Source organism: Paraburkholderia lebeckiae, from assembly GCF_050436325.1.
GTDB classification, from domain to species: domain Bacteria; phylum Pseudomonadota; class Gammaproteobacteria; order Burkholderiales; family Burkholderiaceae; genus Paraburkholderia; species Paraburkholderia tuberum.
In genome coordinates this window covers 1,810,888-1,926,230 of record NZ_JBNDLZ010000002.1, presented here as the reverse complement: position 1 = coordinate 1,926,230, position 115,343 = coordinate 1,810,888, and the positions used below count along the sequence as shown (strand labels likewise).

Below are 115,343 nucleotides of genomic sequence, written 5' to 3'. Positions count from 1 at the left end.
ATCGTCGGCAGCAGCGGCAGTCGCAGCACGGCAATCGCGACGAAGCCGAGCGCGGCGATCAGCGCGGCCAGCGGCTTGTTGCGCAACGGCAGCACGATCTTGAACGCCATCGAAATCAGCAGGCCCGAAGCCGCCGCGGCGAGCCCCGCGAACAAATGACGCACGTGCGGATCGTTCTGCGTGTGCTCGTACAGCACGCCGAGCCCGATCACCACCAGCGAAGGCCCGGCGATCAAGCCGAGCAAACCGGCCAGCGCGCCTGGCACGCCGCGAAAGCGCATGCCGATCGCGACCGACAGATTGATCACGTTGCCGCCCGGCAGGAATTGACAGAGCCCGAGCAGGTCGGTGAATTCGTCGCTGGTCAGCCAACGGCGTTGTTCGACGAGTGCGCGGCGCGCGAGCGGCAAGGCGCCGCCGAATGAAATGAGACCGAGGCCGAGAAAGCCGCCGAAGATCTCACGCAAGGTCGGCGTGGGCGCGAGCGCGAGCGCGGCTTCGGGTGAGCTGAGTTCGTTGTTCATATTGCGAGCTTCGAGTACCAGCTGAGCACGTTAGCGCCGGACTGCAAGCGTGCAAAACGATTTGTTCGCCAATCCGGTTGACAGTCAGCGCGCCGCAAACTGGCCTGCAAAACGAAAGCGGGCAGCCCGAAGGCTGCCCGCCATGTGCGCGACGATAGGCATCGTGCTACGCGCAATGCGAGGCGCGCAGCCTCTTGCCATCACAGGTAGAACATCCGGTCTTCTTCCGACTTGACCGGATGAACTTCGCCTTCCTCGCGGTCTTCGTAGAACTTGAGCACCGCTTCGAGCACCTGGTCCGGATTGTCGATCACCTGCATCAGATCGATGTCGGTCGGATTGATCAAACCCATCGGAATCAGAGCGCTCTTGAACCACGCGAGCAGACCTTCCCAGAACTCGGCGCCGACCAGAATGATCGGCACATGGCGCGACTTCTTGGTCTGGATCAGCGTGAGCACTTCGGCCAGTTCGTCGAGCGTGCCGAAGCCGCCGGGCATCACGATCACCGCGTCCGAGTTCTTCACGAACGTGACCTTGCGGGTGAAGAAATGGCGGAAGCGCAGCGAGATGTCCTGCCACTGGTTGCCCGACTGCTCGTGCGGCAACTCGATGTTCAGACCGACCGAAGGCGCCTTGCCCGCATGCGCGCCCTTGTTGGCCGCTTCCATGATGCCGGGGCCGCCGCCCGAGATCACCGCGAAGCCAGCATCCGACAATTTGCGCGCGATCTGCGTGGCGAGTTTGTAGTACGGCGAGTTCGGTTTCAGGCGTGCCGAACCGTAGATGCTGACCGCCGGGCGAATCTCCGACAGGTACTCGGTCGCCTCGATAAACTCTGCCATAATCGTGAACATCTGCCACGATGCGCGGGCTTTCTTGGCCGTTGCGCGCTCTTGATCTGCGAGCGATCGCAGACTCGGAATCACTTTTCTCTTAGTCATAATGCCTGAAGAACGAAGCCTTGAAGGTAAGACCCTGCTGTTGGTCGACGGTTCGAGTTATCTGTACCGGGCCTACCATGCGATGCCTGATCTGCGCGGTCCCGGGGGTGGCCCGACGGGTGCGCTCTACGGGATGATCAACATGCTGCGGCGCATGCGCAAGGAAGTCACAGCAGAGTATAGCGCGTGCGTGTTCGACGCCAAGGGCAAAACGTTTCGCGACGACTGGTATCCGGAATACAAGGCGAACCGTCCGTCGATGCCGGAAGATCTTGCCCGTCAGATCGAGCCGATTCACGTCGCGGTGCGTGCACTCGGCTGGCCGCTGCTGATGATCGATCGCGTCGAAGCGGACGACGTGATCGGCACGCTGTGCACCGAGGCGGAAAAGCTCGGCATGAACGTGGTCGTGTCGACCGGCGACAAGGACCTCGCGCAGCTCGTGTCGAACCGCGTGACGCTCGTCAATACGATGACCAACGAAACGCTCGACCGCGACGGCGTGGTCGCGAAGTTCGGCGTGCCACCCGAGCGCATCATCGATTATCTGTCGCTGATCGGCGATACCGTCGACAACGTGCCGGGCGTCGAGAAATGCGGCCCGAAAACCGCGGTCAAATGGCTGACGCAGTATGAGTCGCTAGATGGCATCGTCGAGCATGCGAGCGAGATCAAGGGCGCGGTCGGCGAGAATCTGCGCAGCGCGCTGGACTTTTTGCCGATGGCGCGCAAGCTCGTCACAGTCGAGCGTCATTGCGATCTGACCGGGCACATCGTGTCGATCGAGGAGAGTTTGCCGAGCCTGCCCGAATCGCGCGAAGAGTTGCGCGAGGTGTTCACGCGCCACGGCTTCAAGACGTGGCTGCGCGAAGTCGAAATCGCCGATGCGGTCGAAGGTCCGGAAACCGACGTGCCCCCCGCGTTGTCCGTCGATCACGAGCGCCACTATGAGACCGTGCAAACATGGGAGCAGCTCGACGAGTGGCTCGACAGGATCAATGCGTCTGAGCTGACCTCGTTCGATACCGAGACCACGTCGCTCGATCCGATGATCGCGCAGATCGTCGGCTTGTCGCTGTCGGTCGAAGCGGGCCGCGCCGCGTATGTGCCGCTCGCGCATCGCGGCCCCGACGCGCCAGTGCAGCTGCCGCGCGACGAAGTGCTCGCGAAGCTCAAGCCGTGGCTCGAAAGCGCCGACCACAAGAAGGTCGGCCAGCATCTGAAGTACGACGAACAGGTGCTCGCGAATTACGGCATCGAAATGCGCGGCGTCGAGCATGACACGTTGCTCGAATCGTACGTGCTCGAATCGCATCGCACGCACGACATGGACAGCCTCGCGCTGCGTCATCTCGGCGTGAAGACGATCAAGTACGAAGAGGTCGCGGGCAAGGGCGCGCAGCAGATCGGCTTCGACGAAGTCGCGCTCGACAAAGCCGCCGAATATGCGGCCGAAGACGCAGACATCACGCTGCGTTTGCATCAGGCCTTGTATCCGCAGATCGCCGCGGAGAAATCGCTCGACCATGTGTATCGCGCGATCGAAGTGCCGACTTCGCGCGTACTGCGCAAGATGGAGCGGACCGGCGTGCTGATCGACGCGGAGAAGCTGCGTCAGCAGAGCAGTGAGATCGCCACGCGTCTGATCGAACTCGAAGGCAAAGCGTACGAACTGGCCGGCGGCGAATTTAACCTCGGCTCGCCAAAGCAGATTGGTCAGATTTTCTTCGAGAAGCTCGAACTGCCGGTCATCAAGAAGACGCCGAGCGGTGCGCCTTCCACCGACGAAGAGGTGTTGCAGAAGCTCGCGGAAGACTATCCGCTGCCGAAGATTCTGCTCGAACATCGCGGCCTGTCGAAACTGAAGTCGACCTATACCGACAAGCTGCCGCGCATGGTCAATCCGCACACCGGCCGCGTACATACGAACTACGCGCAGGCCGTCGCGGTGACGGGGCGGCTCGCGTCGAACGATCCGAACCTGCAGAACATTCCGGTGCGTACCGGCGAAGGTCGGCGCATCCGCGAGGCGTTCATCGCGCCGCCCGGGCACAAGCTCGTCTCCGCCGATTATTCGCAGATCGAATTGCGCATCATGGCCCACATCTCTGGCGACGAATCGTTGTTGCGCGCGTTTTCGCAGGGCGAGGACATTCACCGCGCGACCGCGTCGGAAATCTTCAGCGTGACGCCGCTCGAAGTGTCGAGCGATCAGCGGCGCGTCGCGAAGGTCATCAACTTTGGGCTCATCTACGGCATGAGCGCGTTCGGACTCGCATCGAACCTCGGCATCACGCGCGATGCGGCGAAAATTTATATCGACCGCTACTTCGCGCGCTATCCCGGCGTCGCGCGCTATATGGACGAGACGCGTTTGAGCGCGAAGGCGAAGGGCTACGTCGAAACGGTGTTCGGCCGTCGTCTGTGGCTGCCCGAGATCAACGGCGGCAACGGTCCGCGCCGCCAGGCCGCGGAGCGGGCCGCGATCAACGCGCCGATGCAGGGTACCGCGGCCGACCTGATCAAGATGTCGATGATCGCCGTGCAGAACTGGATCGAAGACTCGAAGATCGGCACGCGGATGATCATGCAGGTGCATGACGAACTGATTCTCGAAGTGCCCGACGCTGAGTTATCCGAAGTCCGCAAGCGCCTGCCAGAACTGATGTGCGGCGTCGCCGCGCTGAAGGTGCCGCTCGTCGCCGAGGTCGGTGCGGGTCTGAACTGGGAGGAAGCGCATTGACATGCACGTGACATGCGCACGATAACGTCGTGCGCATGTCACACATGGGTTTTGGCGACTTGTGACTTCCCAGGCGGGTCGAGGACAATCGGTTCAGGACGGCGCATTCATGCGCAGCGTCGCGACAGATAATTCATCGGCTACACGGAGAAGTGCAATGCATCGATTTATCGTCGTTGGCGGAGGTGCGGGAGGATTGGAACTGGCGACGCGTCTTGGCGATCGCTATGGGGCCGACAAGAAGGGGCGCAGCGCGCAGGCCCGGGTCACGCTGGTCGACCGCTATCCGACGCATATCTGGAAGCCGCTGCTGCACGAGGTGGCGGCGGGCAGCATGGACCCGTTCACGCAGGAGCTCCCGTACGCGGCGCAGGCGCGCTGGCATGGCTTCGCGTTCCAGCAAGGCGACCTGACCGCACTCGACCGCACGAATCGACGCATTACGCTCGGCACCGTGCTGGACGACGACGGCGCTGAACTGCTGCCCGAACGCGAGCTCGAGTACGACACGCTGATCATCGCGATCGGCAGTACCACCGCCTTCTTCGGCGTCAAGGGAGCGGCCGAATTCTCCATAGCACTGGATACGGTCAGCGAGGCAGAGCGTTTCCGCAAGCGCCTGATCGCCGCATGCATGCGCGCCGAGCATCAGGCGCACGAACCCGTCGAGTCGAGACCGGGACCCGGCACGTGGACGTCCAGCGAGCCGCGCATTCAGGTGGCGATCGTCGGCGGCGGCGCGACGGGGGTCGAGTTGTCGGCGGAGTTGCGCAATACCGCGCAGGTGTTGTCCGCGTATGGCTTGCACAAGCTCGATCCGCGGCATGACGTCGGCATCGTGCTGATCGAGGCGGGGCCGCGCATTCTGCCCGCGTTGCAGGAGCGCGTTTCCACGGCCACCGCCGAATTGCTGACCAAGCTCGGCGTGAAGCTGATGATCGGCGAGACGGTGGCCGAGGTCGCGCCGGGCTACATCCGCACCGCGAGCGGTCACACCGTGCGGGCCGATCTGACCGTGTGGGCGGCGGGCATCAAGGCGCCGGCGGTGCTCGGTCAGCTCGACGGCTTGCCGGTCAACCGGCTCGGCCAGCTGGTCGTGCGCCGTACGCTGCAAACCGGGATCGACGACAACATCTTCGCGCTCGGCGACTGCGCGGCCTGCGAGTGGCCGGGCAACGAGCGCAACGTGCCGCCGCGCGCGCAGGCCGCGCATCAGCAGGCGAACTTTCTGATGAAAGGACTGGCGGCGCGCCTCGACAACAGGCCACTACCGGAATTCACTTATCGCGACTTCGGCTCGCTGGTCTCGCTCGGCCACTTCAGCGCGGTCGGCAATCTGATGGGCGGGGTGATTGGCGGCAATATGCTGATCGAAGGGCTGTTCGCGCGCTTCATGTACATGTCGCTGTACCGGCTGCATATCGCGGCGCTGCACGGCTATCCGCGCATGGTGCTCGACACCTTCGCGCACTGGTTGCGCCGTACCACGCTGCCGCGCGTCAAGCTGCACTGACGCGCGCGGACGATCTCCTCAGTTGAATGTGCAACGGGATGCGCGCAAGGCGTATCCTGTGGCCTCTAACAATACTTCGAGGAGCGCCCCATGCTGAAGCCTGAAGTCGACTGTCTGATCCCGCACGTTCCTTTCGATCGGCGCACCTTCATCAAGGCGACGCTGGGCTCCGGCTTCGCGGCGGCGGTGCTGCCAGTCTCGGCGCAAACCATTCATACCGACAGCGACGGCCTCGAAGCAGGGGAGGTGGCGTTTCATTCGCTCGGTACGCTGATACCGGCTTATCGCGCGCAGCCGAAGGGCAAGACGCATCTGCCGGTGATCCTCGTCGTGCATGAGGCTTTCGGCGTGCACGAGCATATCGCGGACGTCTGCCGACGCTTCGCGAAGCTGGGCTATCTGGCAATCGCGCCGAACCTGTTCGAGCGCGAGGGCGATCCGACCGCCTACAGGAGCATCCAGCAACTGAGCGAGCAACTGCTCAGCAAGGTACCCGACGAGCAGGTGCTGGCCGACCTCGACGCAGCCGTCGCGTGGGCCGGCGAAAACGGCGGCGACCTGAACCGGCTCGGCGTGAACGGCTTCTGCTGGGGTGGGCGCATCTCGTGGCTCTATGTCGAACACGATCCGCGCGTGAAGGCGGGGGTCGCCTGGTACGGTCGCGTGACCGGCGCGAAGAATGCGATGACGCCGGCCAATCCGATCGATCTCGTCGCTGACCTTCATGCGCCGGTGCTCGGCCTGTACGGGCGCCAGGATCAAAGCAATCCGCAGGACACGCTCGAGCAGATGAAGCAGGCGATCGCGCAAGGGCCGCAAGCAGGACGCGGCTCGCAGTTCGTCGTTTATGACGACGCGGGTCACGCGTTTTTCGCCGATTACCGTCCGAGCTACAGGAAGGCCGATGCCGAGGATGGCTGGCGTCGCGCGCTCGTATGGTTCAAGCAGCACGGCGTGGCTTGAAGCGCTGCTCGAATTCCTCGCGTCTGGTTACGACTTGCGGCGGCTCGCGCTCAAGGTTTCGCCCCCGTCGCCACCGGCCGTTTCGGGTCGGAACTCCATTCGCTCCAAGAGCCCGCGTACAACGCTGAACCATGCAGGCCGGCAACCTCCATCGCTAGCGAATTGACGCAGGCGGTCACGCCCGAGCCGCATTGCAGCACCACGTGTTCGGGCGGCGTATCGCCGAGCAGCGCGTGGAATTCCTCGCGCAGTGTGTGCGCCGGCTTGAAGCGGCCGTCGGGGGTAAAGTTGTCCTTGAAGAAGCGGTTCAGCGCGCCCGGGATATGGCCGCCGACGCGGTCGAGCGTCTCGTTTTCGCCGCGATAGCGATCGGCCGCGCGCGCATCGACGACGATTCGCTCCTTCGAACCGAGGTTGCGCTCGACCGCCCGGGTATCGATCGTCACGGCGAGCGGCGCGGCCGCCTTGAAGTCGCCGGTGTTCTGCGCGGGCACGTCCTGCGTCAGCGGTTGGCCGGCCGCTTCCCATGCCTGCAGCCCGCCGTCGAGCAGCGCGACCGCGTCGTGACCGAGCCAGCGCAACAGCCACCAGACGCGCGCCGCGTACATGCCGCCTTGTGCGTCATATGCGACGACCTGTTGACCTTGCTTCAGCCCCCGCGACTCCAGCGTTTCGACGAGCCGCGCGCGATCGGGCAGCGGATGCCGGCCGTTCGAGCCGTTCTTCGGCCCGGACAGATCGCGATCGAGATGCAGATAGTGCGCGCCCGGCAGATGGCCGGCCAGCCAGGCTTTCTCGCCCGCGTCGGTATCGGTGAGGTCGAACCGGCAGTCGATCACGAACACGCTGCCCGGCGCGGCCGTGAGCCGCTCGGCAAGATTGGTCGCGGAGATCAGGGTGGTGTAATGAGTGTGGGGCATGAGCGTCTCCTCGATACGGGCGATGGCGGCTACGGGCCGCGTCGTTCACGCGGTTGGCGAATGGCCGGTCTATGTCGGTAGTCTAAACAAAAAAAGACGGGTCGAAGCCCGTCTTTCCTTGAGTCGATCGATGCGCCACGTGGCGCGGATCAGATCGTGCCGAGTTCGCGCCGCAGAAACTCGTGGAAGTGCTGCATGCCGTCTTCCATCGGGCTCTGATACGGTCCGACCTGTGATTCCCCGCGCTCCATCAGCGCGAGGCGGCCGGCGTCCATGCGCTCGGCGATCTCGTCGTCTTCGCGGGCCGTCTCCATATAGGCGGCGCGCTCGGCTTCGACGAAGTCGCGCTCGAACAGCGCGATTTCCTCGGGGTAATAGAACTCCACCACGTTGGTGGTCTTCTGCGGACCGCGCGGAATCAGCCACGACACGACCAGCACGTGCGGATACCACTCGATCATGATGCCCGGGTAGTACACCATCCAGATCGCGCCGAACTCGGGCGGATTGCCGTCGCGAAAGCGCAGCACTTCGTCGTGCCACTTGCGATACGTCGGGCTGCCCGGTTGCTCGAGCGCCTTGTGCACGCCGACCGTCTGCACGCTGTACCAGTCGCCGAACTCCCACGTCAGATCGTCGCAATTGACGAAGCTGCCGAGGCCCGGATGGAACGGTGCGACGTGATAGTCCTCCAGATAGACCTCGATGAAGGTCTTCCAGTTGTAGTTGCACTCATGGACTTCGACGTGATCGAACATGAAGCCCGAGAAATCGAAGTGGCGCTTGGTGCCGAGGCGTGCGAGATCTTTCGCGACGTCGCGACCCTGCGCCTCGAACAGCAGCCCCTGCCAGTCCTGCAGCGACGTGGCGCCGAGATTCAGGCACGGGTTGTCGGCAAAATGGGGGGCGCCGAGCAAGTCGCCCTTCAGGTCGTACGTCCAGCGATGCAGCGGACAGACGATGTTCTGCGTCTGGCCGCGGCCGTTGAGCATGATGGCTTGCCGGTGGCGGCACACATTCGACAGCAACTCGACTTGCGACTGCTGGTTACGGACGAGTACCCGCCCCTCGCGTTCGCTAGGCAAGGCGAAATAATCCCCCGCTTCGGGCACCATTAGATCGTGGCCGATGTAGCGAGGACCTTTCTTGAAAAGGGTGTCGATTTCGCGCGTAAGAAGCGCTTCGTCAAAGTAAGCCGTGACTGGCAGCTGGCTGTGAACAGACCGCAACTGCAATGCATTGCTCAGATTGGACATTCCCACTCCCGATGAAGACGTGAAAGCAGTGAACAACCCAACCATCGAAGATTCGATTTAGGGAGCCCGCGATTATACCCGTTTCCCCGTGACAGGGGCACTTAAGTCCCTGATTTGGGTTAAAAATGTCAGGAAAGTTCGGCATTTTCGCCGCAGACCTCGAGCTTTTTTTCTGAGAAACTTCAGGGTCGAAGCGGGGAAAGGCGGGCATCAGACAGGCTCGAAACGAGGCGGAAGGCAGGACGCAGGCGGGCGGGCGGATCGAAAATGTCGCTTTTGCCGTAGAATGTCCGACTTGTTTTAATTTTGCGACTATTCATGGCGAAGACCGCATCGAAAGATTCCGCCGCCGCGCCAGCCGAATGCGGCGACAGCGCACCGCTGCCGGAGAACTACGAGGCCGCGCAGGCTGAGCTGGAAGAGCTCGTCGCGCGCATGGAGGGCGGTAGCCTGAGCCTCGAGGAATCGTTGGCCGCATACCGTCGCGGCGCGGCACTTGTCGGATTCTGTCAACAGCAGCTCGAAAAGGTCGAGCAGCAGGTGCGGGTGCTGGACGGCGAGACACTCAAGCCGCTGCCCATGAATAGCGCAGGCACAGCCGCGACTGAGAGCGGGGACGACCTATGACATTCGAACAATGGACGCGCGCGGTGCTCGAACGCGTCGAAGCGGCTCTGGAACACTATCTGCCGGCCGGGACGACCGAACCCGCCAGGCTGCACGAGGCGATGCGCTATGCGGTGCTCGGTGGCGGCAAGCGGGTGCGGCCGCTCCTGTGCCACGCGGCCGGCGAGCTGACCGGCGCGCGCGCCGAATGCCTCGAGGCGGCGGCGGCCGCGCTGGAAATGATCCACGTGTACTCGCTGGTGCATGACGACATGCCCTGCATGGACGACGACGCGCTGCGCCGCGGCAAGCCGACGGTCCACGTCAAGTATGACGAAGCGACCGCGCTGCTGGTCGGCGACGCGCTGCAGTCGCAAGCATTTGTCGTGCTCACGTCCGACGTGATGGGCCTGCCGCAGCAGGCGTCGCTCGTGCGCGAGCTCGCGCACGCAAGCGGCTCGATCGGCATGTGCGGCGGCCAGGCCATCGATCTGGCGAGCGTCGGCCACACGCTGACCCGCCCACAGCTCGAGACCATGCATCGGATGAAGACCGGCGCGCTGCTGCGCGCGGCCGTGCGCATGGGCGCACTGGCCGGCGAGACGCCGGACACGCAGGTTCTGGCGTCGCTCGACGCCTACGCCGCCGCGGTCGGTCTCGCGTTTCAGGTCGTCGACGACATTCTCGACGTCACGACCGACTCCGCAACGCTCGGCAAGACCGCCGGCAAGGACGCGAAAGACGGCAAGCCAACCTACGTGTCGATTATCGGGCTCGACGCGTCGCGCGCGCTCGCGGCGCAACTGCGCAGCGACGCGCACGCAGCGCTCGCGCCGTTCGGCGCACGCGCACAGCGTCTTGCCGAACTGGCCGACCTGGTGGTGAACCGGGTCAGCTGAACGCGAAAGCCCGCCGTCGCGCACCCTCCATGCCCGGGGTGCATGTATGAAGTGCGGGCGCGTAAGTTTTCCTACAATGGAACGACGATGTACGACTTGCTGAAAACCATCGACGACCCGGCAGCCCTGCGCCGCCTCGATCGCCGCCAATTGCAACCGCTTGCCGGCGAGTTGCGCGCCTTCGTGCTCGACAGCGTATCGCAGACGGGCGGCCATCTCTCGTCCAACCTCGGCACGGTCGAGTTGACCATCGCGCTGCATTACGTCTTCGATACGCCGCACGACCGGATCGTCTGGGACGTCGGCCATCAGACCTATCCGCACAAGATCCTGACCGGTCGTCGCGACCAGATGCACACGCTGCGTCAGTTGGGCGGTATCTCGGGCTTCCCGAAGCGCGACGAATCGGAATACGACACCTTCGGCACCGCGCACTCGAGCACGTCGATTTCGGCCGCGCTCGGCATGGCGATCGCGAGCAAGCTGCAAGGCGATAACCGCATGGGCATTGCCGTGATCGGCGACGGCGCGATGACGGCGGGCATGGCCTTCGAGGCAATGAACAACGCGGGCGTCGAAGACGACGTGCCGCTGCTCGTGATCCTCAACGACAACGACATGTCGATCTCGCCGCCGGTCGGCGCGCTCAATCGCCATCTCGCGCGTCTGATGTCGGGGCGCTTCTATGCGGCCGCGCGCGCGGGCGTCGAACGCGTGCTGCGCGTCGCGCCGCCGGTGCTCGATCTCGCGCGCAAGCTCGAGGAGCACGCGAAGGGCATGATCGTGCCGGCGACGCTGTTCGAAGAGTTCGGCTTCAACTACATCGGACCGATCGACGGTCACGATCTCGATTCGCTGATTCCCACCCTGCAAAACATCAAGGAACTGCGCGGGCCGCAGTTCCTGCACGTGGTCACGAAGAAAGGACAGGGCTACAAGCTGGCCGAGGCTGATCCGGTGCTGTACCACGGTCCGGGTAAGTTCAATCCGGCCGAGGGTATCAAACCGGCCGCGACGCCGTCGAAAAAGACCTACACGCAGGTATTCGGCGAGTGGCTGTGCGACGCGGCCGAGCTCGACTCGCGCGTGATCGGCATTACGCCGGCAATGCGTGAAGGCTCGGGCATGGTCGAGTTCGAAAAGCGCTTCCCGGATCGTTACTTCGACGTCGGCATCGCCGAGCAGCACGCGGTGACGTTCGCGGGCGGCCTTGCCGCGGACGGCATGAAGCCGGTCGTCGCGATCTATTCGACCTTTCTGCAACGCGCGTATGACCAGCTGATTCACGACGTCGCGCTGCAAAACCTGCCGGTGGTGTTCGCAATCGATCGTGCGGGTCTCGTTGGTGCGGACGGCGCGACGCATGCGGGCGCGTACGACCTCGCGTTCATGCGTTGTATTCCGAACATGACCGTGATGGCGCCGTCGGACGAAAACGAGTGCCGGCAGATGCTGTACACCGCGTTGCAGCAGTCGCATCCGACCGCTGTGCGCTACCCACGCGGCGCGGGTACAGGGGTCGCAACGGTCAAGCAGATGGCCGCGTTGCCGCTCGGCAAGGGCGAAGTGCGTCGCGAGACGTCGGCGCCGGCCGGCAAGCGCATCGCGATTCTCGCGTTCGGCACGATGGTCGCGCCGTCGCTCGCGGCCGCCGAGCAACTCGACGCCACCGTCGCGAACATGCGCTTCGTGAAGCCGCTCGACACCGAACTCGTGCGCGAGCTGGCCGAGACGCACGACGCGATCGTCACCGTCGAGGAAGGCTGCATCATGGGTGGCGCGGGTTCGGCGTGCGTCGAAGCCCTGCTCGCAAGTGGGGTTATGCGCCCCGTACTACAATTGGGCCTCCCCGATCGGTTCATCGATCACGGGGACCCGGCTAAGCTGCTCGCCGCGTGCGGTCTCGACGCCGCGGGTATCACCCGGTCGATCCGCGAACGCTTCCTTGCGAGCGGCGCGGTCGGCGGTCAGTCGTCCGTGAAGCGCGTCGCGTAAAGCGCTGTCGGCTGTCGGCTGTTGTGCCGTCGTAGGTTCGACTCATGCCGCCGTCATGCGACGGCGGCTTCGGCAATCTCCAGTTTTGAACCGACGGGTGTTGTGGGCCGTCACCCAACGCCGGCGCGAGCCGGCGTTCGCCGTTGCGCGCGCTGATCCGCATTGCCGATGGTGCCTCGCACTCGCTGCGCGATAGTCGCCGATGCAGCGAAACCTTGGCGCAGCCCGGCGCTTTCCAGAAAGGACAAAAGAATGAATCAGATGAATCCCGCTTTCGTGATGCCCGACGTGCAAAGCACCCCCGACACGCGCCAGATTCCGATCCAGCGGGTCGGCGTGAGGGGCGTGCGTCATCCGTTGACGATTCGCACGCAAGGTGGCGAAGCGCAGCCGTCGGTCGGCACGTGGAATCTCGACGTGCATCTGCCGGCCGAGCAGAAGGGCACCCACATGTCGCGCTTCGTCGCGTTGCTCGAAGAGAACAAAGCGCCGCTCGAACCGGCCACGTTCCGCACGATGCTCGCGGCTATGCTTGAAAAACTCGAGGCCGAGGCGGGCCGCATCGAAGTGTCGTTCCCGTACTTCGTGAACAAGACCGCGCCGGTGTCGGGCGTGCAGAGCTTGCTCGATTATGAAGTCACGCTGACCGGTGAGACCCGCCATGGCGCGACGCGGGTATTCCTGAAGGTGCTGGTGCCGGTCACGAGCCTGTGCCCGTGCTCGAAGAAGATCTCGCAGTACGGCGCGCACAATCAGCGTTCGCACGTGACGATCGATGCCGAGCTGAACGGCGACGTTGCTGTCGAAGAGTTGATCCGTATCGCCGAGGAAGAAGCGTCGTGTGAACTGTGGGGCCTGCTCAAGCGCCCGGACGAGAAGTTCGTCACCGAGCGCGCGTATGAAAATCCGAAGTTCGTCGAAGACCTCGTGCGCGACGTTGCCCAGCGTCTGAATGCCGACGAGCGCATCGTCGCGTATGTGCTCGAAGCGGAGAACTTCGAGTCGATTCACAATCACAGCGCGTATGCGGTGATCGAGCGGGACAAGCGCCTCGCCTGATACATTCCTGATCGCTCCACGCCGGTTCGTTGCGAAAGCATTGAAGCAAAAAAGCCGGTTGTAAAGCGGCTTTTTGTCCTCTTGGGGCGGCGGTTCAGTGCGCGAGCGACGTCAGATCCCAACGCGGCTTCACGGTGAACGCGTAGTCGTGGCCGGCCTGTTCGGGCCAGCGTTGCAAACGCAGCGCGCCGGCCAGCGCGATCATCGCCCCGTTGTCCGTGCACAGCGACAGGTCCGGGTAGTGGACGTAGAAATTGCGCTTCTGCGCGGCGGCCGACAGCGCTTCGCGCAACTGCCGGTTCGCGCCGACGCCGCCCGCCACCGCCAGCCGGTTCAGCTTCGTGCGCTTGAGCGCCGCTAGAGATTTCGCGGCCAGCACTTCGACGGCGGCATCGACGAAACCGCGCGCGAGGTCGGCCTTGGCCTGCTCGCAGATGTTCGCGCCGCCCAGCCGGTTCGCGTGCGTGAGCACGGCGGTCTTCAGGCCGCTGAAGCTGAAATCGAGGTCGCCGGAATGTAGCATCGGGCGCGGCAGCACGACTGCCCCGGGTGTGCCGAACTCGGCCATGCGCGAGACTTCGGGGCCGCCCGGATAGCCGAGGCCCAGCAGCTTGGCGGTTTTGTCGAAGGCTTCGCCGGCGGCGTCGTCGAGCGTCTCGCCGAGCGTCTCGTAGACGCCGACGTCGGTCACGCGCATCAACTGCGTGTGGCCGCCCGAGACCAGCAGCGCGACGAACGGAAACGGCGGCGGCTCGTCGACGAGCAGCGGCGACAGCAGATGCCCTTCGAGATGGTGAATGCCGACGGTCGGCTTGTTCCACGCCATCGCCAGCGAATTGGCGACGCTCGCGCCGACCAGCAGCGCGCCCGCGAGCCCGGGCCCTTGCGTGTAAGCGATCGCGTCGATGTCGCCGCGCGCGACGCCGGCGCGGTCCATCACCTCTTCGAGCAGCGGCAGCGCGCGGCGGATATGGTCGCGCGATGCAAGCTCCGGCACGACGCCGCCGTACTCCCGGTGCATCGCAATCTGCGAATGCAGCGCGTGCGCGAGCAGGCCGCGCTCCGTGTCGTAGAGCGCGAGACCGGTTTCGTCGCAGGAGCTTTCGATGCCGAGAACGAGCATGATGAATCGCTTGAGACGGCCGCGCGCGACGCGCGTCCGAAAGTGGAAGGTAAGCCTGAAAGTATACCAGCGCGGACAGGCAGCCGCAGGCGGCCGGCAGAGCACGGGCATGGATGCGCGGGCCCGGCAGGTACAATGCGGCCCCATGGAATCCTTCGATATCGCGGTGATCGGCGCGGGCGCGGCCGGCATGATGTGCGCGGCCGTGGCCGGTCAACTCGGCCGGCGTGTGGCGCTGATCGACCACTCGCAGCGTCTCGCGGAAAAAATCCGTATTTCCGGCGGTGGCCGCTGCAACTTCACGAATCTGTATGCGGGGCCGGCCAATTATCTGTCGGCGAATCCGCATTTTTGCCGCTCGGCGCTCGCGCGCTATACGCCGCGCGATTTCATGGCGTTGCTGAAGCAGCATCGCGTGACATGGCATGAGAAGCACAAGGGCCAGCTGTTCTGCGATCAGTCGAGCGACGCGGTCATCGACGTGCTGAAGAACGAGTGCGACGCCGGTGGGGTTGCATGGCGCACGCCGCTGTCGGTCGAAGAGGTGCGCCAGGACGCCGAAGGACAGTTCCTGCTCGGCACGACGACGGGCACGATCGCCGCCCGTGCGCTCGTGATCGCGACGGGCGGTCTGTCGATCCCGAAGATCGGCGCAACCGATTTCGCATACCGGATCGCCAGGCAGTTCGGCCACAAGTTGATCGACACGCGTCCCGCGCTGGTTCCGCTGACCTTCGCTCCGGCCGACTGGGAGCCGTTCGCGGCGCTATCGGGCGTGTCGCTTGAAGTACAGCTGTCGACTGGCAATACGAAGACCGGCGCCGAATTCACCGAAGATCTGCTGCTCACGCACCGCGGCCTGTCGGGCCCAGGCGTGCTGCAGATCTCGAGCTACTGGCAGCCCGGCGAGCCGATTCACATCAATCTGCTGCCGGAGCGCGACGCCGCGACTGCGCTCATCGACGCGAAAAACGGCACGAAGCGGCAGATCGCCAATCTGCTATCGGAATGGGTGCCGCAGCGGCTCGCGCATGTGTGGCTCGACACTCACCAGGTGGCCGCCGAGGCTCGCGTCGCCGATCTGCCGGACAAGGCGCTGCGCCGCATCGGTGAGGCTCTGTCGCGCTGGATCCTCACGCCGAACGGCACCGAGGGTTATCGCAAGGCCGAAGTGACTCGCGGTGGGGTCGATACGCGCGGTTTGTCATCGACCACGATGATGAGCGCGCAGGTGCCGGGCCTCTACTTCATCGGCGAGGCGGTCGACGTGACCGGTTGGCTCGGCGGCTACAACTTCCAGTGGGCGTGGGCGTCGGGTGTCGCGGCGGGCGAGGCGGCGGCCGAATATGCCCGGGGGCTTGACGGCGCAATGGCTTTGTGAGAAAGCTCTGCTATACTCCTGAACCTTTACAAAGTTCCGTTATTGAAAAATGACGACCATCCGCGTAAAAGACAATGAGCCGTTCGAAGTCGCCATGCGCCGTTTCAAGCGCACCATGGAGAAAAACGGCTTACTGACGGAACTTCGCGCTCGCGAGTTTTACGAGAAACCCACAGCCGAACGCAAGCGCAAGAAAGCGGCGGCAGTGAAGCGTCATTTCAAGCGTCTGCGTGGCCAGATGCTGCCAAGGAAGCTCTACTGATTCTGGCGTTGCCGCGCTCCGCTTCGCACGAGGCGCGGCAGCATCCAAGCCGATGGCGGCACGTCAGGTGCCATCACGGGAAACCCGGCCCATCGGGCCAACCGGCAGGGTCGCATCCACTACGCATATTGCCCAACCCGCTTGAGGAAGAAGTCCCAAGCGGGTTTTTGTGCTGATGCGGCGGTATCGCCGCCGTCGACCGGCCGGTTTTTCAACTTTTCAACGCAATTCAGGTGAGTGATGAGTCTCAAGGACCGGATCAACGACGATATGAAAGCTGCCATGCGGGCGCGCGAGACCGAACGTCTCGGGACGATCCGCCTGCTGCTCGCCGCGATCAAGCAGCGTGAAGTCGATGAGCGGGTCACGCTCGACGACGCCGCCATAACCTCCGTCGTCGACAAGATGATCAAGCAGCGCAAGGATTCGATCAGCCAGTTCGAGGCCGCAGGACGTACGGATCTTGCGGACAAGGAAAAGGCCGAGTTGGCCATTCTTTCCGCGTACATGCCTGAGCAGATGTCCGAAGCGGAAATCGTTGCTGAGGTGCAGGCGGCAGTCGCGCAAACCAGCGCTGCCGGCCCGCAGGACATGGGCAAGGTGATGGGCGTGCTGAAGCCGAAGCTGGCCGGCCGCGCCGACATGACCGCCGTCTCCGCACAGGTCAAGGCCGCGCTCGCTAAGTAACTCTGTCGATTTGTCCGGGTCGCGCGCCTCCTGAAGGCGAGGCGCGCGACCCGGTCGCGGTGTCGAGCCCGGGCTCCGGGCTTGGATTTTGAAGCTTTCCAGGCAGCGTCATTTACTGTGATCCCACCGTCATTCCTGCAGGACCTGCTCAACCGCGTCGATATCGTCGACGTGGTCGGCCGGTATGTGCAGCTGAAAAAGGGCGGCGCGAACTTCATGGGGCTGTGCCCGTTTCACAACGAGAAGAGCCCCTCGTTTACGGTTAGTCCGACTAAACAGTTTTATCACTGCTTCGGCTGCGGTGCGCATGGCACGGCCATCGGTTTCCTGATGGAACACGTGGGTGCGTCGTTTCCCGAAGCGGTCAACGAGCTCGCGCAATCGGTGGGTCTCACCGTGCCGAACGAGCCTTCTTCCGGATATGGCGGCGGCGGTGGCGGAGCTGGCAGCGGCTACGCGCCGGCGGCATCGAAGGCCGTCACAACCGCGCTGTCCGATCTCATGCAGACCGCCTGCGACTACTACCGTAAGCAACTGCGCGGTGCGCCGGGCGCGATCCAATATTTGAAGAAGCGCGGCCTGACTGGCGAAATCGCCGCGCGCTTCGGTCTCGGCTATGCGCCGGAAGGGTGGCAAAACCTCGAGGCGGCGTTTCCGAACTATCGCGACGACGCGCTGGTCGACGCGGGTCTCGTGATCGTCAGCGAAAAGTCGGACGCGCAGGGTCAGAACCGCCGCTACGACCGCTTTCGCGAGCGGATCATGTTCCCGATCCGCAATGTCAAAGGGCAGGTGATCGGCTTCGGTGGCCGCGTGCTCGACGGCGGCGAGCCAAAGTATTTGAATTCACCCGAAACGCCGCTATTTAACAAGGGCAGCGAGCTGTACGGGCTGTTCGAGGCGCGTCTTGCGATTCGAGAGCAACATTACGTGCTGGTCGTCGAAGGTTATATGGACGTAGTCGCGCTGGCCCAATTGGGCTTCCAGAACGCGGTCGCGACCCTCGGCACCGCTTGCACGCCGATTCATGTGCAGAAACTGATGCGCCAGACCGATACGGTCATCTTCAGTTTCGACGGCGACGCGGCCGGCCGGCGCGCCGCGCGTCGCGCGCTCGATGCGTGCCTGCCGCATGCCGCCGACAACCGGACGATCCGTTTCCTGTTCCTGCCCAGCGAGCATGATCCCGACAGCTACGTGCGCGAGTTCGGCACTGAGGCTTTCGCCGAGCAGGTCGAACGGGCGATGCCGTTGTCGCAGTTCATGCTCAACGAGGTGTTGACCGGCAAGGAGCTCGATCAGCCCGAAGGCAAGGCCCGCGCGCTGTTCGACGCGAAACCGCTGCTGCAGGCGTTGCCGGCCAATGCGCTGCGCGCGCAGATCATGCATTTGTTCGCAGACCGGCTCGATGTGCCGTTCAGCGAAGTCGCGGCGCTTTGCGAAGTCGACGCGCGGATCGCGGCCGCGGCGCGCAAGGCGCCGGCCCGCAAGGACCGGCGCAGCGTGACCGGCATCGAGGAAAAGACGCTGCGCAATCTGGTGATGTATCCGCGCACGGTCGCGATGCTCGACGAAGAGGCCGAAGAGGCGCTGCTCACCGTAACCCGGCACGGCGAACTGTTCGCGGAAGTGACGACGCACGCGCGAGCCCTCGGCGATTCGGCAGCGTTCCAGTTGTTGTCCGATCTCTTGCGAAATGGCGCGAACGCCCCAACTTTCGAGGAAATCTTTCGCAAAATTCTAGACTATGATGAAAACGTCCGGGATTTGCTGCTGAAAGACCCGCAGGACGCGGCCGTCATCGAGGAACGGCGCGAGCAGGAACGAATTGTCGGCGAGGAGCTGAAAGCCGCGATTTTGAAGATGCGATACGACGCTTATTGCGATCGTCTCGAACAGCTTTCGCGACAGTCGCGGCATACGCCGGAAGAGTTTGCCGAGTTTTCGGAGCTCAACCGGAAGCGGGCCGACATGAAGCGTCAACTCGGGTTGTAGCGGAGAGGCCGAAACCTCGGGTGGTATAATCAAAAGTTTCTAGCGGTTTGTTTTTTCAAGGGTTTTCCTAGCAAAGGCGAAAGGCGATGCGATGGCAAAGACGACAGGCGGAAATCAGACAACGGGCTCACGCGCTAAAGAGCGCACCGGAAAAGTTACCGAAGCCAAGCTGACTGCAACCGCCAGAAGACCGTCTGCTGTCAGCGTTGCACCGGCTGCCGGGAAGAAGTCGTCGACCACTGCGGCCGCGCAGGCCGCACCGGTTCGGGCGGCGAAAGCTGTAGCACCGCCGGCTGCCAAGCGGGCTGGTGTCAGAAGCGCAAGGGAAGCGGCTGCCGTTCAGGACGATGCGGTAGCGCGCGTGACTTCAGTATCCACGGTTCAACCGGCTGTTGTCCAACAGCCGGGGATCGAGACTACAGCCGGTACGGCGAACTCCATGACGAAAAAGCTGAATGAAGTACCCGTCGATGACGATGCAACCCAGGCCGAAGAAACCGCTGCCGCCGCACCGGGCAAGCCGGAGAAGGTCAAGGCTCGCGACCGTCGTGCAAAGGAAAAAGCGCTGCTGAAGGATGCGTTCGCGTCGTCGCAGCCCGGCACGGTGGAGGAACTCGAGGAGCGTCGCTCCAAGCTGCGCGCCCTGATCAAGCTCGGCAAGGAGCGCGGCTTCCTCACGTACGCTGAAATCAACGATCACCTGCCGGACAACTTCACCGAGACCGAGGCGATCGAAGGCATCATCAGCACGTTCAACGACATGGGCGTCGCGGTCTACGAACAGGCCCCGGACGCTGAAACGCTGCTGCTCAACGACAACGCGCCCGCAGCTTCGTCAGACGACGAAGTCGAAGAGGAAGCCGAAGTCGCGCTGTCCACCGTCGACTCCGAATTTGGCCGCACCACCGATCCCGTGCGTATGTACATGCGCGAAATGGGCACGGTGGAGCTGCTTACGCGTGAAGGCGAAATCGAAATCGCGAAGCGCATCGAAGATGGCCTGAAGCACATGGTGATGGCCATTTCCGCGTGCCCGACCACGATCGCCGACATTCTCGCGATGGCCGAGCGCGTCGCCAACGACGAAGCGCGCATCGACGAACTTGTCGACGGTCTGATCGACGCCGACGCGGAAGACGCCGACGGCTTCTCCGCGCAGGAGGCGGAAGCGATCGAGAATGAAGACGAGGAAGCCGAGGAAGAGGACGAAGAGGACGAGGAAGAAGACGATGGCGCGGCGCAAGCCACCGCCAACGCCGCGCAGCTCGAAGCGCTGCGGCGCGCGTCGCTCGAAAGATTCGCGTCGATCAGCGAATGGTTCGACAAGATGCGTCGCGCGTTCGAGAAGGAAGGCTACAAGTCCAAGTCGTATCTGAAGGCGCAGGAAACCATCCAGAACGAGCTGATGACGATCCGCTTCACCGCGCGTACCGTCGAGCGTCTGTGCGACACGCTGCGCGCGCAGGTGGATGAAGTGCGTCAGGTCGAGCGTCAGATCCTGCATACGGTCGTCGACAAGTGCGGCATGCCGCGTGCGGAATTCATCGCGCGTTTCCCGGGCAGCGAGACGGACCTCGAATGGGCCGGCAAGATCGTCGCCGAAGGTCACGCGTATAGCGCGATCCTCACGCGCAACATTCCGGCGATCCGCGAACAGCAGCAACGTCTGCTCGATCTGCAGGCGCGCGTGGTGCTGCCGCTGAAGGACCTGAAGGAAACCAACCGTCAGATGGCGGCTGGCGAGCTGAAGGCGCGCCAGGCGAAGCGCGAGATGACCGAGGCCAACCTGCGTCTCGTGATCTCGATCGCGAAGAAGTACACGAACCGCGGTCTGCAGTTCCTCGACCTGATTCAGGAAGGCAACATCGGCCTGATGAAGGCGGTGGACAAGTTCGAATACCGTCGTGGCTACAAGTTCTCCACGTATGCGACGTGGTGGATCCGCCAGGCCATTACGCGTTCGATCGCCGACCAGGCGCGCACGATCCGGATTCCGGTTCACATGATCGAAACGATCAACAAGATGAACCGCATCTCGCGTCAGATCCTGCAGGAAACCGGTCTCGAGCCGGATCCGGCGACGCTGGCCGAGAAGATGGAAATGCCGGAAGACAAGATCCGCAAGATCATGAAGATCGCGAAGGAGCCGATCTCGATGGAAACGCCGATCGGTGACGACGACGATTCTCATCTGGGCGACTTCATCGAAGATACGAACACGGTCGCCCCGGCGGATGCGGCGTTGCACGCGAGTATGCGCGACGTCGTGAAGGACGTGCTCGATTCGCTGACGCCGCGCGAAGCGAAGGTGTTGCGCATGCGTTTCGGTATCGAGATGAGCACGGATCACACGCTCGAAGAAGTCGGTAAACAGTTCGACGTGACGCGTGAGCGGATTCGCCAGATCGAGGCGAAGGCGCTGCGCAAGCTGCGTCATCCGAGCCGTTCGGACAAGCTGAAGTCATTCCTCGAAGGGAATTGACGGCGACGGCCGCGGTTGGCCGCAAATGATGCGATCAAAGGGGCCTCCCGGTCGTTTCGCCGAAGCGAAGCGGTTGGGAGGCTCCTTTTTCGTGTAGTATGTCGGCCAATCGACGAAACGGGCCCGGCCTTCACGACCGGGTCTTTTTTCTTGGGCTGGACGCCGTGTTGGTTGCAGGCAGTGGACTCATAATCCACCTCCGAAAGGACATCGTGGGTTCGAACCCCACCCGGCCCACCAAAGTATCGAAAAAAGGGTTCCGAATTCCGGAACCCTTTTTGTTTTTGGGCGGCCTTCGGCCAGCCTCAGCTGGGCGACCCAGTGCCCAGCTTCAACCCCTGCCAGCCGCGTCGCTCGACGAAGCCAATGAAGACCTGCCGCAGCGTCCAGTGCGAGCGCTGACGCGGGTCGCATTCTGTTTCGCATGGCTATTCGGGCTGGAGCCGTTCCTCACAGCATCGTCCGATGAGGTGGCGAACTCGCGCCCGGAGGGTCACTGAGTTGTCGGGCGTTGCAAATTCCGTTTCGAGTCAGCGCAATTTCTACAGACGGCGTCGCTAAGCGAGCTGGGCGGCGCGGTGCTCGCACGTTCGGGCGGCTGAAAGCGGCGCCTGCCTCGCCGTTCATCGAGCGCCGGACGCGATCGCGGGAATAGCCGTTGCGCACCCAGCGTAGGGAGACGTTCCCATCCACCTGGAGGCCGCCCTGCAAACCGATCCAACCATCGATCCCGCCGCTCCTCCTAATCAGCCGCTCGATGAACCCAACGGCGAGCCGCGTCCGTTGCCCGACACACCTCCCGACACCGACCCGCTCGCGCCGGGTTCCTCGCCCGAGGACGAGGAGGCGCTTAAGCGCACTCCGCGCCAGCCATAAGCGGTGACCCCGCGTAATCAGGGAAAATCCGTGTAAAAACGGGCGCCACCCCGCCGTTGATTGAATGCGGAAGGCTTGTTGATGCACGCCGTCCGCTTTCAGCGCGGGCCTTGTCACGCGGCGGCCGGCGTCGCAATTTACCTCCGGGCAACGCCCGTGCTGAAGGCTTTTTTGAATCGCGCGCGCATCTTATAGAGGCGTGACAGAGGGTGCTCGCTAAAGCGAGCAATTAGAAGACCGCCGCAATGGCAGTCTCTCAATACTGAATGCTGATTCGACGCGGCGAGCCCGGACCCTTGCGCTGCCCGGGGCGGCGGCGATTGTTTGCGTCGGTCAATAAAGACTAGGTGAATAAGCCGTCTTGGTGAGTCGACGAGTTAATCGCCTCGCCGGAAACCATTAATTGGTGTATGCGCGAGGAAGACTGCATTAACTCTATTAAGTTCCGGCGCTCCGAAAATAAATCTCAAACGACGCGGAAAACCGTCCCTTCCACCATTCGATTACAAAAAATATCGGCCGGTCTTTTCGTCAACTTGCTCCGACCCGATTACGTCACGCGTATTAAAGTACTGTTGCAAACGCACAACTTAGGATATTGACGCGTTGCAAATTCGTTTTGGCTGGAGCTGGCGATCCGGCACCTAGATCTTGCAATAAACGATGGAAAAACAAGAAGTTATACCTATCGGCACCGACATTGTTGCGAATTTCGAAAAATCCTGTTGCGTGAATTACCTGCGTCGGTACCAGGGTGTCCCCCTACACTCACGCTTCGCTTCAAGGGTGCCCGGTCGATCCCCACGGTTCGGCCAAGCGGGTGGCGGCAAATGCGATGCATCGGCTGCTGAGGCGGGTCCTGCTCCCCGTATAAATTTTTCGAATTGGAGTTCCCATGAAAAAGAGTCTCATCGTCGTTGCGGCTGCCGCATCGTTCGCTTCGGTCGCTGCTCACGCACAAAGCAGCGTGACCCTGTACGGTCTGCTCGACGCAGGTCTGACGTACACCAGCAACGTTGCCCACAACTCCAAGTGGGCAGCAGGTAGCGGCGGCATCAACCAGAGCATGTTCGGCCTGCGTGGTTCGGAAGATCTGGGCGGCGGTCTGAAGGCAATCTTCACGTTGGAAAGCGGCTTCAACATCAACAACGGCAAGTTCGCTAACAACAACGGCATGTTCAACCGTCAGGCCTTCGTCGGTCTGTCGAGCTCGCAATTCGGTACGGTCACGCTGGGTCGCCAGTACGACGCAGCGCAGGACTACCTCGCACCGCTGACCGCAACGGGCAGCTGGGGCGGCACGTACTTCGCGCACCCGTTCAACAACGACAACCTGAACACCAACGGTGGTCTGTCGGTCAACAACTCGGTCAAGTACTCGAGCGCTAACTACGCTGGCTTCACGTTCGGCGGCACGTACGGCTTCTCGAACCAGGCTGGTGGCTTCGCAAACAACCGTCAGTACAGCTTGGGCGCCGCATACCAGTGGCAAGGCCTGCACCTCGGTGCTGCCTACGCTCAGCAAAACAACCCGGCTGCTAACGCAAGCGGCGCATCGGACGGCGTTCTGGCGAACACCGCGGGCGTGCTGCAAGGCGACTTCCGTCAGCGTCAGTTCGGCGCAGGCGCTTCGTACGGCTTCGGCCCGGCGCTGGTTGGCGTGGCCTGGACGCAATCGCGCGTCGACAACCTGGTTGGTGCAGCTCCTGGTCAGCGTCAAGGCCACACCAACAACTACGAAATCAACGGCAAGTACAACGTGACGCCGGCTATGGCTCTCGGCGTCGCGTACACGTTCACCGACGCGCGCGGCTACGGCATCAACGCCGACGGTAACGACATGAAGACCCGTTACCACCAGATCGGCCTGCAGGCTGACTACTCGCTGTCGCGTCGCACCGACGTCTACGCTCAGGCTGTGTACCAGCACGCAATGGGTGACGGCGGCGTGGCTTCGATCTACAGCGGCGACAACACGGTTCCGACCTCGTCGTCGAAGAACCAGACGGCTGCTACGGTCGGTCTGCGTCACCGCTTCTAAGCTTCAGCAGAAGCTGCCTGTAGTACAGAAAGGTGCCGTTCGCGGCACCTTTTTTTATGCGCGCGGCAGACCGGTGAGCCGGTTTCCGTATGCGAGGCGAAAAAAACGGGCGTCCCTGGGGACGCCCGTTTTGCCATGACGACGTGAAACGATTTAGAAAATTGTCCGCAAACCGAGCGCAACGCCGGTCTGGTTGTCGCGGCCCGGCAGTTCGACCGACGCCGCGCCCGACACCTTGTCGAAATCAACGGTGCCATACACCTCGGTGCGCTTCGACAGCGCGTACTCGGCCAGTGCGACGAACGTGTAGCGATAGCCACTGCCGAGCTGACCAGCGCCGATCGCCGCGTTCGACATGTCGTCGTAGTACGCGGCGCCCGTCAGCGTCAGCGCGCGTGGCCTGCCACGTGACGCCGGCGAACGGTCCGTTGTCGATGCGACCCGAGCCCTTGACGATATCGACGCCTGGCACGAGCGTCTGCTGCGCGAGCGCGCTGTCGACGAAGCCGGTGTCGTCCTTCGAATGCAGATAGCCGACGTGCAGCTTCGTCGAGCTGAACGCATGGACCGCGTTCGCGTTGAAGATGGTCTGCTTGTGATTGCTGTTGTCGCTGTTATGCTGCACGACGGCCGCGACCGATAGCGGACCCGCCACGTACGACAGCGTGAAGCCGTACATGTTGCCCGCGCCGATGGTAGATCAACGCTCGCGCAGCGCCATCAGCGCTTTCGCGCAATAACCTATTGCAATTTTCGCCAATTGCACCGTTCTTGTGACAAAAGTTGACTTTGTCCCAGGCAAGCTTCGAGTAGTCTTGAGCGAATTGACGTATCGACACGACTTTCGGAGCGACGCCAACACGCGTTTTACGCGTGCGCTTTCACGCATGAACAGCCCACCTTCCGAATGCATCGCGACCTCGCCAGTCGTTCAGGAGCTGACCGACGATCAATGGCGGCGGGTCGCGCCGTTGTTACCTGAAACCTTGCATGATGACGGCCCGCGCCGTGGTCGTCCGCCGATCGAAATTCGCCATGTGCTCAATAGCGTGATGTGGGTGCTGCACGCGCGCGCGCCGTGGAGCGCAATGCCCGAGCACTACGTCCCGTACCAGACCGCGCATCGCTACTATCTGCGCTGGAAAAAAACGGGCGTGTTGAGCGCGATCATGCTCGCGCTGTTCAGGACCGACGACGCTCTCGAAACGCGCGCGACGCGCAGAGCGGCGTGCGCGCCGGGTAGGGAGCGTCAGTCGCGCCGCTAAATCTGTTCCCCGCCCGTACGCAGCCAGCCGCTCGAGATAGAGCACCTCGATCCGGTTATATGACAGTCGCAAAATCCCCAGCTTCCCGAGGTTCTGCAGCATCTGATTGATGCGCTGCCGCGACGCTCCCGCGAGCAGACCGACCCCTTCCTGTGAAATCGCCAGTGTGCGACCTGTGTCCGGATACAGATCCAGATTGAAAAGCTACGCGAGCGATTGCGCGACGCGCGCGTCCATGTCGAGCAGCCGGCTATTCTGGATCGACGCGATGAATTCCTCCATCCGGTTGTTCAATTGCCGGATCACGAAGCCCGTGAATGGCAGACTCGATTCGAGTAAGGTATGGAAGGTCGCGGACGGCACGAACATCACGAGCGACGGCCGAATCGCGGCCACGTCGTATTTGCGCAATTCGCGCTTGATCACGCCGCCTTCGCCAAACCAGCCGCCCGGCGTCACGCCCGACAGCGTGTAGGCCCTGGTTCATTCATAGAACACGATCACAACAATCGGCGGCGCGGCTCGCGCCTCAGGAGACGAAGCAATGACACAGCAGATGTTCGACGAAGGCCTCGGGCGGCGCGAGGCCAATTATGTCCCGTTGACGCCGATCGATTTCCTCGTGCGCGCAGCGCAGGTGTATGGCGAGCGGCTCGCGATCGTCCATGGGGAGATCCGCCGCAACTGGCGCGAGACCTATGAGCGTGCGCGGCGGCTCGCGAGCGCGCTGCGCGAGGCCGGCATCGGCCGCGGCGACACGGTCGCCGCGCTGCTGCCGAACATCCCGCCGATGGTCGAGGCGCACTTCGGCGTGCCGATGGCCGGCGCTGTGCTGAATACACTGAACACGCGGCTCGACGTCGCGACGCTGCTGTTCATGCTGCGCCACGGTGAGGCGAAGGCGCTGATCGTCGACACCGAATACGGCGAGTTCGCACATCGCGCGGCGCTAGAATTCCCGGAGCTCCGCGTGATCAGCGTGGCCGACGCGCAGCCCGCCGACGCTGCGCAGTTCATTCGCGCGACGGACTACGAGCAGTTCCTGCAAACCGGCGACCCTTCCTTCGAGTGGACTCCGCCCGCCGACGAATGGGACGCGATCGCGCTGAACTACACATCGGGCACGACCGGTGACCCGAAGGGCGTCGTCTACCATCACCGTGGCGCATATCTGAACGCGCTGAGCAACATCCTCGAATGGGACATGCCGAAGCACGCGGTCTATCTGTGGACGTTGCCGCTGTTCCACTGCAACGGCTGGTGCTTTCCTTGGACGGTGGCCGCCCGCGCGGGCGTCAACGTCTGTCTGCGCAAGTTCGACGCGAAGATGGTGTTCGAGTTGATTCGCCGCGAACACATCACGCATTACTGCGGCGCGCCGATCGTGCAGAGTTCGCTCGTCAATGCGCCGGCCGAATGGCGTGGGGGCATCACGCATCGCGTGTCGACGATGGTCGCGGGCGCCGCGCCGCCGCCCGCGGTGATCGCGAAGATGAAGCAGATCGGCTTCGATCTGACGCACGTGTACGGGCTTACCGAAACCTACGGGCCGGCGGCCGTCTGCGCGAAGCAGGACGAATGGGACGCGCTCGACGATCAAATCCGCGCCGACCTGACCGCGCGCCAGGGCGTGCGTTATCACCTGCAGGCGGCAGTCGCGGTGCTCGATGCCGACACGCTCGCGCCGGTGCCGGACGACGGCGAAACGATCGGCGAGATCATGTTTCGCGGCAACATCTGCATGAAGGGTTATCTGAAGAACGAGCGCGCGACCGAAGCTGCTTTCAAAGGCGGCTGGTTCCATACCGGCGATCTCGGCGTGCGCACGGCCGACGGCTATATCCGCATCCGCGACCGCAGCAAGGACATTATCATTTCGGGCGGAGAGAACATTTCGAGCATCGAGGTCGAGGACACGCTGTACCGGCATCCTGCGGTGTCGGTGGCGGCGGTGGTCGCGATGGCCGATCCGAAGTGGGGCGAGGTGCCGTGCGCGTTCATCGAGTTGAAGGAAGGCGCGCAGGTGACCGAGGAGGAAATCATCGCGCATTGCCGGCTGTTTCTGGCCGGCTATAAGTTGCCGAAGGCGGTGCGCTTTGGCGAGTTGCCCAAGACGTCGACGGGGAAGATCCAGAAGTTCGAGTTGCGCGCGCGGATCAAGGCGGAGGGGAAAGGGTAACGCGCTGCGATTACCGCTGATTCAGGGCGGCGCGAGTGGCGCGCATCGAGTCACGACGGTGCGCGCCGCTTCGTGTTGCCGTCAAATTCCCATCTTGTGCGCGTTAAAAATCAGCCGCAGGCCCAGCGCGGTCACCGCGCTCGCGGCGATGCGATCGATCCACGCCTTCCAGCGCAGATAGATTTCGCGCGGCCGTTGGCTTGAAAAGCACAGTGCGACGATCGTGTACCAGCCCGCCTCGATCGCGAAGATCGCCGGCGGCAGCGCGAAATAGCACCACACCGGCGGATGCTGCGGCAGCAGCGCAGCGAAGATGCTGCCGTAATAGACAGCCGTTTTCGGATTGCTGAGCTGCGTGCTCAAGCCGATCCAGAACGACTTGCGCGGATTGCCGCCGCTGCCGGTTTGCGTTTCGCTGAATGCGAGCGGCTTGGCGGCGCCGCGCCAGATTTTCGACGCCAGATAGACCAGGTAGACGCCGCCGGCCACTTTCAGCCCGACGTAGAGCCATTCGACCGTCGCGAGCAGCGTATAGAGCCCGAGCAGCGCTATGCCGCTAAAAAACACACCGCCGATGCCCATGCCGAGCGCTGTCGCAAGACCGTCGCCGCGCGACAGACCGATCGCATTGCGTGCGACGATGACGAAGCTGGGCCCCGGACTCATCGCGCCCAATAGCAGCGCGGCGAGGATCGTGAGGATGGCGGTCGAGGCGGGCATGGTCATGTCTCCTGATGTCGGGCCGTTGCCAGAAGTTCTGGCGAATACCGGGTCTCGCATTGTCCGCCAATTGCGCGGAGGAAGCCACGAATACCGAAAACTCGGAAGCCGTGCAATCAGTGCAATTAGAAAAAGTTCTTTGCTGCGGGCAAAATACATCGAATGCCAGAATGACTTTCCATACGCGGAAGCTCCCTCGTCACAACGAGGCGACGCGCGACGCGAAACACCGGCGCAATTCGAGCCACGCCGATCTTTCGAGTAGCCGATTCGCTTGATTCCAGCGCTTCAACTCAGGCGCTTTAATTCAGGATCTGACAGGCATCACTTGCAAATGCGGGTTTTCACGCATTTGCATGGATCGCGTGAATTCGTCGAATTGCTTCCATTCAAATTGAATTACGCACGAGCCTCGTGTTGTCATGCGAGTTGCCCGTTTGTCTAATGCCAGCAAGAGCTGCGACACCAATACGTTATGAAAGAACGAGAAGGACAACATCGACTGTTCGAACGCGACGAGAACCTGCGCGAGCGCATGATCGCGTGGATCCGCCGACGCATGGACGACCACGGCATCACACTCGAAGCGCTGTCCGAATCGCTCGAAGCCGATGCGAACGCCGTGGCCGCAGTGCTGTATCGCGACGCGTTCGGTAACAAGTGGGACGGTCGCGGCGATAAACCGGCGTGGCTCGCGCGCGCGATTCACGCCGGACAAAGCATCGATCATTTCCGCTGCTGAGCGCGCGCAGGCGCACCGCGAAACGGCCGTGCGAAAAAAAGCCCGCGCAAGGCGGGCTCGATCTTTACTGCTCGGAGTCTCGCGACGAATCGCGCATCACAGGTCGAAAAACACGGTTTCCTGCTCGCCCTGCATGTGGATGTCGAAGCGATACACGTTGGCCGTACCGGCAACGCGGCGCGCGATCAGCGTATTACGGCGCTCGGCCGGCACCGACGCGAGCACGGCGTCCTGCTCGTTCGCCTGCGCTTCGTCCTCGAAATAGATGCGGGTGAACGTGTGCAGCAGCATGCCGCGCATCGTCAGGATTACGTCGATGTGCGGCGCTTCGTCGGGATTCGCGCGGCCCGGCTTCACCGTCTCGACGATGAAGCGCTTGTGCGGATCCGTGCCCGTACCGACGCGCGCAAAGCCGTGAAAGCCGGTCTTCAGGATTTCTTCGCGCGATTCCGGATAGTGGCCGTTCGAGTCGACTTGCGACATCTCGATCATCGCGTCGCCGATCACCTTGCCGTCGCCGTCGAACACCTGACCGACGATCGTGATGTGCTCGCCGGCCGCTTGCATGTCGGCCAGAACGTTCGTGAACAGGCTCTTGAAGTCGAAATCGTATTGCTGCGGGCAAAGACCGTAGGCGAAGTACGGACCAACGGTTTGCGAAGGCGTTTGCTTGAGAGTCGTCATGGCTTAGCGCTCCAGGGGGGTTTCGTTCGGGCCGCGCAGCACGATGTCGAAATCGTAGCCGAGCGCGTAGGCCTCTTGCGTGGTGTCGAGCGAGAACTTCGAGATCATGCGCTCACGGGCGTGCTCGGGCGTGCCCTGGTAGATCGGGTCGAATGCGAGCAGCGGATCGCCGGGAAAGTACATTTGCGTGACGAGACGCGAGCCGAAGTGGTCGCCGAACAGCGAGAAATGGATGTGCTGCGGACGCCAGGCGTTCGGATGGTTGCCCCACGGATACGCGCCCGGCTTGATGGTCATGAAGCGGTAACGGCCTTCGTTGTCGGTGATGCAGCGGCCCGCGCCGAGGAAGTTCGGGTCGAGCGGCGCGTCGTGCTGGTCGGCCTTGTGCACATAGCGGCCGGCGGCATTCGCTTGCCAGACTTCCACCAGCGTGTTGCGCACCGGGCGGCCGCCTTCGTCGAGCACGCGGCCCGTCACGATGATGCGCTCGCCGAGCGGTTCGCCATTGCGCACCGCGTTGCGGGTCAGGTCGCTGTCGAGCGGGTCGAGGTCGTCGGTGCCGTAGACCGGCACGCGCTGGTCGCGCAGCCGTTCCTTCAGCGGAATCAGCGGACGCGACGGACCGCGTTTGACCGACGAACCGTACGGCGGATAGATGTACTCGGGATGGGACGCGAAATCTCGCGGCGAAAGGATTGAATCTTCCATGAGGTGTCTCCGTTGGAGGAATCGGGGATGCGACGTTATGACTGGCACTTTATACAAAACGTGTGGTTATGAAAAATGACGTTTTTGCCCGTTTCGTATAACCTTCCGTTATGCAACGCAGTCTCGCGGATAGCCGCGTCAAATTCCGTCATCTCCAGTGCTTTCTGGCCGTCGCGCAGTTCGGCAGCGTTCAGCGGGCAGCGGACAGTTTGTCCATCACGCAGCCGGCGGTATCGAAGACGGTCGCCGAGCTGGAGACCATTCTCGGCGTGAAGCTGTTCGAGCGCGGCCGTCACGGCGCGGTGCAGACGCGCGAGGGGCAGCTTTTCATGCCGCACGCGAGCGCCTGCGTGAGCGCGCTGCGCCAGGGCGTCGATCTGCTTGCGCGGGCCGAGGGCGCGGCCGCCGCGACGCTCGAAGTCGGCGTGCTGCCCACTGTCGCCGCGGTGCTGGTACCGCCCGTGCTGAGACAGTTCGCGACGCAGTGGCCGCGCGTAATCGTGCGCCTCGCGACCGGCGCAAATCCGGAATTGCTCGAACGCCTGAAAGCGGGGTCGATCGAATTGGCGATCGGCCGCCTCGCGGACCCGGAGCGGATGGTCGGCCTGAGTTTCGAGCAACTGTTTACCGAGCCGCTGATCGCGGTCGTGCGCGCCGGGCATCCGCTAGCGCAAGGGAAGGCCTTGCCCGCCACGTCGCTGGAGGAGTTTCCGATCGTGCTGCCGCCGTTCGGCACGCTGATCCGCCAATCGGCCGAGAGCCTGCTCGGCGCGTGGGGCGTGCCGCCGTTGTCGGCGTTCGTCGAGGTGTTGTCGGTATCGACGGGGCGCGCGCTGACGCTCGAAAACGGCGCGGTGTGGTTCGTGCCGCAAAGCGCGGTCGAATACGAACTCGCGCACGGCATGCTGGCGCGCTTGCCGCTGCCGTTTGCGGGCACCGGCGAGCCGGTGGGGCTGATTCGTCGCTCGGATACACAGCCGTCGGCGGTGGGACGCGCGTTCATCGAGGCGGTGCGCGAGGTCGCGCGGGGCAGAATGGCGGCGGTGTCGGGCAAGGATGCGGGCAAAGGCATCGGTAAAGCCGTCGGCAAAACGGCGCGCAAAGGCAGCCCAGGGGACGCGCCGCTCGACTGACACGCCCGCCTGCCGCACGCATGCCCGCGAGCACCAGCGGCGTGCCGTTCGACATATGAACCAACCAGTACAAAAGGAAGCTTGCGAACGCCCCGCGACCCGGTGTAAAAACACGGTGCGAAAGCCGCCACAGACCGTTGTCCCTGCGGCACGCCGCGTGCACGGCACTAGCGAGCACGCACCACGCAGCCCCTCGTGAACGACCGGAACACTTCGCGCCGAACCCGGAAAGACCGGCCCCGCATCGAAAGACCGTACAAGGAGATTGCCATGCCCAGCGACTTGCCCACTCCAGAGGCCGCGCAGCGCGCCGTATTGGCGCCGGAGCACAATCCGCTCGGCACGGCGGGCCTCGAGTTCGTCGAGTTCGCCGCGCGCGATCCGCAGGCGCTCGGCGAGACCTTCACGCGGCTCGGCTTCAAGGCGATCGCGCGTCATATCAGCAAGGATGTGACGCTGTATCGCCAGGGCGAGATGAATTTCCTGATCAACGCGGAGCCCGATTCGTTCGCAGCACGCTACGCGGAAGAATACGGGGTCGGCATCTGCGCGATCGGGATTCGCGTCGCCGACGCACAGCGCGCGTTCGAACGCGCGGTGGAACTCGGCGCGTGGGCGTTCGAAGGCGAACGCCTCGGTGCCGGCGAACTGTTGATCCCGGCCATTCAAGGCATCGGCGATTCGCACATCTATTTCGTCGATCGTTGGCGCGGGCAAGGCGGTCAGCGCGGTGGCCTCGGCGATATCTCGATCTTCGACATCGACTTCCGGCCCGTCGAAATCGACACGGCCGCAGCCGATCTGAATCACGCGGGCAGCGGCCTGGTCGCGGTCGATCATCTGACGCAAACCGTTGGTGAAGGCCGCATGCAGGAGTGGATCGACTTCTATCGCGACCTGCTGAATTTCCGCGAGATCCACGAGCTGCACGCCAACTGGCACGTGGCGGCGGAATCGCGCGTGATGGTGTCGCCGTGCGGCGCGATCCGCGTGCCGCTGTACGAGGAAGGCACGGGCCGGACGAACCTGATGCACGAGTATCTGCCCGATCATCCGGGCGAAGGCGTGCAGCACATTGCGCTCGCCACCGACGACATCCTCGCGTGCGTCGAGCGTCTGCTCGCGAACGGCGTCGAATTCGTCGAGCCGCCGCCGCGCTACTACGAGCAGCTCGATGCACGTTTGCCGGGACACGGGCTCGATGTCGAACGACTGCGGCGCACGCATGTGCTCGTAGATGGCGAGATCGGCACGGACGGCGTGCCGCTGCTGTTTTTCCAGACCTTCGTGCGCCGCCGCGCCGGCGAGATCTTCTTCGAGATCGTGCAGCGCCACGGGCATCATGGCTTCGGCGAAGGCAATCTCGCCGCATTGGCCCAGGCGCGCACGGGCAGCTGAACACTGCGCGTAGTCGCATGCGTGATTGGATCACTTCCGCATGCGGCTTTCGTCACCTCACGCCCCCTCGGGCCGCTCCACCAACTCCGGATAAATCGCGCCGTATGCGGCGGCCTCGCGCAGCAGCCACTCGCGGAAACTCGCGAGCGGCTTGCCGTGACTCAACTCGGTCGGATAGACAAGGTAGTACGCGGCCTCGGCGAGCGCGGGTGTGTCGAACGGAATCACGAGACCGAACTGCCGCAACTGCGTGTCGACGAAAAAGCGCGGCACCAGCGCAATGCCGAGTCCGGCCGCGGCCGCGCTGATCAGCATCGTGTGCAGTTCGTAGCGCACGCCCTGCATCGTGCGGTTGACGTCGACGCCGAAATTCGCGAACCAGGTCGCCCAGCCGTCGGGTCGCGTCGTCGAATGCAGCAGCGGATAGTGAAGTAATTCGGCGACGTTGCGGACCGGCCGCTTCAGCAGATTCGCCGCGCAGATCGGCACCACTTCCTCGCAGAAGAGAAAATCGGCCGATGTACCCGGCCACGTCGGCTTGCCGTAATGAATTGCCGCTTCGAAATGCGTCTCGGCGAACGGGAACGTCGCGGTACGCACGCCCATGTTCACGCGCACGTCCGGGTATTGTTCGTTGAACGAGGCCATGCGCGGAATCAGCCATTGTGATGCGAACGTCGGCAATACCGCGAGTTCCAGATAGCCGCCGCCGCTGCCGTGCGCGATGATCGATAGCGTGTCGCGGTCGAGGTGTTCGAGCGAGCGTCTCACCTGCGCGCTGTAGACCTTGCCCGCGCGCGTCAGCACCACGCGTTGCTTGACGCGCACGAACAGCCGCACGCCGAGATTGCTTTCGAGCGTATTGATCTGTCGCGACACCGCGCTTTCGGTGAGGAACAGTTCGCGCGCCGCATGCGTGAAGCTCTGGTGCCGCGCGGCGGCTTCGAACGCGAGCAGCGCGCCCATGTTGGGAATCTTGAACTTTCGCACGTTAATTCCAAAAACGCATCAAGTCGCGAGTTTATCTCGCTTTACGGGGCGCAGAGCGTTTTGAATAATCTCGCCCGTTATGAGGCGCTCGTGCAGCGCTCAACGTATAGCGTGGAGAAGCCGGATGCGAAACTTGAAGAATGCGAACGTCGAACAACTGCTGGTGAAGCTGCTGGGCGCGGAGAAAGCCGCGCGCCTTTTTGCGACGCTGAATCATCCGCATGTGTTGAACGAGTGGGAGAGCGGCAGCGTCACGCGCGCCGAACTCGCACAGGCGATGAACATGGCGCTGTTCAACGATCTGCTCGCGCGCTCGGAAAACGGCCGCCGCTATACGGAGGAAACCGTCGCCGCCGGCGGTAGCGTGTACTTCGATCATGGCGCGCTGCGCACCGTGCGCTGGCCGCATAACGGCGCGCTGCCGCCCGGCGAGCCCGCGTTCGCGCGCATCCTGCGGCCGCTCGGCTTTCGGATCGACGGCCGTTACCCGCTCGATCATCTCGGCATGACCGGCCGCGCGTGGGCGCATGAGGACGCCGCCGACGAGATCGCGCAGTTCTTCGTCAGCGAACTGCACCCGGAGCGTTTTTCCGCGGCGTTCCAGCAGGCGGTGACGAACGTGATCGGTGCCTCGCGCGATCCGTTGACGCCGCGCGCCCATGGCCTCTTGTGGGAACTCGAACGCGATGGCGTGCTGCCACTCGATGCGGCGCACGAGTTGCTACCGGTGATCATCGGTGCGTTCGCGCGTCAGCACGAGATGCCACACGAAGCCGATTACGAAGTATTGTTGAAGGAATCGGCGGAGATGGCGTGGATCGCGACCGAAGGTAATGCGTTCAATCACGCGACCGATCGCGTCGCGGACGTCTTCAAGCTGTCGGACGAACAGAAGGCGAAGGGTCGGCCGATGAAGCCCGAAGTCGAGCATTCGCGTTCCGGGCGCGTGTTCCAGACCGCGTATCGCGCGGATGTCGTGCAGCGTGAATTTCGCGCGGCCGACGGCAGCGTCGTCACGCGCGCCGTGCCGGGCTCGTTCTTCGAATTCATTACGCGCAAGCGCAGTTTCGATCAGGACGCGCGCCGCTGGGAAACGGACCTGCGTTTCGACGCGGGCAACGCACAGGGCATCTTCCGGATGACCGCGAGCCAGGCGGCCTGAGCGCATACGGCGGCGCGAGCGCCGGCATCGCAGACGAGGTGCGCAGTGGGGACGTCATTGTCATTGGATGAAGAGCGGCGGCTTGGCGCGCAGCGGGGCACTTTGAATGAACCGCGTGTCGCCACGCCTTTCTCGGCCAGCGCGGAGCTATTGCAGGCGCTCGAAAGCGAACTGCGCCAGCACGTGCGCGGCGAGGTGCGATTCGATCAGGGTTCCAGAGCATTGTACGCATCGGATGCGTCGAACTATCGGCAAGTCCCAATCGGTGTCGTGGTGCCGGCCGATATCGACGATCTGCTCGCTACGCTCGCCGCATGCCGTCGCAACGACGTGCCGTTTCTCGCGCGCGGTGGCGGCACGTCGCAGAACGGCCAATGCGTGAACGTCGCGGTCGTGGCCGATGCGAGCAAGTATCTGAACCGCGTCGTCTCGATCGATCCGCTCGCGGGCGTCGCGGTCGTCGAGCCGGGCGTGGTGTGCGACTCCTTGCGCGATGCCGCCGAACAGCACGGCCTCACGTTCGCGCCCGATCCCGCCACGCATAGCCGCTGCACGCTCGGCGGCATGATCGCGAACAACTCGTGCGGCGCGCATTCGGTGATGGCCGGTAAGACCGTCGAGAACATCGAAGCGCTCGAAATCGCGACCTTCGACGGCGCGCGTTTCTGGGTCGGCCCGACCTCCGGGGAAGAACTCGAACGCATCATCGCGGCGGGTGGCCGACAAGGCGAAATCTACGCGGCGCTCAAGCAACTGCGCGACACGTACGCCGAACGGATTCGCGCGAAATTCCCGCAGATCAAGCGGCGCGTGTCGGGCTTCAATCTAGATCAACTGCTGCCGGAAAACGGCTTCAACGTCGCGCGTGCGCTCGTCGGCAGCGAAGGCACGTGCGCGCTCACGTTGCAGGCGAAAGTGAGGCTCGTGAAGAGTCCGGCCAGGCGCGTGATCGTCGTGGTCGGCTTTACGGACATCTATACGGCGGCGGACGCGGTGCCGCATTTCATGCGCTGCGGGCCGATCGCAGTCGAGGGACTCGACCGCGCGATCATTCGCGGCTTACAGGCTCGCGGCCTGAAGAAGGACGAGATCGCACTGCTGCCCGAAGGCGATGCGTGGGTCGTGCTCGAATTCGGCGCGGACACGCAGGACGAGGTGCTGCAACAGGCACGCGACGCGGCGGCGTATTTCCAATCGGGCGCGGCCGGGCCGCAAATCTCGACGATGCTCGTCGCAGATCGCGCCTTGCAGGCGAAGGTGTGGTCGATTCGCGAGACGGGGGCGTCGGCGATCGCGTTGTCAGTGGATCGCGACAAGCCCGATCCGGTGGTCGGATGGGAAGACGCGGCGGTCGATCCGCTGCGGCTCGGCGATTATCTGCGCGCGTTTCAGGCGCTCGTCGATCGCCATGGCTACGAGACGAGCCTGTACGGCCATTTCGGCGACGGCTGCGTGCACGCGCGCATCACGTTCGATCTGCGCAGCGCGGAAGGTATCGCGACGTGGCGCGGGTTCTTGCGCGAAGCGGCGGAACTGGTGGTCGAATTCGGCGGCTCGCTGTCGGGCGAACACGGCGATGGCCAGGCGAAGGCCGAGTTTCTGCCGATCATGTACGGCCCCGAGCTGATGCAGGCGATGGAGCAGTTCAAGGCGATCTGGGACCCGGCGAATCATCTGAATCCAGGCAAAGTCGTGCATGCATACCGCGCCGACGAAAACCTGCGCATGGGCCCTGCGTACAAGCCGGTGACGCTGCATACGAGGCTCGCGTTCGCGAGCCAGGAGGGCGACGGCTTTCAGCGTGCGATCGAACGCTGCATCGGGATGGGCAAATGCCGCTCGCTCGAAGGCGGCACGATGTGTCCGAGCTATCGCGGCACGCGCGAGGAAAAGTACTCGACCCGCGGGCGTGCGCATCTGTTCTGGGAAATGCTGCAAGGCGACGTGATCGCCGATGGCTGGAACAGCCGCGAAGTGAAGGAAGCGCTCGATACCTGCCTCGCATGCAAGGGCTGCAAGTCGGATTGCCCGACGCATACGGACATGGCGTCGTACAAGGCGGAGTTCCTTTCTCACTACTATGAGAACAATCGTCGGCCGCGTCAGGCGCTGTTCATGGGGCGGATCGGCGAATGGGCACCGTGGGCTGCGCGTTTTCCGCGCGTGACAAACTTTCTGACGACGGCGCCCGGTTTGTCCGCGCTCGGCAAATGGATCGCGGGTGTGGCACAGACGCGTGCGTTGCCGCGGTTCGCCGCTGCAACGTATAGGCGGAGTGCGTCGTCGCAAGCATCCGCGATTCATGCGCTCGGCGGCGACGCAAACAAGGTGATCCTGTGGGTCGACACGTTCAACGACCACTTCACGCCCGAGATCGCGCAGGCCGCCGCTGATGTGCTCACGCAACTCGGCTGGCACGTCGTGTTACCGAAGAAACGTTTGTGTTGCGGGCGTCCGCTGTACGACTTCGGCCTGCTCGAACGCGCGCGCGAGCTGCTCACGCATATCGTCGACGACCTCGCGGACGACATCGCCGCCGGCGTGCCGCTGGTCGGTCTGGAGCCTGGCTGTCTATCGGTGTTCAAGGACGAGATGCTGAAGCAACTCCCCGATCATGCGTTGGCGAAGAAGCTGTCCGCGCAAACGTATCTGTTTGCCGATTTCGTCGCGCGTCAGCCGTTCGAGTGGCCCACGCTTGCGGCCGATGTGATCGTGCATGGCCATTGTCATCAGAAAGCGCTATTCGGCATGCAGGGCGACACGGCGTTGCTGAACAAGCTCGGCGTCAGATGGAGGCTGCTCGATACCGGCTGCTGCGGGATGGCGGGATCGTTTGGCTTCAACGTCGAGCATCACGCGTTGTCGGAGAGGATCGGCGAGGACATGTTTGAGGCCGTGCGCGACGCTGTGGCGGCGAATGCGGAAACGATCGTGTTGACCAACGGCTTCAGTTGTCGCGAGCAGATCGAGCACGGTACGGGGCGACACGCACTGCATATCGCGCAACTCGCGCAACGAGCGCTGGCGGCGCGCTGAGTGCGCGCGCCGTGCAGGGCGCGCTATTTCTTCGCTGACTCGTTCGCGGCAGGCGGTGTATGCGGAAGGTCCGCACTGGTCGCCATCCACAGCACTTCGGCGTCTTCCTCGCTGGTCGACACCGCCGCGTGACCCGTGCGGCTGTCGAAGTAGAGGCTGTCGCCTGCGTTCAGATGTGTCGGCGCGTACAGCTCCGAATAGAGGCACACGCTGCCGCTGATCACGTAGAGAAACTCCTCGCCTTCGTGGCGGCCCCAGTCGTCGAATGCATCGAGCGTGTGCGCCGAGATGCGGATGCGAAACGGCAGCATCGCCTTGTGCGCCAGGTCGGTGGCGAGCAACTCCATCTGATAGCCGCGATAAGCGTGGCGCTGGCCTTCGTTCTTGCGCGTCAGCGCGCGCCGGCCGCTCGCGCTGACTTTCGGCGTCGAGCCGAACAGTTCGCCAATTTCGATCTTCAGGCCCAGCACGATTTTTTGCAGCACGTCGAACGTGGGGGACATCAGGCCGTTTTCGACTTTCGACAGCGTCGAGCGCGAGACACCGCATCGGCGGCTCGCGGTTTCGAGCGTCAGATCCTGCGCTTGACGGGCGGCGCGCACGCGCCGGCCGAGATCGGTGGAGGACGTGTCGGCGGATTTGGTGAGGTGGGTGTCCATGAGGCTGCTGCTGGTCGGGTATGCGCTTGATCGGGCGAATAATGTTTCCGATCATAACATTTGGCGTGATCGGGGCCTTTGTGCGCCGATTCACGCGCTCGTGCGCTTTTCTCATCGGAAACGTCACGGTTTTTCCGATGAGTTCGACGCAGCGTGGCGATCTGGAGTTGATGAGGCGTCCTTTGCGCGGCGTTTTTCACGCGCTGCGATTGAAAAGCTCATTGAGCTGCGTACCCGCCGTCGCGCCGGTGAAGTCGAAGCGGCCATCGGCCAGCGCCTGAGCGGCGTGCATGAAGCCACCCCACGCCGCGCGCGCGAGCCCGCCGCCGACGCTGATCCGCCGCACGCCGAGCGCGGCCACGTCCTGCAACGTCAGGGTCGATGTCGAGCCGATCAGCAGATTGACAGGCTTCGGCGCGACGGCCGCGACCACCGCTTCGATCTGCTCGCGCGTCTGGATGCCGGGCGCATACAGGCAGTCGGCGCCCGCCGCCGCATAGGCCTTCAGGCGGGCAATGGCATCGCCGAGATCGGGCTTGCCGGCGAAGAAATTCTCCGCGCGGCCGACGAGCAGCGTGTCGCCGCCGTTCTGATCGATCGCGCGTCGCGCCGCGCTGAGCCGCTGCACGGCGATGTCGACCGGAAACAGCGGCGCGGCGGGGTTGCCGGTCGAGTCCTCGATCGACAGGCCCGCGACGCCCGTTTCCACCGCGAGCGTCACGCTCTCGGCGACTTCTTCCGGGTCGCGGCCGAAGCCGTTTTCGAAGTCGGCGTTGACCGGCAGATCGGTCGCGTCGACGATTGCGCGCAGGTGCGCGAGGATCGTTTCTCGCGGCAACGTGTTGTCCGCATGCCCGGTCGACCACGCAAAACCGGAACTCGTGGTCGCGAGCGCCCTGAAGCCGAGTGTATGCAAATAACGGGCGCTGCCCGCGTCCCACGGATTGGGCAGCACGAAACAGCCAGACGAGTGCAGCGCGCGGAAAGCGGCGCGTTTTTCAGCGGCGGTGCGGGGCATCGCATGTCTCCTTGGTGTGAGAGGGAGCGGCTCCCTCGTTGAGGGGATAACGCCGGGCCAACTGTTGCGCAGGCGAATCGGCATTCACCAGGGGAAAGTCTATGTCCGTATCGAAACCGTGGTAGATGAAATTGGTGGCGACTTTCACAGACGTTTCCAATAATTGAAAATGACGGCAGGTGAATAAGCCGGCTCAGAGATGCGAAGGGCCGAGTGGGAAGACGGCATTCGCGACGAGGTCATTTCCCCAAAGGAGGCACAACATGAACATCGCGACCCAGATTCGGTCGATCCCTGCCGTGTTGGTGCTCACGCTCGTTGGCTGCGCCGCAGGCGGCGGGAATGGCGGCGCGCAAACGCATCTGAGTGCAACGCAATGCCGCGATCTGACCGATCTCAGGAACAAGGCACCGGCCACGCACCAGCGGAGCATGAGCGAACTGACAGCGCTGCGGCAAGCGGGCTACCATCCTGAACGACGCTTTGATCCTGACTATCCGGCGAGTCTCGAGCGCGCGCAGAGGCAGGTGGACATCTGGTATCAGGCCGAATGCCCGCAGGCACGGGCTGGGTGAATCCGCGGCGGCGTCAGGAATAGCGGTACGTTGTTGGTGCCGCATAAACGTAAAAAGCGGGCGCATGCCTTGAAAACATGCGCCCGCTTCATATCGGTTCGAAACGGCGAAAACCGCAAAGAGGGGAAAGGGCCGTTAACCCAGGAATCTTTCCTTGCTACGGACATTCGCCATACGTTCGCGACTCGTCACTGACCGTCCGGATTGACCCACATCGGATGATGGCCCGCTTGCGATGATCCGCCCATCGACGACCCATAGCCAGACGTGTCGCCTTGGCCCTTCGCGTTCATCGCGGAGACGCGTGCCTCGGCCGCCTGGATGTCCGCGGGATACTGGGCATCGAGCACGATGGCCGGGTTATAGCCAATCTGTTCGAGTTGCTGCACCTGTGCCTTGACTTCGGCCCGCGTGATCGGCTGTTCCGATTGCGCGAACGACGCGACCGGCGCAGCGATCAGGGCCGTAAGCGCAACTGCCTGGATAAGCGATTTCATGATGTTTCCCTCCGTAGTTGTCTATCCGGCACCGCAGCGATACCGGTGCCATAAGCGCAGTCTAGAGGGGGGTGAACTTGGGGAAAACCACTAGCCGACTAATTCAGTATTGCAAAGAACGGGTAGTCGGCGAGCTGTAATCTCGCCGTCGCGGGTTCTCGTAAAACAGCGCAAAAGCGGCCGTAAATCTGGTCACACACCTTTGCGCACATCAACCCGATAACTCGTGATTTGCCGATAAGTATCTCCGGGTCGCACGATTACTTCGTTCTGTCCGGTCATATTGACCTCGTTCGGGAAACCGCCCGCCTCGAGGCACAAGCCGGCGTGCCGCTGGTAGCGGACACCGCCGCGTCCCGGGTTGCCGTTCAACGCGTTGCCCGTGTAAAACTGCAAGCCCCGCTGATCGGTGGCGACGGTCAGTTCGCGTCCGCTGCCCGGATCGTATGCACAGGCGACTTCGCGCAGCGGCGGCGCGTGGCCGTCGTTGCCCTGCATCGCGTTTGCCGGCGCCTCGCGCAGCACATAGCAATGATCGAAGCCGCCGGCGCGCGCGAGTTGCGCGTGCGGCCAGTCGAGCCGGCCGCCGATCGGCGCGCTCTGCCGGAAGTCGAATGCGTTGCCCGCGACGTCGGCGAGCTTGCACGGAATCATCGTCGCGTCGACTTCGAAAAAGCGCTCGGCGTCGATCGACAGCACGTGGCCGCGAATGTCGGTGCCCGCGTGCCCGGTCAGGTTGAAGTACGGATGGCTCGTCAGATTGAGCGGCGTCGGCGCGTCGGTGATCGCTTCGTAGCCGATCGTCAGCGTGCCGTCGTCGTCGAGCGAATAGCGTACTTGCACCGTCACGTTGCCCGGAAAACCGGCATCGCCTTCGGGTGACTCCAGCCGCATGAGCAACGCGCCGTCGTCCTCGGCGACCTCCCACAACGCCCGATGAAAACCGACCGTGCCGCCGTGCAGCAGATTCGGACCTTCGTTGCGATCGAGCGTGTACTCGATGCCGTCGAGCGAAAAGCGCGCGCCCGCAATGCGATTCGCCCAGCGGCCGATCAGTCCGCCCATGTAGGTCGAGGCCGCCACGTATTCGGCGGGCGTGTCGTGACCGAGCAGAATATCGCCGAGACGTCCGGCGCGATCCGGTGCGTGCCACGAAACCAGCGTCGCGCCGAGGTCGCTGATGGCGACTTTCATGCCGTGCGCGTTGCGCAACGTGTAAAGCCGTACGCGATCGCCGCCCTGCAGTGTGCCCCACGGCTCGGAAGAGAGTTGTGCGATGCTGATCATGTGGTCAGTGCGAAGAAAAAATAGAAAGCATGCTCAGCCAGCGGTTTTGGTCTTCGGGCCCACGCGCTCCTGGTATTCGCGCGGCGTGCAGCCGAGTTCGCGGCGAAATACCGCATACATGTATTGCAGCGACGTGAAGCCGCAACGGATCGCGACTTCCGCGCTCGACGCATCGCGTTTCGCGAGCAGCGACTTCGCGACGTCGAGCTTGTGGCGCAGGATCTCCTGATGCACGGTGCACTGACGCTCGCGCCGGAAATACTCTTCGAGCGACGAACGCGACACGCCCACATAGTCGGCCACCTGCTCGGTGCGAATGCCCTGGCACGCGTACTGGCGAATGAAATGGCGGGCGCGCATCACGTAAGGACTCGCGAGCGGCTGATGCCGCGTCGATTCGAGCACGTTGATGCCGACCGGCGGCACCAGAATGCGGCGCCCCGGAAAGCGCGCGCCGTGCAGCATCTGATGCAGGATGTGCGCGGCGGTACGGCCCATTTCCTCGGTGCCCTGGATCACCGACGACAGCGGAATGCGCGTCAGCGTCCGCGTGAGCGGATCGTTGTCGATGCCGATGATCGCGACTTCCTCGGGCACCGGAATGCCCGCGATCAGACATGCCTGCAGCAAATGCCGCGCACGCGCGTCGGTCACCGCGATGATGCCGACTGGCTTCGGCAGTTGCCGCAGCCACGCGGTCAGCTGTTCGATGGCCTGGTTCCACGACGGTGCGCTCGTCGACAGACCGCGATAGATCTCGCTATCGATCTGCGCCGCGCTGCGTCCGTCCGCGCTGCGCAGATGCGCGAAGGCGAGTTCGCGCTGTTGCGCCCAACGGTTTTCCTGCGCCTGCGGCAGGCTGTACAGCGCGAAGTTTTCGAGGCCAGCGCCGATCAGGTGCGTGTACGCGAGCGACACGAGCTTGCTGTTGTCGGTCGCGATATAGGGTAAATCCGGGGGGTACTGCGTTGGGTCCTCGTACGACGAACCGACCGCGACCACCGGCAGTGGACAGTCGCGCAGGGCTTCATTAACGGCGGGATCGTCGAAGTCCGCGATGATGCCGTCGCCGTCGAAGCGCTGGATACCCGCGAGCCGGCAGCGGAAGTCTTCTTCGAGGAAGAGATCCCATGCGACGCGCGTCGACAGCAGGTAGTTGCCGATGCCGGTGATGATCTCGCGATCGTAGACCTTGTTCGCGTTGAACAGCAGCGCGATGCGATGGCTTGTCTGAGGTGCTTGTGGACGGGTCATGGCGGTGAGCGGCGGGTGGATCGATGGACCACGCGCCTTTGTCTCCATTGTGTCGGGTGCCTGGGAGCAACCCCGTTTTTAAGCGTCTGGTTATTCTAGGCGCCGAATCGCGCGACGGCACTAAACAAACGCGCGGGCGGTAAGAAACATCAAGCGAGCTGCGCAATTTCGCAATTGCCGGCACATCGTGCAAGCGGCAGCATGGCGTCACTTTGTCGATCTGCGCGGCTTCTCGCGTGGATTGCAATGCAACATACATTGGAGACGCCGATGTCCTACTTCGAACACATTTCAGAGATTCGTTACGAAGGCCCGCAATCGGACAACCCGCTCGCGTACCGTCACTACGACAAAACGAGGAAGGTACTCGGCAAGACGCTCGAGGAACATCTGCGTATCGCCGTCTGCTACTGGCATACCTTCGTATGGCCCGGCGTCGATATCTTCGGTCAGGGCACGTTCCGGCGGCCGTGGCAGCAACCCGGCGACGCAATGGAGCGGGCGCTGCAGAAGGCCGACGCCGCGTTCGAATTCTTCTCGAAGCTCGGCACGCCGTACTACACGTTCCACGATACCGACGTCGCGCCCGAAGGCGCGAGCGTGAAGGAATACAGCGAGAACTTCCTGCGCGTGTCCGACTACCTCGCGCGCAAGCAGCAGGATACCGGTGTCAAATTGCTGTGGGGCACTGCGAATCTGTTTTCGCATCCGCGTTACGCGGCCGGCGCCGCGACTAATCCGAATCCGGAGGTTTTCGCCTTTGCGGCGACCCAGGTGCGTCATGCGCTCGACGCGACGCTGCGCCTCGGCGGCGAAAACTACGTGTTGTGGGGCGGCCGCGAAGGCTACGACACACTGCTCAACACCGACCTCGTGCGCGAGCGCGAGCAGTTCGCGCGCTTCCTGCACATGGTGGTCGAACACAAGCATCAGATCGGTTTCACGGGCGCGCTGCTGATCGAGCCGAAGCCGCAGGAGCCAACCAAGCATCAATACGACTACGACGTCGCCACCGTGCACGGCTTCCTGCTGCAGCACGGCCTCGACAAGGAGATTCGCGTCAACATCGAGGCGAATCACGCGACGCTCGCGGGGCACTCGTTCCATCACGAGATTGCGACCGCATTTGCGCTCGGCATCTTCGGTAGCGTCGATGCGAATCGCGGCGATCCGCAAAATGGCTGGGATACCGACCAATTTCCCAACAGCGTCGAGGAACTCACGCTGGCGTTCTACGAGATCCTGCGCCACGGCGGCTTCACGAGCGGCGGCATGAACTTCGATGCGAAGATGCGGCGCCAGAGTGTCGATGCGGAAGACCTGTTTTATGGCCACATCGGCGCGATCGACAACCTCGCGCTCGGCCTCGAACGCGCCGCGGTGCTGCTCGAAAACGAGCGCCTCGAGCAGTTCAAGCGGCAACGCTACGCGGGCTGGGATGGCGAGTTCGGCCGCAAGATCCTGTCCGGCGACTACTCGCTGTCGACGCTTGCGGCGGACACGCTGGCGCGCGATCTGAATCCGCGGCATGTGAGCGGGCAACAGGAACAGATGGAAAACATCGTAAATCAGGCGATTTATAGCAAACGTTGAATAAAGATCGCGCGGCCACGTCGACCGCGCGCACTAGCAAGCTGTGGGTTGTCGCTTGTCCGAGTCTGCGGCTCGCAGCGCAGACCGATACGTCCGGTATTCCGGCTATCACTACACAAAGGAGACATCAATGAAATTCGCAATGCGTCGTAACGTACTTAGCTCGCTGTTGTGCGGCGCGGTACTCGCCAGCCTGTCGCTCGCCGCGCCGCTCGCGCACGCCAGCAAGGATCATCCGGAAATCGGCTTCTGTATCGACGATCTGCGCGTCGAGCGCTGGTCGCGCGATCGCGACTATTTCGTCGCCGCGGCGGAAAAGCTCGGCGCGAAGGTGTCGGTGCAATCGGCCGATGCGAGCGAAGAGCGTCAGATCTCGCAGATCGAAAACCTGATCTCGCGCGGCGTCGACGTGATTGTGATCGTGCCGTTCAACTCGAAGACGCTCGGCAACGTCGTGGCCGAAGCGCGCAAAGCGGGCATCAAGGTCGTGTCGTACGACCGCCTGATTCTCGACGCCGATATCGACGCCTATATCTCGTTCGACAACGAGAAGGTCGGCGAGATGCAGGCGCAGGGCGTCTATGACGTGCGTCCGAAGGGCAACTACTTCATGCTCGGCGGCGCACCGACCGACAACAACGCGAAGATGCTGCGCCAGGGCCAACTGAAGGTGCTGCAACCGGCGATCGACAAGGGTGACATCAAGGTGGTCGGCCAGCAGTGGGTGCCGGAGTGGAGCGCATCGACCGCGCTGCGCATCATGGAAGACGCGCTGACCGCGAACAACAACAAGATCGACGCAGTCGTCGCGTCGAATGACGGCACCGCTGGCGGCGCGATCCAGGCGCTCGCCGCGCAGGGCCTCGCGGGCAAGGTACCGATCTCGGGTCAGGATGCCGACCTCGCTGCCGTGAAGCGCGTGGCGGCCGGCACGCAGACGATGACGGTCTACAAGCCGCTGAAGCTGATCGCGAGCGAAGCGGCGAAGCTGTCGGTCGCGCTTGCCAAGGGTGACAAGCCGGCGTTCAACGCGCAATACGACAACGGCAAGAAGAAGGTCGATACGGTGCTGCTGCAGCCGACCAAGCTGACGAAGGCGAACCTCGACACCGTCGTGAAGGACGGCTTCTACACGCAAGAGCAACTCGCGAGCAAATAACACGGAGACGGGCCCTATGTGAACGCCACGCTCCCGGGTCATGGCGCCCGGGAGCGTGGTCGAACATCGGCCCAACTTGCAGCGAGGCATAGCGAATGACGCAACCTCTTCTGACGATGCGCGGCATCGTCAAAGCTTTTTCCGGCGTGAAGGCGCTCGACGGCATCGATCTGACCGTATCGCCGGGCGAATGCGTGGGCCTGTGCGGCGAAAACGGCGCGGGCAAATCGACGCTGATGAAGGTGCTGTCCGGCGTGTATCCGCACGGTACGTGGGACGGCGAAATAACCTGGGAAGGCGAGACGCTGAAGGCCGCGAGCGTACGCGACACCGAACGCGCGGGCATCATCATCATCCACCAGGAACTGATGCTCGTGCCGGAGTTGTCGGTCGCAGAAAACATCTTTCTCGGCAACGAAATCACGCTGCCCGGCGGCCGCATGAATTACGCGGCGATGTATCAGCGTGCCGACGAACTGCTGCGCGAACTCGGCATCAGCGGCATCAACGCCGCGCATCCCGTGATGAACTACGGCGGCGGCCATCAGCAGCTGATCGAAATCGCGAAGGCGCTGAACAAGCGCGCGAAGCTGCTGATCCTCGACGAACCGTCGTCGTCGCTGACCGCCTCCGAAATCGCGATTCTGCTCGATATCGTGCGTGATCTGAAACGGCGCGGCATTGCCTGCGTGTACATTTCGCACAAGCTCGACGAAGTCGCGGCCGTCTGCGATACGATCAGCGTGATTCGCGACGGCCGCCATGTCGCGACCGAGCCGATGCACGCCCTGACGACCGAGCGGATCATCTCGCTGATGGTCGGCCGAGAGATCAAGAACCTGTTTCCGCGCGAGCCGCATCCGATCGGCGACGTGATCTTCGAAGCGCGCAACGTGACCTGTTTCGACGTGACGAATCCGCGCCGCAAGCGCGTGGACGACGTGTCGTTCTCGTTGCGGCGCGGCGAAATTCTCGGTGTCGCCGGGCTCGTCGGCGCGGGCCGCACCGAGCTGATGCAGGCGATTTTCGGCGCGTATGCAGGCATCAGCGAGGCGCATGTCGTGCTCGACGGCAAGCCGCTGAAAATTCGCGCGCCGATCGACGCGATTCGCGCCGGCATCGCGATGGTGCCCGAGGATCGCAAACGCCACGGCATCGTGCCCGGCATGAGCGTCGGTCATAACATCACGCTTGCGGTGTTGCAGCGTTTCGCGTCGGGCGGACGTATCGATTCCGCAGCCGAACTCGACACGATTCAGACGGAAATGAAGCGGCTTTCCGTGCGCGCCGCGAATCCGATGTTATCGATTGCAAGTCTGTCGGGCGGCAATCAGCAGAAGGCCGTGCTCACGCGCATGCTGCTGACCAACCCGACCGTGCTGATTCTCGACGAACCGACACGCGGCGTCGACGTCGGCGCCAAATACGAGATCTACAAGCTGATCTTCCAACTGGCGCAGCGCGGCATGTCGATCGTGATGGTGTCGTCCGAATTGCCGGAAGTGCTCGGCATCAGCGACCGAGTTCTCGTGATCGGCGAAGGCGAGTTGCGCGGCGACTTTATCAACGACGGTCTCACGCAGGAAGACATTCTCGGCGCCGCGATCCGCCCCGTGCATCTATCTTCGAACCCAACCGCAGCGAGTGCCGCATGACTCCCGAAGTAACTTCCCAACGCACCGACAACGCCGCGCCGCGAGGCGCATTCGGCGGCACGCAACGGATCCAGCAACTGTTCGCGCGCTACAAGATTCTCGCGCTGCTGATCGCCGTCGCCGTGATCTGGATTTTCTTTTCGGCGCTCACGCACGGCGCGTTCGTCACGCCCCGCAACCTGTCGAATCTGCTGCGGCAGATGTCGATTACCGGCATGCTCGCGTGCGGCATGGTGTTCGTGATCATCGCCGCGTGAAATCGATCTGTCGGTCGGTTCGCTGCTCGGTTTGCTCGGCGGCGTCGCGGCGATTCTCGACGTGAACCGGCACTGGCCGATCGGCGTGACGATTCCGGTTGTGTTGCTGCTCGGCATCGCGGTCGGCGTGTTCAACGGCTGGTGGTCGACGTATCGGCGCGTGCCGTCGTTTATCGTCGGGCTCGGCGGCATGCTCGCGTATCGCGGCATTCTGCTCGGCATTACCGGAGGGTCGACGATCGCGCCGGTGTCGGACAGCTTCGTGTTCGTCGGCCAGGGCTATCTGCCGCGGCTCGCCGGCGACACGCTCGCCGTCGTGCTGTTCCTGCTGCTGGCATTCCTGACGATCCGCCAGCGCGCGAATCGGCAGCGTTATCAGTTGCGCGTCGTGCCGTTCTGGCAGGACGTCGCGAAGGTGATCGGCGCGGGCGCGATTCTCGCCGGCTTCATCGCGATGCTCGACAATTACGGCGGCATTCCGGTGCCGGTGTTGTTGCTGCTCGCGCTGCTCGGCGTCTTCTCCTGGATCGCGACGCAGACCGTGTTCGGACGCCGCATCTACGCGGTCGGCTCGAACCTCGAAGCGACGCGGCTCTCGGGCGTCAACACCGACCGCGTGAAGCTCGCGATCTTCGCGCTGATGGGGCTGATGTGCGCGTTCGCCGGCATCGTCAACACGGCGCGGCTCGCGGCCGGTTCGCCGTCGGCGGGCTCGATGGGCGAACTCGATGCGATCGCCGCGTGCTTTATCGGCGGCACCTCGATGCGCGGCGGCTCCGGCACCGTGTATGGCGCGCTGATCGGCGCGCTCGTAATGGCGAGCCTCGACAACGGCATGTCCATGCTCGACGTGGATGCGTACTGGCAGATGATCGTGAAGGGCGGCATCCTCGTGCTGGCCGTGTGGATCGACGTGGTGTCGGGTTCGAACCGCCGTTGACCCGGTCGCATGATCCCCTGATTGAATCAAGCGTAAGGTTCGCGGTGTGCCGGCGGTGACTTGCGCCGGCACAGCGCCGCCTCTGCGCGGTCGCAGTTAATGAAACACCCCACGACTTTCCCCCGCCGCTTTCAGTCCCCGCCTTCCCACGCCGCACGGCCGCTCGGGGTTCACGCGCGCATTTAAGTCTCACGCTCGCCGATTCGTCTTATTACTATTCGCAGACAAAGACGGGTGCATCGGCGCTGTCGCCGCTTTCCCACCATCGAGCCAGCCGAGCGAGCCATGCCATGTTGACGCGCAGAACCTTTCTGCTTGGCGGCGCCAGTGCGTTGGGCGGGCTGCTGGTCGGCTGGGCCGTGCTGCCGCCGCGCCAGCGCCTGATGACGTCGACGCCGCTGCCTACGCAAGGCAGGCAGGTCGCGCTGAACGGCTGGGTCAAGATCGACGCCGACAACCGCGTGACGATCATGGTGCCGAAGGCCGAAATGGGGCAGGGCATCCATACGGGGCTTGCGATGCTGCTCGCCGAGGAGCTCGACGCCGACTGGCCGCAGGTGAAAGTCGAAGAGGCGCCGATCGACCGGATCTACAACGCGGTGCAGAGCATCGTCGACGATTTGCCTTTTCGCCCAGACGACGACAGCTACATCCGGCGCGGCACCGTGTGGATCACGAGCAAGGCAGTGCGTGAGATCGGCACGATGATGACGGGCGGCTCCTCGAGCATGAACGATCTCTGGACGCCGATGCGCGAGGCCGGCGCGTCGGCGCGCGTGATGCTGATCGAGGCGGCGGCCGAGCGCTGGGACGTGCCGGCCCGCGAATGCCACGCGGAAAAGGGCTACGTGCTGCACCGGTGGGGGCACAAGGCGACGTTCGGCGAGTTGTCGTCGATGGCCGCGCGCCAGCCGCTGCCGCGCAGCGTCGTCCTGAAGCAGCTGGCCGACTTCAGGCTGATCGGCCAGCCCGTGCGGCGCATCGAAGCCGCGTCGAAAATCGACGGTGCGGCGCGCTTCGGCATCGACGTGTTGCCCGACGGTTTGGTCTATGCGAGCGTCGTGATGTGTCCGACGCTCGGCGGTACGGTCGCGCATTTCGATGCGACGCCCGCGCAAAAGATGCGGGGCTTCATCAAGGCGTTCGCCGTGCCGCCGTACGCGGGCGGCACCGGCGGCGTGGCCGTGATTGCGGACAACGCGTTTCGCGCGATGAGCGCGGTCGAGGCGATCAACGTGACCTGGCATGACGGCGCGGCCGCGAAGGTGTCGAGCGCGGCGGTGGACTGCCGCCTCGTCGAGGCGCTCGACCATGCGGACGGCCACGTGTATTACCACGTCGGCAATGTCGACAACGCGATGAGTCGCGCGGCGCGCACGATCGAAGCGGTCTATCACGCGCCGTACCTCGCGCATGGCGCGGTCGAGCCGCTGAACTGCACGGTGCAGGTCGCGGACGGCGCAGCGACCGTCTGGGTGTCGACGCAGATGCCGCGGCTGGCGCGGCATCATGCGGCGAAAGTGCTCGGCCTCGACGTCGATCTCGTCGATGTACAGACACAGTTGTTGGGCGGCGCGTTCGGCCGGCGCCTCGAACTCGATTTCGTCGCGCAGGCCGCGGCGATCGCGCGCGAGGCCGATGGCCGTCCGGTGCAAACCATCTGGTCGCGCGCGCAGGACTTCACGCACGACTTCTACCGGCCCGCATGCGCGGCATGGCTTCAGGCCGGCTTCGACGAGCACGGCAAGCTGGTCGCCTGGCACGCGAAGTCGGCGGGCCAGGCGATCGTGCCGGATGCGCTCGCGCGTTACTACGGCGTGCCACACATCCCGATCGACAAGACTACCTGCGAAGGCGCGTTCGATCAGCCGTACGAGTGGCCGGCTGCACGCGTGTCGCACAAGATAGTCGAATTACCGGTGCCGATCGGCTTCTGGCGCTCGGTCGGCCACTCGCATCAGGCCTTCTTCACCGAGAGCTTCACCGACGAAGCCGCCGCCGCGGCCGGCCAGGACCCGATCGCGTTTCGCGCGATGCTGCTCGCGCAGCATCCGCGTCATCTGGCGGTCCTGAAGCGTGTCGAGAAGTTGTCGGACTGGGGGCGTCCGCTAAAACCCGCCGCCGATGGCGCGCGTTGCGCTCGTGGCGTCGCGTTGCACGAGGCGTTCGGCAGCGTGGTCGCGCAGGTCGCGGAGGTATCGATCGGCGCGAACCGGCAGATTCGCGTGCATCGGGTGGTGTGCGTGATCGATTGCGGCTTGCCGGTGAATCCGAACCTGATCCGGCAGCAGATGGAAGGCGGCATCGTGTTCGGGCTGTCGAGCGCGTTGCAGAACGAGATCACGATCGTCAACGGCCAGGTGCAGCAGAAGAACTTCGTGGACTTTCCGGTCGTGCGGATGAACGGGTGCCCTGCGATCGAAGTCGACATCATGCCGAGCCAGTTGCACCCGCAAGGTGTCGGCGAGCCTGGCGTGCCGCCGATTGCGCCGGCGGTGGGCAATGCGGTGTTCGCACTGACGGCGCAGCGTTTGCGGACGCTGCCGTTGCGGCTTGCATGACGGACGTCGGATCAGCAAAAGCTTGCGGTGTAGCGCGGCGAGTCAGGAGGCAGCATGGCGGTACTGAGTATCAACGGACGCAGGGTGATGGTCGATGCCGACCCGGACATGCCGCTGCTATGGGTACTGCGCGGCGATCTCGGCATGACCGGCACCAAGTTCGGCTGCGGCGTGGGCATCTGCGGCGCGTGCACGATCAATCTCGATGATGCCGCTTGCCTCGCATGTCAGACGCCGATGTCGAGCCTGCATACGCAGAAGATCACGACGATCGAGGGTTTGCAGGGACGCGAGGCGCAGGCGCTGAAGTCTGCGTGGATCGAACTCGATGTGGTGCAGTGCGGTTATTGTCAGAGCGCGCAATTGATGGCGGCTTGCGCGTTACTGAAGCGCAAGCCCGATCCGACCGATGCCGACATCGACGAGGCGATGACGCCAGTGGTGTGCCGTTGCGGCACGTATCCGCGGGTGCGGGCGGCGATACATCAGGCGGCGGCGAAGGTGCGCAAGAGCTGAGCCGCTCTTGCGCGCCGCCGCCCGCCCAACTCAATTCGCCAACATTTCGACCACCGCGACCACTGCGGTGAAGATACCGATGCATCCGCCCAACGTGACTACACCCTGCATGAATGGCGACATACGAGACCCCGTAGCGTGAAGTGGTGTCACGTATTTAACCGAAAGTGAAAGCAAAAAGAAAGATTGTCAAAAATAAATCGTAAGGCGGCCGATCAAGGCGCTTTCGCAGTTGCGGCCGCCGACGCTCCCGACTTCGCGGACGGCTTGGCCGCGACAGGTGTTGCCTTCAGCTGCGGCCGCGTTTCGCCCGGCGTGCTTTGCCCGCCAACTTCCCACCCGCCGCCCAGCGACAGGAACAGATTGACCTGATCGACCGCCACCTGGCCCTCCGCCGCCGCGAGCTGCGACTTCGTGGCCGTCAGCGTGCGCGTCGCGTCGAGATCGGAGATGAACGACTCTCGCCCGGCGCGATATAGCCGATGCGTTTCATCCGCCGATTGCGACGCCGACTTCAGCGCCGCGCGCAGCGATTCGGCGCGCGCGTAATCGGACGCGTACGTAGCGAGGTTGGTCTCGGTTTCGCGCAGCGCGGTCAGCACCACGCCGTCGAACTTCGCGAGCGCGACCTGGCTCGACGCTTCGGCTTCGTGGACCCGTTGGCGCGCGCCATTGGTCGGGAAGGTCCAACTGATCAGCGGACCGAAGGCCCAACGCGCAGTCGGCGAGGTGGGAATGTCTTCCAGAATGCCCGTGAAGCCCGCCGACGCGCCAATGCTGATGCTCGGATAAAGCGCCCCGGTCGCGACGCCGATGCGCGCCGTCGACGCCGCGAGCTGACGCTCGGCTTCGTGCACGTCCGGGCGTCGCCGCAGCAGCCCGGCGCCGTCGCCGATCGGAATCGGCTGGTGGATTTGCGGCAGCCGGTCGCAGGCGAGCACGGCCGGCGGCAATTGCGACGGTGCCTGGGCGAGCAGCATCGCGAGCCGGTATTGTGCGATCTTGCGGCGCGCGGTGTAGCGTGGAATGTCGGCCGTCAGAGTCTCGACCTGAGTCTGGCCGCTCGTGACCGCGGTCTGGTTTCCGCGTCCCGCGTCGCGCAGACGGCGCGACACGTCCACGCGCTCCTTCTGTAGCGCGAGCGATTGCTGCGCGATGCGCAGTTCCTCGGCCGCCGAGCATTGTTCGACGTACGAGCGCACCACGTCCGCGACCACAGTGATGCGCGCGAGGTCGCCCGCGGCTTCCACGGCCTCGGTGTCCGCCGCCGCCGCTTCGACGCCGCGGCGCAGCTTGCCGAACAGGTCGATTTCGTACGAGACGTTGATGCCCATGTCACCCAGGTTTGCGACCGGCAGTTTCTCGAAGAGCAGGTATTGCTCGGCCGATTCCTGCGCGCGCTGGATCGCCACCGACGCGTTGCCTGAAAACCCGCCCTGCGCTTGCGCTATGCCCAGCGCCTCGCGCGAGCGCGCGAGATTCGCGGTCGCGACGCGCAGGTCGGTATTCGATTTCAACGCCTGGTCGACCAGACCGTTCAGCACCGGATCGTCATACAGCTTCCACCAGACGGTCGGCAGATTGAGGGTTGACGTCAGCTTGGGATCGGCGCCCTCGATCGCTCCGTTCGCGAGCGGGGCATTGACGAGCGCCTGTTTCGGCAGCGTGTAGTTCGGCCCGACGTTGATGCAGCCGTTCAGCGCGACGGTGAGCGGCAACAACGGCAGCAGTGGCAGCAGCGGCAGCAGCGGCAAGCGCGGCGCCAGCGAGGACAAGGTACGCACGAACTTCATTGCGACGCGCCCGACGGTGCGGTGCCCGACCCAGCGGACCCGGACGCCACCGACGAACCCGGCGCCACCGGCGCAGCCGAAGCGGCGACCGCGCCAGATGCGCCACCCGTGCCCGACACGGCTCGTCTCCTGAGCGGCGACAGGTCACGCACCGACACCGTAGCGGTACGCCCCGCGATCAGGCGGAAATCGGCGGGCACTTCATCGAGCGCGACCCGCACCGGAATGCGCTGCGCGAGCCGCACCCAGCTGAACGCCGGGTTCACGTTCGGCAGCAGATTGGCGCTTTGCGTGCGGTCGCGGTCTTCGATACCGGCGACGATGCTCTGCACGTGCCCGCGCAGCGGCTTCGGCTCGCCCATCACGATGATGTCGACCGGCTGGCCGATGTCGATGCCGCGCAGCTTGGTTTCCTCAAAGTAGCCGTCGACGCGGAACGAATGCATGTCGACCAGCGCGACCACCGCGCGGCCGGCCGCGACGAATTCGCCGGCGCGCGGCGCGCGGTCGTTCAGATAGCCGTCTACCGGGCTTTTGATCGTCGAGCGCTCGAGGTTCAGCTTCGCGGTGTCGATCGCGACGTTCGCGTCGGCGAGCGCGGCTTCGCCCGCGTCGACGCGCGAGCGGCTTTCTTCGAGTACTTCGGCGGCGACGAGGTTGCCGAGCTGACGATTGCGCGCGTATTCCCGGCGGGCCTGATCGAGCGTCGCGCGGCGCTGCTGCGCCGTTGCCTCGGCCTGACGCAATGCGAGCGTGTAGCGCGCCTGATCGATCCTGAACAGCACCTGGCCCTGCTTGACCTGCTGGTTGTCCATGACCTCGACCGACGAAATCAGTCCCGACACGTCGGGCGCGACCTGGATCACGTCGGCGCGTACGCGCCCGTCGCGGGTCCACGGCGCGAACATGTAGTAGTTGACGAGTTTCCACAGCACCAATGCTGCGACCACTACGACGATCAGGGTCAGCAGGATCTGACCGACGGAGAACCAGGTTTTTTTCACGTTATTAGTCTGTGCGAAACGACGACGACAAGGCCCAGCACCAGCACATAGACGCCGAGATCGAAGATGGAGCGATGCCAGACGAAGCGGTAAAAGCCGGTGTAATCGAGCGCGGTGCGAATGCCGAGGTTGATCAGATACGCGATCAACATCAGCACCAGCACGGCCGGTACGAACACGCCGAAGATATCGATTTCACCGATCATCGCGGGAACTGGGAAAAGGGGGGGCGGGGTGGGCAAGCGCGCGCAAGCAGGGGCGCAAGAATGGGTGCGTCACGCGGCGGCCTCCGGTTCGGACGGCGTTGGTTTCGTGAGGGTCGCCGGAAACAGCGAAAGACGCAAGCCGACCAGCGCGTGCAGCGCATCGCGCAACTGACGCGCCGAGGTCTTCGAGGTCTCGGTCGGCGCCGCGGCGTTGGCGAGCCCCTGCGCGGTGACGCGCGCGACGGCCACGTCGATCAACGACATCAGGCTGTCCGGCACCGGCTCGCGGCGGCGTCGATCGATGCAGCTCTCGTAGTATGTACGCACTCCATCGAGAACATGGTCGATCGCGCCGGCCGCTTCGCCGCCGAGCTTGCGTGTGAGGCGGCGCAGGTCCAGCGCGTTGAACCCGATGCGCAGATCGCGGAAGCTCTCGATCGACGGATGGCGTTGGTCGTCGGTGGCCGCGAGGCGCGGGATCAATTGCATCAGCCGGTCGAGCATGCGCGCGGCGAGATTGCGCGGATCTTCGATCGGCCGCGTCGACGCGGTCAGCGCGACGTCGGCCCAGCTCGACCGCAACAGGCGCGCCGCGGCCAGCTCGGCGCCGAATGGGCGCGTTGCACGGGTCCAGAGGTATGCATAGAGCAGGCCGGAGAGGCCCGCGAGGTTGGCGTTCAGGAACGTCAGGAAGTTCGCGTCGTACGCGTCCTGAATGCTGATGAAGGTGGCCGTGTTCACCGCGACCAGCACCGTCACCATGTTGAACTGCGGACGCGGAATCAGCGTGCCGACCAGAATGAACGGCGCGGCGAACAGGATCACCAGCATCGGGAAGTCGTGCACCTGCGGCAGCACGACGAACAGATAGAGGCCCGCGGCCACGACGGCGACGCCAGTCGCGAGGAAGAAGCGGAACACGAACGGCGCGGGCTCGTCGAGCGCGGCGAAGAAGCAGCAGGCGACCGCCGCGAGCGTGACCGCGCTCGCACCGTCGTTCCAGCCCGAGCCGATCCACAGCGCGCACGCGAGCACCACAGCCGCGGCCGCCGACACGGTCGCGAACAGCATCATGCCGCGATCGTAGAAGCGCTCGGTGCCGCCGAGCCGCCAGTGACGGAAATGCGGCCGCCACGAACCTTCCTCGCGCGTGATGATGATGCGCAGCGAGCGGCAGTCTTGCCACACGTCGATCACTTGCGCGAGGCGCCACAGTGCATTCGACAGCAGCGCGCCGTCCCAATGCGCGAGCGCGGCGGCGGGCGGGTGCATCGCGGCGACGCGCGCGCGCAGCGCGTTGGCGGTCTCGTCCGCGTGATAGCCCTCGCTCGGCGCGGGCAGCGGTTGGTTGAACCACTTGATGACGTCGTCGATCAGCGTCTGAAGTCCTTCGGGCCAGTGTTGCGGGCCGTTGTTGTAGAGCGCGAGCAGCGGATCGGCGAGCGACGACATGATCGGCAGCAGCAGTTGCATGCGGCCACGTAGTTCATGCGCGCGCGCGAGGACGTCGGGCCGCGTGTGATCGTAGGCGAGCTGGCTCAGCAGCAGTTCGAGACCGTTGATCGTGCTCGCGAGTCGTTGCCGGGCACCGGAAATCGCCGAGCTTGCGATGCGGCCCGACAGCGTTTCGGTCGCATAGAACGCGGCGTCGCGAAACCATGCGTCGGTGCGCTCGATGATCGTCGGCGCGAGCCGGCTCGGAAACACCGCGCTGCCGACGATGCTCGCGCAGACGATGCCGAGAATGATCTCTTCGGTCCGGCTCACGGCGAGATCGAAGACGCCGGTCGGATTCGTCACCGACGGCAGCGCGATGATCGGCATCGTATAGGCGGCCAGCATGAACACGTAGCTGCGCGCGGTGCGGTCCGACACCGCGAGGTAGAGCATCGTGCCGGTCCACGTCGCGACGATCACGCTGAACAGGTACGGCGATTCGACGAACGGCGGCACCAGCAGCACCGCGCCCGACGCGCCGAGCGCAGTGCCCAGCGCACGATAGATCGCCTTCGAGCGGGTCGCGCCGACGAACGGGTTCGACACGATGTAGACGGTCGCCATCGCCCAGTACGGCCGCGGCAGTTCGAACGCGAGACCGATGTAAAGCGCGAGCATGGCCGCGGCGAACGTTTTGACGGAAAACAGCCAGTCGCGGAGAGTGGGATAGACCATAAACCGTTACTCGGAATCGGCGTTGTGCGGCGCGGTGGCTCGTGCGCCGCGCTTGGTGGACTTGCGCGCCTTGGCGGTGCCGCGTGATTTGCCGGGCATTTTGGCAGCGCTTTTGCCGCTCGTCGGTTTGACCTTGCTGGCAGCCACTTCGCTTTTGGCCGGCTCGCGCTTCGCCGACGAGGTGTGCTTCGTCGCCTCGTGCCTGACCGATTCCGGGCGCACCGGCTGCGCGCGTTCGTGACGCGTGTCGCGCTCGACGCTTCCCGGTTCGGCGCGTCCGGCGGCATCGGTCGTGAATGCGTCGAGCACGCGCAGGGCGGCTTCGAGATCGTCGCGCGATACGCCCTTGAGCGCCTGCGCGCGCAACGTGACCAGTTCCTCTTCCATCTTCGCGGTGACGGCGCGGCCTTCGTCGGTCAGCACGACGGTCTTCGCGCGGCGGTCTTCGGGATCTTCGTCGCGGCGCATCAGGCCGGCCGCGCACAACTGGTCGAGCAGCCGCACGAGGGACGGCCCCTCGATGCCGATGTGATCGGCGAGCGTGACCTGACGCACCGCCGAGCCGAGCCGGCTCGCGGTCAGAAGCGGCGTCGCGCACGCTTCGGATACATTGAAGGCCGCGAGCACACCATGACTCGTGCGCCGCCACTTTCTGGCGGCGACGACCAGCGTGCTGCTGACGGTGCGGCGCAGGGCATCGAGATTCGACATGGCCGGTATTGTATTTCCAAAATATTCGTTAGCAAACTATTGAATTGAAAATCGTGGCCGAACCGGAGGAATCTGCGGCGCGAATGCGACAGCGGCATTAAATCGGTGGCCAGGAGGTGGGCTTACAGAATTGTTGGGTGTGCGGTGCGCCGCGATTTAATCGGCATCTCGATGCAAGTGGTCTACTTGATTTACTTGAGCTTGATTCAGGCGACCAGCCCGATCCGTATCGTGCGCGCCAGCTCGTCGAGCTGAAACGGCTTGCGCAGGATCGTGCAATGCTTGACTGCGAGATCGGCAATGTCGACCTCCGCATAACCGGTCGCCAGGACCACCGGTAGATCGGCACGAAGCTTGCGCGCCGCGGCGATCACGTCGATGCCGTTCATGCCCGGCATCGCGAAGTCGACCATCAGCAGATCGGGATGATCGTCGACGAGGCGGTCAAGGCCAGCCTGGCCGTCGGCGGCCTCGGTCACCGTATAGCCGAGCATGCGCAACGATTCAACGAGCATCGCGCGCACCTCGCTGTCGTCCTCGACCACCGTACACCTGGCTCAGGCCTAGCCCCGTGCCCTTGCCGATCGGCTTGGTCGTGAAGAACGGATCGAATACGCGCGACACGACGTCGGGCGGAATGCCCTCACCCGTATCGGCGACTTCGATCACAACGTAGCGACCGTGCTTCAGTGTCTGGTCGGGCGCATCGCGCGCGGTCACGCGAATGTCGAGGCGGCCGCCGCCTGGCATCGCGTCGCGCGCGTTGATCGCGAGATTGAGCACCGCGAGCTCGAGCTGATTTGCGTCGGCCTGGGTCCACATTTCGGTGCGCTCGAAGTCGTTGTCATAGCGGATGCCCGAGCCGAGCGATACAGCGATGATGTCGCGCATGCCCTGCAGCAGCGCGACCGCGTCGATCGCTTTCAGATTCGGATTGCTGTTGCGCGAGAAAGTCAGCAACTGGCCAGTCAGTTTCGCTCCGCGCTCGGTCGCGCGCTTGACGGTGGCCGCCATGCCGCGCAGGCGTTCGTCGCCGCTCACGCGTGCGATCAGTTCCGCGTTGACCATGATCACGTTCAGCAGATTGTTGAAGTCGTGCGCTATGCCGCCGGTCAGCTGACCGAGCGCCTCCATCTTCTGCGATTGCACGAGCACGGCCTGAACCTTCGCGCGTTCATGGATCTCGGCCATCAGCCGGTCGTTGGCTGACGCAAGTTCGTGCGTGCGCGCGGCGATGCGGCTTTCCAGCGAATCGTTCAGCTGCTCCAGTGCGTCCTGTGCCTCGATGCGCTCGGCAAGCAGCCTTCGCGATTCGTACTGCCGTCCACGGGCCCGCAACGACGACGCGACCGCGCGCCGCAACGTTTCCGAATTGAGCGGACGGTCGAGCACCACTACGTTGCCGAGCCGTTCGAGCACTTCGAGCCCGCGCGCGGATCGATGGCCGATGCTGCCGGCGGCGAGCAGGATGAACGGGAAGTCGGACCATGCGGGCTGCCGTTCGAGCCACGCATAGAGGCTCGAGCCGTGGCCGTTCGCGAGCGCTTCCTCGGTGAGCAGCGCGGTGCCCGCGCCGACGTCGAGCTCGGTGGTGAGCGCGTCGGCGTCGTCGCAGGTTACGCAGGCGCGTGCGTCGTTGTGCAGCACGGCGGTGATCACTTCGGCGTCGCGGCCGAACGGTGCGAGGATGAGGACACGCTGCTCCATCGCTCACTGTCCTGACGTATCGATCAGGTGATTCGTCGCGCCGAGCATCGCGGTGCTGCCGCGATACGAGGGCAGGCCCGACAGCACGCCCTCGAAGTCGCGCAGCGCTTCGCCGACCTCGACGCCTTCGGTGCCGAGGCGGAACTGGCGGATCGTGCGTTCATGATGGTTCGCGCGGCTCTTGACGGCGGTTATTGCCGTCAGCACTTCGCCGTGGTGCTCGAAGTAGCGGAACAGCACGACCGCGTCGCTCAGATAACTGACGTCGACCTCGGTCTGCACTTCGCCGATGATGCCGTGCTGCCCGAGCACGAGCATCGTGACCACGCCCTGTTGATTCAGATAGCCGAGCAACTCGTGCATGTGCAGAAGCAGGTAGCGCTCGCCGGGCATCGCCTGCAGATAGGCGTTGAGGCTATCGACTGCGACATGGCGCACGTGCTCGGCTTCGACCGCGTTGCGCACGTCGCTCGACAGCTCTCCCGGCGAGATTTCCGCCGCATTGATCTGACGCAGCGTCAGCAGACCGCTGTCTACGTGCGGCGCGAGATCCATGCCGAGCGTCGCGCAGCGCTTGACCAGCGTGCTGAGCGTTTCGTCGAACACGTAGTACGCGCAACGCTCGCCGCGTTCGAGAGCGGCAAGCAGGCACGACACGACGGTGGTGGTTTTGCCGACCCCCGACGGGCCGATGATCAGCGAATTGGTGCCGGGGACGAGGCCACCGCCAAGCAGCGCATCGAGGCCGGGTGTGCCGGTGCTCAGCGGGCTCGTGCCGAATTCGCTGTGATGCTCGGCGGCGACCAGGCGCGGATAGACGCGCAGACCACCGGTGTTCAGCGTGAAGTCGTGATAGCCCTCGCGGAACTTGATGCCGCGCATCTTCGCGACGCGTAGACGGCGGCGGTTGCCGCCGTAATCGTGGGCAATGTTGTCGAGGCTGATCACGCCGTGCACGATGCTGTGAAGCTGAATGCCGGAGGCGCTGGCCGACGTGTCGTCGAGCAGCAGAACCGTGCATTCGCGCGTCGAGAAATGGTGCTTGAGCGCGAGAATCTGCCGACGGTAGCGCAATGGGTTCTCCGCCAGCAGACGCAGTTCGGACAGGCTGTCCAGGACGACGCGCGCCGGCTTCAATTCGTCGACGTGCTCGATCACGTTGCGCACGCTTTCGCCGAGTTCGACTTCGGCCGGGTGCAGCACGGTCTGTTCGTATTGCGGTTCGAGCCCTTCTTCGGGCAGTTGCTCCAGTATCGTGAAACGGCTCAGATCCCAGCCGTGGCTCGCGCCGATCGCGAGCAGTTCAGCACGGGTTTCGGACAGCGTGATGTAAAGGCCGGTCTGCCCTTCGCGGAGGCCCTTGAGTAAGAATTGCAACGCCAAGGTGGTCTTACCCGTGCCTGGCGCGCCCTCCACGAGGTACATGCGGTTCGGCGTAAGACCACCGCCGAGGATGTCGTCGATGCCTTCGATACCCGACGATATGCGGGCGGAGGCAGGGGCGGCGGTAGTGGTCGACATGATGGTTGAAATGACGTCGGCAGTGGCTTTTGATCGGGAGGGGCGCGCTGTCGCGGCCGGTACGGCGCGACGCAATTTATGTGCCGCCCCCTGCATTGCCTGCGTGCTCGGGCCTCGCGCGCATGGGCATGAAGCGTGCTGTTAAAGGTGGCTCGCTGCGAGCTTTTTTTCAGCAGCACTTTGTGGAAGTTTCACGCACACCATGAAAACCTATCGACTTTCTGCTATCGCGCTTACCGCGGCATCGCTCGTTGCGCTGCTGCCGGTCGGCGCATCCGCCGACGATAGCCCCAGACCTTGCGGTGCGCTCAAACGGATCGTGGCCGCGGCGCCGGACGGCTTCGCCTCGTTGACACCCGACGACGGCAAAGGCGTTGCGCAACCTTATGGCGATGACGCGCAATGTTCGGCCGCGCATCGACGTTTCCAGTGCACCTGGACGCCGCATCAGGCGGCGGGCTCGAACGCGGATGCATTGGAAGCGGCCGCGGCCGACGTCGCGTCGTGCCTGCCCGATGCAACGCACGATCAGAATTCGCCGGGACGTCAGCACTTTTATCTCGGCGCGAAGGGTCGACGCACCGAAATCACGCTGACGCCCGAGGGGTCCAACCGGTTGCGGCTCGTGGTGTCGGGCAGGTAAGCGGGGGTGCCGTTCAGGCGGTGGCGGCCGGCCACCACGACCAGCCGCGTCGCGAGTGGCGTAATTCGACGACCGACAGCGGCGCGATCTCGATGCGACAGAACACGGTTGGCGATGCGCCGAGGGCGTGCACGATTGCCGCTCGCAGCAGAGTCGCGTGGGTGACTGCGGCGATGGTTCGACCTTGCGCAGAGGCAGCGAAGCTTGCTTCGTTGACGGCATTGCATGAACGCACGTCTGCCTGTTGCGCGTCGAGCCACTCTCCAACCCGCCGCACGAGTTGACCGAACGATTCGCCGCCGGGCGGCGCGGCGTCGGGCTCGCGTGTCCAGGCGGCGAGTTCGCGGGGCGTTTCGTCGGCAATGTCCACGAGGCGCTGGCCGCGCCATTTGCCATAGTCGATATCCGCCAATGCGTCGGCAGGCGTGGCGCTCAGGCCGAGCGCAGCGGCCGTTTCGCGCGCGCTGGCGGCGGGGCTGGTGAACACGGCGGCGTCGGCGGGAAGCGCGAGACGCGCGCGCGCCGCCTCGGCTTCGGCGCGACCGCGCGCGTCGAGCGGATCGTCGGCAGGGAAGCGGCCCGCGCGCTGCGCGGCCGTTGCCGCGTGGCTCACCAGTAATAGTCGCGTATCCATTCTTTGCGTTGGCGCTTCATTCGTACTTGCCTGCGTGGTTTCATCGGCGCGCGGCGCGCGTTGCGAGGTAGCCCTCGCCGTCACGGAAGCTGCAGTTTAGCGCGTAGAATAGTGGCGCTGCGAAGCACGGAAGCCGGTGAGAGCCCGGCGCGGTCGCGCCACTGTAATCGGCATTGCAATCCACAAGAGCCGAAAGCCAGACCTGAGCTTCGCACCATTCCTCTGCAATCGACTTTCGGGGCGCGTCACCCCAGGAGATGTCCATCATGACCGAAGCTGTTCTTGATCGCGCCGCGCAACCGACGGCCCAGCCCACTCCCATTCCTTTGCGCGAACTGCTGCCGTGGGTCGTGTTCGGCGGCTTGCTGCTGTTGCTCGCGCTTTACTTCGTTGGTGCGGAACAGGGCGCGACGTCGCTCGTGCCCGGCATGTACGTGCATGAGTTCGTGCACGACGGCCGCCATCTGCTTGGCTTTCCCTGCCACTAACGGAGTTCGACATGGTAGGTAAATTGTTGGTGCGCGGGATGCTCGCGGGCATCGTCGCGGGCTTGCTCACGTTCGCGTTCGCGCGAATCGTCGGCGAACCACAGGTCGATCAGGCCATTTCATTCGAAGAAAAAGCGGCCGCCGCGCGCGGCGAGGCGCCCGAGCCCGAAATCGTGAGCCGTCAGACGCAGGCTGGCCTCGGCCTGCTGACTGGCGTGGTCACGTATGGCGCGGCATTTGGCGGCCTGTTCTCGTTGGTGTTTGCCTATGCGTATGGACGCGCGGGTACGTTGAGCGTGCGCGCGCTGTCCGCGTGGCTCGCGCTTGGCGCGTTCATCACGCTCGTGATCGTGCCGAATATCAAGTATCCGGCCAATCCGCCGTCGGTCGGTGATCCGGAGACGATCGGCACGCGCACGGGCCTGTTCTTTCTGACGATCGCGATTTCGCTCGCGACGATGGTGTTCTCGCTGAAGGTGCGGCGTCGCGCGGCGGCGAAGCTGGGTGCGTGGAACGGTTCGATCGTCGCAGGGCTCTTGTTCGTCGTGATCATCGCGGCCGTGCAACTGTCGATGCCGCTCATCAATGAAGTGCCGGCAGCGTTCCCGGCTGTGCTGCTGTGGAAGTTCCGCGTCGCGGCGATCGGCATGCAGATGGTCATGTGGACGACGATCGGGCTGCTGTTCGGCGCGATGGTCGAGCGCAGCGCTTTTATGCGTACGAATGCGCGGGTGACGATGAAGTCCGCCTGATTGTGACGGTGACACGCGGCCGCGCAAGCGGCCATGTTTCGCGCGCAACGCGCGAGAATGGTTTTGGATCAAGCACTTGGCGCGGTTGTGGTGCGGTTATCCACAGCCTTGCGAACATTTTCTGTGGAAAAGCTCTTAACGGCTTTTCGCAACTCCACTCATCTCTCCCTTTCGCCGCGGCGCCCCGGAGAATTCAATTGGAAGCCTAACTAATTCAGGTTGCACGCGGCGCTGCTCAATTTTTAAGCTCTTCAACTTTTCAAAATAAATTGTGAGAAGGGTATTGACGCGTTGTCGAGCGCTCTCCATAATCTCGTTTCTCTGCTGCAGACGCAGCGACGCAAACGAAGCAGTGCCGGGCAGGAGTGGTTCAGGCGCGGCGGGTTTGGCGGACCGATCTTTAAAAACTAACAGCCGATAAGTGTGGGCGCTTGATGCGGAATGCGGCGGCGGATTCTCCGGAGTCTGCTGCCAGGCAGAAGTATCAGCAGCCTCACACAGTATTAGAGGAAGGTTTGTCTGTCGAAAGGCGGACTGATCATCGTCAGTACGTTGAGTGAGCGACCGGGTTCGAGAGAGCCCGAAAACAGTAACAGGTTTGAACTGAAGAGTTTGATCCTGGCTCAGATTGAACGCTGGCGGCATGCCTTACACATGCAAGTCGAACGGCAGCACGGACTCCGGTCTGGTGGCGAGTGGCGAACGGGTGAGTAATACATCGGAACGTGTCCTGGAGTGGGGGATAGCCCGGCGAAAGCCGGATTAATACCGCATACGCTCGGGAGAGGAAAGCGGGGGATCTTTCGGGACCTCGCGCTCAAGGGGCGGCCGATGGCAGATTAGGTAGTTGGTGGGGTAAAGGCCTACCAAGCCGACGATCTGTAGCTGGTCTGAGAGGACGACCAGCCACACTGGGACTGAGACACGGCCCAGACTCCTACGGGAGGCAGCAGTGGGGAATTTTGGACAATGGGCGCAAGCCTGATCCAGCAATGCCGCGTGTGTGAAGAAGGCCTTCGGGTTGTAAAGCACTTTTGTCCGGAAAGAAAACCTCGTGGCTAATATCCGTGAGGGATGACGGTACCGGAAGAATAAGCACCGGCTAACTACGTGCCAGCAGCCGCGGTAATACGTAGGGTGCGAGCGTTAATCGGAATTACTGGGCGTAAAGCGTGCGCAGGCGGTGCTGTAAGACCGATGTGAAATCCCCGGGCTTAACCTGGGAACTGCATTGGTGACTGCAGCGCTGGAGTATGGCAGAGGGGGGTGGAATTCCACGTGTAGCAGTGAAATGCGTAGAGATGTGGAGGAACACCGATGGCGAAGGCAGCCCCCTGGGCCAATACTGACGCTCATGCACGAAAGCGTGGGGAGCAAACAGGATTAGATACCCTGGTAGTCCACGCCCTAAACGATGTCAACTGGTTGTCGGGCCTTCATTGGCTTGGTAACGTAGCTAACGCGTGAAGTTGACCGCCTGGGGAGTACGGTCGCAAGATTAAAACTCAAAGGAATTGACGGGGACCCGCACAAGCGGTGGATGATGTGGATTAATTCGATGCAACGCGAAAAACCTTACCTACCCTTGACATGTATGGAATCCTGCCGAGAGGCGGGAGTGCCCGAAAGGGAGCCATAACACAGGTGCTGCATGGCTGTCGTCAGCTCGTGTCGTGAGATGTTGGGTTAAGTCCCGCAACGAGCGCAACCCTTGTCCCTAGTTGCTACGCAAGAGCACTCCAGGGAGACTGCCGGTGACAAACCGGAGGAAGGTGGGGATGACGTCAAGTCCTCATGGCCCTTATGGGTAGGGCTTCACACGTCATACAATGGTCGGAACAGAGGGTTGCCAAGCCGCGAGGTGGAGCCAATCCCAGAAAACCGATCGTAGTCCGGATCGCACTCTGCAACTCGGGTGCGTGAAGCTGGAATCGCTAGTAATCGCGGATCAGCATGCCGCGGTGAATACGTTCCCGGGTCTTGTACACACCGCCCGTCACACCATGGGAGTGGGTTTTACCAGAAGTGGCTAGTCTAACCGCAAGGAGGACGGTCACCACGGTAGGATTCATGACTGGGGTGAAGTCGTAACAAGGTAGCCGTATCGGAAGGTGCGGCTGGATCACCTCCTTTCCAGAGCTATGCATTCACTGCATTCAAGTGCTCACGCTTATCGGCTGTGGTTAATGGCAGCAACGCAGACAGACAGCAGGGGTCTGTAGCTCAGCCGGTTAGAGCACCGTCTTGATAAGGCGGGGGTCGATGGTTCGAATCCATCCAGACCCACCAGTGTCGTGTCGGGTGAGCTGAAGGGCTGGGGCCGCTGGAATGGCTGTGGGACAGGGGGATTAGCTCAGCTGGGAGAGCACCTGCTTTGCAAGCAGGGGGTCGTCGGTTCGATCCCGTCATCCTCCACCAATCCTCAATGCGCAGTGTTCTGCCTGCAGGCAGAGCGTTGCGCATTGGCGATTGAGCCAGTCAGGGCGGTATGAGGCAGAGGCTTCATACCGGCTGTCGTTCTTTAACAATCAGGAAGAAGTAGTAAAGAGATTCACGAAAGCATGCCTGGAGATGGGTGTGTGAGTAGGTGAATCAGGGTTGTGATTGTATCGATGTATTTTAAAGGTGATCGAGAGATCGCTTTGGAATACGGCGCAACACGAATACTCAACCTGTAGCGAGTGCGTCTGTCCCCTCCGGGGATGGGACCCACGTAAGCGCTCAAGCGCTCACGTGGGTCGACCCAGAGACACACCCGTTATAGGGTCAAGCGAACAAGTGCATGTGGTGGATGCCTTGGCGATCACAGGCGATGAAGGACGCGGTAGCCTGCGAAAAGCTCCGGGGAGCTGGCAAACGAGCATTGATCCGGAGATGTCCGAATGGGGAAACCCACTCCTAATGGAGTATCCGCAGCTGAATCCATAGGCTGCGTGAAGCGAACGCGGTGAACTGAAACATCTAAGTAACCGCAGGAAAAGAAATCAACCGAGATTCCCAAAGTAGTGGCGAGCGAAATGGGATCAGCCTGTACTCTTTATTCTCATTGTTAGTCGAACGCTCTGGAAAGTGCGGCCATAGCAGGTGATAGCCCTGTAGACGAAAACAGCGGGAAAGAACTGGGTGTACGAGAAGTAGGGCGGGACACGTGAAATCCTGTCTGAAGATGGGGGGACCATCCTCCAAGGCTAAATACTCGTGATCGACCGATAGTGAACCAGTACCGTGAGGGAAAGGCGAAAAGAACCCCGGGAGGGGAGTGAAACAGATCCTGAAACCGCATGCATACAAACAGTCGGAGCCTCTGCGAAGGGGTGACGGCGTACCTTTTGTATAATGGGTCAGCGACTTACATTCAGTGGCGAGCTTAACCGATTAGGGCAGGCGTAGCGAAAGCGAGTCCGAACAGGGCGTCCAGTCGCTGGGTGTAGACCCGAAACCAGGTGATCTATCCATGGCCAGGTTGAAGGCACGGTAACACGTGCTGGAGGACCGAACCCACTAACGTTGAAAAGTTAGGGGATGAGCTGTGGATAGGGGTGAAAGGCTAAACAAACCTGGAAATAGCTGGTTCTCTCCGAAAACTATTTAGGTAGTGCCTCGTGTATCACCTTCGGGGGTAGAGCACTGTCATGGTTGTGGGGTCCATTGCGGATTACTACGCCATAGCAAACTCCGAATACCGAAGAGTGCAATCACGGGAGACAGACATCGGGTGCTAACGTCCGGTGTCAAGAGGGAAACAACCCAGACCGCCAGCTAAGGTCCCCAAATATGGCTAAGTGGGAAACGAAGTGGGAAGGCTAAAACAGTCAGGAGGTTGGCTTAGAAGCAGCCACCCTTTAAAGAAAGCGTAATAGCTCACTGATCGAGTCGTCCTGCGCGGAAGATGTAACGGGGCTAAGCCATATACCGAAGCTGCGGATGCACAGTAATGTGCATGGTAGGAGAGCGTTCCGTAAGCCTGCGAAGGTGCACTGGAAAGTGTGCTGGAGGTATCGGAAGTGCGAATGCTGACATGAGTAGCGATAAAGGGGGTGAAAGGCCCCCTCGCCGTAAGCCCAAGGTTTCCTACGCAACGTTCATCGGCGTAGGGTGAGTCGGCCCCTAAGGCGAGGCAGAAATGCGTAGCTGATGGGAAGCAGATTAATATTTCTGCACCATTGTGAAATGCGATGGGGGGACGGATCGCGGAAGGTTGTCCGGGTGTTGGAAGTCCCGGTCCTTGCATTGGAGAAGGCGCTTTGGCAAATCCGGGCGCGTAATTCAAGGGTGCGAGGCGAGCCACTTCGGTGGCGAAGCAACTGGAAGGGGTTCCAGGAAAAGCCTCTAAGCTTCAGTTTCACAGTGACCGTACCGCAAACCGACACAGGTGGGCGAGATGAGTATTCTAAGGCGCTTGAGAGAACTCGGGAGAAGGAACTCGGCAAATTGGTACCGTAACTTCGGGATAAGGTACGCCCTGGTAGCCTGACTGGCCTGCGCCAGAAGGGTGAAGGGGTTGCAATAAACTGGTGGCTGCGACTGTTTAATAAAAACACAGCACTCTGCAAACACGAAAGTGGACGTATAGGGTGTGACGCCTGCCCGGTGCCGGAAGATTAAATGATGGGGTGCAAGCTCCTGATTGAAGTCCCGGTAAACGGCGGCCGTAACTATAACGGTCCTAAGGTAGCGAAATTCCTTGTCGGGTAAGTTCCGACCTGCACGAATGGCGTAACGATGGCCACACTGTCTCCTCCCGAGACTCAGCGAAGTTGAAGTGTTTGTGATGATGCAATCTCCCCGCGGCTAGACGGAAAGACCCCATGAACCTTTACTGTAGCTTTGCATTGGACTTTGAACCGGTCTGTGTAGGATAGGTGGGAGGCTATGAAGCGTGGACGCCAGTCTGCGTGGAGCCGTCCTTGAAATACCACCCTGATCTGTTTGAGGTTCTAACCTTGGCCCGTGATCCGGGTCGGGGACCGTGCATGGTAGGCAGTTTGACTGGGGCGGTCTCCTCCCAAAGTGTAACGGAGGAGTACGAAGGTACGCTAGGTACGGTCGGAAATCGTGCTGATAGTGCAATGGCATAAGCGTGCTTGACTGTGAGACTGACAAGTCGAACAGGTGCGAAAGCAGGTCATAGTGATCCGGTGGTTCTGTATGGAAGGGCCATCGCTCAACGGATAAAAGGTACTCTGGGGATAACAGGCTGATACCGCCCAAGAGTTCATATCGACGGCGGTGTTTGGCACCTCGATGTCGGCTCATCTCATCCTGGGGCTGTAGCCGGTCCCAAGGGTATGGCTGTTCGCCATTTAAAGAGGTACGTGAGCTGGGTTTAAAACGTCGTGAGACAGTTTGGTCCCTATCTGCCGTGGGCGCTGGATATTTGAAGGGGGCTGCTCCTAGTACGAGAGGACCGGAGTGGACGAACCTCTGGTGTACCGGTTGTCACGCCAGTGGCATCGCCGGGTAGCTATGTTCGGAAGAGATAACCGCTGAAAGCATCTAAGCGGGAAACTCGCCTTAAGATGAGATATCCCCGGGGCTTCGAGCCCCTTGAAGGGTCGTTCAAGACCAGGACGTTGATAGGTCAGGTGTGCACGTACAGTAATGTACTGAGCTAACTGATACTAATTGCCCGTAAGGCTTGATCCTATAACAGGTGTGTCTCGACCCGCGTTAGTGCTTCAGCACTTGCGCGGGTCCGATCCCCGAAGGGGATTGGTGTGAACTCCCGCGGGAGCTAACAGAAACGCACGGTTGGGATTCAGTGTTGTGCCAGAAACAACACAACCCCCCACACGAATCCTTTACGCTTCTTCCCGATTGGCTGTGGCGCAACCGGTTGACTCCAACCCCTGCGACGCAGCAACCCGTCATGCCTGATGACCATAGCGAGTCGGTCCCACCCCTTCCCATCCCGAACAGGACCGTGAAACGACTCCACGCCGATGATAGTGCGGATTGCCCGTGTGAAAGTAGGTAATCGTCAGGCTCCCCCCCACGTCAGAAACCCCACCCGCCGCGGTGGGGTTTTTGCGTTTACGCGGCCGTCTTCGGCAGAGATGACGTTTCGGAGACAATCGAGCTGCCACAATTCGACAATACGACGCCGGAAAGTGCGTGCGTCAACTCTCTTTCAATTGTTCGCGCTATGCTCATGTATTCCTTTCGGAAGCGCTGGCATCGAACGACCAATGAAATCAGATCTGGCAATGCAAACCTACGGCGCGGATTCGTCGGGTATGGTCTGCGGTTTCCGGTTTTCGCCGACGCTCGCCGGACGGCCGATCGACGCGGACGAAGTCATCGACTGGTTCCGCGAGCGCGAGGACGATTCCGGCACAAGCGCAACGGACGCTGGCGAGTTTCTATGGCTTCACTTCAATCTCGCGCATAGCGCGAGCGAGCGCTGGATGCGGTCACAACTCGATCTGCCCGAAACTTTTTTCGACGCCTTGCGCGAAGGCTCGCATTCGACGCGGATCGAGCATGCGGACGGCGCACTGCGCGCGGTCGTCAACGACGTCATGTTCAACCTCGAATTCATCCCGTCAGAAATCGCGACGCTGTGGATCTACGCACATAAGCGGCTCATCGTGACGGCGCGCCTGAAGCCGCTGCGCTCGGTCGACCGTTTGCGCGCGTCGGTGCGCGAAGGTGAAATATTCAGGTCGCCTGCCGAGCTGCTAGTTCATCTGATGCGCGACCAGGCCGACCTGCTCGTGCAGATCGTCCGCCGAACCAGTGCGGACGTCGATCGAATCGAGGATCGTTTTCTGTCGCAACGGCCGACGCAAAACCGCCTGGACCTCGGCGCGATGCGTCGCACGCTGACACGCCTGCAACGCATGCTGGCACCCGAACCGGGCGCGATTTTCCGCTTGCTGGCGAGGCCGCCTCGCTGGCTTCATGCGGAAGACGTGCAAGATCTGCGTGAATCGACGGAGGAGTTCTCGGTCGTGCTTTCGGACGTAGCGGGATTGATCGAGCGGGTCAGATTGCTGCAGGAAGAAATCATCTCGCGCCTCGAGGAGCAGAACAACCGGACGCTATTTACGCTGACGCTCGTCACGGTGCTGGCGATGCCGATCAATATCGTCGCCGGTTTCTTCGGCATGAACGTCGGTGGCATTCCGCTCGCCGAGAACAAGCATGGCTTCTGGCTGATGGTGGTGCTGGTCGCCGGCTTTACCGGGCTGACAGGCTGGTGGGCGTTTCGCCGCAGAAGGGAGCGCTAGAAGGCGCGGCAGATCTGGCCCGCTTTTTACGAGGCCAAACCCGCCGGCGTGATCGAAGCCCGAACATGCCCGTCTTCGAATACGCTTCGCAGCGATTCAAAGAGGGCAGGTACTCGTCCATTACTCGAGTGTGTTATTCGAGCGCGGCAGCCGGCCCAAAGAACTCATAACGGCTCTGCGATTCCGGCACGTCGATCACCTTCAGGCCTTTCTTGATCGCCTTCATGAACGCGACGGGCCCGAGGAAATACACGTCGACATCGTGCGTTTCCGGCAACCACTTCTTCAGATTCGCTTCGTCGACGTAGCGCGTGCGCTTCGGCATCGCCATCACGGCGCTCCTCGTAGCAATAGAAGCGCTTCAGTTGAGGATGGCGTGCGGCCAATGCATCGATTGCGCCGCGGAATGCATGCACGCCACCATGACGGGCCGCGTGAATGAAATGCACCGTACGATTGGTCTTCAGCGCGGCTTGCAGCATCGCCATCGTCGGCGTAATGCCAACGCCGCTGCTGATCAGCACCAACGGCTTGTCGCCAGGCTGCAGCGTAAATTCGCCGGACGGCGCGGGCGCTCACCGAGTTCGAACGCAATCTCGTTTTCGAAGCGCTGATCCGCAACAGGCAGAACTGGGCCGCGGTCGCGCGCGAGCTGGGGCTGGACCGGGCGAATCTAAGTTGGCTGGCTAAACGGCTCGGGCTCAAATAAGCAAACAGGCGCAGGGGTGCCGTCGCGGCCCGGCACTAAGGTCAAGCCACATCGAATCGCCGATCGGGTTTAACGTCTTAACGAAAAACAAAGGCCCGCTTCGGAAAATCGAACTTCGCGGAACGCAGCGCGTCGGTCATAGTGGGCCCTAACGAGGACCAACACACTGAATCTGGAGACTCCGTCATGTCCGCTGCCCCAGAGAAACTCGACGATTGGCTCAACAAGCAGGCGGTGGCCGAAGACGACATCACCGCGTTTCCATTGAAGGCGCTTGCCGCCACGCTCGATCGCGAGGAAAGCGGTAACACCGTGCCGCCGTTGTGGCACTGGCTGTACTTTCTGCCGGTCACGCCGCTATCCGAAGTCGGTCCCGACGGACATCCGAAGCGTGGCGGTTTTCTGCCGCCCGTGCCACTGCCGCGCCGCATGTGGGCTGGCGGCCGGCTCACGTTTCATGCGCCGCTGAAGATCGGCGAGCATGCGCGGCGCACGTCGACGATCGCCAATATCGAGGACAAGACCGGCCGCTCGGGCCGCCTCGTGTTCGTCACCGTGCAACATACGATCGAAGTCGATGGCGAGTTGAAGCTCGAAGAGGAGCACGACATCGTCTATCGCGACGCGCCGCAGGAGGGCGCGCGGCCGCAACAGCCGGCGCCCGCGCCCGAAGACGAAACATGGCGCCGCACGATCGACGCCGATGCCGTGATGCTGTTCCGCTACTCGGCGCTGACTTTCAACGGCCATCGCATTCACTACGACCATCCTTATGTCACGCAGGTCGAAGGCTATCCGGGCCTCGTCGTGCATGGCCCGCTGATCGCGACGCTGTTGGTCGATCTCGTGCGCCGAGAACTGCAGCAAGCGACGCTGCAAAGCTTCGCGTTTCGCGCGCTTCGCCCCACGTTCGCGGACCTGCCGTTCACGGTATGCGGCAAGCCCGCCGCCGACGGCAAGACCATCGACCTGTGGGCGAAAGACCACGAAGGTTATCTGACCATGCGCGCGACCGCCGCGCTCGCCTGAATTCCGCGAGACTCGACTATGCAAACCACGCAACACGATTCGTTCGAGGACATTCGCGAAGCCGTGCGCGATCTGTGTCAGCAGTTTTCCGGCGAGTACTTTCGCAAGATCGACGAGGCGCGCGGCTATCCGGAAGAGTTCGTAGACGCGCTGACGAAGGCCGGTTGGCTCGCCGCGCTGATTCCGCAGGACTTCGGCGGCTCGGGGCTCGGGCTCACGGAAGCGTCGGTGATCATGGAGGAGATCAATCGCGCGGGCGGCAACTCGGGCGCGTGCCACGGGCAGATGTACAACATGGGCACGCTGCTGCGGCACGGTTCGGAAGAACAGAAGCGCAAGTATCTGCCGAAGATCGCGAACGGCGACCTGCGTTTGCAATCGATGGGCGTGACCGAGCCGACCGCCGGCACCGATACGACGAAGATCAAGACGACCGCAGAGCGGCGCGGTGACCGTTACGTGATCAACGGTCAGAAGGTGTGGATCTCGCGCGTGCAACACTCGGACCTGATGATTCTGCTCGCACGCACCACTTCGCTCGCGGACGTGAAGAGGAAATCAGAGGGCATGTCGATCTTCATCGTCGATCTGCGCGAGGCGATCGGTCATGGCCTGACCGTGCAGCCGATTCTGAACATGGTCAATCACGAGACCAACGAGCTCTTTTTCGACAACCTCGAAATTCCGGCCGAGAATCTGATCGGCGAGGAAGGGCAAGGCTTCAAATACATTCTCGATGGCCTGAACGCGGAGCGCACGCTGATCGCCGCGGAATGCATCGGCGACGGTTACTGGTTTGTCGATAAAGTCACCGAATACGCGAAGGAACGCGTCGTGTTCGGCCGGCCGATCGGACAGAACCAGGGCGTGCAGTTTCCGATCGCGCGCTCGTTCATCAACGTCGAGGCAGCGAGCCTGATGCGCTTCGAAGCGGCACGTCGTTTCGACGCACATCAACCGTGCGGTGCGCAGGCGAATATGGCGAAGCTGCTCGCGGCGGATGCGTCGTGGGAAGCGGCCAATGCGTGCCTGCAATTTCACGGCGGCTTCGGCTTCGCGTGCGAGTACGACGTCGAGCGCAAGTTTCGTGAAACGCGTCTGTATCAAGTCGCGCCGATATCGACCAATCTGATTCTCTCGTACGTGGCCGAGCATATCCTCGGGCTGCCGCGTTCGTTCTGACCCGCTGACGGACATCATGAGACCACTCGACGGTATCAAGGTCATCACGCTCGAACACGCGATTGCCGCGCCGTTCTGCACGCGTCAACTGGCCGATCTCGGGGCGCGCGTGATCAAGATCGAACGGCCCGGTGTCGGCGATTTCGCGCGCGGCTATGACGAACGCGTGCATGGGCTGTCGTCGCACTTCGTGTGGACCAATCGCTCGAAGGAGAGTCTTTCGCTCGACCTGAAGCAGCCCGCGGCGGCCGAGATTCTCGATGCGTTGGTTGCCGATGCCGACGTGCTCGTGCAGAACCTCGCGCCAGGCGCGGCCGAACGGCTTGGCCTCGGCTACGACACATTGAGCCACAAGTATCCGAAGTTGATCGTCTGCGATATTTCCGGCTACGGCGCGGACGGTCCGTATCGCGACAAGAAGGCGTACGACCTGCTGATTCAAAGCGAGTCCGGCTTCCTGTCGATCACGGGTTCGCCCGGCGCGCCAGCGAAAGCGGGCTGTTCGATCGCCGATATCGCGGCGGGCATGTACGCGTATTCGAACATCCTGAGCGCGCTGTTGCAGCGTGGACGCACAGGACGCGGTTGCCGCATCGATGTATCGATGCTCGAGAGCATGGTCGAGTGGATGGGTTATCCGCTCTACTACGCGATCGACGGTCAGTCGCAGCCCGCGCTTGCGGGCGCCGCGCATGCAACGATCTATCCTTATGGCCCGTTTCCCGCTGGCGACGGCAAGACGGTCATGCTTGGCCTGCAGAACGAACGCGAATGGAAGCTATTCTGCGAGCGCGTGCTCGAACGGCCTGAACTGGCAACCGACGAACGCTTCGCATCGAACTCGAAACGCACTGCGGCGCGCGACGCCTTGCGCGAGGTGATCGTCGCGGCGTTCGCGAAGCAGAGCGCGGCGCACGTGATCGATCGACTCGATGAGGCAGGCATCGCGAACGCGCAGATGAATACGCTCGCCGACGTGTGGGCGCATCCGCAACTGAAGGCGCGCGAGCGCTGGCAGGAAGTCGGCACTGCAACGGGCGCGATACCGGCATTGCGGCCGCCCGGTCTGCCTTCCGACCTCGAGCCGCGAATGGACCCTGTGCCCACGCTTGGTCAACATACGGAAGCAATTCTGCGTGAGCTTGGCTACGACAATGGGCGTATCGACGCGCTGCGCGCGGCGGGCACGATCTGATTCGGTAACGACCTCATGAACGACCATCCCAGTCTCACGCTTGCCACTTTCGCCGCGCAACTCGACTTCGACCGCATCCCGCACGAGGTCGTCGAGCGTACCGTCAACCTGTACGTCGATTGGCTTGGCTCGGCGCTGGCCGGCAAAGGCGCGCGCCCGGTCGAGACGATCGCACGGTTCGCACGCGCGGCAGCGGGGGCGACGAACGGGGGCCTCTGCGAGGTGCTGATCGACCGCGGTCGCACCACGCCGTATTTCGCCGCGATGATCAACGGCGCGGCATCGCATTTCGCCGAACAGGACGATGTGCACAATGGCTCGGTGTTTCATCCGGCGACCGTGGTGTTTCCGGTTGCGCTCGCGTTGGCACAGGCAAAGCGAGCGTCGGGGCGCGACTTCATCGCGGCGGCGGTGGCGGGATACGAGGTCGGCATTCGCATCGGCGAATTTCTCGGGCGCTCGCACTACAAGGTGTTTCACACCACGGGCACGGTCGGCACGGTCGCGGCCGCGGCAACGGCAGGACGCTTGCTGGGTTTGTTGCCGTCGCGGATGCTCGATGCGTTCGGCTCGGCGGGCACGCAGGCGAGCGGCCTATGGGAATTTCTGCGCGACGCCGCCGACTCGAAGCAACTGCACACCGCGATGGCCGCCGCGAACGGCCTGATGGCCGCGCAACTCGCCGCCGACGGCTTCAAGGGCGCGACGCACATTCTCGAAGGCGCCCAGGGCATGGCCGCGGGCATGTCGAGCGACGCCGATCCGGCGCGCCTCGTCGATCGGCTTGGCAGCCGCTGGGCGACCGCGGAGACGTCGTTCAAGTATCACGCGGCGTGCCGCCATACGCATCCGGCCGCCGATGCGCTGCTCGCCGTCATGCAGACGCATCGTTTCGCGCCGCGCGACATCGCGAAGGTCGTCGCGCACGTGCATCAAGGCGCGATCGATGTCCTCGGTCCCGTGGTCGCGCCGCGCAGCGTACATCAGGCGAAGTTCAACATGGGCACAGTGCTCGGGCTGGTCGCCCATCACGGCTATGCCGGCGTGACCGAATTCGAGCAGGGTTTCGACGCGAGCGAGATCGCCGCGTTTCGCGACAAGGTCACAATGGCGCTCGACGCTGAAGTCGACGCCGCCTATCCCGCACGCTGGATCGGCAAGGTCACGGTGACGACGACCGACGGCCGCGTGTTCGATGGGCGTGTCGATGAGCCGAAGGGCGATCCAGGCAATACCTTGTCGCGCGACGAGATTGCGACGAAGCTGCATCGGCTGGCGGCGTTTTCGGGTGCGGCTAGCGAAGAGGAGGCGGCGCAACTGCTTCGCCGCGCATGGCATATTGCCGACGAGAAGCAGATTGGCTCGATATTCGATGCAACTTCGCGCACGATGGTGGCGGCATGAGCGCGTTGCCCCGGTCGTATCTGTTCGTGCCTGGGAATCGGCCTGAGCGGTTTGACAAGGCCTATGCGGCCGGCGCGGATGCCGTGATTCTCGATCTGGAAGACGCGGTGCAGCCGGATCAGAAGGTGCCGGCGCGTGCGGCCGTTGTGGCCGCGGTGTCGGCTAACGCATCGCGGACCGCCTGGGTGCGTATCAATGGCTCGGATACGCCATGGTTTCCAGATGACGTTGCGGCGCTCGTTGGGCAGACCGGCGTCGCCGGAATCGTGCTGCCGAAGGCTGAGACGCGCGAACAGATCGGCGCGGTGCTGGCGAACGCGCATCCGGCGTTGAGCGTGCTGCCGATTGTCGAGACTGCGCGCGGGTTCGCGAATCTTGCGGAGTTATGCGGCGCGCCGCGCGTGCTACGGATCGTGTTCGGTACGCTGGATTTTCAGATCGATCTCGGCATCGATGGGGATGGCGAGGAGTTGCATCTGTTTCGCTCGCAGATCGTGCTTGCGTCGAGGCTGGCTGGCATTGATGCGCCGGTGGATGGCGTGTCGACGACCATTACCGATGCCGATGCGGTGCGAGCTGATGCGCGGCGCGGCCGGCGGTTCGGTTTCGGCGGCAAGCTTTGCATTCATCCGAAGCAGATCGAGTCGGTGCATCGCGCGTATGCATGGAGTGACGCCGAGGTGGAGTGGGCGCAACGGGTGCTTGCGGCTGTCGAGGCGAGCCATGGCGCCACGGTTGCCGTGGATGGGAGGATGGTCGATATGCCGGTGATTCTGCGGGCGCGGAGTGTTGTGGGCGATTCCTAATGCTTCTGACAATGCCGTTTTCCGTCGCGCCTTCATAGCAGGATTCCTATATATCGAGGGAGCGGGCGTGCTCAGGGCATCCGGTTGAGCGGAAAGTTTTTTTCGGTGTCGCAACGTCGTCGGTAAAGAAGATCTGTTCCTCTCAGCACGTCAAAAAAATACCCTCCCGATGAGTACTATTCAAAATCCAGTTCTGCGCGGCTTCAACCCGGATCCTTGCGTATGCCGTGGCAAGGATGCCTGGTATATCGCGGTTTCAACGTTTGAATGGTATCCGGGCGTTCTCATTTACGAATCAAAAGATTTCGTCAACTGGGAACTCGAGGCCACGCCTCTCGACAGGCTATCGCAATTGAACCTGATCGGAGAGCAGCCGTCTGGAGGCATATGGGCGCCAGCCCTCTCCTATCACGACGGTCTTTATTGGCTCGTCTATACCGACACCAAGGCATGGAAAGGCGAGCAGAAGATCTCCCCGCTTCGTGACATGCACAACTACCTCGTAACCGCCCCGGACATCACCGGACCCTGGTCGGAGCCCGTGCATCTCGTGTCCGGTGGATACGATCCATCCCTGTTCCACGACGAATCTGGCAAAAAGTGGCTCGCCTATATCCGGCGCGATTTCAGAGGTATCTACGAAGACCTGTTCGTCGGAATCGTTCTGCGGGAATACTCGGTGCAGGAGGAAAAGCTGATCGGCGAAGAGCACGTCGTTTATAAAGGCGCCAACCTGAAGACCGATTACTTCATGAAATGTCAGATCTACGAGGCTCCGCATTTGCTGAAGAAGGGAGACTGGTATTACCTGATCACAGCGGAGGGGGGCACAGGCTATACACATGCAACGTGTGTATCTAGGTCCCGCGACATTTTCGGTCCATACGAACTTCATCCTGATACGCCGATGCTCACGTCGCGCGACGCGAATGGACGGATTCAGCGGACCGGCCACGGCAATCTGGTCGAGGGTCCCAACGGCCAGTGGTACATGACGTACCTCGGATCGAGACCGATCGATGCGCACACGAAGCGCTCGCCGCTAGGCCGTGAAACCTGTGTCGCACCTATCGAATGGCATGCCGACTGGCCCCGCCTCGCCAGTGGCGGAGTGGTTCCCGCCGAATCTTTTGCGATTGGCTCGGATATCGAGCAAAGGCTCGACAGCAGTTGGACGATCGATTTCGGACAACGTGCCGCGCTGCCCCTGGAACTGCAGAGTCTGCGCATCCCCATCGGCGACGACTGGTGCAATCTTCACGAACGTCCGGGCTATCTGCGAATAAGGGGGCAAGAGTCGCCGACTTCGCGGTTCCATCAAAGCTTGTTGGCCTGTCGCATCCGCGACTGGCAGTTCGAGGTCGAAACCGCGCTGGAATTTTCACCCAAGTCATATCTGCACATGGCTGGGCTCATGGCGCGTTACGACGAGAACACTTTCTACTATCTGTTCGTCACGCGCGACGACGACGGCTCAAAAATCCTGTCCTACATGGAAATGGATGCTGGCAGCTTCGCCTACAGCAATCGACTGGCGACGCTGCCCGAGGCCACCGGGATCGACCTGCGGATTCGCGTCGTGGACGCGAAACTGCGCTTCTTCTATCGCTTGACGCACGGTGACTGGAAGGACCTTGAACTGGAAAAGGATTTCACGAAACTCAGCGATGAATATGCAACCCCCATCGGCTTCACGGGGGCATTCGCAGGTATCACCGTCAACGACATGCTTGGCTTTCGCGAGCCTGCCGATTTCAAGTCGTTCTCGTACCGCCAATTGATCGGCTAAAGCTCGGGTTTCGTGTCATCGCTGTCATTTAATAATAAGGAAGATCTCATGCGCTTTCGTTGGAGACATCGCTACCTCGTACTGCTTATTTTGTTCGCAATCTATCTGCTGTGTTACATGGACAGAATGATCATGGCAGCGGCTATTCCATTCATTGCGTCCGAGTTTCATCTGTCCGCGATGGAAATGGGTGGAATCCTGAGCGCGTTCTTCTTTAGCTACGCGCTATGTCAGATCCCGGCTGGCCTGCTTGCAGACAGATTCGGTCCGCGGCTGATGACGACGATCGGCATCGCCTGGTGGACGATTTTCACCGCGCTTACCGGACTGTGCAATTCGCTCGGCTTGATGCTGGTGGTGCGGGTCGCGTTCGGCATCGGCGAAGCGCTCTTTCCTCCCTCCGCGTTCAAGGCCCTGTCGGCGTGGTTCCCAAAGCGCGAAGTGGGACGGGCAACCGGGCTGATGATGACCACTAATGCGCTGGGACCCGCACTGGCGCCGCTGTTCGTGGCGGCCGTGATGGCCGCGTGGGGATGGCGCGCGATTTTCACGAGTCTGTTCATACCCGGTGTCGCGATGGCCGTATTCGGCTGGATCTATATCAGAAACAGCCCGAAAGACAGCAAGCACGTTTCGAAGATCGAATTGGAGGAAATCGGTACCAGCGAAAGATCTTTGTCTGCCTCTGCCGGCAAAGCGGATTTTGCTGGTTTGGTGAAAACGCCGCTGGTCTGGTGGTGCTTCGTCACCTTGTTCGTTTTCAGCATCGCCTCGTGGGGCATCATGAGCTGGTTCCCGACGTATCTGCTGAAAGCGCGCGGCCTTTCGACGGCCAGAATGGGCATTATGGCGTCGGTGCCATTTCTCGTCGGCACGATTGCCTATTGCATCACGGGCTTTCTTTCCGACAAGTTCTTCCGCAATCGTCGCGAATTGCTTGTCGTCCTCGGCTGCGTCGTGGCCGCCATCTTTGCCTATCTGACGGCCCATGCGGAGACCGCGGAAACGGCGGTGTTCTTTCAGACGATCGGCTACTTTTTCTCAACCATGGCCGGCTGTTCGCTGTACACCATCCCGAACGTCGCGCTGCCGAACAAGGTCGTCGGGTCCGCAATCGGCTTTGTCAATGCGGCGGGTCAGCTGGCAGGATTTCTTTCCCCGCTGATCGTCGGTTACATCCTGACCAGGACGAATGACGACTTCAATGTCGTATTCCACCTCTTCGTCGGCTGCTTCTTGTTGGCTTCGGTTTCCGCCTGGTTCATCAATACGAGGACGGACCGCAGCGACTCTGTCGCGCGGAGCGCCGGCGCAGAAGTGCCCGTGCAGAAGCGGACAGCGGGATAAATGGCGCGACGGGGCTTGAGCCGGCGATAACTCCGGCTCAGTCACCGGCTTTGGGCAACGACTCGATCGGTTCATGGATGCGCATCCTGAACTCGAAATCGAGTTCATCGCGCCGCAAGCTGCTCGACCCGGCCGTGGTGACGGTAGCCGCGCCGTCGTACATCGCGCGACTGGGGCGGCCGGCGAAGCCGGAAGATCTCGAAGGCCCGAGCCACCGATGCCTGGAATCCGTAATTCGGAGACAGGAAAGAGGGGCGGTTGATCAATCTCGTTCCCGACTGGCCTGACGAGCGCTATCCCCTCTACGCGTGCTATCGGTCACGGCATCACTGGCCGGCGAAGACGCGTGCCTTTCTGGACTTCGTTGTCGAGTTGGCGAACGCTCACTAGCGAGCGGCCGTTACCCAAACGGCTTGCATTAATCGACCTCGACGCGCTGCCGCCTTTCGGGTATGCAAATCGCTTTTTTGCCATTCCCTTAATCAAACCGGAACACTCACCTCCAAAAAGCCCAATTCCCACTCCGCGTCACCTGTCGCACTCTTGAAGCCAACGGCCCTGCACGATCCGACAACGGCCGTTCAGCGCTCTGCCCCGAGCCGCCGCATCGAACGAAGGCGGTCTCGCAGAACTGTTCCGCGCTCGCGCCTCTCGCCCGCGCGCCGCCTAAAAAGACAGGAGACACAATTTGCCAGCCCCCATCAACTCCGGCGCCCGCCTCGACCGCCTGCCGATCACCCGCTTCCACTGGAACATCCTCGGCCTGATCGGCGCGGGTGCTTTCCTCGACGCCTTCGACATCTATCTCGCCAACGGCGTGCTCGCGGCGATGGTCAAAACCGGCTTCACCGATCTCCGCCTCGGCTCGTTCTTCATCTCCGCGACCTTCATGGGCATGATGATCGGCGCGGGGCTGGCAGGCTATCTCGGCGACCGCTTCGGTCGACGCTATTCGTATCAGGCCAATCTCGCGATCTTCGGCATCGCATCGCTCGCCGCCTGCTTCGCGCCGAACATCTACTGGCTGATCCTGCTGCGCTTCGTCATGGGCATTGGCCTTGGCGCCGAACTCGTGGTCGCGGCCGGCACGCTGTGTGAGTTCGTGCCACCCGCCACACGCGGCCGCTGGACCGCGCTGCTCGCGCTGATCATCAACTCCGGTCTGCTCGGCGCGACCGCAGTCGGCTATTGGGTAATTCCACATCTCGGCTGGCGCTACATGTTCGCGATCGCGGGGATTGGCGCGATGGTCGTGTGGTTCCTGCGGCATCGGATGCCAGAGTCGCCGCGCTGGCTCGAAACGGTCGGCCGGCTCGAAGAGGCGGAGGCCACCGTCTCGGCAATCGAGCGACAGGTCGAGGCGCGCGTCGGCAAGCTGCCGCCGGTTTCGCGCGTGGTCAGTCACGAGGTGCCGGCCGCGCCGTTCTCGGCGCTGTTCGCGCGCGGCATGATCGGCCGCACGCTGGTCGCCGCGCTGACCTGCATGGCGATCAACATGTCGCTGTACGGTTTCGTCGCGTGGCTGCCGACGTTCTTCGTCAAGGAAGGCCTGACCATCGTGCAGTCGCTCGGCTTCGTGCTGCTGATGTCGTTCGGTGCGCCCGCCGGCGCTGTCGTCGGTTATCTCGTGACGGACCGCCTGGGGCGACGCAACGGCATCGTGCTGTTCTCGCTTGCAACGATCGTGCTCGGCTTCGTCTACGTGCAGATGCGCGCGCCAGTGCCGATCGCGGTCGTCGGTTTCGCGCTCGTCACGACGATCTATACGGTCTGCACGCTCGGCCTGTTCGGCTATATCCCCGAGCTGTTTCCGACCGCGCATCGCTTGCGCGGCACCGGCGTGGCCGGCACGTGCGGCCGCGCGGCGTCGATGTCGACACCCTACGTCGCGCTGCTGCTCTACACGGAGTTCGGCGTGACGGGTGTGCTGACGATGGTCGGTGGCGTGCTGTTGTTGCTGAGTATCGCGATTCTCGCGCTGCGCATCGAAACGAGTCAGCAGACGCTCGAAGAGATTTCGCCCGATGCCGAGCTGATACCGCAAGCGGAGATGATGCGAGAGTCGGCTTAAGCCGTGCGCGCATCAAGGTGATCTGTCGATTCGGATCTTTCCCCGGCTAAATTTTCACCGCACCCGGTTAAGATGAAAGTTTGCTTTGCGCATGCTTCGCTAGCAGCTTTCATCATGCACTTCGATTTCGTAGATTTACGCCTGCTCCTGCATATCGCCGACACGCGCAACCTCGCGCGTGCGGCGGAGCGTTCGCACCTATCGGCGCCGGCCGCCAGCAACCGGGTCAAGAATCTCGAGGAGCAGCTCGGCATCAAGCTGCTCTATCGAACCAGCCAGGGCGTGACGCCGACACCCGCGGGCGAAGCCTTCGTGCATCACGCGCGGCTCGTGCTCGAACGCGTCGAGCATCTGGCCGGCGACATGCAGGAGTATGGCGAGGGCATCAAGGGCCACGTGCGCATCTGGGCCAACACGACCGCGATCAGCGAGTTTCTGCCGGCCGTGCTGAGCCGTTTCCTGCGCGATCACCCGGACGTGAACATCGATCTGCGCGAAGTGCTGAGCGGCGAGATCGTCAAGGGCGTCGCCGACAGCGCGACCGATATCGGCATCGTCGCGGGCAATGTGCATGCCGAGCATCTGCAGATGCTGCCATATCGCGACGATCGGCTCGTGCTGGTTACGTCGTGCGAGCATCCGTTCGCGAGACAAGCGTCGGTCGATTTCTCGCAGGTGCTGAACGCGAACTTCGTGAGCCTGCCGACGTCGAGCGCGATTCACGCGTTCATCACGAGTGCCGCCGATGCGCTCGGCGCGCGTCTCAAACTTCGCATCCAGGTCGGCAACTTCGAGGCCGCGTGCCGGATGATCGAGGCGGGTGTCGGAATCGGCATCGTGCCGGAGTCGGTAGCGCTGCGGCACAGAAAGACGATGCAGATCGCGATCGTCGGCCTGAACGATCCGTGGGCCGAGCGCAAGCTGAAGATCTGCGTGCGCAGTCTGAAGGACTTGCCGCCGTTCGCGCGTGTGCTGGTCGACCGGTTGATGGCGGTGCTGGAGGAGAACGGCGCGCCAGATGCTTGACGCGCGGGCGTGACACCCGCCCGAAGTCTGACGAAGTTTCCTTCTGGAAACAGCGCCGCCTTTTGTCAACCTGTATTTCACTCTCCAAGCATCTTCTTGCGGGCACAAAAACCCGCGTGTATAGTTTCCGAACTTACTCTTGTTTCGTATCGGAAATTAAAGGGGTTCACATGGACGCGTCCACTATCCTCGCCCGTCTCGGCATTGCCCAAGCCGCGCAAGCCGGCGATATCGCCGTTCATTCACCGATCACCGGCGAGCTCATCGGCCGTGTGGCCAGCCAGACGGCGGTCGAGGTCGACGCGGCGCTCGCCCGGGCCAAAGACGCGTTTGCCGTGTGGCGTAACGTGCCGGCACCGCGCCGCGGCGAGCTGGTGCGGCTGCTCGGCAATCGGCTGCGCGAACAGAAGCAGGCGCTCGGCAGCCTCGTCTCGCTGGAGACGGGCAAGATCCTGCAGGAAGGCATGGGCGAAGTGCAGGAGATGATCGACATCTGCGATTTCGCGGTCGGTCTGTCGCGTCAGCTGTACGGTTTGACGATCGCGTCCGAGCGCCCGGGTCATCGGATGGCGGAGTCGTGGCATCCGCTCGGCACCTGCGTCGTGATCTCGGCGTTCAATTTCCCGGTGGCGGTCTGGTCATGGAATGCGGCGCTCGCGCTGGTGTGCGGCAACGCGGTGATCTGGAAGCCGTCCGAAAAGACGCCGCTCTCGGCGCTGGCCGTAAACAGGATTCTCGAAGACGCGCTGAAGGAATTCGGCGACGCGCCAGCCGGCCTGGCCGCGTTGATCAACGGCGGGCGCGACGTGGGTGAAAAGCTCGTGGCCGATCCGCGCGCGTCGATCGTCAGCGCGACGGGCAGCACGGAAATGGGTCGCAAGGTTGGCGTCGAAGTGGCGAAGCGCTTCGGCCGCTCGCTGCTCGAACTCGGTGGCAACAACGCCGGCATCGTCACGCAGACGGCCGACCATGAACTCGCGATGCGCGGCATCCTGTTCTCGGCGGTCGGCACGGCCGGTCAGCGCTGCACGTCGTTGCGGCGTCTGTTCGTGCACGACAGCGTGTACGAGAAGACCGTCGAGCGTCTGAAGCAGTTGTATAGCCGCGTGCCGATCGGCAATCCGCTCGAAAAGGGCACGCTGATGGGGCCGCTGATCGACCGTCAATCGTTCGACCGCATGCAGGAAGCGCTGCAGCAGGCGAAGGCCGGGGGCGGCAAGGTGTTCGGCGGCGAGCGAGTCGAAGTGAAGGGTTATGAGGGCGGCTACTACGTGCGTCCGGCCATCGTCGAGATGCCGTCGCAAACGTTGGTCGTGCTGAAGGAAACGTTCGCGCCAATTCTGTACGTGCTGCGCTATGCCGATTTCGCCGATGCGGTCGAGGCGAACAATGCAGCGCATCACGGCTTGTCGTCGTGCGTGTTCACAAGCGACCTGCGCGAAGCGGAACGCTTCGTGTCCGCGTCGGGCAGCGACTGCGGCATCGCAAACGTCAACATCGGACCGAGCGGCGCGGAGATCGGCGGTGCGTTTGGCGGCGAGAAGGAAACGGGCGGCGGGCGCGAGTCGGGTTCGGATGCGTGGAAGGCTTATATGCGTCGCGCGACCAATACCGTGAACTACTCGTCGGCGTTGCCGCTTGCGCAGGGTATCGACTTCAATCTCGACTGAGCGCGCAAGTGTGACGTCGTGAACGATGGCGGCGCATCGCGTTGATGCCGGTGCGCCGCCGTCGCCGTCCGGCGCGCCCCAGCCGCGCGTTCCAGATAGCAATCCGTTTGCGCCGCCCGGCGTTCCGGAGCGGCCACGTTACTCGTGGAGTAAGACGTGAGTTCGAAAGTCGTGATCGTCGGCGGTGGGGTGATCGGCAGTTCGATTGCGTATTTCTTGCGGCTGTCCGATCCGACAGTCGGCGTCACGGTAATCGAGCGCGATCCGACCTATGCGCGTTCGTCGTCGGCCTTGTCGGCGGCGTCGATCCGCCAGCAGTTTTCTACGCCGCTTTCCATTCAGATGTCGCTGTTCGGCATCGAGTTTCTTCGCTCGATCGGCGAGCGGCTCGAAGTCGACGGCACCCGGCCCTCGATCGATCTGCACGAAGGCGGCTACCTGTTTCTCGCGACACCTGCCGGTGAAGCGACGCTGCGCGAGAATCACGCGCTGCAAAAAAGCCTCGGCGCAGATATCAGCCTGCTCGACACGCATGGCTTGCAAACGCGCTTCCCTTGGCTCAATACCGACGACCTCGTTGCCGGCGCTTATGGCGAAAGCGGCGAGGGCTGGTTCGACGGCTACGGTTTAGTACAGGCGCTGCGCAAAAAAGCGCAGGCGCTCGGCGCGCGCTATGTCGCGGCAGACGTTACCGAGCTGCATCGCGAGGGCAATCGCGTCACGCAGGTACAAACCGCGGACGGTGAGACCTATGCTTGCGACGTCGTCGTCAACGCGGCCGGCGCATGGTCGCGCAAGGTCGCACAGATGGTCGGCATCGATCTGCCCGTCTATGCGCGGCGGCGCAGTATCTTCAACGTCACGTCGCCGGCAAAGCTTGAACGCTGTCCGCTGCTGATCGATCCGAGCGGCGTGTACTTCCGGCCTGAAGGCAATTCGTATATCTGCGGCACGTCGCCGTCGGCCGATAACGATCCCGACGATCTACCGCTCGATGAAGTCGATCACGTGCTATTCGACGACGTGATCTGGCCGACGCTCGCCAATCGCGTGCCGCAATTCGAGGCGCTGCGCGTGCAGAACTGCTGGTCTGGCTATTACGAATACAACGTGCTCGATCAGAACGCGATCATTGGCCATCACCCGGATATCGATAACTGCATTTTCGCGAATGGGTTCAGCGGCCACGGTTTGCAACAAGGGCCGGCAACCGGACGCGGCATCAGCGAATTGATTCTGCATGGCCGCTATGCGACGCTCGATCTGAGTTCACTAAGCTTTGCGCGCGTGCTCGAAAACCGGCCGATCATCGAAAAGAACGTGGTGTAGCGCGTTATATGGCCCGATGCGCGGGTCGCGAAGCAGACCGTCGATCTATGCAGCGCGCCTTGGACCCAGGCGATTGCCGCCGAGTACCTCGCGAGCGGCGCGCTGGAGCGGCATCTGCCGCGCATTGTCGATGCCTATTCCGTCAAATGCCGCGCGCTATGCGATGCGCTCGACACGCATTTCTCGCGGCACATCGCATTTCATCGTCCGGCCGGCGGCATGTTCGTGTGGGCGCGTCTGGACGCGGCACGCGATGCGTCCGACTATCTGCGTGTGTGCATCGAACAGAACGTGATGTTCGTGCCGGGTGTCGCGTCTTACCAGGGCGCGGCCGATAGGGCTGCGCTGCGTCTGTCGTTTGCCGCGCCGGGTGTGGCGGAGATTGAAACCGGCGTGCACCGAATGAACCGCGCGCTCGAACAGTACTTCGACGAGCAATAAAATCCTTATTGCATCTACACAATCAGTGGAATGCGGCAGATTACCCGGCGAGCATCTAATGTGCAGCCGGGTTTTTCTATCCAAACGCCAAAAACTGTGGCGATTTAACAGAATTCACCGCATTCCTTATTAATCGCGAATCGCGTTGAGTTCGAATACGCAATCGTTTTCGTCCGCGCGTGCCGTTCTATGAGACCGACCGTGGCAAGCCGCAGATGAGGCCGCCCGGGATTGCCACGTCGAACAGCGCGTACGCGCGAGTGGACCCCTCAAATGATTGCCCCCAATGAAATCGTTATTGCACGCCTTAATTTCAAGATTATGCAATTTGAATAAATTCCGGCGTTTGCCAAATCTTGTAATGCAAATCGTCGATTTATATGCGGAAATGCCATTTATAAAGATAAGAAACCGTGTAATTATCGTGTTTGCCGGCCGGCCTCCGTTTTGCGTGATTCCCGCAATGTCTGAAAGACAGGTTTTACCCGGGTTCGCGCCACACGAGTCGGCCTTCGCACGGGAAAGCACCGTCGCCCGTCGCGTTCGCCCACGCATGCCGCATACGAGTGCCGCACGAGAATGCGTGAGTGGGCCACAAAAACGTTAAATGAGGAAAAGAGGGCAACGCAATGAATTCACTCGACGAGAAGCGGCCGCTGCTGATCTACGACGGCACGCTCGGCGACCTCTACGGCATCTTTTTCAGAAACCTTCTGCTGCAAATCGTGACGCTCGGTATTTACCGCTTCTGGGCGACCACGAACAACCGCCGCTATGTCTGGTCGCGCATGCGGTTTCAGGACGAGCGCTTCGAGTACACGGGCACGGGGGGCGAGCTATTCAAGGGCTTTCTGTTCGCGATCGTGGTCGTGTTCAGCGCGGTTTTCGCGGCAGGCGCGCTGAGCGTGGTCTTGCGCATGCTGACGAAAAGCGCGGCACTCGGTTCGCTGCCTGTCATCGCGTTGTATCTGCTGATCGTCGTGCTCGCGGCGGGCGCGTTTTTCGGCGCGCAGCGCTATCGGCTGAGCCGGACGCAGTGGTGCGGTATTCGCGGCGGCATGACCGGCTCGGCGCTCGGCTTCGGCGTGCGTGCGTTGCTGTACGCGCTGTTGTGCGTTGTCACGCTTGGCCAGATGACGCCGTGGACATCGATGCGTCTGACGGAGTGCCGCATCAACGCGAGCAGCTTCGGTAGCCTGGCGTTTCGCTTCAAGGGGCGCGCGTGGGTTGTCTACGGTCTGTTCCTCGTTACGTTCGTCGGCGTGGTCGTGTTGTTCGCGGTGCTGTTCATGGTGTTTCTGAAGGGCGCTCTCGCATCGATGCATGTCGGCCACGTGCCGGGGGCGAGTACGGCGCCATCGCGGGCCGCGCTCGGATCCCTGTTTTTGTTTTATGCGCTGTTCTCCATAGGCACGATGCTGATCCGCGGCTTCTATGTCGCCGCGCTGACGCGCCACGTGATGGGCAATACGTCGCTCGGCTCGCAATTGCATTTCGGCAGTAACGTCAGCGTGGCGCGTCTGCTCAGTTTGCAGTGCGGCAACCTTGCGATCATCGTGTTCACGCTCGGCTTTGGCGCGCCAATCGTGCTGCATCGGCTGATGCGCTTTGCCGTCGACACGCTGCAGGTTTCCGGCTACATCGATCCGCATATGCTGGGGCAAAGCACCGTGGCGGCGCCGCTGACCGGCGAGGGCATGCTGAATCTGCTCGATCATGGCGGCGCCTTCTGAGATTGGACTCGCGTTGAGAGGGCGGCAATGGGCGGGTGGCGCACGATGTGCGGCAAGTAATGGGGCACGCGACTCATCGAAGGCGCGAGCGCGAAACGCAGTACGCTCAATGAGTTAGCGCAGTCATGCGCAGGTTGTCCACAAGCTTGTTCCCAAAATCTGTGGACAACAGGGGGCAGCGAAGCGGAGAACTCGCGCCTGAAGAATTGTGCAAAGGTACAGCACAGAAGCAAACAGCGGGACTCACCGTAGACCGGTTCATCCCGCTGCTTGTGTATGACGATGTGGCGGCTTGCCGTGCAGCGCGCACGACAAGCGTGGCAAACGCTTATCGGTCGAGGAACGACTTCAGACGGTCCGCGCGGCTCGGATGCATGAGCTTACGCATCGCCTTGCTCTCGATCTGACGGATCCGCTCGCGGGTCACGTCGAACTGCTTGCCCACTTCTTCAAGCGTGTGATCCGACTTCGTATTGATGCCGTAGCGCATGCGCAGCACCTTCGCTTCACGCGGGGACAGCGAGTCGAGCGCGTCGTCGATTGCGGCACGCAGGTCGGCCTGCATCGCGGCATCCGCAGGCGACGATACGCCAGCGTCTTCGATCATGTCGCCCAGCGTCGCATCACCGTCGTCGCCGACCGGCGTTTCGAGCGATACGGGTTGCTTCGCAATCTTCAGAATGCCGCGCACCTTCTCTTCCGACAGTTCCATGCGTTCCGCGAGCACCGCAGGATGCGCTTCCTGGCCGGTCTGCTGCAGGATCTCGCGCGAAATGCGGTTCAGCTTGTTGATCGTTTCGATCATGTGCACCGGCACGCGGATCGTACGCGCCTGATCGGCGAGCGAACGAGTGACGGCCTGACGGACCCACCACGTCGCGTACGTCGAAAACTTCCAGCCACGACGGTATTCGAACTTGTCCACGGCCTTCATCAGACCGATGTTGCCTTCCTGGATCAGGTCGAGGAACAGCATGCCGCGGTTCACGTACTTCTTCGCGATCGAGATCACGAGACGCAGGTTCGCCTCGATCATCTCGCTCTTGGCCTTGCGCATCTTCGATTCGGCCGCAACCATCTGGCGGTTGATTTCTTTCAGATGCTTGAGCGGCAGCGACACCGTCGCTTCGATGTCGATCAGCTTCTGCTGTTCGGACTGGATGGCCGGCAGATGACGCTCGAGCGCCGCACCATAGGTCGACCCGCCGGTGCGCGCGGCACGCTCGGTCCAGCCGAGGTCGGCCTCGCTACCCGCGAACGTTTCGATGAACTTCTCGCGCGGCATGCCGGCTTTCGAGACGACGATCTGCAAAATGTTGCGCTCGATCGCGCGCACTTGCGCGACCTGGTGCTGCACGTCGCCGCACAGACGGTCGATCGTGCGTGCGGTGAAGCGGATCTTCGCGAGGTGCTGCTGAATGTCTTCGCGTGCGCGCAGATAGGCCTTCGACGTGACGTCGCCGCGCGTGTGCGACGCGTTCATCTGATCGTACAGAATGCCGACCTGGGCGAAGATTTCGAGGCAGTCGCTCGTGAGCTGCTTCAGGCGAGCTTCGTCCGCCGCCGACGAATCGGCCGGACCGACGTCGTCGTCTTCTTCGTCTTCGCTGTCTTCGTCCGCGTCGCTGTCTTCATGAGCATCCGTATCAGCGCTCGCGGCTTCTTCCGCGGCGGCCGTCTCTTCATTCAGGCCGTCGACGAGTTCGTCGATGCGCAGCTCGCCGTCGGCAACCTGCTGCGCGCTCGCGAGGATCGCGGAGATCGCGAGCGGGCACGCGGCGATCGCCTGCACCATTTCGTGCAGGCCGTCTTCGATGCGCTTCGCAATCGCGATTTCGCCTGCGCGGGTGAGCAGCTCGGTCGCGCCCATTTCGCGCATGTACATACGCACGGGGTCGGTGGTGCGGCCGAACTCGGAGTCGACGGTCGACAGCGCGACTTCGGTTTCCTCGTCCGCCTGGTCGTCCGACACCACGGCGGGGGAATTCGAGTTGAGCAGCAGCGTTTCCGCGTCCGGGGCCTGCTCGTAGACCTGCACGCCCATGTCGCTGAACGCGCTGACGATGCTGTCGATCGCGGCGGTTGCGGTGAAGTTGTCGGGCAGGTGGTCGTTGATCTGCGCGTGGGTCAGGTAGCCTTGCTCTTTACCCAGCTGGATCAGTGCGCGCATCAGGCGCTGGCGTTCTTCGGCTTGTTGCGGAAGCAGCTCGGCTGCCACGGGGATCGCTTTGCCGGCGCCCTTGCCTTTGGCCGAACGGCCGGACGGAACTTTGGCAGTGAAGGCGGTGGTGTCGTGTTGCGAATCTTCGCGATCAAAAGGGTTCACGTAATTTCCTCTAGAGGCTTCGCTATGAGACGCAAGACGCTACCGTCAGGCGTTTCGAGCAGGGCTCAGCATCACCTGATGTGACTCAACGCGGTTGTTGGGCTGTGCTCTGGGGAGCAAAAAAGATGAGCCCGCTCGAAGCGGGCCGATGGACATGCGAAATTTTGCGCGGCTCGCATTATATACGAGCTTGGGGGTTCGCGCTCATGCGTGCACATCAAATCATCGCCGCTGTTGTCGCAGGCATGCGTGAGGCTACGCAGGTGCATAGTCCGAGGCCATGCGCGCGACCTAACCCAGATGGGGGCGAGTTGCTCCTTGCGCAAGGGGGCTCCATGTCGTATTCGTGATATGGAGTCGTATCCTCGCATGCTGTCCCCAAAAGAAATTCGCAGAAGGGGCTTGACGCGTTGTCGAGCGCTCTCCATAATCCCGTTTCTCTGCTGCAGACGCAGCGACGCAAACGAAGCAGTGCCGGGTAGGGTGGTTCAGGCGCGGCGGGTTTTGGCGGACCGATCTTTAAAAACTAACAGCCGATAAGTGTGGGCGCTTGATGCGGAATGCGGCGGCGGATTCTCCGGAGTCTGCTGCCAGGCAGAAGTATCAGCAGCCTCACACAGTATTAGAGGAAGGTTTGTCTGTCGGAAGACGGACTGATCATCGTCAGTACGTTGAGTGAGCGACCGGGTTCGAGAGAGCCCGAAAACAGTAACAGGTTTGAACTGAAGAGTTTGATCCTGGCTCAGATTGAACGCTGGCGGCATGCCTTACACATGCAAGTCGAACGGCAGCACGGACTCCGGTCTGGTGGCGAGTGGCGAACGGGTGAGTAATACATCGGAACGTGTCCTGGAGTGGGGGATAGCCCGGCGAAAGCCGGATTAATACCGCATACGCTCGGGAGAGGAAAGCGGGGGATCTTTCGGGACCTCGCGCTCAAGGGGCGGCCGATGGCAGATTAGGTAGTTGGTGGGGTAAAGGCCTACCAAGCCGACGATCTGTAGCTGGTCTGAGAGGACGACCAGCCACACTGGGACTGAGACACGGCCCAGACTCCTACGGGAGGCAGCAGTGGGGAATTTTGGACAATGGGCGCAAGCCTGATCCAGCAATGCCGCGTGTGTGAAGAAGGCCTTCGGGTTGTAAAGCACTTTTGTCCGGAAAGAAAACCTCGTGGCTAATATCCGTGAGGGATGACGGTACCGGAAGAATAAGCACCGGCTAACTACGTGCCAGCAGCCGCGGTAATACGTAGGGTGCGAGCGTTAATCGGAATTACTGGGCGTAAAGCGTGCGCAGGCGGTGCTGTAAGACCGATGTGAAATCCCCGGGCTTAACCTGGGAACTGCATTGGTGACTGCAGCGCTGGAGTATGGCAGAGGGGGGTGGAATTCCACGTGTAGCAGTGAAATGCGTAGAGATGTGGAGGAACACCGATGGCGAAGGCAGCCCCCTGGGCCAATACTGACGCTCATGCACGAAAGCGTGGGGAGCAAACAGGATTAGATACCCTGGTAGTCCACGCCCTAAACGATGTCAACTGGTTGTCGGGCCTTCATTGGCTTGGTAACGTAGCTAACGCGTGAAGTTGACCGCCTGGGGAGTACGGTCGCAAGATTAAAACTCAAAGGAATTGACGGGGACCCGCACAAGCGGTGGATGATGTGGATTAATTCGATGCAACGCGAAAAACCTTACCTACCCTTGACATGTATGGAATCCTGCCGAGAGGCGGGAGTGCCCGAAAGGGAGCCATAACACAGGTGCTGCATGGCTGTCGTCAGCTCGTGTCGTGAGATGTTGGGTTAAGTCCCGCAACGAGCGCAACCCTTGTCCCTAGTTGCTACGCAAGAGCACTCCAGGGAGACTGCCGGTGACAAACCGGAGGAAGGTGGGGATGACGTCAAGTCCTCATGGCCCTTATGGGTAGGGCTTCACACGTCATACAATGGTCGGAACAGAGGGTTGCCAAGCCGCGAGGTGGAGCCAATCCCAGAAAACCGATCGTAGTCCGGATCGCACTCTGCAACTCGGGTGCGTGAAGCTGGAATCGCTAGTAATCGCGGATCAGCATGCCGCGGTGAATACGTTCCCGGGTCTTGTACACACCGCCCGTCACACCATGGGAGTGGGTTTTACCAGAAGTGGCTAGTCTAACCGCAAGGAGGACGGTCACCACGGTAGGATTCATGACTGGGGTGAAGTCGTAACAAGGTAGCCGTATCGGAAGGTGCGGCTGGATCACCTCCTTTCCAGAGCTATGCATTCACTGCATTCAAGTGCTCACGCTTATCGGCTGTGGTTAATGGCAGCAACGCAGACAGACAGCAGGGGTCTGTAGCTCAGCCGGTTAGAGCACCGTCTTGATAAGGCGGGGGTCGATGGTTCGAATCCATCCAGACCCACCAGTGTCGTGTCGGGTGAGCTGAAGGGCTGGGGCCGCTGGAATGGCTGTGGGACAGGGGGATTAGCTCAGCTGGGAGAGCACCTGCTTTGCAAGCAGGGGGTCGTCGGTTCGATCCCGTCATCCTCCACCAATCCTCAATGCGCAGTGTTCTGCCTGCAGGCAGAGCGTTGCGCATTGGCGATTGAGCCAGTCAGGGCGGTATGAGGCAGAGGCTTCATACCGGCTGTCGTTCTTTAACAATCAGGAAGAAGTAGTAAAGAGATTCACGAAAGCATGCCTGGAGATGGGTGTGTGAGTAGGTGAATCAGGGTTGTGATTGTATCGATGTATTTTAAAGGTGATCGAGAGATCGCTTTGGAATACGGCGCAACACGAATACTCAACCTGTAGCGAGTGCGTCTGTCCCCTCCGGGGATGGGACCCACGTAAGCGCTCAAGCGCTCACGTGGGTCGACCCAGAGACACACCCGTTATAGGGTCAAGCGAACAAGTGCATGTGGTGGATGCCTTGGCGATCACAGGCGATGAAGGACGCGGTAGCCTGCGAAAAGCTCCGGGGAGCTGGCAAACGAGCATTGATCCGGAGATGTCCGAATGGGGAAACCCACTCCTAATGGAGTATCCGCAGCTGAATCCATAGGCTGCGTGAAGCGAACGCGGTGAACTGAAACATCTAAGTAACCGCAGGAAAAGAAATCAACCGAGATTCCCAAAGTAGTGGCGAGCGAAATGGGATCAGCCTGTACTCTTTATTCTCATTGTTAGTCGAACGCTCTGGAAAGTGCGGCCATAGCAGGTGATAGCCCTGTAGACGAAAACAGCGGGAAAGAACTGGGTGTACGAGAAGTAGGGCGGGACACGTGAAATCCTGTCTGAAGATGGGGGGACCATCCTCCAAGGCTAAATACTCGTGATCGACCGATAGTGAACCAGTACCGTGAGGGAAAGGCGAAAAGAACCCCGGGAGGGGAGTGAAACAGATCCTGAAACCGCATGCATACAAACAGTCGGAGCCTCTGCGAAGGGGTGACGGCGTACCTTTTGTATAATGGGTCAGCGACTTACATTCAGTGGCGAGCTTAACCGATTAGGGCAGGCGTAGCGAAAGCGAGTCCGAACAGGGCGTCCAGTCGCTGGGTGTAGACCCGAAACCAGGTGATCTATCCATGGCCAGGTTGAAGGCACGGTAACACGTGCTGGAGGACCGAACCCACTAACGTTGAAAAGTTAGGGGATGAGCTGTGGATAGGGGTGAAAGGCTAAACAAACCTGGAAATAGCTGGTTCTCTCCGAAAACTATTTAGGTAGTGCCTCGTGTATCACCTTCGGGGGTAGAGCACTGTCATGGTTGTGGGGTCCATTGCGGATTACTACGCCATAGCAAACTCCGAATACCGAAGAGTGCAATCACGGGAGACAGACATCGGGTGCTAACGTCCGGTGTCAAGAGGGAAACAACCCAGACCGCCAGCTAAGGTCCCCAAATATGGCTAAGTGGGAAACGAAGTGGGAAGGCTAAAACAGTCAGGAGGTTGGCTTAGAAGCAGCCACCCTTTAAAGAAAGCGTAATAGCTCACTGATCGAGTCGTCCTGCGCGGAAGATGTAACGGGGCTAAGCCATATACCGAAGCTGCGGATGCACAGTAATGTGCATGGTAGGAGAGCGTTCCGTAAGCCTGCGAAGGTGCACTGGAAAGTGTGCTGGAGGTATCGGAAGTGCGAATGCTGACATGAGTAGCGATAAAGGGGGTGAAAGGCCCCCTCGCCGTAAGCCCAAGGTTTCCTACGCAACGTTCATCGGCGTAGGGTGAGTCGGCCCCTAAGGCGAGGCAGAAATGCGTAGCTGATGGGAAGCAGATTAATATTTCTGCACCATTGTGAAATGCGATGGGGGGACGGATCGCGGAAGGTTGTCCGGGTGTTGGAAGTCCCGGTCCTTGCATTGGAGAAGGCGCTTTGGCAAATCCGGGCGCGTAATTCAAGGGTGCGAGGCGAGCCACTTCGGTGGCGAAGCAACTGGAAGGGGTTCCAGGAAAAGCCTCTAAGCTTCAGTTTCACAGTGACCGTACCGCAAACCGACACAGGTGGGCGAGATGAGTATTCTAAGGCGCTTGAGAGAACTCGGGAGAAGGAACTCGGCAAATTGGTACCGTAACTTCGGGATAAGGTACGCCCTGGTAGCCTGACTGGCCTGCGCCAGAAGGGTGAAGGGGTTGCAATAAACTGGTGGCTGCGACTGTTTAATAAAAACACAGCACTCTGCAAACACGAAAGTGGACGTATAGGGTGTGACGCCTGCCCGGTGCCGGAAGATTAAATGATGGGGTGCAAGCTCCTGATTGAAGTCCCGGTAAACGGCGGCCGTAACTATAACGGTCCTAAGGTAGCGAAATTCCTTGTCGGGTAAGTTCCGACCTGCACGAATGGCGTAACGATGGCCACACTGTCTCCTCCCGAGACTCAGCGAAGTTGAAGTGTTTGTGATGATGCAATCTCCCCGCGGCTAGACGGAAAGACCCCATGAACCTTTACTGTAGCTTTGCATTGGACTTTGAACCGGTCTGTGTAGGATAGGTGGGAGGCTATGAAGCGTGGACGCCAGTCTGCGTGGAGCCGTCCTTGAAATACCACCCTGATCTGTTTGAGGTTCTAACCTTGGCCCGTGATCCGGGTCGGGGACCGTGCATGGTAGGCAGTTTGACTGGGGCGGTCTCCTCCCAAAGTGTAACGGAGGAGTACGAAGGTACGCTAGGTACGGTCGGAAATCGTGCTGATAGTGCAATGGCATAAGCGTGCTTGACTGTGAGACTGACAAGTCGAACAGGTGCGAAAGCAGGTCATAGTGATCCGGTGGTTCTGTATGGAAGGGCCATCGCTCAACGGATAAAAGGTACTCTGGGGATAACAGGCTGATACCGCCCAAGAGTTCATATCGACGGCGGTGTTTGGCACCTCGATGTCGGCTCATCTCATCCTGGGGCTGTAGCCGGTCCCAAGGGTATGGCTGTTCGCCATTTAAAGAGGTACGTGAGCTGGGTTTAAAACGTCGTGAGACAGTTTGGTCCCTATCTGCCGTGGGCGCTGGATATTTGAAGGGGGCTGCTCCTAGTACGAGAGGACCGGAGTGGACGAACCTCTGGTGTACCGGTTGTCACGCCAGTGGCATCGCCGGGTAGCTATGTTCGGAAGAGATAACCGCTGAAAGCATCTAAGCGGGAAACTCGCCTTAAGATGAGATATCCCCGGGGCTTCGAGCCCCTTGAAGGGTCGTTCAAGACCAGGACGTTGATAGGTCAGGTGTGCACGTACAGTAATGTACTGAGCTAACTGATACTAATTGCCCGTAAGGCTTGATCCTATAACAGGTGTGTCTCGACCCGCGTTAGTGCTTCAGCACTTGCGCGGGTCCGATCCCCGAAGGGGATTGGTGTGAACTCCCGCGGGAGCTAACAGAAACGCACGGTTGGGATTCAGTGTTGTGCCAGAAACAACACAACCCCCCACACGAATCCTTTACGCTTCTTCCCGATTGGCTGTGGCGCAACCGGTTGACTCCAACCCCTGCGACGCAGCAACCCGTCATGCCTGATGACCATAGCGAGTCGGTCCCACCCCTTTCCCATCCCGAACAGGACCGTGAAACGACTCCACGCCGATGATAGTGCGGATTGCCCGTGTGAAAGTAGGTAATCGTCAGGCTCCCCCCACGTCAGAAACCCCACCCGCCGCGGTGGGGTTTTTGCGTTTACGCGGCCGTCTTTGCGCGCCTCACTACTTTCCGATCCGCAACGCATCCGCGTAACCCGTCGACTTCCGACACGGTCGTCTAAAATCCGTGTCCTTCTGGCTCAGCCGGTCAGCACCTCCTCCAAGCACACTAAGCCCGCTTACGCGCCGGCGCTCGATCGGATCCCCCTGCGATAAAGCGGTCGAGTCTTTCGCTGGCCTCCGTAATCGCCCAAAGCGGAGCGCGATGCAGCTGCCGATCGTAGCTCGTTGCGATCGATGCAAAGAGCGCGAATCCCGCTTCGTCCAGCTTCCATTCGTTGCGTTCCCGACCTGCGTCGAACACCATCGCCGAGGCGCGGTCCGCAGCATGGAGCTCTTCGTGGCTCATCGAGCCAAAGCCGGCATCAGCGAGGTAGCTGGTCAACAGCATGATCTGCGTGACCGTCTGCGCATCGCTCTTCGTACCGAAGCCGCGGCGCAGTGCGTCGAGCGACAGATGAACTCGCAACGCGAGATCGTCGGCGATCTGGCGCGCGATGGGCAACAGCATGGCTTTGGCATGCCGCGCGCGGGCGGCGCCAGTGTTGCGGAAAGGAATTGGTTGTGCCATGAAGATCCGAGGGGTTTGCCTGAGCACCTGCAATAACGGCGCGCTTCGCAAAAGGTTGAGCCTTCATTGCGTTTTAGCCGCTTCCTTCGACGAAAACGTTTGCTGGCGGCCACTTGCGCGCAGATTGCCGGCACGTCGCGGCGTCCGTCGTCGAGCGAATTGCAACCTATATCGCCCGCGAAGCGCCGTGCACTCCCCACGAATCTAGCGGCTTTGCTTCCTATGCTTGCCCACGGAAAGGCGTCGCCGCATTGCCACCTCGCGCGCGTCCGGCCATCTGCCTCGGCGAAACCTCTCTATCATGACGATTGGAGCAACGCCGGCCAGCAAGCCGGAACGGAGCAAGTCCCGCCGGCAAGCGCCATCCAGCTGTCTTCGACCCGAGGATGCATCGATGCAGACTCATTCATCCAACGTTGTCTCGACGCCCGCCGATTTGCGGATCGACGGCGCGCGGCTGTGGGACAGTCACATGCAGCTCGCGCGGATCGGCGCGACCGACAAACGCGGTGTCTGCCGTCTAGCACTGACCGAACTCGTCCGTGAGGCACGCGATCAGTTCATCGCGTGGACGAAGGAGATCGGCCGCACGGTGCCGGTCGACGCGATCGGCAATATTTTCGCGGGGAGGACGGGGCTGCATGACGATCTGCCGCACAAAATGACGGGCAGCCATCTCGACACGCAGCCGACCGGCGGCAAATTCGACGGCAATTATGGTGTAGTGGCAGGGCTGGAGGTGCCGCGCCTGCTGGCCGAGGCCAACGTGCAGACCATCGCGCCGCTCGAGGTTGCCATGTGGACCAACGAGGAGGGCTCGCGATTCTTGCCGGTGATGATGGGCTCCGGCGTGTTCGCCGGCGCATTCACGCTCGAGCACGCGCTAGCGGCGATCGGCTATGCCGGCGAGCATCGCAAGTCGCACGCTGTCGGCGCATATTTCGAGGTGCATATCGAACAGGGGGCCATGCTCGAAGCGCACGACAAGGTCATCGGCGTCGTGCAGGGCGCGCTCGGGCTACGCTGGTACGACCTGACCGTGCACGGCATGGAAGCGCACACGGGGCCGATGGCGCTGCGCGGCGACGCGCTGCTCGTCGCCGCGGATCCGATCCATGCGTTGAACCGTATCGCGCTCGATCACGCGCCGCATGGCCGTAGCGCGGTCGGCTGGCTCGACGTGCATCCAGACTCGCGCAACGTCATTGCGGGCCGCGTGAAATTCAGCGTCGACCTGCGCGCAGCCGATGACGCATCGCTCACTGTCATGGACCTCGCATGGCGTGCAGCGTGCGCGCAGGCGGGTAACAATGGGGGCAACGCCGCCACCAACGCCACCGCCAACAGCGCGAGCAGCAGCTTGGACGCCCCCATCACCATCGACATCGAGCAGGTCGTCTACTTCCCGTCGCAGCCATTCGCCGCGCAATGGGTCGCCGAGGTCAGGCAGAGCGCGGAGCGGCTCGGTGTATCGTCGATGAACGCGATCAGCGGCGCGGGCCAGGACGCCGCCTATCTCGCGCGCGTCGCACCCAGCGCGATGATCTTCGTTCCCTGCAAGGACGGCATTAGCCACAACGAAATCGAGGACGCGCGCGCCGATCATCTGGAAGCCGGCTGCAATGTGCTGCTGCAGGTGATGCCGAGCGCGGCGTCGAGAACGGGGAGCATGCGCGCATGAAGATCCTGATCGCACGAATGAACCACGAGACCAACACGTTCTCGCCAGTAGAGACCCCGCTGGCCGCATTCGGCCGCAACGGTCCGAGCTACGGCCGCGCCGCATTCGACGAAAACAAGGGCATGCAAACCGCGATGGCCGCGTTCATCGACGCCGCCGAGCGCGTGCATGCCGAAATCGTGACGCCGATCTCCGCCATGGCGAATCCGAGCGGACCGGTCGACGCCGCCGCCTACGATGCGATCTGCGACGCGATCGTGGCAGCCGCGACGGGCTGCGACGCGGTGATGCTCGATCTGCACGGCGCGATGGTCGCCGAGAACTCGACCGACGGTGAAGGCGATCTGCTCGGGCGCGTGCGTGCGTCGCTGCCGCACGCGCCGATCGCGGTCGCGCTCGATCTGCATGGCAACGTCACGCAAAAAATGATCGACAACGCCGACGTCATCGTCAGCTTCAAGACCTATCCGCACGTCGATATGTACGAGACCGGCGCACATGCGGCGCGCTTGCTGTTCGACATGATCGAGGGCCACGCGAAGCCGGTGATCGCGTGGCGTCAGCCGCCGCTGCTCACGCACACGCTGCGCAGCGCGAGCGTTGACGGCGCGATGAAACGCGCGCTCGATGCCGCGCGCGCCGCCGAGGCCGACGGCATGCTCGCGGTGTCGGTGCTGGCGGGCTTCTCGCTCGCCGATATCGAAGCGCCATGCATTAGCGTCGTCGTCGTGGGCAATGGCGAGCGCGCGGATGCGGAGGCGGTCGCCGAGCGCATCGCGCGGCAGATCTGGGACGAGCGCAACGATTTCGTCTATCTCAGCGCGCCACTTGCCGAATCGGTCGCGCGGGCGGCATCGCTGGCACGCGCCGCCGATAAACCGGTGCTGATGCTCGATCACGGCGACAACTGCATGTCGGGCGGCACGTGCGACACGATGGATTTGCTCGAGGAGGCGTTGAGGCAGGGCCTCGAAGGCATCGTCAGCGGGCCGTTGTGCGATCCGCAGGCGGTCGCGGCCCTGGCGGCCTCGGGTGTCGGTAGCACGGTCACGCTCGCGATCGGCAACAAGCTCACAAACGATGCATTGCCCTCGCGTTCGCCGCTTGCCCTGACCGGCGTCGTGCGCGCGCTGACCGACGGCGAATACGTGATCAGCGGCCCGACCTACACCGGCCAGCGCGCGTACATGGGGCGCGCGGCAGTGCTCGACACCGGCACGGTGAAACTCGTCGTGACCGAACGAACGCATGAGCCGTGGGATCTCGGCGTGTTCGAGAGCGTCGGCATCGATCCGCGCCGCGCGCGTTTTCTGCTGCTCAAATCACGCATGTATTGCCGGCCGGTTTTCGTGCCGATCGCGGAGGCACTCGTCGAATGCGATAGCCGCGGCGTCACGAGTTCGGACTATGGTCTGTTCAGCTTCGAGCACGTGAAGCGGCCGGTTTATCCATTGGACCCTCACACCGAATGGACCGCGACGAACTGATCAACATGCATGCGTTTCGATAGATCGCGGCAAGGGCTTGTGCAGTCCGCATGGAGTCTCTATAATTCGCGCCTCTAAAGGCTCGTAGCTCAGTTGGTTAGAGCACCACCTTGACATGGTGGGGGTCGTTGGTTCGAATCCAATCGAGCCTACCAACGCATCTGTGACGTAGACGAAAGCGGTTCCGCTTTCGTCTACGGTCCTGTCAAATCGATCCAGTCGTTCCCTCAGTTTCGCCGTTCGGCATCACGTCCCCTTCGTTTTCGTTGTCCGCTCGTGGCTCGTGCACATTCATGCGCGCTCTCTCGCTGTTGCGTCGTCGTTCGACAATGCGCGGTACAGTTAGACCTTCCGCTTTCGCCGCCGACCCGACTGCCGTTCCGATCGCATCTTCGATCATGCGATGCCGGCAGCATCCAACGGAGCTGACGCAATGAAGAAGCTCATCAACGATGTGTCCACCGTGGTCCCCGATATGCTCGACGGGCTCATCGCGCTCAATCCCCAGCTCTCTCTGTTGCAAGCGGCACAATCGTCTTGCGCGCCGATGCCCAGGCCGTGGCCGCGCGCGGCGAGGTCGCGCTGATCTCGGGCGGCGGCTCGGGCCACGAGCCCGCGCACGGCGGCTATGTGGGCCACGGCATGCTGAGCGCGGCGGTGGCCGGCGAGGTCTTCACCTCGCCCTCCACCGACGCCGTGCTCGACGCGATACGCGCGGTGGCCGGCCCCGCGGGCGCGTTGCTGATCGTCAAGAACTATACGGGCGATCGCTTCAACTTCGGCCTCGCGGCCGAAATCGCGCGCGCCGAGGGCATCCTCGTTGAGATGATGATCGTCGCCGACGACGTCGCGCTGAGCGCGAGCGGCGATCACGCGGGCCGTCGCGGACTCGCGGGCACAGTGTTGGTTCACAAGATCGCGGGTGCGGCGGCCGCGTGCGGTTTGCCGTTGGCCGAGGTCGCGCGGCTCGCTCGGGAAGCGGCCGCGTCGCTCGGCACGATGGGCGTCGCGCTGACGCCGTGCACGGTGCCGGCCGCGGGCAAGCCGGGCTTCGCGCTGGGCGATGGCGAAATCGAATGGGGCCTCGGCATTCATGGCGAACCCGGCGTGGCCCGCGGCGCGCTGGAGCCGGCCGACGCGATCGTCGGCAAGCTGCTTGCAAAGATCGTCGACGTTCTCGCGTTGCAGGCGGGCGAGCGCGTCGCGCTGCTCGTCAACAATCTGGGTGGCACGCCGCCGAGCGAACTCAACGTGGTGGCTGGTGCCGCGCTGCGCGAGCTTGCCGGGCGCGGCATCGAAGTCGCGCGCGCGTGGGCCGGCACGTTCCTGAGCGCGCTCGAAATGGCCGGCGTCTCGCTGACGCTGCTGCGTATCGATGACGAACGGCTGAGCCTGCTCGACGCCGCCTCACAGACGAGCGCATGGCCTGCGTTGAGCGGCCGCGTCGCGCAGGTCGCGGTGCGTGCGGCGCCACCCGCGCCGCAAAGCGCGAGCGGCGCGACGCTCGCGCGTGACGCGACGCTGCGGCGCGCGATCGAAGCGGTCTGCGAGTGCCTGCTGGCAGCCGAGCCGACATTGACCGAAATGGACCAGCGCGTCGGCGACGGCGACCTCGGCATCAGCCTCGCGCGCGGCGCACGCGCGGTGCAGCTCGAGCTCGATTCCTATGCGTCCGCAACCACCCCGGGCGCGGTATTGCGCGGCATGTCGGCGACGCTGCGGCGCGTGGTGGGCGGCACGTCGGGTCCGCTATACGCGGTGATGCTGCTGCGCGCGGCGGCCGCGCTCGAACAGTCGGGCGGGACCACCGCACGGCAATGGGCGACGGCGTTCAGCGCCGGTGTCGATGGGTTGATGGAACTGGGGGGCGCGAGGCCGGGCGACCGGACGATGGTCGATGCGCTGAGGCCCGCAGCCGACGCGTTGCACGACGCACTCGCTCGGGGAGCGTCGACGGATGCCGCATTGCAAGCCGCCGTCGCTGCGGCAAGCGATGGCACGTCTCGTACCGCATCGATGCATCCGCGGCGCGGACGTTCGAGCTATGTCGGCGAGCGCGCGCTCGGTCATGCGGACCCGGGCGCGCACGCGGTCGCGTTGTGGCTCGCGGCGATTCGCGACGCGCTTCCCGGTTAGGCGCAGGCGGACGCGAACGTTACGGCGAACGCAAGGGACGAGCGCACTTTCACAGCAGGGAAAAACTACGCCGCCGTCACGGCCGCAGCAGATCGAACCCCGCGAACGCCACGACGCCGCTCAGCGCGATCAGCGCCACCGAGTGCTGTCCAACGTACAGCAGCCCGGCAGCGGACCAACACGTGACAGCGAATGCGGCAATACGTTTCATGCTTCCTTCTTCTACGACTCGAACTCAAAAACCGACTCAGAAGCCCAGCGTAACGGCCAGCAATCCACTGACGACACCGCACACCGCCACTGCACAGGCCACCACCGTCAGCACGCGCCGCGGAAACGACCGCGCGAGCATCGCGAGCGACGGCACGCTGACGAGCGGCAGCGTCATCAGCAGCGCACCGGCGGGGCCGGCAGCCATGCCGAACGACAGCATAGCCTGAATGATCGGCACTTCACCCGCGGTCGGAATCACGAACAGCGTGCCGGCGATCGACAGCGCGATGATCCACAGCAGGCTGTTGTCGACGTCCGGGCCGATGTGCGGAAACAGCCACGCGCGCGCCGCGCCGAGAATCAGCACGAGCGCGATGTATTCCGGCACGAGCCGCAGCGTCATGCGCCCCAGAATCGTGATCCAGCGCGAGAACGCGGTGCCTGGATCGTCGGCGCTGACCAGTTGCGCGACGGCCTCTCGCGACGCTTGCGCTTCCTGCGGCGTGACCATGCGGTTCACGACGTAGCCAAGGCCGAACACCATCACGATGCCGAGCGCGAGGCGCAGGCCCATCCACTGCCAGCCGAGCACGAAGCCCATGAAGATCAGCGTAGCGGGATTCAGTGCGGTATTACCGAGCCAAAAAGCAATCGCCGCGCCCGGCGCCGCTTCACGCGCGCGCAGGCCCGCGACGACCGGCGCCGCGCAGCAGGTGCACATCATGCCCGGCAATGACATCAGGCCGCCTTTGACGACGCTGTTGAAGTCGGCACGGCCGAGCGCGCGCGCGACCCATTGCGGCGGAATCAGCGCCTGTACCGCGGAGCCGAGCAGCAGGCCGAGCACCATCGCCTGCCAGATTGCCTTGCCGTAAGCGAGCGCGAAGTCGATCGCGGCCTGCCATGAGGCCGCTGGCGCGCTCGCGGACGTGCCCATCAGGATCGACTTGCCGATCGAATGCTGGCTCGCGGCGACGAACGCGCGGTTGTAGTACGGAAACCACTTCACATAGAAGAGGCCGACGACGGCGATCAGCAGGAACACGATCCAGCCAAGCGTGACGCGGGGTTGCCGAAGGGTTGATTGCATGATGGTTGTTGAATGTCGTTGTGGATCAACCGACGACTAGCGTGCGGGTATCGAGCTGCGCGAGCAGCATTTTCGCCTGCTCGACGATGTCGGCGTCGTTCGGTCGGAAATCGAGTTGCAGCGCGTCCGGCAACTGCTCGAAATGCTGGCCGCTGCTGCGCGCGTATGCGGGATCGTAGTGCCGTTCGATCAGTTCGCGCGCGAGCTCGGCGCGCCGGTTCTCGTCGACGAGCCGCAGCCAGCCCGTGACCCGCTCGCGGCTGTGCAGACCGATCAACCGTTCCAACTGTCCCTTGAAGTAATCGGGATGCTCGAACAGATGCGCGTAATCCTGCAACAGGAACGCCGCGCGGTCCTCGCTGCTCGAGCGCACCTCGACGCACGCGCCGCGATGAAACGTTTCGAGCAGCGCAAGCGGCAGCGTGACGGAGCCGATGCGCCGGCTTTCCGCCTCGACGAACACCGGCCGGTTCACGTCGAAGTCGCGCAGCTCGGTGACGAGCAGCGTGTCGAAACGCCTTTGCGACGGCTGCGCCACGCCCGTGTACGCGCCGAGCAGCGAGCCGCGATGCGAGGCGAGCGCCTCGAGGTCGAGCGTCTGCGCGCCGGCCTCGTGCAGCGCCGACAGCAGCCGCGTCTTGCCGCTGCCGGTCGGGCCCACGAGCGTGATATAGCTGAAACGGCGCGGCAGGGTTTCGAGCCTCTCCAGCGTGGCGCGCCGGTAGCTCTTGTAGCCGCCGTCGAGTTGCCGCGCCGACCAGCCGATCATGTTGAACAGCGTCGTGACCGAGCCCGAACGCTTGCCGCCGCGCCAGCAGTAGATCAGCGGGCGCCAGTTGCGCGGCCGGTCGGCGAACGTGGTTTCCAGATGATGCGCGATGTTGCGCGCAACTAACGCCGCGCCGAGCCGCGTGCCCTCGAACGGCGACACCTGCTTGTAGGTCGTGCCGACCAGCACGCGTTCCTCGTTGCTCAGCACTGGCGCGTTGGTCGCGCCCGGAATATGGTCTTCGTCGAACTCGAGCGGAGTGCGAACGTCGACGATTTCATCGAAATCGCCGGCTTTGTCGAGGCTGACTAGAAGACTTTTCAAGGGAGTAGGGACAAAACGGACCGCGGGAAGACCGAAATTATCGCATGGGCGGCCCGTTCGGGTCGGTTATGCGTCCTTCCCGGGGGCTCCAGTGACGTCCTTCAGCCGCCTACCTCAGATGACTTCGACCCGCGCTTCCCCGCTCACCAGCTCGCCGATCACCCGTGCGTCGGCAAAGCCATCGGCGCGGAACAGCGCGAGCACTTCGTCGACCGCTTCGGGCGCGCACGACACCAGCAGCCCGCCCGACGTCTGCGGATCGGTCAACAACGCGCGGGCGGCGGACGGCAAGGTGGCGGGCAGCACCACGTCGTGACCGTAGGCATCCCAGTTGCGGCCCGATGCGCCGGTGAAAATGCCTGCTTGCGCGAGGCTCGCGACGTTCGGCAGCCACGGCAGGTCCGAGTAGCGCACGCGCGCGGTCAGCTTCGAGCCGCGCGCGAGTTCCAGCGTGTGGCCGAGCAGGCCGAAGCCGGTGATGTCGGTCAGCGCATGCACGCCGTCGAGCCGCGCCAGCTCGGCGCCCGGCCGGTTCAGCTTGGTGGTCGCGCCGATCATTGCCGCGTAGCCGGCCTCGTCGAGCCGGTCTTTCTTCAGTGCCGCGGACAGAATCCCGACGCCGAGTGGCTTGCCGAGGATCAGTACGTCTCCGGCCTGGCCGCCCGCGTTGCGCTTGACGCGCTTCGGATCGACGATGCCCAGCGCGACGAGGCCGTAAATCGGCTCGACCGAATCGATCGAATGGCCGCCCGCGACCGGGATGCCTGCTTCCGCGCAGACCGATTCGCCGCCTTTCAGCACGGCCGCGATCACGTCGTGCGGCAGCACGTTGATCGGCATGCCGACGATCGCGAGCGCCATGATCGGCTTGCCGCCCATCGCGTAGACGTCGGAGATCGCGTTGGTCGCGGCGATGCGGCCGAAGTCGAATGGATCGTCGACGATCGGCATGAAGAAATCGGTGGTCGCGACGATCGCCTGGTCTTCGTTGAGCTTGTAGACGGCGGCGTCGTCGGCGGTGTCGTTGCCGACCAGCAGGTCGGGGAAGAATGGCAGCGGCGCGCTGCGCTTCAGCAGATCGGCGAGCAGGCCGGGCGCGATCTTGCAGCCGCAGCCGCCGCCGTGCGACAGGCTGGTCAGGCGGGGCGACTGGCTTGCTTGGACTTGGGTCATGGGGGGCGAGAGTTGGGGTTCGTCGAATGACCGCATTATGAGGGTTGTTTTCACACTGTGCAGCGTCGGCACGGCCGCAAACCGGCTCTATGCCGAACCCGTTTCGAACCCGTTTAGCCTAGCGATAAACGGCCGCGTAAAAAATACTAATGCCGAAGGCAATGCAAACGGCATGTACGCGCGCTGAAACGAATTCTTAAGGCTACAACGCAATTCCGCGGCGCCGCGCGAATCGATCCGCATCGACAGTTAACAAACCAGTTATCGCGATTCAGAACCTCATTTATTGCTGCCCGCGCCGGTCCCATACAGGCCATTGTCAAATCCGCCAGCGCCTTCGGTTTTTTCTTGACCGGCGGTTTTGCCGCGCGCGTTACCTTGTCCGCTGTCTTTCGACTGAGGTTTTTGCGATTCATGAACCGCCGAAGCAGCCGGTTCGGGCGTCGAACCCATCGCGGACGAGCGGCTTTCCATTTGCGAAGAGCCGCGCGGCTGGGGAATCTGCGCGAAGCTGGGCGGGCTCGAGGCCACCAGCGCGGCGCCGACGAGCGCCAGCGAGGCCGCGCCGCGTGCCGCGCGACAGGAGAAAGTCGAGTAGTTCATAGGAGTGCAATAATCCGTCGATCAGGTCAATGGGAGCCACCATTCGCGGATACAGCATGAACGGTGCCCAGCGGTGGGAATAAATCGTGCAAGCAGGGTGCCACCCTTCATCCAAGTGAGTTTCGCATGTCCCCTTTAGCCGGGTGGCGAAGGCACTACGATCTCGCTGCATGTCGCGAAACGGCATCTATAATCAATTTTGTCCCCAAAAGAGCCGAGGCCATGCAATGACGCAAATGACTCGGCGACAATTCCTGAAGGTCTCTGCCACGACACTTGCCGGATCGAGCCTGGCCCTGATGGGCTTCTCGCCGACACCCGCGCTGGCCGAAGTCCGTCAGTACAAATTGTCGCGTGCGACTGAAACCCGCAACACCTGCCCGTACTGTTCGGTGGGCTGCGGCATCCTGATGTACGGTCTTGGCGACGAGGCCAAGAATGTGAAGACGAGCATCTTCCACATCGAGGGCGACCCCGACCATCCGGTCAATCGCGGCACGCTGTGCCCGAAGGGCGCGAGCCTGATCGACTTCATCCATAGCCCGAGCCGTCTGCGCTATCCCGAGTACCGCGCGGCCGGGTCGAACGAGTGGAAGCGCATCTCGTGGGAAGACGCGCTAGACCGCATCGCGAAGCTGATGAAGGAAGACCGCGACGCGAACTTCGTCGAGACGACCGCGGACGGCAAGAAGGTCAACCGCTGGCTGACTACCGGCATGCTCGCGGCATCGGCCGGCAGCAACGAGGTGGGTTATCTGACGCACAAGACTGTTCGCAGTCTTGGCATGCTCGGATTCGACAATCAGGCGCGTGTCTGACATGGCCCGACGGTGGCAGGTCTTGCCCCGACGTTTGGCCGTGGAGCGATGACGAACCATTGGGTCGACATCAGAAACGCGGACGTGATTCTCGTGATGGGCGGCAATGCGGCCGAGGCACACCCATGCGGTTTCAAATGGGTCACCGAAGCCAAGGCGCACCGCAAGGCGCGCCTGATCGTGGTCGACCCGCGCTTTACGCGTACGGCGTCGGTCGCGGACTACTTCGTGCAGATCCGCACTGGTACGGACATTGCATTCCTCGGTGGAGTGATCAATTACCTGCTGACGAACGACAAGATCCAGCACGAGTACGTGAAGAACTACACGGACATGCCGTTCATCGTGCGTGAGGATTTCGCGTTCAAGGACGGCCTGTTTTCCGGCTACCACGCCGACACGCGCAGCTACGACAAGACCTCGTGGGACTACGAGCGCGGCGACGACGGCTTCGCCAAGGTCGACCCGACGCTGCAGGACCCGCGCTGCGTCTATCAGCTGATGAAGCAGCACTACTCGCGCTACACGCCCGAGCAGGTCGAGAAAATCTGCGGCGTGCCGAAGGAGAAGTTCCAGCACGTGTGTGAGATGCTCGCGTCGACGTCGGTGCCGAACCGCGCGGCCACGATCATGTACGCGCTCGGCTGGACGCATCATTCGATCGGCTCGCAGATGATCCGCACCGGCGCGATGGTGCAGCTGCTGCTCGGCAACATCGGCATCGCGGGCGGCGGCATGAACGCGCTGCGCGGCCATTCGAACATCCAGGGCCTGACGGATCTCGGCCTGATGTCGAACCTGCTGCCGGGCTACATGACGCTGCCCATGGAAGCGGAGCAGGACTTCGACGCCTACATCGCGAAGCGCGCCACGCAGCCGCTGCGGCCGAACCAGCTGAGCTACTGGCGCAACTATCGCGCGTTCCACGTGAGCTTCATGAAATCGTGGTGGGGCGACAAGGCGACCGCCGACAACAACTTCGCTTTCGACTATCTGCCGAAGCTCGATAAGTCCTACGACCTGCTGCAGGTCTTTGAGCTGATGAATCAGGGCAAAATGACCGGCTACCTCGCGCAGGGCTTCAACCCGCTTGCCGCCGCGCCGTTCAAGGCGAAGAACGGCGCGGCGCTGGCCAAGCTGAAGTGGCTCGTGATCATGGATCCGCTCGCGACCGAAACATCGGAGTTCTGGAAGAACCACGGCCCGTTCAACGACGTCGACAGCGGCTCGATCCAGACCGAGGTGTTTCGTCTGCCGACCACCTGCTTCGCCGAGGAACGCGGCTCGCTCGTTAGTTCGAGCCGGGTGCTGCAGTGGCACTGGCAGGGCGCGGCCGGTCCCGGCGAAGCGAAGAGCGACCTCGACATCATGGCGGGGCTGTGGCTGCGTATTCGCGACGCTTATCGCAAGGACGGCGGCAAGTATCCCGATCCGATCCTGAACATGAGCTGGCCGTATGCGAACCCGGAAAGCCCGACGCCCGAAGAACTCGCGATGGAGTACAACGGCAAGGCACTCGCGGATGTTACCGATCCGAAGGACACGACCAAGGTGCTCGCGAAGAAGGGCGAGCAGCTCGCGAGTTTCGCGCTGCTGCGCGACGACGGCTCGACCTCGAGCGGCTGCTGGATCTTCTGCGGCGCATGGACCCAGGCGGGCAACCAGATGGGCCGCCGCGACAACTCGGACCCGACCGGCATCGGCAACACGCTGAATTGGGCCTGGGCATGGCCGGTGAACCGGCGAGTTCTGTACAACCGCGCATCGTGCGACCTCAGCGGCAAGCCGTTCGATCCGACGCGCAAGCTGATCGCGTGGAACGGCAGCAAGTGGTCGGGCGCCGACATTCCGGACTTCAAGGTCGACGAGCCGCCCGAAAACGGCATGAATCCGTTCATCATGAATCCGGAAGGGGTCGCTCGGTTCTTCGCGCGCGAGAATATGGTGGAAGGGCCATTCCCCGAGCACTACGAGCCGTTCGAAACGCCACTCGGCTACAACCCGCTGCATCCGGACAACAAGTTGGCCGTCAGCAATCCGGCGGCGCGCGTGTTCCCGGACGACAAGGCCACCTTCGGCTCACACGAGAACTTCCCGCACACGGCAACCACTTATCGTCTGACCGAGCATTTCCACTACTGGACCAAACACGCGCATCTGAACGCGATCATCCAGCCCGAGCAATTCGTCGAGATCGGCGACGACCTCGCGAAGGAGATCGGCGTGGTGGCCGGCGACCGGGTCAAGGTGAGCTCGAACCGTGGGCATATGGTTGCCGTTGCAGTCGTGACGAAGCGGATCAAACCGCTGATGATCGAAGGCAAGAAGGTACAGACCGTCGGGCTGCCGCTGCATTGGGGCTTCATGGGAGTCGCAAGGCCGGGCTATCTAATCAATACGCTGACGCCCCCGGTGGGCGACGGGAATTCGCAGACACCGGAATTCAAGTCGTTCCTCGTCAAGGTCGAAAAGGCATAAGGAAAAGAGATGGCACTGCAATCACTGGACATCAGACGCGTTTCGGCCACCACCAGGCAGCCGCCGGTGATTCGCGAGCCGGCCACGGGCACGGTCGCGAAGCTCATCGACGTGTCGAAGTGCATCGGCTGCAAGGCGTGTCAGACGGCTTGCATGGAGTGGAACGATCTGCGCGACGAGATCGGCGTGAACGTGGGCGTCTACGACAACCCGCCCGATCTCACCGAGAATTCGTGGACCGTCATGCGGTTTGCCGAGTACGAGAATTCCGCCGGCGATATCGAATGGCTGATCCGCAAGGACGGCTGCATGCACTGCGAGGACCCGGGCTGCCTGAAGGCCTGTCCGGCGCCGGGCGCGATCGTGCAGTACACGAACGGCATCGTGGATTTCCACCAGGAGAACTGCATCGGCTGCGGCTTCTGCATCGCCGGCTGCCCGTTCGACATCCCGCGTATGTCGCAGAAGGATCGCCGCGTGTACAAGTGCACGCTGTGTTCGGATCGGGTGGCGGTCGGCCAGGAACCGGCCTGCGTGAAGACCTGCCCGACCGGCGCGATCATGTTCGGCACCAAGGAGGACATGAAGCAGCAGGCCGAGGACCGCATCGTCGATCTGAAGGAGCGCGGTTTTCAGAACGCTGGCCTGTATAACCCGGACAAGGTCGGCGGCACCCATGTGATGTACGTGTTGCACCACGCCGACCGGCCGTCGCTGTATCACGGCCTGCCGGACGATCCGCGCATCAGTCCACTGGTCTCGTTGTGGAAGGGCATAGCCAAGCCGATCGGGCTCGCCATTATGGGGATCGCCGCGCTCGCGGGCTTCTTCCACTACACGCGCGTCGGCCCGAACGAGGTGTCTGAAGCCGACGAGGCCGCCGCCGTCAAGGAAGCCGAGGAAGCACGCCGTTCGCGGGAGGATACGCAATGAACCGCTCTGAGGACACCGACTTCACGGACGTGAAGGGCAACCGCCTGATCGTGCGCTATACGCCGAACGAGCGCACGAATCATTGGATCACCGCGATCTGTTTCATCCTGCTTGCGCTGTCCGGTCTCGCGATGTTCCATCCGTCGATGGCGTTTCTGTACGCGGTACTCGGCGGCGGGCAGTGGACGCGGATTCTGCACCCGTTCATTGGCTGCGTGATGTTCATCTCGTTCCTGATTCTTGCGTTGCGCTTCTGGCATCACAACTATCTGGACCAGGCGGATATCCAGTGGATGAAGCAGATCGGCGACGTGCTGAACAATCGCGAGGAACGCCTGCCCGCAATCGGCAGGTACAACGCCGGGCAGAAGCTGCTGTTCTTCGTGATGGTGATCTGTATGCTGCTGCTGTTGCTGAGCGGCATCGTGATCTGGCGGCGCTACTTTTCGTTCTATTTCCCGATTGGTGTGATCCGGCTCTCGGCGCTCGTACATGCATTTGTGGCGTTTTTGCTGATCGTCGGCATCATCGTGCATATCTATGCGGCGCTGTGGGTCAAGGGCTCCGTGGGTGCGATGACACGTGGCACCGTCACGTATGGCTGGGCGCGCAAGCACCATCCGAACTGGTTCAGGGAAATCATCGGCAAGTAAATACGCTCCATGGACTCTGCTCCGATGCGGACTCTAATGCACTGGACGCAGCGCCCCTCGCACCGGGCCGCCGCGCCTCGTCGATGACGGGCGGCGGCCCTTCAGTTTTCAGAGGTCGATATCTTGACTCAACGCATTCTCGAAGCCGCCGACATCGAGTCGCTCGATCCCTCGGCAATACCCCGCATCCGCATGCCCGAGCGGCTCGCGGTGTTCGCGCCGCGCGCCGCGCGCCTGCGTCAGCTCGCCTCGCGCGGCAATCCGATCGCCGGCTACCTGCGGCTGATGGCGGCGCTCGCCGATGCGCAGCAGGCGGTGCTCGCGCACTTCAAGGCCCAGCCGCCGAGCCCCGAGCTGATCGCGAGCGCGCAGCAGTATTCGATGCCGCTGATTCCGGCGCTGTCCGGCGCGCGCGATCCGGCGTGGCGCGACGTGCTGCTACAACTGCTCGACAAGGTCGAAGCGGCGGGTCCGTTGACGCCGCCGCTCGTGGCGTTGTTCGCGCGCCTGCGCTCGCTCGACGTCGCCGCGCTCGAAGCGCAGGCCGACGCGATCTTCGCGCAGCGCTTCGCCGACGTCGAGCCGGCGAGCGCGCCGTTCATCATGGCCGCGCTGCAGGTCGTATGGACCGACCTCGCCGCCGACATCGACAAGCGCGCCGTACCGTACCTCGACACACCGGGCCTGTGCCCGGTGTGCGGCTCGCATCCGGTGGCGAGCACGCTGCGCATCGGCGGCGCGTACGACAACTATCGCTATCTGCAATGCGGATTGTGCGCGACCGAATGGCATATGGTCCGTAGCAAATGCTCGAACTGCGATTCGACGAAGGGCATCGCGTACCAGGTAGCCGGCTCGCCCGACGCCGACGCAGCCGCGCGCGAGGCCGAATCGAAAAACGCCGCGCTGAAGGCGGAGTCGTGCGACGAATGCCATACTTACCGCAAGATCGGCATCCAGGCGAAGGACTACGAGTTCGATCCCTTCGCGGACGACCTCGCGAGCCTCACGCTCGATCTGCTGATGGGCGCGGAAGGTTACCGGCGCGCGTCGCCGCATCCATGGCTGTGGCCGGAGCAGACGGCCGGCGCGGCCGAAAAGGAGGGCGACGACTCGGCCTGACGGCGACCCGACCGGACGCAAGTTCAAAACGACATAAGGATTGCTCGTGAGCGATGTGAGCAGCTCGGCATTGCGCGCGCTGATGGCGCGCGTGCCGTCGGTGGACAAGGTATTGGCGTCGGAAGAATTCGTGCCGCTCATTGGCGCATACGGCCGCACCCAGGTACTCAACGCGCTGCGCGACGCGCTCGATGCGTGGCGCATCAGCGCGCAATCGGGCGATGCGGCGGCCACCCCGGCGGTGAGCGCGCTCGATACCGCGCGGCTGCATGCGACGGTCGCCGCGGCGCTGCTCGCGCGTAACGCGTCGCGGCTGCGCAGCGTGTTCAATCTGACCGGCACCGTGTTGCACACGAACCTCGGCCGCGCGCTGCTGCCCAATGAGTCGGTGCGCGCGGTGATGAGCGCGCTCACGCAACCGGCCAACCTTGAGTTCGATCTCGCCACCGGCACGCGGGGCGACCGCGACGATCTGATCGATGATCTGATCTGCGAGCTGACCGGCGCCGAAGCGGCGACCATCGTCAACAACAACGCCGCCGCGGTGCTGCTCACGCTGTCCGCGCTCGCGGCGAAGAAGGAAGTGGTGGTGTCGCGCGGCGAACTCGTCGAAATCGGCGGCGCGTTTCGCATTCCCGACATCATGAGCCGCGCGGGCGCGAAGCTGCGCGAAGTCGGCACGACGAACCGCACCCATCTGAAGGACTATGAACAGGCGATCAACGCGCGTACCGCGCTGCTGATGAAAGTCCACGCGAGCAACTATGCGATCAGTGGCTTCACGAAGGAAGTCGGCATCGAAGAGATCGCGCCGCTCGCGCACGCGCGCGGGCTTGCAGTCGCCGTCGATCTCGGCAGCGGCACGCTCGTCGATCTCGCCGAATGGGGCTTGCCGCGCGAGCCGACGGTGCGCGAGACCGTCGCGGCCGGCGCCGATCTGGTCACGTTCAGCGGCGACAAGCTGCTCGGCGGCCCGCAGGCCGGGTTGATCGTCGGGCGGCGCGATCTGATCGCGAAGATCAAGAAGCATCCGCTGAAGCGCGCACTGCGGGTCGGCAAGCTGACACTCGCGGCGTTGGAGCCTGTGCTCCAGTTGTATCGCGCGCCGGAGAAGTTGACGGAGCGGCTGACCACGCTACGGCTCCTCACGCGGCCCGCCGAAGATATTCACGGCGCCGCGCAGCGCGTGTTACCGGCGCTACAGCAGGCGATCGACGCGCGCTACACCGTGGCCGCGGAGCCGATGTTCAGCCAGATCGGCAGCGGCGCCTTGCCCGTCGACGTGCTGCCGAGCTATGGCCTCGTCATCAGGATGACCGACGGCAAGCGCGGCGGCCGTCATCTGCTCGCGCTCGAAAAGCAGTTGCGCGAGATGGCGCGGCCGGTGCTCGGCCGGATCGCGGACGACGCGTTGCGGCTCGATCTGCGCTGCCTCGAAGCCGCCGACGAAGCACAATTGATCGCACAGCTGATCGCGCAACCGAAAAGCAACTGAAGGACGGGAACGCATGATCGTCGGTACTGCTGGGCATATCGACCACGGCAAAACGAGCCTCGTGAAGGCACTCACCGGCGTCGACACGGACCGGCTCAAGGAAGAAAAAGCGCGCGGCATTTCGATCGAGCTCGGCTACGCGTACGTACCGCTCGACAACGGCGACGTGCTCGGTCTGATCGACGTGCCGGGCCACGAAAAGCTCGTGCATACGATGACCGCGGGCGCGAGCGGCATCGACTTCGCGCTGCTCGTAATCGCCGCCGATGACGGCGTGATGCCGCAAACGCGCGAACATCTGGCGATCGTCGAACTGCTCGGCATCCGGCGCGGCGCAATCGCGTTGACGAAAGTGGATCGCGTCGACGACGAGCGCCTGCGTGAAGTGCGCGATGAAGTGAGTATATTCGTCGCTGGCAGCGTGCTGCGCGACGCGCCGATATTC

The 115,343-nt window shown here is 62.7% G+C and carries 77 protein-coding genes, 6 tRNA genes, 6 rRNA genes, 9 pseudogenes and 1 riboswitch (2 of these 99 only partly in view); of the genes and pseudogenes, 66 read left to right on the top strand and 32 right to left on the bottom strand.

Annotated features, from left to right (window positions below):
* Nucleotides 1–524, bottom strand: partial view of a chromate transporter gene (locus OKW44_RS12010; protein WP_018424183.1) — the 5' portion only. 52 nt of this gene lie to the left of the window's left edge; 524 of the gene's 576 nt are visible here — the first part of the coding sequence; its start codon is at nt 522–524; the stop codon falls past the left edge of the window.
* Between the two features lie 200 nt (nt 525–724).
* A complete protein-coding gene (locus tag OKW44_RS12005) occupies nt 725–1,468 on the bottom strand; it encodes an LOG family protein (protein WP_035471771.1) in 744 nt (247 codons plus the stop codon).
* A gap of 1 nt (nt 1,469) precedes the next feature.
* On the opposite strand from OKW44_RS12005, the gene polA reads away from it, so the two are divergent.
* The 3 genes from polA to OKW44_RS11990 all read left to right on the top strand — a co-directional run bounded on the left by polA (nt 1,470) and on the right by OKW44_RS11990 (nt 6,687).
* Entirely contained in the window at nt 1,470–4,211 is a 2,742-nt protein-coding gene (gene polA, locus OKW44_RS12000) for a DNA polymerase I (protein WP_026226475.1), read from the top strand.
* 157 nt (nt 4,212–4,368) lie between these two features.
* Complete coding sequence (locus OKW44_RS11995; RefSeq protein ID WP_026226476.1) at nt 4,369–5,724, top strand: NAD(P)/FAD-dependent oxidoreductase; 1,356 nt, start codon at nt 4,369–4,371, stop codon at nt 5,722–5,724.
* A gap of 90 nt (nt 5,725–5,814) precedes the next feature.
* Nucleotides 5,815–6,687, top strand: coding sequence for a dienelactone hydrolase family protein (locus OKW44_RS11990; protein ID WP_018424187.1), 873 nt, complete (start codon nt 5,815–5,817; stop codon nt 6,685–6,687).
* 50 nt (nt 6,688–6,737) lie between these two features.
* On the opposite strand, the gene OKW44_RS11985 is transcribed toward OKW44_RS11990, so the two are convergent.
* The gene (locus OKW44_RS11985) at nt 6,738–7,607 is read right to left on the bottom strand and encodes a sulfurtransferase (protein ID WP_018424188.1); all 870 of its coding nucleotides are present in this window, start codon (nt 7,605–7,607) and stop codon (nt 6,738–6,740) included.
* Between the two features lie 149 nt (nt 7,608–7,756).
* Nucleotides 7,757–8,863: an aromatic ring-hydroxylating oxygenase subunit alpha gene (locus OKW44_RS11980; RefSeq protein ID WP_018424189.1), complete on the bottom strand. Its 1,107-nt coding sequence runs from the start codon at nt 8,861–8,863 to the stop codon at nt 7,757–7,759.
* A 318-nt stretch (nt 8,864–9,181) separates the two neighbouring features.
* Here OKW44_RS11980 and OKW44_RS11975 point away from each other — a divergent pair, with 318 nt between their 5' ends.
* The 4 genes from OKW44_RS11975 to folE2 all read left to right on the top strand — a co-directional run bounded on the left by OKW44_RS11975 (nt 9,182) and on the right by folE2 (nt 13,422).
* The gene (locus OKW44_RS11975; protein WP_018424190.1) at nt 9,182–9,490 is read left to right on the top strand and encodes an exodeoxyribonuclease VII small subunit; all 309 of its coding nucleotides are present in this window, start codon (nt 9,182–9,184) and stop codon (nt 9,488–9,490) included.
* Nucleotides 9,487–10,368: a polyprenyl synthetase family protein gene (locus OKW44_RS11970; RefSeq protein ID WP_018424191.1), complete on the top strand. Its 882-nt coding sequence runs from the start codon at nt 9,487–9,489 to the stop codon at nt 10,366–10,368. The genes OKW44_RS11975 and OKW44_RS11970 overlap by 4 nt, the downstream gene beginning before the upstream one ends.
* Nucleotides 10,369–10,455: 87 nt before the next feature.
* Nucleotides 10,456–12,363, top strand: coding sequence for a 1-deoxy-D-xylulose-5-phosphate synthase (gene dxs / locus OKW44_RS11965; RefSeq protein ID WP_018424192.1), 1,908 nt, complete (start codon nt 10,456–10,458; stop codon nt 12,361–12,363).
* A 252-nt stretch (nt 12,364–12,615) separates the two neighbouring features.
* Complete coding sequence (folE2, locus tag OKW44_RS11960) at nt 12,616–13,422, top strand: GTP cyclohydrolase FolE2 (protein WP_018424193.1); 807 nt, start codon at nt 12,616–12,618, stop codon at nt 13,420–13,422.
* Nucleotides 13,423–13,516: 94 nt separating this feature from the next.
* On the opposite strand, the gene tsaD is transcribed toward folE2, so the two are convergent.
* A complete protein-coding gene (gene tsaD / locus OKW44_RS11955) occupies nt 13,517–14,545 on the bottom strand; it encodes a tRNA (adenosine(37)-N6)-threonylcarbamoyltransferase complex transferase subunit TsaD (protein ID WP_018424194.1) in 1,029 nt (342 codons plus the stop codon).
* A 145-nt stretch (nt 14,546–14,690) separates the two neighbouring features.
* Between tsaD and OKW44_RS11950 the strand changes: the two genes are divergently transcribed.
* The 7 genes from OKW44_RS11950 to OKW44_RS11920 all read left to right on the top strand — a co-directional run bounded on the left by OKW44_RS11950 (nt 14,691) and on the right by OKW44_RS11920 (nt 24,269).
* On the top strand, nt 14,691–15,926 hold the full coding sequence (locus OKW44_RS11950; RefSeq protein WP_018424195.1) for a BaiN/RdsA family NAD(P)/FAD-dependent oxidoreductase: 1,236 nt from the start codon (nt 14,691–14,693) through the stop codon (nt 15,924–15,926).
* A 49-nt stretch (nt 15,927–15,975) separates the two neighbouring features.
* Nucleotides 15,976–16,188 (top strand): 30S ribosomal protein S21, encoded by a 213-nt coding sequence (gene rpsU, locus OKW44_RS11945; RefSeq protein WP_018424196.1) that lies wholly within the window; start codon nt 15,976–15,978, stop codon nt 16,186–16,188.
* 240 nt (nt 16,189–16,428) lie between these two features.
* Entirely contained in the window at nt 16,429–16,875 is a 447-nt protein-coding gene (locus tag OKW44_RS11940) for a GatB/YqeY domain-containing protein (protein ID WP_018424197.1), read from the top strand.
* A gap of 117 nt (nt 16,876–16,992) precedes the next feature.
* Nucleotides 16,993–18,870 carry a DNA primase gene (dnaG, locus tag OKW44_RS11935; RefSeq protein WP_018424198.1) on the top strand — a complete coding sequence of 626 codons (1,878 nt, stop codon included), beginning with the start codon at nt 16,993–16,995 and terminating at the stop codon, nt 18,868–18,870.
* Nucleotides 18,871–18,961: 91 nt separating this feature from the next.
* A complete protein-coding gene (gene rpoD / locus OKW44_RS11930; protein WP_084754380.1) occupies nt 18,962–21,352 on the top strand; it encodes an RNA polymerase sigma factor RpoD in 2,391 nt (796 codons plus the stop codon).
* Nucleotides 21,353–21,504: 152 nt separating this feature from the next.
* A tRNA-Ile gene (locus OKW44_RS11925) sits at nt 21,505–21,592 on the top strand.
* Nucleotides 21,593–23,123: 1,531 nt separating this feature from the next.
* Entirely contained in the window at nt 23,124–24,269 is a 1,146-nt protein-coding gene (locus OKW44_RS11920; protein ID WP_018424200.1) for a porin, read from the top strand.
* Nucleotides 24,270–24,422: 153 nt separating this feature from the next.
* Here the strand turns inward: OKW44_RS11920 and OKW44_RS11915 are convergent.
* A pseudogene (locus OKW44_RS11915) lies at nt 24,423–24,963 on the bottom strand (porin); the annotation flags it as partial.
* Nucleotides 24,964–25,156: 193 nt separating this feature from the next.
* Here OKW44_RS11915 and OKW44_RS11910 point away from each other — a divergent pair.
* Nucleotides 25,157–25,534 (top strand): transposase, encoded by a 378-nt coding sequence (locus tag OKW44_RS11910; RefSeq protein ID WP_051103867.1) that lies wholly within the window; start codon nt 25,157–25,159, stop codon nt 25,532–25,534.
* A 12-nt stretch (nt 25,535–25,546) separates the two neighbouring features.
* Here the strand turns inward: OKW44_RS11910 and OKW44_RS11905 are convergent.
* Nucleotides 25,547–26,014, bottom strand: a pseudogene (locus tag OKW44_RS11905) (Crp/Fnr family transcriptional regulator); the annotation flags it as partial.
* A 64-nt stretch (nt 26,015–26,078) separates the two neighbouring features.
* On the opposite strand from OKW44_RS11905, the gene OKW44_RS11900 reads away from it, so the two are divergent.
* Nucleotides 26,079–27,713 carry an acyl-CoA synthetase gene (locus tag OKW44_RS11900; RefSeq protein ID WP_018424203.1) on the top strand — a complete coding sequence of 545 codons (1,635 nt, stop codon included), beginning with the start codon at nt 26,079–26,081 and terminating at the stop codon, nt 27,711–27,713.
* 81 nt (nt 27,714–27,794) lie between these two features.
* Here OKW44_RS11900 and OKW44_RS11895 read toward each other — a convergent pair whose 3' ends face one another.
* Complete coding sequence (locus OKW44_RS11895; RefSeq protein WP_018424204.1) at nt 27,795–28,433, bottom strand: LysE family translocator; 639 nt, start codon at nt 28,431–28,433, stop codon at nt 27,795–27,797.
* Nucleotides 28,434–28,908: 475 nt separating this feature from the next.
* On the opposite strand from OKW44_RS11895, the gene OKW44_RS11890 reads away from it, so the two are divergent.
* Complete coding sequence (locus tag OKW44_RS11890; RefSeq protein WP_018424205.1) at nt 28,909–29,175, top strand: H-NS family nucleoid-associated regulatory protein; 267 nt, start codon at nt 28,909–28,911, stop codon at nt 29,173–29,175.
* A gap of 96 nt (nt 29,176–29,271) precedes the next feature.
* Here the strand turns inward: OKW44_RS11890 and pcaG are convergent, their stop codons facing one another.
* Nucleotides 29,272–29,859: a protocatechuate 3,4-dioxygenase subunit alpha gene (pcaG, locus tag OKW44_RS11885; protein WP_018424206.1), complete on the bottom strand. Its 588-nt coding sequence runs from the start codon at nt 29,857–29,859 to the stop codon at nt 29,272–29,274.
* Between the two features lie 3 nt (nt 29,860–29,862).
* Nucleotides 29,863–30,567, bottom strand: a complete 705-nt coding sequence (gene pcaH, locus OKW44_RS11880) for a protocatechuate 3,4-dioxygenase subunit beta (RefSeq protein WP_018424207.1) — start codon at nt 30,565–30,567, stop codon at nt 29,863–29,865.
* A gap of 110 nt (nt 30,568–30,677) precedes the next feature.
* Here pcaH and pcaQ point away from each other — a divergent pair, with 110 nt between their 5' ends.
* Together pcaQ and OKW44_RS11870 are read left to right on the top strand one after the other, a co-directional pair.
* Nucleotides 30,678–31,700 (top strand): pca operon transcription factor PcaQ, encoded by a 1,023-nt coding sequence (pcaQ, locus tag OKW44_RS11875; protein WP_018424208.1) that lies wholly within the window; start codon nt 30,678–30,680, stop codon nt 31,698–31,700.
* A 270-nt stretch (nt 31,701–31,970) separates the two neighbouring features.
* Nucleotides 31,971–33,098, top strand: coding sequence for a 4-hydroxyphenylpyruvate dioxygenase family protein (locus OKW44_RS11870; protein ID WP_018424209.1), 1,128 nt, complete (start codon nt 31,971–31,973; stop codon nt 33,096–33,098).
* Between the two features lie 57 nt (nt 33,099–33,155).
* Here OKW44_RS11870 and OKW44_RS11865 read toward each other — a convergent pair whose 3' ends face one another.
* Nucleotides 33,156–34,088: a LysR substrate-binding domain-containing protein gene (locus OKW44_RS11865; RefSeq protein WP_026226478.1), complete on the bottom strand. Its 933-nt coding sequence runs from the start codon at nt 34,086–34,088 to the stop codon at nt 33,156–33,158.
* A gap of 124 nt (nt 34,089–34,212) precedes the next feature.
* Between OKW44_RS11865 and OKW44_RS11860 the strand changes: the two genes are divergently transcribed.
* A complete protein-coding gene (locus OKW44_RS11860) occupies nt 34,213–35,250 on the top strand; it encodes a DUF1338 domain-containing protein (RefSeq protein WP_018424211.1) in 1,038 nt (345 codons plus the stop codon).
* Between the two features lie 45 nt (nt 35,251–35,295).
* A complete protein-coding gene (locus tag OKW44_RS11855; protein WP_026226480.1) occupies nt 35,296–38,286 on the top strand; it encodes an FAD-binding and (Fe-S)-binding domain-containing protein in 2,991 nt (996 codons plus the stop codon).
* Nucleotides 38,287–38,309: 23 nt separating this feature from the next.
* Here OKW44_RS11855 and OKW44_RS11850 read toward each other — a convergent pair whose 3' ends face one another.
* Together OKW44_RS11850 and OKW44_RS11845 are read right to left on the bottom strand one after the other, a co-directional pair.
* The gene (locus tag OKW44_RS11850) at nt 38,310–38,945 is read right to left on the bottom strand and encodes a helix-turn-helix domain-containing protein (RefSeq protein WP_018424213.1); all 636 of its coding nucleotides are present in this window, start codon (nt 38,943–38,945) and stop codon (nt 38,310–38,312) included.
* 196 nt (nt 38,946–39,141) lie between these two features.
* Nucleotides 39,142–39,963 carry an isocitrate lyase/PEP mutase family protein gene (locus tag OKW44_RS11845; RefSeq protein WP_018424214.1) on the bottom strand — a complete coding sequence of 274 codons (822 nt, stop codon included), beginning with the start codon at nt 39,961–39,963 and terminating at the stop codon, nt 39,142–39,144.
* Between the two features lie 263 nt (nt 39,964–40,226).
* Here OKW44_RS11845 and OKW44_RS11840 point away from each other — a divergent pair, with 263 nt between their 5' ends.
* The gene (locus tag OKW44_RS11840; RefSeq protein ID WP_018424215.1) at nt 40,227–40,538 is read left to right on the top strand and encodes a hypothetical protein; all 312 of its coding nucleotides are present in this window, start codon (nt 40,227–40,229) and stop codon (nt 40,536–40,538) included.
* Between the two features lie 188 nt (nt 40,539–40,726).
* Here OKW44_RS11840 and OKW44_RS11835 read toward each other — a convergent pair whose 3' ends face one another.
* From OKW44_RS11835 to OKW44_RS11825, 3 genes are all read right to left on the bottom strand, one after another.
* Nucleotides 40,727–41,035 carry a DUF4148 domain-containing protein gene (locus tag OKW44_RS11835; protein ID WP_018424216.1) on the bottom strand — a complete coding sequence of 103 codons (309 nt, stop codon included), beginning with the start codon at nt 41,033–41,035 and terminating at the stop codon, nt 40,727–40,729.
* A 192-nt stretch (nt 41,036–41,227) separates the two neighbouring features.
* Nucleotides 41,228–42,322 (bottom strand): aldose epimerase family protein, encoded by a 1,095-nt coding sequence (locus tag OKW44_RS11830; RefSeq protein ID WP_018424217.1) that lies wholly within the window; start codon nt 42,320–42,322, stop codon nt 41,228–41,230.
* 33 nt (nt 42,323–42,355) lie between these two features.
* Nucleotides 42,356–43,576, bottom strand: coding sequence for a XylR family transcriptional regulator (locus OKW44_RS11825; RefSeq protein ID WP_026226481.1), 1,221 nt, complete (start codon nt 43,574–43,576; stop codon nt 42,356–42,358).
* 270 nt (nt 43,577–43,846) lie between these two features.
* Between OKW44_RS11825 and xylA the strand changes: the two genes are divergently transcribed.
* The 6 genes and pseudogenes from xylA to OKW44_RS11795 all read left to right on the top strand — a co-directional run bounded on the left by xylA (nt 43,847) and on the right by OKW44_RS11795 (nt 52,257).
* Nucleotides 43,847–45,169 (top strand): xylose isomerase, encoded by a 1,323-nt coding sequence (gene xylA / locus OKW44_RS11820; RefSeq protein WP_018424219.1) that lies wholly within the window; start codon nt 43,847–43,849, stop codon nt 45,167–45,169.
* Nucleotides 45,170–45,299: 130 nt separating this feature from the next.
* Entirely contained in the window at nt 45,300–46,328 is a 1,029-nt protein-coding gene (xylF, locus tag OKW44_RS11815; protein ID WP_018424220.1) for a D-xylose ABC transporter substrate-binding protein, read from the top strand.
* A 95-nt stretch (nt 46,329–46,423) separates the two neighbouring features.
* Entirely contained in the window at nt 46,424–47,983 is a 1,560-nt protein-coding gene (xylG, locus tag OKW44_RS11810; RefSeq protein WP_018424221.1) for a D-xylose ABC transporter ATP-binding protein, read from the top strand.
* Nucleotides 47,980–49,180: pseudogene (locus OKW44_RS11805) on the top strand (sugar ABC transporter permease). The gene xylG and the pseudogene OKW44_RS11805 overlap by 4 nt, the downstream one beginning before the upstream one ends.
* Nucleotides 49,181–49,470: 290 nt before the next feature.
* A complete protein-coding gene (locus tag OKW44_RS11800; RefSeq protein WP_018424223.1) occupies nt 49,471–51,741 on the top strand; it encodes a xanthine dehydrogenase family protein molybdopterin-binding subunit in 2,271 nt (756 codons plus the stop codon).
* Nucleotides 51,742–51,795: 54 nt separating this feature from the next.
* Nucleotides 51,796–52,257 (top strand): (2Fe-2S)-binding protein, encoded by a 462-nt coding sequence (locus OKW44_RS11795; RefSeq protein ID WP_018424224.1) that lies wholly within the window; start codon nt 51,796–51,798, stop codon nt 52,255–52,257.
* A gap of 215 nt (nt 52,258–52,472) precedes the next feature.
* Here OKW44_RS11795 and OKW44_RS11790 read toward each other — a convergent pair whose 3' ends face one another.
* From OKW44_RS11790 to OKW44_RS11760, 7 genes and pseudogenes are all read right to left on the bottom strand, one after another.
* Entirely contained in the window at nt 52,473–54,050 is a 1,578-nt protein-coding gene (locus OKW44_RS11790; protein WP_018424225.1) for an efflux transporter outer membrane subunit, read from the bottom strand.
* Nucleotides 54,047–55,054 carry an efflux RND transporter periplasmic adaptor subunit gene (locus OKW44_RS11785; RefSeq protein ID WP_018424226.1) on the bottom strand — a complete coding sequence of 336 codons (1,008 nt, stop codon included), beginning with the start codon at nt 55,052–55,054 and terminating at the stop codon, nt 54,047–54,049. The genes OKW44_RS11790 and OKW44_RS11785 overlap by 4 nt, the downstream gene beginning before the upstream one ends.
* Complete coding sequence (locus tag OKW44_RS11780; protein ID WP_018424227.1) at nt 55,051–55,260, bottom strand: DUF1656 domain-containing protein; 210 nt, start codon at nt 55,258–55,260, stop codon at nt 55,051–55,053. The genes OKW44_RS11785 and OKW44_RS11780 overlap by 4 nt, the downstream gene beginning before the upstream one ends.
* A 69-nt stretch (nt 55,261–55,329) precedes the next feature.
* Nucleotides 55,330–57,432, bottom strand: coding sequence for an FUSC family protein (locus tag OKW44_RS11775; protein WP_018424228.1), 2,103 nt, complete (start codon nt 57,430–57,432; stop codon nt 55,330–55,332).
* Nucleotides 57,433–57,716: 284 nt separating this feature from the next.
* Nucleotides 57,717–58,143: pseudogene (locus OKW44_RS11770) on the bottom strand (MarR family winged helix-turn-helix transcriptional regulator); the annotation flags it as partial.
* 206 nt (nt 58,144–58,349) lie between these two features.
* Nucleotides 58,350–59,850: pseudogene (locus OKW44_RS11765) on the bottom strand (response regulator).
* Nucleotides 59,851–59,853: 3 nt separating this feature from the next.
* On the bottom strand, nt 59,854–61,371 hold the full coding sequence (locus OKW44_RS11760; protein WP_018424230.1) for an ATPase domain-containing protein: 1,518 nt from the start codon (nt 61,369–61,371) through the stop codon (nt 59,854–59,856).
* A gap of 202 nt (nt 61,372–61,573) precedes the next feature.
* On the opposite strand from OKW44_RS11760, the gene OKW44_RS11755 reads away from it, so the two are divergent.
* On the top strand, nt 61,574–62,014 hold the full coding sequence (locus OKW44_RS11755) for a hypothetical protein (RefSeq protein ID WP_018424231.1): 441 nt from the start codon (nt 61,574–61,576) through the stop codon (nt 62,012–62,014).
* 13 nt (nt 62,015–62,027) lie between these two features.
* Here OKW44_RS11755 and OKW44_RS11750 read toward each other — a convergent pair whose 3' ends face one another.
* Nucleotides 62,028–62,648: a histidine phosphatase family protein gene (locus OKW44_RS11750; protein ID WP_018424232.1), complete on the bottom strand. Its 621-nt coding sequence runs from the start codon at nt 62,646–62,648 to the stop codon at nt 62,028–62,030.
* An 80-nt stretch (nt 62,649–62,728) separates the two neighbouring features.
* Nucleotides 62,729–62,863: riboswitch (cobalamin riboswitch) on the top strand.
* A gap of 51 nt (nt 62,864–62,914) precedes the next feature.
* Between OKW44_RS11750 and OKW44_RS11745 the strand changes: the two genes are divergently transcribed.
* From OKW44_RS11745 to OKW44_RS11710, 8 genes are all read left to right on the top strand, one after another.
* Nucleotides 62,915–63,136, top strand: coding sequence for a CbtB domain-containing protein (locus OKW44_RS11745; RefSeq protein WP_026226482.1), 222 nt, complete (start codon nt 62,915–62,917; stop codon nt 63,134–63,136).
* Between the two features lie 11 nt (nt 63,137–63,147).
* The gene (locus OKW44_RS11740) at nt 63,148–63,888 is read left to right on the top strand and encodes a CbtA family protein (RefSeq protein WP_026226483.1); all 741 of its coding nucleotides are present in this window, start codon (nt 63,148–63,150) and stop codon (nt 63,886–63,888) included.
* Between the two features lie 600 nt (nt 63,889–64,488).
* Nucleotides 64,489–66,021 (top strand): 16S ribosomal RNA (locus tag OKW44_RS11735).
* Between the two features lie 79 nt (nt 66,022–66,100).
* Nucleotides 66,101–66,177 (top strand) — tRNA-Ile (locus tag OKW44_RS11730).
* Between the two features lie 53 nt (nt 66,178–66,230).
* Nucleotides 66,231–66,306: transfer RNA gene (locus OKW44_RS11725), tRNA-Ala, on the top strand.
* A gap of 346 nt (nt 66,307–66,652) precedes the next feature.
* Nucleotides 66,653–69,534, top strand: a 23S ribosomal RNA gene (locus OKW44_RS11720).
* A gap of 226 nt (nt 69,535–69,760) precedes the next feature.
* A 5S ribosomal RNA gene (gene rrf, locus OKW44_RS11715) occupies nt 69,761–69,874 on the top strand.
* Together the 16S, 23S and 5S rRNA genes with 2 tRNA genes alongside form the textbook arrangement of a ribosomal RNA operon.
* Nucleotides 69,875–70,076: 202 nt before the next feature.
* Nucleotides 70,077–71,120, top strand: a complete 1,044-nt coding sequence (locus OKW44_RS11710) for a transporter (RefSeq protein ID WP_018420732.1) — start codon at nt 70,077–70,079, stop codon at nt 71,118–71,120.
* A gap of 133 nt (nt 71,121–71,253) precedes the next feature.
* Here the strand turns inward: OKW44_RS11710 and OKW44_RS11705 are convergent.
* Nucleotides 71,254–71,689: pseudogene (locus OKW44_RS11705) on the bottom strand (NO-inducible flavohemoprotein); the annotation flags it as partial.
* Nucleotides 71,690–72,015: 326 nt separating this feature from the next.
* On the opposite strand from OKW44_RS11705, the gene OKW44_RS11700 reads away from it, so the two are divergent.
* The 14 genes and pseudogenes from OKW44_RS11700 (at nt 72,016) to OKW44_RS11635 (ending at nt 88,851) form a co-directional block, all read left to right on the top strand.
* The gene (locus tag OKW44_RS11700; protein ID WP_018420734.1) at nt 72,016–72,858 is read left to right on the top strand and encodes an HTD2 family dehydratase; all 843 of its coding nucleotides are present in this window, start codon (nt 72,016–72,018) and stop codon (nt 72,856–72,858) included.
* 18 nt (nt 72,859–72,876) lie between these two features.
* A complete protein-coding gene (locus tag OKW44_RS11695) occupies nt 72,877–74,040 on the top strand; it encodes an acyl-CoA dehydrogenase family protein (RefSeq protein ID WP_018420735.1) in 1,164 nt (387 codons plus the stop codon).
* A 16-nt stretch (nt 74,041–74,056) separates the two neighbouring features.
* Nucleotides 74,057–75,235 (top strand): CaiB/BaiF CoA transferase family protein, encoded by a 1,179-nt coding sequence (locus OKW44_RS11690; protein WP_018420736.1) that lies wholly within the window; start codon nt 74,057–74,059, stop codon nt 75,233–75,235.
* A gap of 15 nt (nt 75,236–75,250) precedes the next feature.
* Nucleotides 75,251–76,639 (top strand): MmgE/PrpD family protein, encoded by a 1,389-nt coding sequence (locus OKW44_RS11685; RefSeq protein WP_018420737.1) that lies wholly within the window; start codon nt 75,251–75,253, stop codon nt 76,637–76,639.
* Nucleotides 76,636–77,445 carry an HpcH/HpaI aldolase/citrate lyase family protein gene (locus tag OKW44_RS11680; RefSeq protein ID WP_018420738.1) on the top strand — a complete coding sequence of 270 codons (810 nt, stop codon included), beginning with the start codon at nt 76,636–76,638 and terminating at the stop codon, nt 77,443–77,445. The genes OKW44_RS11685 and OKW44_RS11680 overlap by 4 nt, the downstream gene beginning before the upstream one ends.
* Before the next feature lie 169 nt (nt 77,446–77,614).
* The gene (locus tag OKW44_RS11675; protein ID WP_026225850.1) at nt 77,615–79,234 is read left to right on the top strand and encodes a glycoside hydrolase family 43 protein; all 1,620 of its coding nucleotides are present in this window, start codon (nt 77,615–77,617) and stop codon (nt 79,232–79,234) included.
* Between the two features lie 48 nt (nt 79,235–79,282).
* On the top strand, nt 79,283–80,581 hold the full coding sequence (locus tag OKW44_RS11670) for an MFS transporter (protein WP_018420740.1): 1,299 nt from the start codon (nt 79,283–79,285) through the stop codon (nt 80,579–80,581).
* 43 nt (nt 80,582–80,624) lie between these two features.
* Nucleotides 80,625–80,971, top strand: a pseudogene (locus OKW44_RS11665) (type 2 periplasmic-binding domain-containing protein); the annotation flags it as partial.
* A 298-nt stretch (nt 80,972–81,269) separates the two neighbouring features.
* The gene (locus tag OKW44_RS11660) at nt 81,270–82,652 is read left to right on the top strand and encodes an MFS transporter (RefSeq protein WP_018420743.1); all 1,383 of its coding nucleotides are present in this window, start codon (nt 81,270–81,272) and stop codon (nt 82,650–82,652) included.
* A 114-nt stretch (nt 82,653–82,766) separates the two neighbouring features.
* Entirely contained in the window at nt 82,767–83,678 is a 912-nt protein-coding gene (locus tag OKW44_RS11655) for a LysR family transcriptional regulator (RefSeq protein ID WP_026225851.1), read from the top strand.
* Nucleotides 83,679–83,848: 170 nt separating this feature from the next.
* Nucleotides 83,849–85,348, top strand: coding sequence for an L-piperidine-6-carboxylate dehydrogenase (amaB, locus tag OKW44_RS11650; RefSeq protein ID WP_018420745.1), 1,500 nt, complete (start codon nt 83,849–83,851; stop codon nt 85,346–85,348).
* Between the two features lie 156 nt (nt 85,349–85,504).
* Nucleotides 85,505–86,677, top strand: coding sequence for an NAD(P)/FAD-dependent oxidoreductase (locus OKW44_RS11645; protein WP_018420746.1), 1,173 nt, complete (start codon nt 85,505–85,507; stop codon nt 86,675–86,677).
* 24 nt (nt 86,678–86,701) lie between these two features.
* Nucleotides 86,702–87,118: pseudogene (locus OKW44_RS11640) on the top strand (aminotransferase class I/II-fold pyridoxal phosphate-dependent enzyme); the annotation flags it as partial.
* A 629-nt stretch (nt 87,119–87,747) separates the two neighbouring features.
* The gene (locus OKW44_RS11635; protein ID WP_018420748.1) at nt 87,748–88,851 is read left to right on the top strand and encodes a YjgN family protein; all 1,104 of its coding nucleotides are present in this window, start codon (nt 87,748–87,750) and stop codon (nt 88,849–88,851) included.
* A gap of 328 nt (nt 88,852–89,179) precedes the next feature.
* Here the strand turns inward: OKW44_RS11635 and rpoD (OKW44_RS11630) are convergent, their stop codons facing one another.
* Nucleotides 89,180–91,177 carry an RNA polymerase sigma factor RpoD gene (rpoD, locus tag OKW44_RS11630; protein WP_018420749.1) on the bottom strand — a complete coding sequence of 666 codons (1,998 nt, stop codon included), beginning with the start codon at nt 91,175–91,177 and terminating at the stop codon, nt 89,180–89,182.
* A gap of 719 nt (nt 91,178–91,896) precedes the next feature.
* Here rpoD (OKW44_RS11630) and OKW44_RS11625 point away from each other — a divergent pair.
* The 5 genes from OKW44_RS11625 to rrf (OKW44_RS11605) all read left to right on the top strand — a co-directional run bounded on the left by OKW44_RS11625 (nt 91,897) and on the right by rrf (OKW44_RS11605) (nt 97,283).
* A 16S ribosomal RNA gene (locus OKW44_RS11625) occupies nt 91,897–93,429 on the top strand.
* A gap of 79 nt (nt 93,430–93,508) precedes the next feature.
* Nucleotides 93,509–93,585, top strand: a tRNA-Ile gene (locus OKW44_RS11620).
* Between the two features lie 53 nt (nt 93,586–93,638).
* A tRNA-Ala gene (locus tag OKW44_RS11615) sits at nt 93,639–93,714 on the top strand.
* 346 nt (nt 93,715–94,060) lie between these two features.
* A 23S ribosomal RNA gene (locus OKW44_RS11610) occupies nt 94,061–96,942 on the top strand.
* Between the two features lie 226 nt (nt 96,943–97,168).
* Nucleotides 97,169–97,283 (top strand): 5S ribosomal RNA (gene rrf / locus OKW44_RS11605).
* Between the two features lie 178 nt (nt 97,284–97,461).
* Here the strand turns inward: rrf (OKW44_RS11605) and OKW44_RS11600 are convergent.
* A complete protein-coding gene (locus OKW44_RS11600; protein WP_018424235.1) occupies nt 97,462–97,923 on the bottom strand; it encodes a hypothetical protein in 462 nt (153 codons plus the stop codon).
* Nucleotides 97,924–98,317: 394 nt separating this feature from the next.
* On the opposite strand from OKW44_RS11600, the gene OKW44_RS11595 reads away from it, so the two are divergent.
* The 4 genes and pseudogenes from OKW44_RS11595 (at nt 98,318) to dhaL (ending at nt 103,227) form a co-directional block, all read left to right on the top strand.
* The gene (locus OKW44_RS11595) at nt 98,318–99,604 is read left to right on the top strand and encodes an allantoate amidohydrolase (protein ID WP_018424236.1); all 1,287 of its coding nucleotides are present in this window, start codon (nt 98,318–98,320) and stop codon (nt 99,602–99,604) included.
* Nucleotides 99,601–101,091 carry a M81 family metallopeptidase gene (locus tag OKW44_RS11590; protein WP_018424237.1) on the top strand — a complete coding sequence of 497 codons (1,491 nt, stop codon included), beginning with the start codon at nt 99,601–99,603 and terminating at the stop codon, nt 101,089–101,091. Before OKW44_RS11595 ends, OKW44_RS11590 begins: the two co-directional genes overlap by 4 nt.
* Before the next feature lie 78 nt (nt 101,092–101,169).
* Nucleotides 101,170–101,246, top strand: a tRNA-Val gene (locus OKW44_RS11585).
* A 278-nt stretch (nt 101,247–101,524) separates the two neighbouring features.
* Nucleotides 101,525–103,227: pseudogene (dhaL, locus tag OKW44_RS11580) on the top strand (dihydroxyacetone kinase subunit DhaL).
* Between the two features lie 76 nt (nt 103,228–103,303).
* On the opposite strand, the gene OKW44_RS11575 reads toward dhaL, so the two are convergent.
* The 5 genes from OKW44_RS11575 to OKW44_RS11555 all read right to left on the bottom strand — a co-directional run bounded on the left by OKW44_RS11575 (nt 103,304) and on the right by OKW44_RS11555 (nt 107,399).
* On the bottom strand, nt 103,304–103,438 hold the full coding sequence (locus tag OKW44_RS11575) for a hypothetical protein (protein ID WP_018424239.1): 135 nt from the start codon (nt 103,436–103,438) through the stop codon (nt 103,304–103,306).
* A 36-nt stretch (nt 103,439–103,474) separates the two neighbouring features.
* Nucleotides 103,475–104,530 (bottom strand): permease, encoded by a 1,056-nt coding sequence (locus OKW44_RS11570; RefSeq protein ID WP_018424240.1) that lies wholly within the window; start codon nt 104,528–104,530, stop codon nt 103,475–103,477.
* A 25-nt stretch (nt 104,531–104,555) separates the two neighbouring features.
* The gene (mnmH, locus tag OKW44_RS11565) at nt 104,556–105,623 is read right to left on the bottom strand and encodes a tRNA 2-selenouridine(34) synthase MnmH (protein WP_018424241.1); all 1,068 of its coding nucleotides are present in this window, start codon (nt 105,621–105,623) and stop codon (nt 104,556–104,558) included.
* A 114-nt stretch (nt 105,624–105,737) separates the two neighbouring features.
* Nucleotides 105,738–106,796 carry a selenide, water dikinase SelD gene (selD, locus tag OKW44_RS11560; RefSeq protein WP_018424242.1) on the bottom strand — a complete coding sequence of 353 codons (1,059 nt, stop codon included), beginning with the start codon at nt 106,794–106,796 and terminating at the stop codon, nt 105,738–105,740.
* Nucleotides 106,797–107,075: 279 nt separating this feature from the next.
* Nucleotides 107,076–107,399: a hypothetical protein gene (locus OKW44_RS11555; protein WP_018424243.1), complete on the bottom strand. Its 324-nt coding sequence runs from the start codon at nt 107,397–107,399 to the stop codon at nt 107,076–107,078.
* A gap of 227 nt (nt 107,400–107,626) precedes the next feature.
* On the opposite strand from OKW44_RS11555, the gene fdnG reads away from it, so the two are divergent.
* From fdnG to selB, 6 genes are all read left to right on the top strand, one after another.
* Nucleotides 107,627–110,695: a formate dehydrogenase-N subunit alpha gene (gene fdnG, locus OKW44_RS11550; protein WP_162634089.1), complete on the top strand. Its 3,069-nt coding sequence runs from the start codon at nt 107,627–107,629 to the stop codon at nt 110,693–110,695.
* 9 nt (nt 110,696–110,704) lie between these two features.
* Nucleotides 110,705–111,628, top strand: a complete 924-nt coding sequence (gene fdxH, locus OKW44_RS11545) for a formate dehydrogenase subunit beta (protein WP_018424246.1) — start codon at nt 110,705–110,707, stop codon at nt 111,626–111,628.
* Entirely contained in the window at nt 111,625–112,281 is a 657-nt protein-coding gene (locus tag OKW44_RS11540) for a formate dehydrogenase subunit gamma (protein ID WP_018424247.1), read from the top strand. Before fdxH ends, OKW44_RS11540 begins: the two co-directional genes overlap by 4 nt.
* A 123-nt stretch (nt 112,282–112,404) precedes the next feature.
* A complete protein-coding gene (gene fdhE, locus OKW44_RS11535) occupies nt 112,405–113,403 on the top strand; it encodes a formate dehydrogenase accessory protein FdhE (RefSeq protein WP_026226485.1) in 999 nt (332 codons plus the stop codon).
* Between the two features lie 46 nt (nt 113,404–113,449).
* Nucleotides 113,450–114,898 (top strand): L-seryl-tRNA(Sec) selenium transferase, encoded by a 1,449-nt coding sequence (gene selA / locus OKW44_RS11530; RefSeq protein WP_026226486.1) that lies wholly within the window; start codon nt 113,450–113,452, stop codon nt 114,896–114,898.
* A gap of 13 nt (nt 114,899–114,911) precedes the next feature.
* On the top strand, nt 114,912–115,343 hold the start of the coding sequence (gene selB / locus OKW44_RS11525; RefSeq protein WP_018424250.1) for a selenocysteine-specific translation elongation factor. 1,482 nt of this gene lie beyond the right edge of the window; 432 of the gene's 1,914 nt are visible here — the first part of the coding sequence; the start codon lies at nt 114,912–114,914; its stop codon lies off the right edge, out of view.

Bases quoted from the DNA above. Each gene is read 5' to 3' on its own strand.
- OKW44_RS11800 (WP_018424223.1), top strand. From the start codon at position 49,471: ATGTTGACGCGCAGAACCTTTCTGCTTGGCGGCGCCAGTGCGTTGGGC.
- OKW44_RS11975 (WP_018424190.1), top strand. From the start codon at position 9,182: ATGGCGAAGACCGCATCGAAAGATTCCGCCGCCGCGCCAGCCGAATGC.
- OKW44_RS12005 (WP_035471771.1), bottom strand. From the start codon at position 1,468: ATGACTAAGAGAAAAGTGATTCCGAGTCTGCGATCGCTCGCAGATCAA.
- OKW44_RS11635 (WP_018420748.1), top strand. From the start codon at position 87,748: ATGAATTCACTCGACGAGAAGCGGCCGCTGCTGATCTACGACGGCACG.
- OKW44_RS11920 (WP_018424200.1), top strand. From the start codon at position 23,124: ATGAAAAAGAGTCTCATCGTCGTTGCGGCTGCCGCATCGTTCGCTTCG.
- xylA (WP_018424219.1), top strand. From the start codon at position 43,847: ATGTCCTACTTCGAACACATTTCAGAGATTCGTTACGAAGGCCCGCAA.
- OKW44_RS11795 (WP_018424224.1), top strand. From the start codon at position 51,796: ATGGCGGTACTGAGTATCAACGGACGCAGGGTGATGGTCGATGCCGAC.
- OKW44_RS11780 (WP_018424227.1), bottom strand. From the start codon at position 55,260: ATGATCGGTGAAATCGATATCTTCGGCGTGTTCGTACCGGCCGTGCTG.
- OKW44_RS11995 (WP_026226476.1), top strand. From the start codon at position 4,369: ATGCATCGATTTATCGTCGTTGGCGGAGGTGCGGGAGGATTGGAACTG.
- rpoD (WP_084754380.1), top strand. From the start codon at position 18,962: ATGGCAAAGACGACAGGCGGAAATCAGACAACGGGCTCACGCGCTAAA.
- OKW44_RS11740 (WP_026226483.1), top strand. From the start codon at position 63,148: ATGGTAGGTAAATTGTTGGTGCGCGGGATGCTCGCGGGCATCGTCGCG.
- OKW44_RS11985 (WP_018424188.1), bottom strand. From the start codon at position 7,607: ATGCCCCACACTCATTACACCACCCTGATCTCCGCGACCAATCTTGCC.
- OKW44_RS11900 (WP_018424203.1), top strand. From the start codon at position 26,079: ATGACACAGCAGATGTTCGACGAAGGCCTCGGGCGGCGCGAGGCCAAT.
- folE2 (WP_018424193.1), top strand. From the start codon at position 12,616: ATGAATCAGATGAATCCCGCTTTCGTGATGCCCGACGTGCAAAGCACC.
- OKW44_RS11590 (WP_018424237.1), top strand. From the start codon at position 99,601: ATGAAGATCCTGATCGCACGAATGAACCACGAGACCAACACGTTCTCG.
- amaB (WP_018420745.1), top strand. From the start codon at position 83,849: ATGGACGCGTCCACTATCCTCGCCCGTCTCGGCATTGCCCAAGCCGCG.
- pcaG (WP_018424206.1), bottom strand. From the start codon at position 29,859: ATGACGACTCTCAAGCAAACGCCTTCGCAAACCGTTGGTCCGTACTTC.
- OKW44_RS11755 (WP_018424231.1), top strand. From the start codon at position 61,574: ATGAAAACCTATCGACTTTCTGCTATCGCGCTTACCGCGGCATCGCTC.
- OKW44_RS11835 (WP_018424216.1), bottom strand. From the start codon at position 41,035: ATGAAATCGCTTATCCAGGCAGTTGCGCTTACGGCCCTGATCGCTGCG.
- fdxH (WP_018424246.1), top strand. From the start codon at position 110,705: ATGGCACTGCAATCACTGGACATCAGACGCGTTTCGGCCACCACCAGG.
- OKW44_RS11710 (WP_018420732.1), top strand. From the start codon at position 70,077: ATGAAATCAGATCTGGCAATGCAAACCTACGGCGCGGATTCGTCGGGT.
- OKW44_RS11775 (WP_018424228.1), bottom strand. From the start codon at position 57,432: ATGGTCTATCCCACTCTCCGCGACTGGCTGTTTTCCGTCAAAACGTTC.
- OKW44_RS11850 (WP_018424213.1), bottom strand. From the start codon at position 38,945: ATGGACACCCACCTCACCAAATCCGCCGACACGTCCTCCACCGATCTC.
- xylF (WP_018424220.1), top strand. From the start codon at position 45,300: ATGAAATTCGCAATGCGTCGTAACGTACTTAGCTCGCTGTTGTGCGGC.
- OKW44_RS11595 (WP_018424236.1), top strand. From the start codon at position 98,318: ATGCAGACTCATTCATCCAACGTTGTCTCGACGCCCGCCGATTTGCGG.
- OKW44_RS11890 (WP_018424205.1), top strand. From the start codon at position 28,909: ATGAAAGAACGAGAAGGACAACATCGACTGTTCGAACGCGACGAGAAC.
- OKW44_RS11540 (WP_018424247.1), top strand. From the start codon at position 111,625: ATGAACCGCTCTGAGGACACCGACTTCACGGACGTGAAGGGCAACCGC.
- OKW44_RS11870 (WP_018424209.1), top strand. From the start codon at position 31,971: ATGCCCAGCGACTTGCCCACTCCAGAGGCCGCGCAGCGCGCCGTATTG.
- OKW44_RS11980 (WP_018424189.1), bottom strand. From the start codon at position 8,863: ATGTCCAATCTGAGCAATGCATTGCAGTTGCGGTCTGTTCACAGCCAG.
- xylG (WP_018424221.1), top strand. From the start codon at position 46,424: ATGACGCAACCTCTTCTGACGATGCGCGGCATCGTCAAAGCTTTTTCC.
- OKW44_RS11970 (WP_018424191.1), top strand. From the start codon at position 9,487: ATGACATTCGAACAATGGACGCGCGCGGTGCTCGAACGCGTCGAAGCG.
- OKW44_RS11940 (WP_018424197.1), top strand. From the start codon at position 16,429: ATGAGTCTCAAGGACCGGATCAACGACGATATGAAAGCTGCCATGCGG.
- selD (WP_018424242.1), bottom strand. From the start codon at position 106,796: ATGACCCAAGTCCAAGCAAGCCAGTCGCCCCGCCTGACCAGCCTGTCG.
- OKW44_RS11745 (WP_026226482.1), top strand. From the start codon at position 62,915: ATGACCGAAGCTGTTCTTGATCGCGCCGCGCAACCGACGGCCCAGCCC.
- OKW44_RS11600 (WP_018424235.1), bottom strand. From the start codon at position 97,923: ATGGCACAACCAATTCCTTTCCGCAACACTGGCGCCGCCCGCGCGCGG.
- OKW44_RS11860 (WP_018424211.1), top strand. From the start codon at position 34,213: ATGCGAAACTTGAAGAATGCGAACGTCGAACAACTGCTGGTGAAGCTG.
- OKW44_RS11760 (WP_018424230.1), bottom strand. From the start codon at position 61,371: ATGTCGACCACTACCGCCGCCCCTGCCTCCGCCCGCATATCGTCGGGT.
- polA (WP_026226475.1), top strand. From the start codon at position 1,470: ATGCCTGAAGAACGAAGCCTTGAAGGTAAGACCCTGCTGTTGGTCGAC.
- OKW44_RS11670 (WP_018420740.1), top strand. From the start codon at position 79,283: ATGCGCTTTCGTTGGAGACATCGCTACCTCGTACTGCTTATTTTGTTC.
- OKW44_RS11555 (WP_018424243.1), bottom strand. From the start codon at position 107,399: ATGAACTACTCGACTTTCTCCTGTCGCGCGGCACGCGGCGCGGCCTCG.
- OKW44_RS11570 (WP_018424240.1), bottom strand. From the start codon at position 104,530: ATGCAATCAACCCTTCGGCAACCCCGCGTCACGCTTGGCTGGATCGTG.
- OKW44_RS11910 (WP_051103867.1), top strand. From the start codon at position 25,157: ATGAACAGCCCACCTTCCGAATGCATCGCGACCTCGCCAGTCGTTCAG.
- tsaD (WP_018424194.1), bottom strand. From the start codon at position 14,545: ATGCTCGTTCTCGGCATCGAAAGCTCCTGCGACGAAACCGGTCTCGCG.
- OKW44_RS11690 (WP_018420736.1), top strand. From the start codon at position 74,057: ATGAGACCACTCGACGGTATCAAGGTCATCACGCTCGAACACGCGATT.
- OKW44_RS11895 (WP_018424204.1), bottom strand. From the start codon at position 28,433: ATGCCCGCCTCGACCGCCATCCTCACGATCCTCGCCGCGCTGCTATTG.
- dxs (WP_018424192.1), top strand. From the start codon at position 10,456: ATGTACGACTTGCTGAAAACCATCGACGACCCGGCAGCCCTGCGCCGC.
- OKW44_RS11675 (WP_026225850.1), top strand. From the start codon at position 77,615: ATGAGTACTATTCAAAATCCAGTTCTGCGCGGCTTCAACCCGGATCCT.
- OKW44_RS11845 (WP_018424214.1), bottom strand. From the start codon at position 39,963: ATGCCCCGCACCGCCGCTGAAAAACGCGCCGCTTTCCGCGCGCTGCAC.
- OKW44_RS11685 (WP_018420737.1), top strand. From the start codon at position 75,251: ATGAACGACCATCCCAGTCTCACGCTTGCCACTTTCGCCGCGCAACTC.
- OKW44_RS11695 (WP_018420735.1), top strand. From the start codon at position 72,877: ATGCAAACCACGCAACACGATTCGTTCGAGGACATTCGCGAAGCCGTG.
- OKW44_RS11790 (WP_018424225.1), bottom strand. From the start codon at position 54,050: ATGAAGTTCGTGCGTACCTTGTCCTCGCTGGCGCCGCGCTTGCCGCTG.
- OKW44_RS11655 (WP_026225851.1), top strand. From the start codon at position 82,767: ATGCACTTCGATTTCGTAGATTTACGCCTGCTCCTGCATATCGCCGAC.
- OKW44_RS11575 (WP_018424239.1), bottom strand. From the start codon at position 103,438: ATGAAACGTATTGCCGCATTCGCTGTCACGTGTTGGTCCGCTGCCGGG.
- OKW44_RS11680 (WP_018420738.1), top strand. From the start codon at position 76,636: ATGAGCGCGTTGCCCCGGTCGTATCTGTTCGTGCCTGGGAATCGGCCT.
- OKW44_RS11830 (WP_018424217.1), bottom strand. From the start codon at position 42,322: ATGATCAGCATCGCACAACTCTCTTCCGAGCCGTGGGGCACACTGCAG.
- OKW44_RS11840 (WP_018424215.1), top strand. From the start codon at position 40,227: ATGAACATCGCGACCCAGATTCGGTCGATCCCTGCCGTGTTGGTGCTC.
- pcaQ (WP_018424208.1), top strand. From the start codon at position 30,678: ATGCAACGCAGTCTCGCGGATAGCCGCGTCAAATTCCGTCATCTCCAG.
- OKW44_RS11990 (WP_018424187.1), top strand. From the start codon at position 5,815: ATGCTGAAGCCTGAAGTCGACTGTCTGATCCCGCACGTTCCTTTCGAT.
- OKW44_RS11950 (WP_018424195.1), top strand. From the start codon at position 14,691: ATGGAATCCTTCGATATCGCGGTGATCGGCGCGGGCGCGGCCGGCATG.
- OKW44_RS11825 (WP_026226481.1), bottom strand. From the start codon at position 43,576: ATGACCCGTCCACAAGCACCTCAGACAAGCCATCGCATCGCGCTGCTG.
- rpsU (WP_018424196.1), top strand. From the start codon at position 15,976: ATGACGACCATCCGCGTAAAAGACAATGAGCCGTTCGAAGTCGCCATG.
- OKW44_RS11700 (WP_018420734.1), top strand. From the start codon at position 72,016: ATGTCCGCTGCCCCAGAGAAACTCGACGATTGGCTCAACAAGCAGGCG.
- pcaH (WP_018424207.1), bottom strand. From the start codon at position 30,567: ATGGAAGATTCAATCCTTTCGCCGCGAGATTTCGCGTCCCATCCCGAG.
- OKW44_RS11750 (WP_018424232.1), bottom strand. From the start codon at position 62,648: ATGGATACGCGACTATTACTGGTGAGCCACGCGGCAACGGCCGCGCAG.